This is a genomic window from Streptomyces cynarae, assembly GCF_025642135.1.
GTDB lineage: Bacteria > Actinomycetota > Actinomycetes > Streptomycetales > Streptomycetaceae > Streptomyces > Streptomyces cynarae.
This window is the reverse complement of the sequence record NZ_CP106793.1, coordinates 8,191,329-8,305,211: the sequence shown is the minus strand read 5'-3', so window position 1 is coordinate 8,305,211 and position 113,883 is coordinate 8,191,329. Positions and strand designations below refer to the sequence as shown.

Annotated in this window: 100 protein-coding genes and 6 pseudogenes (2 of these 106 running past the window's edge); 45 read left to right on the top strand and 61 right to left on the bottom strand. The window is 71.7% G+C overall.

All coding sequences use genetic code 11. From position 1 onward, the window contains the following. The 9 genes from N8I84_RS37510 to N8I84_RS37470 all read right to left on the bottom strand — a co-directional run. On the bottom strand, positions 1-78 hold the 5' end (the start) of the coding sequence (locus N8I84_RS37510) for an aldo/keto reductase (protein ID WP_263233960.1). Its footprint begins 891 nt before the window's first position; the window shows 78 of its 969 coding nt (coding positions 1-78); it begins with the start codon at positions 76-78; the stop codon falls past the left edge of the window. 155 nt (positions 79-233) lie between these two features. Then, the gene (locus N8I84_RS37505) at positions 234-1,148 is read right to left on the bottom strand and encodes an SDR family oxidoreductase (RefSeq protein WP_263233959.1); all 915 of its coding nucleotides are present in this window, start codon (positions 1,146-1,148) and stop codon (positions 234-236) included. A 104-nt stretch (positions 1,149-1,252) separates the two neighbouring features. Then, complete coding sequence (locus tag N8I84_RS37500) at positions 1,253-1,882, bottom strand: MBL fold metallo-hydrolase (protein ID WP_263233958.1); 630 nt, start codon at positions 1,880-1,882, stop codon at positions 1,253-1,255. Beyond that, a complete protein-coding gene (locus tag N8I84_RS37495; RefSeq protein ID WP_263233957.1) occupies positions 1,882-2,970 on the bottom strand; it encodes an S-(hydroxymethyl)mycothiol dehydrogenase in 1,089 nt (362 codons plus the stop codon). Before N8I84_RS37495 ends, N8I84_RS37500 begins: the two co-directional genes overlap by 1 nt. A gap of 200 nt (positions 2,971-3,170) precedes the next feature. Next, positions 3,171-3,698: a MarR family winged helix-turn-helix transcriptional regulator gene (locus tag N8I84_RS37490; protein ID WP_263233956.1), complete on the bottom strand. Its 528-nt coding sequence runs from the start codon at positions 3,696-3,698 to the stop codon at positions 3,171-3,173. 202 nt (positions 3,699-3,900) lie between these two features. Beyond that, entirely contained in the window at positions 3,901-4,551 is a 651-nt protein-coding gene (locus tag N8I84_RS37485; RefSeq protein ID WP_263233955.1) for a TetR/AcrR family transcriptional regulator, read from the bottom strand. A gap of 2 nt (positions 4,552-4,553) precedes the next feature. Further along, on the bottom strand, positions 4,554-5,768 hold the full coding sequence (locus tag N8I84_RS37480; RefSeq protein ID WP_263233954.1) for a cytochrome P450: 1,215 nt from the start codon (positions 5,766-5,768) through the stop codon (positions 4,554-4,556). A 182-nt stretch (positions 5,769-5,950) separates the two neighbouring features. Then, positions 5,951-7,408: an aldehyde dehydrogenase family protein gene (locus N8I84_RS37475; RefSeq protein WP_263233952.1), complete on the bottom strand. Its 1,458-nt coding sequence runs from the start codon at positions 7,406-7,408 to the stop codon at positions 5,951-5,953. Between the two features lie 122 nt (positions 7,409-7,530). Next, complete coding sequence (locus N8I84_RS37470) at positions 7,531-7,824, bottom strand: hypothetical protein (protein ID WP_263233951.1); 294 nt, start codon at positions 7,822-7,824, stop codon at positions 7,531-7,533. A gap of 180 nt (positions 7,825-8,004) precedes the next feature. On the opposite strand from N8I84_RS37470, the gene N8I84_RS37465 reads away from it, so the two are divergent. From N8I84_RS37465 to N8I84_RS37450, 4 genes are all read left to right on the top strand, one after another. Then, positions 8,005-8,370: a nuclear transport factor 2 family protein gene (locus N8I84_RS37465; protein WP_263233950.1), complete on the top strand. Its 366-nt coding sequence runs from the start codon at positions 8,005-8,007 to the stop codon at positions 8,368-8,370. A 90-nt stretch (positions 8,371-8,460) separates the two neighbouring features. Beyond that, positions 8,461-9,141 (top strand): nitrile hydratase subunit beta, encoded by a 681-nt coding sequence (gene nthB, locus N8I84_RS37460; protein ID WP_263233949.1) that lies wholly within the window; start codon positions 8,461-8,463, stop codon positions 9,139-9,141. Then, positions 9,138-9,737 carry a nitrile hydratase subunit alpha gene (gene nthA / locus N8I84_RS37455; RefSeq protein WP_263233948.1) on the top strand — a complete coding sequence of 200 codons (600 nt, stop codon included), beginning with the start codon at positions 9,138-9,140 and terminating at the stop codon, positions 9,735-9,737. Before nthB ends, nthA begins: the two co-directional genes overlap by 4 nt. Continuing rightward, positions 9,734-10,102, top strand: a complete 369-nt coding sequence (locus N8I84_RS37450; RefSeq protein ID WP_263233946.1) for a nitrile hydratase accessory protein — start codon at positions 9,734-9,736, stop codon at positions 10,100-10,102. Before nthA ends, N8I84_RS37450 begins: the two co-directional genes overlap by 4 nt. 142 nt (positions 10,103-10,244) lie before the next feature. On the opposite strand, the gene N8I84_RS37445 is transcribed toward N8I84_RS37450, so the two are convergent. Further along, positions 10,245-10,904, bottom strand: coding sequence for a TetR/AcrR family transcriptional regulator (locus N8I84_RS37445; RefSeq protein WP_263233945.1), 660 nt, complete (start codon positions 10,902-10,904; stop codon positions 10,245-10,247). Between the two features lie 154 nt (positions 10,905-11,058). Between N8I84_RS37445 and N8I84_RS37440 the strand changes: the two genes are divergently transcribed. Then, a complete protein-coding gene (locus N8I84_RS37440; RefSeq protein ID WP_263233944.1) occupies positions 11,059-12,309 on the top strand; it encodes a YncE family protein in 1,251 nt (416 codons plus the stop codon). Here the strand turns inward: N8I84_RS37440 and N8I84_RS37435 are convergent. Both N8I84_RS37435 and N8I84_RS37430 read right to left on the bottom strand, forming a co-directional pair. Then, positions 12,302-14,170: a cellulase family glycosylhydrolase gene (locus tag N8I84_RS37435; protein ID WP_390898994.1), complete on the bottom strand. Its 1,869-nt coding sequence runs from the start codon at positions 14,168-14,170 to the stop codon at positions 12,302-12,304. The genes N8I84_RS37440 and N8I84_RS37435 overlap by 8 nt on opposite strands. A 69-nt stretch (positions 14,171-14,239) precedes the next feature. Then, positions 14,240-16,252, bottom strand: coding sequence for an elongation factor G (locus N8I84_RS37430; protein ID WP_263233942.1), 2,013 nt, complete (start codon positions 16,250-16,252; stop codon positions 14,240-14,242). 92 nt (positions 16,253-16,344) lie between these two features. On the opposite strand from N8I84_RS37430, the gene N8I84_RS37425 reads away from it, so the two are divergent. Next, the gene (locus tag N8I84_RS37425; RefSeq protein WP_263228084.1) at positions 16,345-16,680 is read left to right on the top strand and encodes an ankyrin repeat domain-containing protein; all 336 of its coding nucleotides are present in this window, start codon (positions 16,345-16,347) and stop codon (positions 16,678-16,680) included. Here N8I84_RS37425 and N8I84_RS37420 read toward each other — a convergent pair. From N8I84_RS37420 to N8I84_RS37400, 5 genes and pseudogenes are all read right to left on the bottom strand, one after another. After that, a protein-coding gene (locus N8I84_RS37420; RefSeq protein WP_263235014.1) for an IS5 family transposase occupies positions 16,652-17,450 on the bottom strand; the annotation gives its coding sequence in 2 pieces (ribosomal slippage) (positions 16,652-17,111 and positions 17,110-17,450; 801 coding nt in all). The two genes, N8I84_RS37425 and N8I84_RS37420, sit on opposite strands and share 29 nt — an antisense overlap. A gap of 170 nt (positions 17,451-17,620) precedes the next feature. Further along, a complete protein-coding gene (locus tag N8I84_RS37415; RefSeq protein WP_263233941.1) occupies positions 17,621-18,535 on the bottom strand; it encodes an aminoglycoside phosphotransferase family protein in 915 nt (304 codons plus the stop codon). A gap of 25 nt (positions 18,536-18,560) precedes the next feature. Beyond that, on the bottom strand, positions 18,561-19,076 hold the full coding sequence (locus N8I84_RS37410) for a metallophosphoesterase family protein (protein ID WP_263233940.1): 516 nt from the start codon (positions 19,074-19,076) through the stop codon (positions 18,561-18,563). A 21-nt stretch (positions 19,077-19,097) separates the two neighbouring features. Next, a pseudogene (locus tag N8I84_RS37405) lies at positions 19,098-21,519 on the bottom strand (SpoIIE family protein phosphatase). 264 nt (positions 21,520-21,783) lie between these two features. After that, positions 21,784-23,226, bottom strand: a complete 1,443-nt coding sequence (locus N8I84_RS37400) for a S1 family peptidase (RefSeq protein ID WP_263233939.1) — start codon at positions 23,224-23,226, stop codon at positions 21,784-21,786. Positions 23,227-23,890: 664 nt separating this feature from the next. Here N8I84_RS37400 and N8I84_RS37395 point away from each other — a divergent pair. The 4 genes from N8I84_RS37395 to N8I84_RS37380 all read left to right on the top strand — a co-directional run bounded on the left by N8I84_RS37395 (position 23,891) and on the right by N8I84_RS37380 (position 30,055). Next, on the top strand, positions 23,891-24,106 hold the full coding sequence (locus tag N8I84_RS37395; RefSeq protein WP_263233938.1) for a type A2 lantipeptide: 216 nt from the start codon (positions 23,891-23,893) through the stop codon (positions 24,104-24,106). 92 nt (positions 24,107-24,198) lie between these two features. Then, positions 24,199-25,005 (top strand): HlyD family efflux transporter periplasmic adaptor subunit, encoded by an 807-nt coding sequence (locus N8I84_RS37390; RefSeq protein ID WP_263233937.1) that lies wholly within the window; start codon positions 24,199-24,201, stop codon positions 25,003-25,005. Then, on the top strand, positions 25,002-27,236 hold the full coding sequence (locus N8I84_RS37385) for an NHLP family bacteriocin export ABC transporter peptidase/permease/ATPase subunit (RefSeq protein WP_263233935.1): 2,235 nt from the start codon (positions 25,002-25,004) through the stop codon (positions 27,234-27,236). The genes N8I84_RS37390 and N8I84_RS37385 overlap by 4 nt, the downstream gene beginning before the upstream one ends. A 2-nt stretch (positions 27,237-27,238) precedes the next feature. Beyond that, on the top strand, positions 27,239-30,055 hold the full coding sequence (locus N8I84_RS37380; RefSeq protein ID WP_263233934.1) for an NHLP bacteriocin export ABC transporter permease/ATPase subunit: 2,817 nt from the start codon (positions 27,239-27,241) through the stop codon (positions 30,053-30,055). 4 nt (positions 30,056-30,059) lie between these two features. Here N8I84_RS37380 and N8I84_RS37375 read toward each other — a convergent pair whose 3' ends face one another. Then, positions 30,060-30,590, bottom strand: a complete 531-nt coding sequence (locus N8I84_RS37375) for an SRPBCC family protein (protein ID WP_263233933.1) — start codon at positions 30,588-30,590, stop codon at positions 30,060-30,062. A gap of 92 nt (positions 30,591-30,682) precedes the next feature. Beyond that, positions 30,683-31,165: a VOC family protein gene (locus N8I84_RS37370; RefSeq protein WP_263233932.1), complete on the bottom strand. Its 483-nt coding sequence runs from the start codon at positions 31,163-31,165 to the stop codon at positions 30,683-30,685. Positions 31,166-31,286: 121 nt separating this feature from the next. Between N8I84_RS37370 and N8I84_RS37365 the strand changes: the two genes are divergently transcribed. From N8I84_RS37365 to N8I84_RS37355, 3 genes are all read left to right on the top strand, one after another. Further along, positions 31,287-32,486, top strand: a complete 1,200-nt coding sequence (locus N8I84_RS37365; RefSeq protein WP_263233931.1) for an epoxide hydrolase family protein — start codon at positions 31,287-31,289, stop codon at positions 32,484-32,486. Positions 32,487-32,598: 112 nt separating this feature from the next. Next, positions 32,599-33,237 (top strand): ClpP family protease, encoded by a 639-nt coding sequence (locus N8I84_RS37360; RefSeq protein WP_263233930.1) that lies wholly within the window; start codon positions 32,599-32,601, stop codon positions 33,235-33,237. A 1-nt stretch (position 33,238) separates the two neighbouring features. Beyond that, complete coding sequence (locus N8I84_RS37355; protein WP_200419629.1) at positions 33,239-33,841, top strand: ClpP family protease; 603 nt, start codon at positions 33,239-33,241, stop codon at positions 33,839-33,841. 63 nt (positions 33,842-33,904) lie between these two features. Here N8I84_RS37355 and N8I84_RS37350 read toward each other — a convergent pair whose 3' ends face one another. Then, positions 33,905-34,336, bottom strand: coding sequence for a helix-turn-helix domain-containing protein (locus N8I84_RS37350; RefSeq protein ID WP_263233929.1), 432 nt, complete (start codon positions 34,334-34,336; stop codon positions 33,905-33,907). A gap of 334 nt (positions 34,337-34,670) precedes the next feature. Between N8I84_RS37350 and N8I84_RS37345 the strand changes: the two genes are divergently transcribed. After that, positions 34,671-35,846: a streptophobe family protein gene (locus N8I84_RS37345; protein ID WP_390899077.1), complete on the top strand. Its 1,176-nt coding sequence runs from the start codon at positions 34,671-34,673 to the stop codon at positions 35,844-35,846. A gap of 19 nt (positions 35,847-35,865) precedes the next feature. Here N8I84_RS37345 and N8I84_RS37340 read toward each other — a convergent pair whose 3' ends face one another. Next, a complete protein-coding gene (locus tag N8I84_RS37340) occupies positions 35,866-36,276 on the bottom strand; it encodes a hypothetical protein (protein WP_263233926.1) in 411 nt (136 codons plus the stop codon). 369 nt (positions 36,277-36,645) lie between these two features. Here N8I84_RS37340 and N8I84_RS37335 point away from each other — a divergent pair, with 369 nt between their 5' ends. Continuing rightward, entirely contained in the window at positions 36,646-37,035 is a 390-nt protein-coding gene (locus tag N8I84_RS37335) for a nuclear transport factor 2 family protein (protein ID WP_263233925.1), read from the top strand. A gap of 42 nt (positions 37,036-37,077) precedes the next feature. Here the strand turns inward: N8I84_RS37335 and N8I84_RS37330 are convergent, their stop codons facing one another. Further along, complete coding sequence (locus N8I84_RS37330; RefSeq protein WP_313884319.1) at positions 37,078-39,609, bottom strand: ATP-dependent Clp protease ATP-binding subunit; 2,532 nt, start codon at positions 39,607-39,609, stop codon at positions 37,078-37,080. Positions 39,610-39,962: 353 nt separating this feature from the next. After that, a complete protein-coding gene (gene mgrA / locus N8I84_RS37325; protein WP_263233924.1) occupies positions 39,963-40,952 on the bottom strand; it encodes an L-glyceraldehyde 3-phosphate reductase in 990 nt (329 codons plus the stop codon). Positions 40,953-41,078: 126 nt separating this feature from the next. On the opposite strand from mgrA, the gene N8I84_RS37320 reads away from it, so the two are divergent. Both N8I84_RS37320 and N8I84_RS37315 read left to right on the top strand, forming a co-directional pair. Beyond that, positions 41,079-41,978 (top strand): LysR substrate-binding domain-containing protein, encoded by a 900-nt coding sequence (locus N8I84_RS37320; RefSeq protein ID WP_263233923.1) that lies wholly within the window; start codon positions 41,079-41,081, stop codon positions 41,976-41,978. A gap of 58 nt (positions 41,979-42,036) precedes the next feature. Next, on the top strand, positions 42,037-42,552 hold the full coding sequence (locus N8I84_RS37315; RefSeq protein ID WP_263233922.1) for a mycothiol transferase: 516 nt from the start codon (positions 42,037-42,039) through the stop codon (positions 42,550-42,552). On the opposite strand, the gene N8I84_RS37310 is transcribed toward N8I84_RS37315, so the two are convergent. From N8I84_RS37310 to N8I84_RS37295, 4 genes and pseudogenes are all read right to left on the bottom strand, one after another. Further along, positions 42,534-43,604 (bottom strand): adenosine deaminase, encoded by a 1,071-nt coding sequence (locus N8I84_RS37310; protein WP_263233920.1) that lies wholly within the window; start codon positions 43,602-43,604, stop codon positions 42,534-42,536. The two genes, N8I84_RS37315 and N8I84_RS37310, sit on opposite strands and share 19 nt — an antisense overlap. Positions 43,605-43,675: 71 nt before the next feature. Beyond that, the gene (locus N8I84_RS37305; RefSeq protein ID WP_263233918.1) at positions 43,676-44,068 is read right to left on the bottom strand and encodes a VOC family protein; all 393 of its coding nucleotides are present in this window, start codon (positions 44,066-44,068) and stop codon (positions 43,676-43,678) included. A 127-nt stretch (positions 44,069-44,195) separates the two neighbouring features. Then, positions 44,196-45,124: pseudogene (locus N8I84_RS37300) on the bottom strand (M48 family metalloprotease). Next, a complete protein-coding gene (locus N8I84_RS37295; RefSeq protein WP_263233917.1) occupies positions 45,121-45,492 on the bottom strand; it encodes a BlaI/MecI/CopY family transcriptional regulator in 372 nt (123 codons plus the stop codon). Before N8I84_RS37295 ends, N8I84_RS37300 begins: the two are co-directional and overlap by 4 nt. Before the next feature lie 176 nt (positions 45,493-45,668). Between N8I84_RS37295 and N8I84_RS37290 the strand changes: the two genes are divergently transcribed. After that, on the top strand, positions 45,669-46,349 hold the full coding sequence (locus N8I84_RS37290) for a phosphatase PAP2 family protein (protein ID WP_263233915.1): 681 nt from the start codon (positions 45,669-45,671) through the stop codon (positions 46,347-46,349). Positions 46,350-46,444: 95 nt separating this feature from the next. Here the strand turns inward: N8I84_RS37290 and N8I84_RS37285 are convergent, their stop codons facing one another. The 3 genes from N8I84_RS37285 to N8I84_RS37275 form a co-directional block, all read right to left on the bottom strand. Next, positions 46,445-46,621 (bottom strand): hypothetical protein, encoded by a 177-nt coding sequence (locus N8I84_RS37285; RefSeq protein ID WP_263233914.1) that lies wholly within the window; start codon positions 46,619-46,621, stop codon positions 46,445-46,447. Between the two features lie 88 nt (positions 46,622-46,709). Continuing rightward, on the bottom strand, positions 46,710-47,615 hold the full coding sequence (locus tag N8I84_RS37280) for an oxidoreductase (protein WP_263233913.1): 906 nt from the start codon (positions 47,613-47,615) through the stop codon (positions 46,710-46,712). 42 nt (positions 47,616-47,657) lie between these two features. Then, the gene (locus N8I84_RS37275; protein ID WP_263233912.1) at positions 47,658-49,022 is read right to left on the bottom strand and encodes an RICIN domain-containing protein; all 1,365 of its coding nucleotides are present in this window, start codon (positions 49,020-49,022) and stop codon (positions 47,658-47,660) included. Positions 49,023-49,202: 180 nt separating this feature from the next. Between N8I84_RS37275 and N8I84_RS37270 the strand changes: the two genes are divergently transcribed. Continuing rightward, positions 49,203-50,261 carry an acyl-CoA dehydrogenase family protein gene (locus N8I84_RS37270; protein ID WP_263233911.1) on the top strand — a complete coding sequence of 353 codons (1,059 nt, stop codon included), beginning with the start codon at positions 49,203-49,205 and terminating at the stop codon, positions 50,259-50,261. Here the strand turns inward: N8I84_RS37270 and N8I84_RS37265 are convergent. The 5 genes from N8I84_RS37265 to N8I84_RS37250 form a co-directional block, all read right to left on the bottom strand. Then, positions 50,238-51,380, bottom strand: a complete 1,143-nt coding sequence (locus N8I84_RS37265) for an LLM class flavin-dependent oxidoreductase (protein ID WP_263233910.1) — start codon at positions 51,378-51,380, stop codon at positions 50,238-50,240. The genes N8I84_RS37270 and N8I84_RS37265 overlap by 24 nt on opposite strands. 113 nt (positions 51,381-51,493) lie before the next feature. Then, positions 51,494-51,661, bottom strand: coding sequence for a hypothetical protein (locus N8I84_RS37260; protein WP_263233909.1), 168 nt, complete (start codon positions 51,659-51,661; stop codon positions 51,494-51,496). Next, entirely contained in the window at positions 51,658-52,212 is a 555-nt protein-coding gene (gene ssuE, locus N8I84_RS37255; RefSeq protein ID WP_263233908.1) for an NADPH-dependent FMN reductase, read from the bottom strand. Before ssuE ends, N8I84_RS37260 begins: the two co-directional genes overlap by 4 nt. 302 nt (positions 52,213-52,514) lie before the next feature. Next, entirely contained in the window at positions 52,515-52,592 is a 78-nt protein-coding gene (locus N8I84_RS43260; protein WP_390899076.1) for a putative leader peptide, read from the bottom strand. A 297-nt stretch (positions 52,593-52,889) separates the two neighbouring features. Then, positions 52,890-53,078: a hypothetical protein gene (locus N8I84_RS37250; RefSeq protein ID WP_263233906.1), complete on the bottom strand. Its 189-nt coding sequence runs from the start codon at positions 53,076-53,078 to the stop codon at positions 52,890-52,892. Positions 53,079-53,235: 157 nt separating this feature from the next. Here N8I84_RS37250 and N8I84_RS37245 point away from each other — a divergent pair, with 157 nt between their 5' ends. From N8I84_RS37245 to N8I84_RS37225, 5 genes are all read left to right on the top strand, one after another. Beyond that, positions 53,236-54,765: an SDR family oxidoreductase gene (locus tag N8I84_RS37245; RefSeq protein WP_263233905.1), complete on the top strand. Its 1,530-nt coding sequence runs from the start codon at positions 53,236-53,238 to the stop codon at positions 54,763-54,765. 58 nt (positions 54,766-54,823) lie between these two features. Further along, positions 54,824-56,200, top strand: a complete 1,377-nt coding sequence (locus N8I84_RS37240; RefSeq protein WP_263233904.1) for a cryptochrome/photolyase family protein — start codon at positions 54,824-54,826, stop codon at positions 56,198-56,200. A gap of 125 nt (positions 56,201-56,325) precedes the next feature. Continuing rightward, a complete protein-coding gene (locus N8I84_RS37235) occupies positions 56,326-56,766 on the top strand; it encodes an SPW repeat protein (RefSeq protein ID WP_263233902.1) in 441 nt (146 codons plus the stop codon). 97 nt (positions 56,767-56,863) lie between these two features. Continuing rightward, positions 56,864-58,084, top strand: coding sequence for a phosphotransferase family protein (locus N8I84_RS37230; protein WP_263233901.1), 1,221 nt, complete (start codon positions 56,864-56,866; stop codon positions 58,082-58,084). 6 nt (positions 58,085-58,090) lie between these two features. Next, positions 58,091-58,621 carry an ATP-binding protein gene (locus N8I84_RS37225; protein WP_263233900.1) on the top strand — a complete coding sequence of 177 codons (531 nt, stop codon included), beginning with the start codon at positions 58,091-58,093 and terminating at the stop codon, positions 58,619-58,621. Between the two features lie 130 nt (positions 58,622-58,751). On the opposite strand, the pseudogene N8I84_RS37220 reads toward N8I84_RS37225, so the two are convergent. Beyond that, positions 58,752-58,967 (bottom strand): annotated as a pseudogene (locus N8I84_RS37220) (amino acid permease); the annotation flags it as partial. Here N8I84_RS37220 and N8I84_RS37215 point away from each other — a divergent pair. Then, positions 58,942-59,139: pseudogene (locus N8I84_RS37215) on the top strand (sugar kinase); the annotation flags it as partial. The pseudogenes N8I84_RS37220 and N8I84_RS37215 sit on opposite strands and share 26 nt — an antisense overlap. A 76-nt stretch (positions 59,140-59,215) precedes the next feature. Here the strand turns inward: N8I84_RS37215 and N8I84_RS37210 are convergent. Further along, positions 59,216-60,676: an immune inhibitor A gene (locus N8I84_RS37210; RefSeq protein ID WP_263233899.1), complete on the bottom strand. Its 1,461-nt coding sequence runs from the start codon at positions 60,674-60,676 to the stop codon at positions 59,216-59,218. Between the two features lie 281 nt (positions 60,677-60,957). Here N8I84_RS37210 and N8I84_RS37205 point away from each other — a divergent pair, with 281 nt between their 5' ends. Then, a complete protein-coding gene (locus N8I84_RS37205; RefSeq protein ID WP_263233898.1) occupies positions 60,958-61,224 on the top strand; it encodes a GlsB/YeaQ/YmgE family stress response membrane protein in 267 nt (88 codons plus the stop codon). A gap of 490 nt (positions 61,225-61,714) precedes the next feature. On the opposite strand, the gene N8I84_RS37195 is transcribed toward N8I84_RS37205, so the two are convergent. The 4 genes from N8I84_RS37195 to asnB all read right to left on the bottom strand — a co-directional run bounded on the left by N8I84_RS37195 (position 61,715) and on the right by asnB (position 66,701). Further along, positions 61,715-62,491, bottom strand: a complete 777-nt coding sequence (locus N8I84_RS37195; RefSeq protein WP_263233897.1) for a GNAT family N-acetyltransferase — start codon at positions 62,489-62,491, stop codon at positions 61,715-61,717. Positions 62,492-62,595: 104 nt separating this feature from the next. Further along, positions 62,596-63,450: a GNAT family N-acetyltransferase gene (locus N8I84_RS37190; RefSeq protein ID WP_263233895.1), complete on the bottom strand. Its 855-nt coding sequence runs from the start codon at positions 63,448-63,450 to the stop codon at positions 62,596-62,598. Between the two features lie 447 nt (positions 63,451-63,897). Beyond that, positions 63,898-64,506: a chaplin gene (locus N8I84_RS42890; protein WP_313884318.1), complete on the bottom strand. Its 609-nt coding sequence runs from the start codon at positions 64,504-64,506 to the stop codon at positions 63,898-63,900. A 353-nt stretch (positions 64,507-64,859) separates the two neighbouring features. Further along, positions 64,860-66,701, bottom strand: coding sequence for an asparagine synthase (glutamine-hydrolyzing) (gene asnB, locus N8I84_RS37175; RefSeq protein ID WP_263233894.1), 1,842 nt, complete (start codon positions 66,699-66,701; stop codon positions 64,860-64,862). A gap of 396 nt (positions 66,702-67,097) precedes the next feature. Here asnB and N8I84_RS37170 point away from each other — a divergent pair, with 396 nt between their 5' ends. The 3 genes from N8I84_RS37170 (at position 67,098) to N8I84_RS37160 (ending at position 70,982) form a co-directional block, all read left to right on the top strand. Then, on the top strand, positions 67,098-68,195 hold the full coding sequence (locus N8I84_RS37170) for a baeRF3 domain-containing protein (RefSeq protein ID WP_263233893.1): 1,098 nt from the start codon (positions 67,098-67,100) through the stop codon (positions 68,193-68,195). A gap of 90 nt (positions 68,196-68,285) precedes the next feature. Continuing rightward, entirely contained in the window at positions 68,286-69,311 is a 1,026-nt protein-coding gene (locus tag N8I84_RS37165) for a Gfo/Idh/MocA family protein (protein ID WP_263233892.1), read from the top strand. A gap of 276 nt (positions 69,312-69,587) precedes the next feature. Further along, positions 69,588-70,982 (top strand): PP2C family protein-serine/threonine phosphatase, encoded by a 1,395-nt coding sequence (locus tag N8I84_RS37160; protein WP_263233891.1) that lies wholly within the window; start codon positions 69,588-69,590, stop codon positions 70,980-70,982. Positions 70,983-71,042: 60 nt separating this feature from the next. Here N8I84_RS37160 and N8I84_RS37155 read toward each other — a convergent pair whose 3' ends face one another. Then, complete coding sequence (locus tag N8I84_RS37155) at positions 71,043-72,542, bottom strand: DNA-binding protein NsdB (RefSeq protein ID WP_263233890.1); 1,500 nt, start codon at positions 72,540-72,542, stop codon at positions 71,043-71,045. A 234-nt stretch (positions 72,543-72,776) separates the two neighbouring features. Between N8I84_RS37155 and N8I84_RS37150 the strand changes: the two genes are divergently transcribed. After that, positions 72,777-73,916, top strand: a complete 1,140-nt coding sequence (locus tag N8I84_RS37150) for an aminoglycoside phosphotransferase family protein (protein ID WP_263233889.1) — start codon at positions 72,777-72,779, stop codon at positions 73,914-73,916. A 284-nt stretch (positions 73,917-74,200) separates the two neighbouring features. Beyond that, positions 74,201-76,168, top strand: a complete 1,968-nt coding sequence (locus N8I84_RS37145) for an N-acetylmuramoyl-L-alanine amidase (RefSeq protein ID WP_263233888.1) — start codon at positions 74,201-74,203, stop codon at positions 76,166-76,168. Positions 76,169-76,230: 62 nt separating this feature from the next. Here N8I84_RS37145 and N8I84_RS37140 read toward each other — a convergent pair whose 3' ends face one another. The 8 genes from N8I84_RS37140 to N8I84_RS37105 form a co-directional block, all read right to left on the bottom strand. Beyond that, positions 76,231-76,728, bottom strand: coding sequence for a hypothetical protein (locus tag N8I84_RS37140; RefSeq protein WP_103844891.1), 498 nt, complete (start codon positions 76,726-76,728; stop codon positions 76,231-76,233). Between the two features lie 128 nt (positions 76,729-76,856). Then, positions 76,857-77,261, bottom strand: a complete 405-nt coding sequence (locus tag N8I84_RS37135) for a nuclear transport factor 2 family protein (protein ID WP_263233887.1) — start codon at positions 77,259-77,261, stop codon at positions 76,857-76,859. A gap of 63 nt (positions 77,262-77,324) precedes the next feature. Continuing rightward, positions 77,325-78,233, bottom strand: coding sequence for a universal stress protein (locus N8I84_RS37130; RefSeq protein WP_263233886.1), 909 nt, complete (start codon positions 78,231-78,233; stop codon positions 77,325-77,327). 135 nt (positions 78,234-78,368) lie between these two features. Continuing rightward, positions 78,369-78,611, bottom strand: a complete 243-nt coding sequence (locus tag N8I84_RS37125) for a DUF397 domain-containing protein (RefSeq protein WP_200419588.1) — start codon at positions 78,609-78,611, stop codon at positions 78,369-78,371. A gap of 83 nt (positions 78,612-78,694) precedes the next feature. Then, positions 78,695-79,861 (bottom strand): thiolase domain-containing protein, encoded by a 1,167-nt coding sequence (locus tag N8I84_RS37120; RefSeq protein WP_263233884.1) that lies wholly within the window; start codon positions 79,859-79,861, stop codon positions 78,695-78,697. Beyond that, entirely contained in the window at positions 79,858-80,907 is a 1,050-nt protein-coding gene (locus N8I84_RS37115; RefSeq protein WP_263233883.1) for a thiolase domain-containing protein, read from the bottom strand. The genes N8I84_RS37120 and N8I84_RS37115 overlap by 4 nt, the downstream gene beginning before the upstream one ends. After that, entirely contained in the window at positions 80,904-81,845 is a 942-nt protein-coding gene (locus N8I84_RS37110; protein ID WP_263233882.1) for a Zn-ribbon domain-containing OB-fold protein, read from the bottom strand. The genes N8I84_RS37115 and N8I84_RS37110 overlap by 4 nt, the downstream gene beginning before the upstream one ends. Positions 81,846-81,867: 22 nt before the next feature. Then, positions 81,868-82,668, bottom strand: a complete 801-nt coding sequence (locus N8I84_RS37105) for a crotonase/enoyl-CoA hydratase family protein (RefSeq protein ID WP_263233881.1) — start codon at positions 82,666-82,668, stop codon at positions 81,868-81,870. A gap of 186 nt (positions 82,669-82,854) precedes the next feature. Between N8I84_RS37105 and N8I84_RS37100 the strand changes: the two genes are divergently transcribed. Beyond that, positions 82,855-84,486 (top strand): acyl-CoA synthetase, encoded by a 1,632-nt coding sequence (locus N8I84_RS37100; protein WP_263233880.1) that lies wholly within the window; start codon positions 82,855-82,857, stop codon positions 84,484-84,486. A 139-nt stretch (positions 84,487-84,625) separates the two neighbouring features. Here N8I84_RS37100 and N8I84_RS37095 read toward each other — a convergent pair whose 3' ends face one another. After that, positions 84,626-85,654, bottom strand: coding sequence for a GAF domain-containing protein (locus tag N8I84_RS37095; RefSeq protein WP_263233879.1), 1,029 nt, complete (start codon positions 85,652-85,654; stop codon positions 84,626-84,628). 844 nt (positions 85,655-86,498) lie between these two features. Between N8I84_RS37095 and N8I84_RS37090 the strand changes: the two genes are divergently transcribed. The 7 genes and pseudogenes from N8I84_RS37090 to N8I84_RS37060 all read left to right on the top strand — a co-directional run. Next, positions 86,499-88,472 carry a beta-ketoacyl synthase N-terminal-like domain-containing protein gene (locus N8I84_RS37090; RefSeq protein WP_263233877.1) on the top strand — a complete coding sequence of 658 codons (1,974 nt, stop codon included), beginning with the start codon at positions 86,499-86,501 and terminating at the stop codon, positions 88,470-88,472. Next, the gene (locus tag N8I84_RS37085) at positions 88,469-90,007 is read left to right on the top strand and encodes an amino acid adenylation domain-containing protein (RefSeq protein ID WP_263233876.1); all 1,539 of its coding nucleotides are present in this window, start codon (positions 88,469-88,471) and stop codon (positions 90,005-90,007) included. The genes N8I84_RS37090 and N8I84_RS37085 overlap by 4 nt, the downstream gene beginning before the upstream one ends. A gap of 67 nt (positions 90,008-90,074) precedes the next feature. Continuing rightward, complete coding sequence (locus N8I84_RS37080; protein ID WP_263233875.1) at positions 90,075-91,259, top strand: FAD-dependent oxidoreductase; 1,185 nt, start codon at positions 90,075-90,077, stop codon at positions 91,257-91,259. 240 nt (positions 91,260-91,499) lie between these two features. Further along, positions 91,500-94,331 (top strand): nitrate- and nitrite sensing domain-containing protein, encoded by a 2,832-nt coding sequence (locus tag N8I84_RS37075; protein WP_263233874.1) that lies wholly within the window; start codon positions 91,500-91,502, stop codon positions 94,329-94,331. Between the two features lie 3 nt (positions 94,332-94,334). Continuing rightward, the gene (locus N8I84_RS37070) at positions 94,335-94,766 is read left to right on the top strand and encodes a roadblock/LC7 domain-containing protein (protein ID WP_103844764.1); all 432 of its coding nucleotides are present in this window, start codon (positions 94,335-94,337) and stop codon (positions 94,764-94,766) included. After that, complete coding sequence (locus N8I84_RS37065; RefSeq protein WP_263233872.1) at positions 94,759-95,133, top strand: DUF742 domain-containing protein; 375 nt, start codon at positions 94,759-94,761, stop codon at positions 95,131-95,133. The genes N8I84_RS37070 and N8I84_RS37065 overlap by 8 nt, the downstream gene beginning before the upstream one ends. Continuing rightward, positions 95,114-95,701 (top strand): annotated as a pseudogene (locus N8I84_RS37060) (GTP-binding protein); the annotation flags it as partial. The gene N8I84_RS37065 and the pseudogene N8I84_RS37060, both read left to right, overlap by 20 nt. 140 nt (positions 95,702-95,841) lie before the next feature. On the opposite strand, the pseudogene N8I84_RS43425 reads toward N8I84_RS37060, so the two are convergent. Continuing rightward, positions 95,842-96,267, bottom strand: a pseudogene (locus N8I84_RS43425) (alpha/beta fold hydrolase); the annotation flags it as partial. 158 nt (positions 96,268-96,425) lie between these two features. Between N8I84_RS43425 and paaK the strand changes: the two are divergent. Next, positions 96,426-97,721: a phenylacetate--CoA ligase PaaK gene (gene paaK, locus N8I84_RS37050; RefSeq protein ID WP_263233870.1), complete on the top strand. Its 1,296-nt coding sequence runs from the start codon at positions 96,426-96,428 to the stop codon at positions 97,719-97,721. Between the two features lie 6 nt (positions 97,722-97,727). On the opposite strand, the gene N8I84_RS37045 is transcribed toward paaK, so the two are convergent. From N8I84_RS37045 to N8I84_RS37015, 7 genes are all read right to left on the bottom strand, one after another. Next, the gene (locus tag N8I84_RS37045; protein WP_263233869.1) at positions 97,728-99,224 is read right to left on the bottom strand and encodes an acyl-CoA synthetase; all 1,497 of its coding nucleotides are present in this window, start codon (positions 99,222-99,224) and stop codon (positions 97,728-97,730) included. 67 nt (positions 99,225-99,291) lie between these two features. Continuing rightward, a complete protein-coding gene (locus tag N8I84_RS37040) occupies positions 99,292-100,842 on the bottom strand; it encodes an acyl-CoA synthetase (RefSeq protein ID WP_263233868.1) in 1,551 nt (516 codons plus the stop codon). Further along, the gene (locus N8I84_RS37035) at positions 100,839-101,948 is read right to left on the bottom strand and encodes a nitronate monooxygenase (protein ID WP_263233867.1); all 1,110 of its coding nucleotides are present in this window, start codon (positions 101,946-101,948) and stop codon (positions 100,839-100,841) included. Before N8I84_RS37035 ends, N8I84_RS37040 begins: the two co-directional genes overlap by 4 nt. A 61-nt stretch (positions 101,949-102,009) precedes the next feature. Next, positions 102,010-103,587, bottom strand: coding sequence for a phytoene desaturase family protein (locus N8I84_RS37030; RefSeq protein WP_263233866.1), 1,578 nt, complete (start codon positions 103,585-103,587; stop codon positions 102,010-102,012). A 58-nt stretch (positions 103,588-103,645) separates the two neighbouring features. Next, the gene (locus N8I84_RS37025; protein ID WP_263233865.1) at positions 103,646-104,533 is read right to left on the bottom strand and encodes an oxygenase MpaB family protein; all 888 of its coding nucleotides are present in this window, start codon (positions 104,531-104,533) and stop codon (positions 103,646-103,648) included. Between the two features lie 61 nt (positions 104,534-104,594). Then, on the bottom strand, positions 104,595-104,990 hold the full coding sequence (locus N8I84_RS37020) for an iron chaperone (protein ID WP_263235011.1): 396 nt from the start codon (positions 104,988-104,990) through the stop codon (positions 104,595-104,597). 176 nt (positions 104,991-105,166) lie between these two features. Continuing rightward, positions 105,167-105,622 (bottom strand): carboxymuconolactone decarboxylase family protein, encoded by a 456-nt coding sequence (locus N8I84_RS37015; RefSeq protein ID WP_263233864.1) that lies wholly within the window; start codon positions 105,620-105,622, stop codon positions 105,167-105,169. Between the two features lie 182 nt (positions 105,623-105,804). Between N8I84_RS37015 and N8I84_RS37010 the strand changes: the two genes are divergently transcribed. After that, the gene (locus tag N8I84_RS37010; protein ID WP_263233863.1) at positions 105,805-108,270 is read left to right on the top strand and encodes an XRE family transcriptional regulator; all 2,466 of its coding nucleotides are present in this window, start codon (positions 105,805-105,807) and stop codon (positions 108,268-108,270) included. Between the two features lie 125 nt (positions 108,271-108,395). Here the strand turns inward: N8I84_RS37010 and N8I84_RS37005 are convergent, their stop codons facing one another. Together N8I84_RS37005 and N8I84_RS37000 are read right to left on the bottom strand one after the other, a co-directional pair. Next, positions 108,396-108,824: a hypothetical protein gene (locus tag N8I84_RS37005; RefSeq protein ID WP_263233862.1), complete on the bottom strand. Its 429-nt coding sequence runs from the start codon at positions 108,822-108,824 to the stop codon at positions 108,396-108,398. A gap of 162 nt (positions 108,825-108,986) precedes the next feature. Continuing rightward, positions 108,987-110,024, bottom strand: a complete 1,038-nt coding sequence (locus N8I84_RS37000) for a LacI family DNA-binding transcriptional regulator (protein ID WP_263233861.1) — start codon at positions 110,022-110,024, stop codon at positions 108,987-108,989. 130 nt (positions 110,025-110,154) lie between these two features. Between N8I84_RS37000 and N8I84_RS36995 the strand changes: the two genes are divergently transcribed. The 4 genes from N8I84_RS36995 to N8I84_RS36980 all read left to right on the top strand — a co-directional run. Continuing rightward, positions 110,155-111,318 (top strand): phytanoyl-CoA dioxygenase family protein, encoded by a 1,164-nt coding sequence (locus N8I84_RS36995; protein ID WP_263233860.1) that lies wholly within the window; start codon positions 110,155-110,157, stop codon positions 111,316-111,318. 11 nt (positions 111,319-111,329) lie between these two features. Beyond that, positions 111,330-112,091, top strand: a complete 762-nt coding sequence (locus N8I84_RS36990; RefSeq protein ID WP_263233859.1) for an SDR family oxidoreductase — start codon at positions 111,330-111,332, stop codon at positions 112,089-112,091. Positions 112,092-112,167: 76 nt separating this feature from the next. Continuing rightward, positions 112,168-113,187, top strand: a complete 1,020-nt coding sequence (locus N8I84_RS36985) for a Gfo/Idh/MocA family protein (protein ID WP_263233858.1) — start codon at positions 112,168-112,170, stop codon at positions 113,185-113,187. 3 nt (positions 113,188-113,190) lie between these two features. Beyond that, positions 113,191-113,883, top strand: partial view of a Gfo/Idh/MocA family protein gene (locus N8I84_RS36980; protein WP_263233857.1) — the 5' portion only. The gene runs 306 nt beyond the window's last position; the window shows 693 of its 999 coding nt (coding positions 1-693); it begins with the start codon at positions 113,191-113,193; the stop codon falls past the right edge of the window.

The window sequence follows — 113,883 nt, the reverse complement described above, 5'->3', positions numbered from 1 at the left end:
GGGCAGGCCGAAGCTCATACAGCCCAGACAGATCCGGGACACCTCGAGACCCGTCGAACCGAGCTTCACGTACTGCATGCGACTCCTGCTTTCGTCGGAGCGGGGCGGGGCCGGGCGCCGCGGACCGATCGGAGCCGACCGTCGTCACCTCCGGGGGGCGCCGTCGCCCAGGACGACGTGTTCCCTGCCCATCCTGGGCGCCGTTCAGCCCCGCCGCACGGTGGCTGCCGGGGTCAGCGGTACCCCGCCGCGTCCGCCGGCCTGCCCGCCTCCTGCACCTCGACGAGGTAGCGCCAGGCGTCGGGGCGGCTGCCGTCCCGGTCGGTGAAGCCGTAGACCTGGGCGAGCCGCCCGCTGGAGAGCGACGCGCCGTTCCAGCGGGAGACGTCCGGGTCGGCGGCCAGAGCGGCGACGGCGCGGCCGACGTAGTACGGGCTCTCGGAGATGCAGAAGTGGGGTTCGCGCGCGAGGGCGTCGCGCCAGTTGTCCTCCGTCACCCCGTACAGCTCGAGCATGAGCTCCGAGCGCAGCCAGCCGGGGGTGAGGGCGACCGCGGTGGCGCCGCGCGGCCCGAGTTCGCGGCCGAGGGCGAACGCCATGCGCAGCACGGCCGCCTTGGCGATGTCGTAAAAGAAGGAGACCCGGTAGGTGTCGCGGTTGTACTCGGCGGTTCCGTCGGTCATCTCCACGACCAGGCCGCCCGGGGTACGCAGCAGCAGGGGCAGCGCGTGGTGGCTGGTGATGGCGTGGGTGTCGAGGGCGAGCCGCAGCAGGTGCAGTCCCTTGTCGAGGTCGTGCTCCCATACGGGGGTGTCCCACTCGAACAGCTTCTCGGCGCCCCAGATGTCGTTCACGAGGATGTCGAGCCGCCCCTGTTCGCGCTCGATGCGGTCCACCAGGGCGCGCACCTGGGCGGGGACGAGGTGGTCGGTGGGTACCGCGATGCCGTGCCCACCGGCCGCGGTCACCAGGTCGGCGGTGTCCTCGATGGTCTCGGGCCGGTCGTACTCGGAGCGCCGCCCGCGGGTGCTGCGCCCGGTGGCGTAGACCGTGGCCCCGGCCGCGCCGAGTTCCACGGCGATGCCCCGCCCCGCACCCCGCGTCGCCCCGGCGACGAGTGCGACCTTGCCCTGAAGTGGTCCCGGCATGTCCGACCTCCGCGTTCGTTGGACCGTTGCCTGTGGACGGTCTCGCGGAAGCCGGACATCTTCTGTCGCCCTTTCTCGTACCGGTGGCGCCGGGTGTCGCCGGCTCAGTGGCCGCGGGCGATCCACTCCCCGAGGTGGGGCGCCTCGTCGCCGATGGTCGTCGTCTCGCCGTGTCCCGTGCGGACCACGGTGTCGGGCGGGAGCGTCAGCAGCCGGTCACGGATCGAGTCGATGATCGTCGGGAAATGGGAATAGGAGCGTCCGGTCGCCCCGGGGCCGCCCTGGAAGAGGGTGTCGCCGGTGAAGACGGTGCCGAGGCCCGCGTCGTAGAGGCAGACCGCGCCGGGCGCGTGGCCGGGGGTGTGCAGGACGGTCAGGTCGACGCCGGCCGTCTCGATGACCTGGCCGTCGGCCAGCCAGTGGTCGGGGAGGCGGTGGGGATGGGTCAGCTTCCACAGCGGCAGGTCGTCGGGGTGCAGCCAGATCTGCGCGCCGGTCCGTTCGGCCAGGGCGGGGGCGGCGTCGATGTGGTCGTTGTGCGCGTGGGTGCACACGATGGCGCGCAGCCGCCGGTGGCCGACGGCCTCGGCGATCGCGTCGGCGTCGTGGGCGGCGTCGATGACGACCGCCTCGTGGTCGTCGCCGACGATCCACACGTTGTTGTCGACGTCCCAGGTGCCGCCGTCCAGGGAGAAGGTGCCCGAGGTGACGAGGCGGTCGATGCGTGCGGTCATCACAGCATCACCACCGAGCGCAGCACGTCGCCGTGGTGCATCCGCTCGAAGGCCTTCTCGATCTCGTCTAGGGCGATGGTCTCGGTCACGAACTTCTCCAGCGGCAGCCGTCCCTGCAGGTGCAGGTCGATCAGCATCGGGAAGTCCCGGGTGGGCAGGCAGTCGCCGTACCAGGAGGACTTCAGGGCGCCGCCGCGTCCGAAGACGTCGAGCAGCGGCAGTTCGAGCTTCATCTCGGGGGTGGGGACGCCCACGAGGACGACGGTGCCGGCCAGGTCGCGGGCGTAGAAGGCCTGCCGGTACGTCTCCGGGCGGCCGACCGCCTCGATGACGACGTCGGCGCCGAAGCCGCCCGTCAGCTCGCGGACGGCCTCGACGGGGTCGCTCTCCCTGGAGTTGACGGTGTGGGTCGCGCCCAGTTCCCTGGCGGTGCTGAGCTTGCGGTCGTCGATGTCCACGGCGATGATCTTCGCGGCGCCCGCCAGGTACGATCCGGCGATCGCCGCGTCACCGACACCGCCGCAGCCGATGACCGCGACCGAGTCCCCCCGGCCGACGCCTCCGGTGTTGATGGCGGCGCCGATGCCGGCCATCACCCCGCAGCCGAGGAGGCCCGCCACGGCCGGGGAGACGGACGGGTCGACCTTGGTGCACTGTCCGGCCGCGACCAGCGTCTTCTCCGCGAAGGCGCCGATGCCGAGGGCCGGGGAGAGCTCCTGCCCGGTCGAGGCGAGGGTCATCTTCTGCTCGGCGTTGTGGGTGTCGAAGCAGTACCAGGGGCGGCCGCGCAGACACGCACGGCACTTCCCGCACACCGCCCGCCAGTTGAGGACGACGAAGTCGCCGGGGGCGACCTCGGTGACGCCGTCGCCGACCGACTCGACGATCCCGGCGGCCTCGTGGCCGAGCAGGAACGGGAAGTCGTCGCTGATGCCGCCCTGCTTGTAGTGCAGGTCGGTGTGGCACACCCCGCACGCCTGGACCTTCACCACCGCCTCACCCGGGCCCGGGTCCGGTACGACGATCGTCTCGACCCGCACCGGCTCGTCCTTGCCAGGGGCGATCACGCCGCGTACTTCCTGCGCCATGGTGCTGCTGCCTTCCGTCGGTGGTGCGGGCGCCGTGCGCGCCCGGTGCGGGCCACTGCGACCCACACACATGATCCTTGCGCGGGAAGCACGTCTTCCGCACGTATTCCGCGCGGCGGAAGTCAGATCGACCGGGGGTCGGCGGCGGAGCCGCTCGCGGCCGAGTCGGCCGCACCCCGGTTCCTCCCCCGCCGGCCGGGTCAGGAGGACGAGGGGCGCACGCTCTCGAGGCTCTCCTGAAAGGCCTCGTCGTCGACGGCGGCGGCCAGGAAGTCGTCGACCATTCGGTGGAACAGCGTGGCCAGCTGCCTCAGCTCGTCGGGCGACCACGCGGCGAGGGCCGCCTGCATGCCGCGGACGCCTGCGGCGCGGATACGGTCGATGGCCTCCTGGCCCTGGGGCGTGAGCTCGATGCGCTGGGCGCGGCGGTCGTCGGGGTCGGGCACCCGCCTGACGTAACCGGTCTTCTCCAGGTGCTGCACCTGCCGGGTCACATGGGAGGCCTCGACTCCGAGCCGGTTGGCCAGCTCCCCCGGGCGCAGTGGCTCGGAGTCGGCGATCTGCCGCAGCAGCGCGACCGCGGCGCGGTCGAGGGGCACACCGGCCAGGGCCATCAGACGGTCGTGCTGCCGGGCGCGCGTGCTCAAGTAGGTGATGCGGTTGAGCGCGCGCTCGATGTCGATCACTTCCGGGGAGGCGGGGAGGGAGGGGGGCTGCGAAGGGGACATATCCGGGAGCTTAGCGTGTCGTTGCCTAACTCAAGTAACTTCTCGCACTCATGGAGCGGGATCATACCGCCGCCGCCCTCATGGCGAAGCCCGGGCGCACCTAGGGCCTCTCGTTTGGATCATGCTGGACTCGCGGGGCCTGGTGCCGCGCGCCGATCCGGCCTGATCCAAACGAAAGACCCTGAGGGGCGACCGGACGTCGTCACCCGTCGCGGGTCACGGGTGCCAGCCAGAGGCCGACGATCGCGTCGGTCAGGCCGGTGGCGGCGTCGTGCCAGGTGGCTCGTGAGGTGGGCATGCCGTCGGCGAGGGCACGTTCCCGTTCGGCGGGCATGTGCAGGATCAACTCGCGGGTCATGTCGCCACGTTCGGCCCTGATCTCCCGGGGGAGGTCGGGAAGGCAGCGGTCCAGGCCGTCGAGCACCTCGCGCAGCGACGGGGAGGTCAGGGACTCCTCGATCATGATGGCGCGCATGGCCGGGTCGGTCATCACCTGGGCGCAGAACCGTGCGAACCAGGTGGGGCTGCCCAGCGCCGCCAGGTGCTCGGCCATGGGGCGCACCAGGCAGGACACCCAGTCCCGCACGTCCGTGGAGCCGCGCGTGCCGTCCAGCAGCCGCAGGCGGATCTCCTCGATGCGGTCGGCGTGCCGCCGTACGATCGCGCGCACCAGGTCGGCCTTGGTGCCGAAGTGGTAGCCGACCGCGGCGTTGTTGCCCTGGCCGGCGGCCTCGCTGACCTGACGGTTGGACACAGCGTGGACCCCGCGCTCGGCGAACAGCCGCTCCGCCACGGTCAGGATCAGCGTCCGGGTGGCACTCACCTGCTCTGCCCGCACCGCTCTGCCGGCCATGATCACCACCGTACGGGGACTTCGCTCAGCCCTCCGACGACCAGTCCCTCGAGCCGCCGCAGGTCCTCGGCCGGAACGGCGAGGTCCAGGCTGGGAAGCCTACGCAACAGCACGTCGAGGACGGTCTGCAGTTCGGTACGGGCCAGGGCCTGACCCAGGCAGGAGTGCGCGCCGACGCCGAAGGCCAGATGCGGGTTGGGGCTTCGGTCGAGTGCCATCTCATCGGCGTCCGCGAAGGCGGTCTCGTCCCGGTTGGCGGCGGCCATGCTGCACATCACGGTCGTGCCGCGCGGCAGGACGGTGCCGCCGACCTGGACCTCCTCTCCGATGTAGCGCGGCATCCCGATCCCGGCGTTGGCGTCGAACCGCAGCGCCTCCTCCACCGCCAAGCGCACCAGCGAGCGGTCCGCCAGCAGCCGCTCCCAGCGGCTCCGGTCGGACAGCAGCATGGCCACCATCTTCCCGATCATGTTGGCGGTGGTCTCGTGTCCGGCGACCAGCAGGCCCCTGCCGGTGGCGACCAGTTCCCGGTCGGACATCCGGTAGCCGTCGGATCCGGTGGCGACGATCAGTTCGCCGAGCAGGTCGTCCCCGGGCGCGGCCCGCTCGGCGGCGAGGTGCTCGGTCATGTAGGCGTTGAACTCGGCCTCCGCCTCGTCGACCTCCTCCTGGGTGTAACGGGTGAGGTTGAGCAGGGCATCGGACCAGTACGAGAACCGGTCCCGGTCCGAGTCGGGGACGCCGAGCAGGTCGCAGATCACCCACACCGGCAGCGGGAAGGCGAGGCTCGCCTTGAGGTCCGCGGGCTGCCCGCCCTCGACCATGGCGTCGACGAGCCGGTCGGCCATCGTCTCGATCCCCGGCCGCAGCGCGGCCATGCGCTTGGCGGTGAACCACTTGGTCACCATCCGGGGCCAGCGCCGGTGCGCCTCGCCGCTCTGCGGGATCGCCAGGGCCATCTCGTTGCTGAACACGCCGCCCGACTCGGTGGCCGTGATGCGGGCCGCATCGTCGGCGTCCAGCCGACGGGTGAACCGCTCGTCGGACAGCACCTGCTTGACGTCCTCGTAACGCGTCAGCAGCGATGCCTCGTCGCCGCTGGGCAGCGTCACCCGGGCGACGGGGCACTCGCGCCGCAGTGCGGCCCACTCGGCGGGCGGCTCCAGTGCGCCGGCGCTCGACAGCGGGTAGTTAAGCGGCTGCTGGGGAACGGTCACGGCTTCTCCTCCGATCCGGTGGCCCCCGCGCCGTCAGGCAATCCCAGCCACCGGGGCCAGTCAAGCGACTGCCTTAAAAGCTGCGGAGATCAAGGCCGGGATTCAGCCGTTCGTCCGAGGACATGGGCCTGCCCCGGCGTGCGGGGCAGGTCGGGGCAGGCGAGGAGCGACGGTGAGCGAGATCAGAAGGGGTAGTGGGCGTGCTGGGTGGCGATGGTGACCCAGCGGGTGTTGGAGAATGCCTCGATGCCCCAGCGTCCGCCGAAGCGGCCGTAACCGGAGGCTTTCACTCCACCGAAGGGCGCGTGCGGTTCGTCGGCCACCGACTGGTCGTTGATGTGCACGATGCCGGTGCGCACCCGGCGTGCGACGGCCAGCCCGTGGGTGGCGTTCTCGGTGATGATGCCGCAGGTCAGCCCGTTCTCGGTGTCGTTGGCGAGGTCGGCCGCGATGTCGTCGTCGGCGAATGTCTGCAGCACGCACACCGGGCCGAACGACTCGGCGTGGTACAGGTCCGCATCCTTCCCCACACCGGTGAGGACGGTCGCCGGGTGCACCGCGCCCTCGGGCTCCCCTCCGACGAGGACCTCGGCCCCCTTGGCCACCGCGTCCCGCACCAGGCCGGCCACCCGCTGCGCGGCCGACGGGCTGACCAGCGGCCCGACCACGGTCTGCGGATGCGCCGGATCGCCTGCCCGCAGCGAGGCCGCCTTGGCGGTGAACTTCTCCGTGAACTCCTCGGCGAGGGACTCGTGGACGAGGATCCGGTCCCCGGACATGCAGATCTGCCCGGCGTTCATGAACACGCTGAAGGTGACCGCGTCGACGGCGTAGTCCACGTCGGCGTCGTCCAGCACGATGACCGCGTTCTTGCCGCCCAGCTCGAGGACGGAGGGCTTGAGGTGACGCGCGGCCAGTTCACCGATGATCCGGCCCACGCCCGTCGAGCCGGTGAAGTTGACCGCCCGCACCCGCTCGTCGCCGATCAGGGCCTCGGCGATCTCGGCCGCGTCCTCGCGGTCGTTGGTGACCACGTTCAGAACGCCGTCCGGCAGGCCGGCCTCGCGCAGCACGTCCGCGACCAGCAGCCCACAGGCGATCGGCGCGTCCTCACTGGGCTTGACGACCACCGTGTTGCCCGCGGCGAGCGGCGCCGCAACGGCCCGTACGCCGAGGATGACCGGCGCGTTCCACGGGGCGAACGCGGCCACCACGCCCAGCGGTTCACGCACGGCGAGTCCGAGCGCGCCCGCTTCCTGGGCGTTGAGGACCTCGCCGCGCGGGGCGGTGATCGCGGCGGCCGCCTCGCGCAGGATGTTCGCGGCGAGGGCCACGTTGAAGTAGGCCCAGGGCCGGGTGCCGCCCGCCTCGTACGCCATGATCTCGGCCACCTGTTCGCCACGGGCGTCCAGCAGGTCGGCCGCCTTGAGGAAGATCGCGCGACGGGCGAAGGGTGCGAGGGCCGCCCAGGCGGGGAAGGCCGCGTCAGCCGCGTCCACCGCGCGTCGGACGTCCTCCGGCCCGGCGGCCGCCACCGTGGCGTAGACATCACCGGTGTAGGGGTTGACGTCGGCCGTGGTGCGGCCGGACGCGGCGGGCACGTCCTTGCCGCCGATGAACAGTTCGCGGGAGAAGGGCACGGCGGTTCCTCTGTTCGCGTAGTGAAATCGTATTCACTGATCCCCCGCGATGCTCCGGCGGACCCAGGGGAAAGTCAAGGCCCCCGGCCGTCGACGACCGGGGGCCCTGCGCAGTCGCCGCGCTACTGGACGGCCGGAAGCAGCCCCGTGACGGGTGCGGCCAGATCGGTGGCCTGGTGGAGCTGGTTGATGTCGCGCAGGTGGTTCATGCCGGCCAGTTGGCCGGACAGCCGCGGAATCTCGTTCCGGTGCTCCGCGGGGACCCCGCTGCGGGCCAGTGAGTCGAGCACGGTGACCGGGTTGAGCCTGCCGGCGTCCGGAGTGCCTGCGGTCGCCGCGGTGGCCGGCGGCGCGCCGAGACCGGCTGCGCCCACGGCGAGACCGACCGCGGCGACGATGCGTCGTGTTGAGAACATGCCTTCAGCAACGGCACCCCGCGGCTCGCGGTCACGGGCCCCGGCGCCGCTCACCCGAGAGGCGCACCGGCCCCGGCGCGTTTGCCGGTGCCGCGCGCCGGGGAGGCTCGAAGCAGAGGCCCTCGAGCGGCCCGCCGCTCGCCGGGCCGCGGCCTTCCGAGGAGGTCGAAGGAGGTCACCATGGGCACCGCGGCAGGCGCCGGCTTCGACACGGAGGCTCTGCGCCGGGGCATCGAAGGAGAAGACACGACGGCTCTGCTGTCGCTGTACGCGGACGACGCGGAGATACGCGTCGTCGACCGCAACACCCAGCCCAGCCACCCCAAGGTCCTGCACGGCCGGGACCAGATCAGCGAGATGCTCAGCGACGTCTACAGCCGCGACATGACCCACCACCTGGACCAGTGCGTCGTCCAGGGCGACCATGTCGCGTTCACCGAGTCCTGCGAGTACCCGGACGGCGTGCGGGTGCTGGCCAGTTCGATGGCGTCGCTGCGGAACGGCAGGATCACCGAGCAGGTCCTCGTCCAGGCCTGGGACGAGTAGGCGGATCACGGCCACCTGTGGCCGCGCGGCGGCGGAGTGCGACGAGGACCCGCTGGTCCTTGCCGCACCGGACACGCGAGAGGTGATGCCATGGATGGTGTCGCGGACATGGGCGGTACCTCCGGATGGGGCCCGGTTCACCCGCCGAGGCGGGATGAACCGGTCTTCGAGAAGCCCTGGCAGGGCCGGGCGTTCGCGTTGGCGCTCGTCTCCAGCCGCATCGCGTGCGGCGGCTACAACCCGGACGCCTTCCGGCACGCGCACGAGCGCCTGGACCGAGCCGCCTACCTGGACGAGGGCTACTTCGGGCGCTGGCTCAACGGCGCGGAGCTGATGCTCACCGAGAGCGCCGCCCTGGCGGCGGGCGCGATCGACGCCCGCGCCCGCAACCTGCGCGGCGAACACGTGGAGGAGCCACCGGTCCCCGCCCCTCGACCCGACTACAGGCCGACCGCCGCGCCGGTCGGCGCGGGCTCGCTGCGCTCCGTGGACACCGCGCCGGCCTTCGCTGTCGGCGAGCGTGTGCGCGCCAAGGACATGTCACCGCCCGGGCACACCAGACTCGCGCGGTATCTGCGGGGCCACACCGGAGTCGTCGAGCGCATTCAGCCCGCTTCCGTGCTGCCGGACACCAACGCCCACTTCCAGGGCGAGAACCCCCAGCACGTCTACTCGGTGCGATTCGACGCGCGCGAGCTGTGGGGCGAGGACGCAGAACCCTTCACACTCACCGCAGAGCTGTTCGAGAGCTACCTGGAGAAATCCTCATGACCGCCACCGGCGGAGCGGGCGAGCGCCTGCCCGCGTCCCTGCGCACCGAGGCACTCGAGCAACTGCTCACCGAGCGGGGCCTGATCGACCCGGAGGTGGTGGACGGGATCATCACCACCTACGAGACCAACGTGGGCCCGCTCAACGGCGCCAAGGTCATCGCCAAGGCCTGGACCGACCCGGAGTACCGGCGGCGGCTGCTCGATGACGGCACCGCGGCCATCAAGGAGTTGGGCTTCTCCGGATCTCAGGGCGAGCACATCGTCGTGGTGGAGAACACCGCGACCACCCACCACGTGGTGGTGTGCACGCTGTGCTCCTGCTACCCCTGGCCGGTGCTCGGGCTGCCGCCGAGCTGGTACAAGGACCCCTCCTACCGTGCGCGCGTGGTGAAGGAGCCGCGCACAGTGCTGGCCGAGATGGGACTCGAACTCGACGACGACGTGCAGATCATCGTCCACGACTCCACCAGTGAAGTCCGCTGGCTGGTGCTGCCCGAGCGGCCGGCCGGCACCGAGCACCTGTCCGAGGAGGAGCTCGTGCCCCTGGTGACGCGGGACGCGATGGTCGGGGTGGCCAAGGTGACGGCACCATGAGCGCACCGCTGGACATCGAGGGGCCGGCCGCACCACCGCGCTCCAACGGCGAGTTGGTGTTCGCCGAGCCGTGGGAGAGCCGCGCCTTCGGCATGGCCGTCAGCTTGTACGAGGCGGGCGCTTTCACCTGGCCGGAATTCCAAGCCGCGCTGATCGCCCGCATCAGAGCATGGGAGACCACATCGGCGCCGAAGGAGTCCTACCACTACTACCGCCTCTGGCTGGCCGCCCTGGAGGACGTGCTCGTCCGCCGGTGCGCGGTGTCCACCGACGAGGTCACCGCACGGACCCGATCCCTGGCGCGACGCCCCTCGGGCCACGACCACCGGGACGATCCTGTCACCGGCCGGGCAGACGTTCCGTGATCTCCTGCAGCAGCCGGCCGTTGCCGTCCGGATCGCTGAAAGCGGCGTACATCCGGCCGGTGACCGCGCCGATCGGCCGCAGCCCCTTCGCGTCGGCGGAACGCGCACCGGATTCCGGCGGGTTCTCGAGGGAGCGGTGGGCTCAGGCGTCCGGCGGCCAGCCCGGTGGGCGCAGGATGGCCAGGAGTTGGCGGACCAGTTCCTCCACGATCTCGTCCAGGGTCGCGTCCACCCAGCCGGCTCGCCAGTCGTGGAGCAGTCCGTTGACACTGCCGATGAACGCGGTGGCCGCGAGCCGGTAGTCGCGCGGTGCCGCCTCACCGCGCGCGGCCGCCCGGGCCGCCTCCGCACGGATGAAGTCCACCCAGCGGGAGCGGCGTTCGAGCCGCTGCTCCTCAAGGCGGGGGCTGACGCCGATGATCTCGACGAAGGCGATACGGATCCGGCGCGGGTCGGAGGTGACGTTGGCCGCGTACGCCCGGAACACCGCGGCGGCGCGCTCGGCGAGCGGCAGGTCGCCGGCCTCGGCGAGGGCGGCGACCGCGGCCTGTTCCGCCCAGTCGTTGACCTGGAGGTGCAGCGCGGCCAGCACGTCCTCCAAGGTGTGGAACTCCTCGTAGAACTGCCGTGTCGACAGCCCCGCCGCCTCGCTCAGCGCGGCCACCGTGGTGGACCGGTAGCCGGGGCCGGCGCCGAACAGCTGGAGTCCGGCCTCCAGGAACCGCCGGCGTCGCTCGGCCTGCCGCTCCTCGGCCGTCCTGCCGCCGTACCGGCCCGTCGGCTGCTTGAGCCTGCCCGCCACCTGCTCCCCCTCGCCGTTCGATGATCCGTTCGCCTGTCGCTCAATTTTGTCGTGCGCGGAGTCTTGTGAAGAGGGTCGCCCCTTCCTTACTTTCCAGTAAGTCACTTTGAACTCAAGCGTGTTCAGACTTCCACCCCAAGACAGGGACCCCACCATGCCTGTTCTCAGATCCCGGCACCTCTTCTCCCTGGCCGCCGCTCTCGCCCTGACCACGGGCGGCACCGCGACGGCCGCCGCCGCGCAGGACTCCTCCGCCGCGCTGCGCGAGGTGATGTTCGTGGGCAACAACTGGGACGGCACCGCCGATGTCATCAAGTCCAGCGGCGACTTCGCGAGGATCGGCCGCATCAACGTGATCCCCGACAAGGAGGCGCGCCTGAAGGAGATCAACGCCGATCCCATCAAGTGGATCTACTTCATGGCCATCCGCAACAGCGTGGGCGAGGGCCACGACCAGTTCGTGGACGACATGTACTCCACGCCCGACGGCAGGTCGATGGTCGTCTCCCGGCCGAGCTTCGCGGACGTCGTCTCCATCGACCTCGCCACCAGGAAGATCAACTGGCGTTTCCCCGTGGCGGGTTACCGAGCCGACCACATGGCGGTCTCCCCCGACGGCACACGGGTCGCCGTCTCCGCATCCACCGCCAACAAGGTGCAGGTGCTGGACATCAACACCGGTAAGGAACTGGGTGAGTTCGCCACCGGTGACAAGCCGCACGAGAACATCTTCACCAAGGACGGCAAGTACATCTGGAACATGGCGATCGGCGACGTCAACACCTCGCTCGACGACCCGTCCCTGGACTGGACGAAGGGCGACCGACACATCACGGTCGTGGACGCCACCACCTTCAAACAGGTCAAGATCATCGACATGCGCGACCGGCTGGACGCGATCGGGCTCAAGGACTTCTCCGACGCGGTCCGGCCGGCCGTCTTCACCCCCGACGAGTCGAAGCTCTACTTCCAGGTGTCGTTCTTCAACGGCTTCCTGGAGTACGACGTGGCCACCGACAAGATCACCCGGGTGAAGACCCTGCCGAAGAACCCGGCGACCAGCGAGGACCGTACGACGTGGGTCAACGACTCCCGCCACCACGGCATCTCGATGAACCCGGCGGGCACCAAGCTGTGCGTCGCGGGCACGATGGACGACTACGCGACCGTGGTGGACCGCGCCACCCTCCAGGAGGGCCCGCTCGTCACCGCCTCCAAGCCCTACTGGGCCACGGTGAGCGGTGACGGCAAGGACTGCATCATCTCGGAGAGCGGCGCCGACCAGGTCACCGCGATCGACTTCGCGACGGGCCAGAAGGTGGTCTCGGTCCCGGTCGGAGACCACCCGCAGCGGGTGCGCCTCGCGCACGTCCCCGCCGACTGGACCGGCCCGTCCGCTAACTGAACTCCTTCGCCGCCCACGCCGCGAGCTCCGTCCGCGCCGCGCTCAGCAGGGACGCGGACGGAGCCGTGGCCCCGTTCGTGACCAGCGCGTAGTGCACGGCGCCCGTGCCGGAGGCGGTCAGCAGGAGCCGTTTGCCGCCCGTGCCGCCCGCCTCGTTCGCCACGGCGACCGGGGTGGACCTGGTGTAGGCGGGCAGCCCCGCGGTGGTACCGAGGTCGGAGACCACGGTGGTGGACGCGGCCGGGAAGGAGGCCGGCAGGTGCAGTTCCGTCGGCGCCGCCGATCCGTTCGAGCGCCACACCAGCAGGCCGTACTGCCCCGAGCCCACCAGTCGCGCCACGTTCGGCAGCGAGCTCGGCACCGGGTTCCAGGTCAGGGTCGTCGAGCCGTCCCGGGAGCGGTCCTCGTAGGTGAAGGCCACCGCTGTGCCTGCGGTCGCGCTCGGGTAGAGCCGGTCCAGCAACCGGGCGTCCTGGCGCAGCACCGGGGTGCCCGAGTCGTCGAGGGCGACGGCGGAGAGGTCCTCGTCGTTCCAGGCGTCACCGGAGGTGAGGACCTTGTCGGGGTTGCCGTTCATCAGCTCGTGGTGGCGGCCGTTGTAGAGGTCCCACTGCCACTGCGTGCCGGACAGCACCGGGCCGGAGTCCGCCGGGTCCGACCACCAGCTCGCGCCCTTCACCCGCGAGTCGAGCGCCTGGTACATCGCCTTCAGCACGGTCGGCGCCTTGTCGGCGACGGAGCCGGACAGCGGGTGGCCGAACTCGCTGACGATCGCGGACGTGCCCAGGGCGCCGGCCCGGTCGCGCACCGTGCCGAAGTCCGTCGCGTACTGCCCGTCGCCCGCCTTGCCCCACATGAGGATGCCGGAGATGGCCTTCTGGTCGTAGAAGTGGGTGTTGAAGACGTACCGGGGGCCGATCGTGGCGGCGTCGAGGAGTCCGCCCTCCTGCTTCTGGCTGGAGATGTCGGCGTTCCAGAACAGGTTGGGCTCCACGAAGGCGGGCTTGTCCCGCCAGCCTGCCGCGTCCATCCGTGCGCGGAACCGGGCGTAGAACGGCCAGAGGACGTCCCGTTCCCAGGTGCGGCTGGTCTGGCCGGAGTCGTAGGTGCCGGCGTAGGGCTCGTTGAACGGGTCGAAGCCGACGACGCCCGCGAACTCGTCGCCGGACAGGTGCTGTCCGATGTACTCCATGGTCTTCTGCGCGGTGGCGAGGAAGGCGTCCTGAACCCCGTACGCGTTGTGCCAGAAGTCGTACGACGCCTTCGTCACCGCCTGGTTCTGGGTGATGTTCTGGCCCCAGAACAGGCAGATCCCGCAGGACTCGGCGGGGTGGTTCCCGGCTTCCACGGCCCACTTGGGGGCGCCGTCGCCGGTGTACCAGCTGCCCCGGTTGAAGAGATGGCGGGAGTAGAGGTCCTGGTGGAAGTCGGGGTAGACGCGGATGCCGGCGTCGAGGAACGCGCGCATCTGGTCGGTGACGGCGGCGAGGTAGGCGGTGTCCACCTGGCCGCGCACCGGCTCGGCGTGGGCCCAGGAGAGCAGGAAGCGGACCGTGTTGCCGCCGCCGAGGGTGCGCAGGGCGGTCGCCGACTTCCGGGCATCGGCGACGGAGGAGAACGGCAGGCCGCCGTTCTCCTCCAGTTTGGTCTCGCCGGAGACGTTGTAGCCGCGCAGCACGACCTCGCGGCCGAGGCCGTCGGTGAAGCGGCCGCCCTGGACGGTGAGGGTGGCGGACGCCTGGGCGTCGAACCAGAGGGAGTCGGGAAGGGAGTCGGCGGCCGCGGGCCGTGCGCCCGGCGCCGCCAGGAGGCCGGTGAGAGCCACGAGAACGCCGCACAGACGCACACGTAACTTTGCCATGCACATTACACTCGGGGCGATTTACGACCTATGTCAACACCCGTGCATCCTGCGGTGCGTTCGCCGCGTTCAGGACGGCACGCCCGCCGCACGCCCCGGCACCCTCCGCATCAGCCGCAGCAGGTACTCCTCCCGGTCGAGCGGGTTGTTGTCCGTGCGCGGGCGGCTCGGTACCGCGCCACCGGTCACCGGGGCGTAGTGGTCGAACGCGGACTCCAGCTCGCCCTCGCCGCGGGTGAGCCCCGGCAGCGTCTGCTCCAGCTCGTGCACCTGGGCAGCCGGCACCCGGCCCTCGAGAACACAGGTGCGTCCGCGCAGCGACGTGGTCCCCGGGACCGCGCGCAACCGGGTGAGAACCGGCAGCAGCGCGCCGAGCGTGTCCGCCGGGGCCTCGATCCGGAAGCGGTGCATCGGCTCGTACACCCGGGTGGCCGCCCGCCGGAGCGCGGTCACCACGACCAGCGGGGTCAGGCCCCGGAAGTCCGCGCCCGTACTCGACATGCTCTTGTCGAAGCCCTGGTGGGCGTGGCTCTGCCGCGGGGAGTAGCCCGAGTGCGTCATGGTGACCGTGCAGTCGGTCACCTGCCAGCCGTGCAGGCCCTGTGCGAGGGTCTCGTTCACCGTGTCCTCCACCGCCTTGAAAAAGGCGTACGGCATCGAACCGAGCTCCACCTCCAGACGGAACGTGACGCCCGAGCCGACCGGGGCGGGGTCGATACGCAGACCCACGGTGGCCAGGAAGGGGTTGGGCTCCTTCTTGTTGAACTCGACCGCCGCGCCCGTGCCGACGGGCCGTTCGACACACAGCGGCGTCGTCTCGCGGAAGGTGACGGCAAGTCCGTACTCCCCGGCCAGGGTCGCCTGGATGACCTCCTTCTGGACCTCGCCGTACAACGAGACGGAGATCTCCTGGCGGAGCTCGTCCTGCCGCAGCGCGATGAGCGGGTCCTGTTCGGCGAGTTGGGTGAGCGCGAGGTGCAGCGCTCCCCCGTCGCGCGGGCGGGCGGGGACGACGACGGTCTCCAGGGTGGGCGGCGAGAAGTGGTGCCCCGGCGGCTCCGCGCGCGGCGCCTCGCCGAAGGTGTCGCCGATACGGACGTCGGTCAGGCCCCACAGCTTGCCGATGCGGCCCGCCGTCACCGATGCCACGCGGTCCGCTCCGCCCCGGTCGAAGACGCTGATCGCGGTGACCTTGCCCTCTCGTCCGTCCCGGAACACCAGCCGGTCACGGGTCCGCAGGGTCCCCGAGAACACCCGCGCGTACGCGATCTTCTCCCCCGCCGGTCCCCGCTCGACCTTGAAGACGGTGCCGGAGGCAGGCCCCTCGGTGTCGCCGTCGGCGGCCGGCAGCAGTTCCGTGAGACCGCCGATCAGCTCGCGGACACCCGCTCCCGTGATCGCCGAACCGAAGAACACGGGGTGCACCAGGGCGCGCCGGGTCTGCTCGACGAGGGCGCGACGCAGCCGCTCGTAGGACACCGCGTCCTCGACGTACGCGGCCAGCAGCCCCTCGTCGTGCTCGGCGAGGACGTCGAGCAGCCGCGCGGTGAACGCGGTGCCGTGGATGTCGTACGGCACCACGTGCGCATCGCGTGTGCCGAGTCCGTACGGCCGTCCCATCGGGACCACCGACGGGGTGAGGCGCTCGGCCAGGGCGGTGAGAGTCCGGCCGTCGTGCGCGCCGCCGCGGTCGATCTTGTTGACGAAGACGAGGGTGGGGATCCGCAGCCGTCGCAGGGTGCGCATCAGGATGCGCGTCTGGGCCTGGACGCCCTCCACCGCGGAGACGACGAGCACCGCGCCGTCGAGCACACCCAGCACCCGCTCGACCTCGGCGATGAAGTCGGGGTGGCCGGGGGTGTCGATCAGGTTGACGGTGACGTCGTCGAGCGTGAACGAGACGACGGCGGACTTGATGGTGATGCCGCGCTGTCTCTCCAGCGCGAGGGTATCGGTCTGGGTGCTGCCGTCGTCGACGCTGCCGATCTCGTCGATCACTCCGGCGGCGTGCAGCAGCCGCTCGGTGAGGCTTGTCTTACCCGCGTCTACGTGCGCGAGGATTCCCAGGTTCAGCGTGGGCACAGAGCGTCATGTCCTTAGACGTCATCTCAATTGGTGGCTGATGGCGTAGATAGTTGCTGGCAGGCGTGCCGTGGGGACGGTTGAATGTCGTCGTGAGCGACCACTGGACACCCGCGCATCACGCGGTCGAGCAGGAGGATGCTGAGGCCTTGGCCCGGTTGCTGGCCGCTGGTTCCGATCCCGATGAGGTCTTCAGCAACATGACGCTGCTGACGCACGCGATCGATGTCGAGGGTGATGGCTCTCTGCAGAGCGGGCAGCCGTTGACTGTGCACACCACGGCCGTGCTGCTTGCCTTCGGGGCTGATCCGGAGCTCGCAGACCCAGACGGCCGCACCCCCATGGACATGGCCAATCACCACGGCCACGACCTGGCCGTGAAACTGCTGCAGGCCCACATCAGCAGACAAGCCGCCGATAACAGATGAGGGTGCAGGCGATGCTCGTGAAGGCGAGGAAGTGCTCGGCCTTACGCTCATAGCGGCGGTGGAGGCGGCGGCAGCCGGCGAGCCAGGACATGGTGCGCTCGATGGTCCAGCGGTGGCGGCCGAGTCGCTGCGAGGTCTCGATCCCCTTGCGGGCGATGCGGTGCTTGATGCCGCGCTCTCGTAACCATCGCCGCAGGTGAGGATAGTCGTAGCCCTTGTCTGCGTGGAGCTTGTCCGGCCTGCGTCGCCGCCGCCCGCGGCGGGAGCGGATCGGTGGTATGCCCTTCACCAGGGGAATCAGTGCCTGGCTGTCGTGCAGGTTCGCCCCGGAGATTCCGACGGACAGGGGCAGACCCGTCCGCTCGGTGATCAAATGGATCTTCGATCCGTACTTGCCCCGATCAACAGGATTCGGGCCTGTCAGGTCCCCCTTTCAGGGCCCGCATGTTCACCGAGTCGATCGCGCAGCGGGACCAGTCCAACTCGCCGCGGGAGCCGAGCTCGTCGAGGACCAGGCGGTGGAGCTTGGCCCACACCCTGGCCTGCGTCCACTCGGCAAAACGGCGGTGAGCCGTCGCCCCCGACGGACCGAACGACGCAGCGGGCAACTGCTGCCACGTGCAGCCCGACGTGGCCACGAACACGATCGCGGCCAGCACTTCACGGTCGCCATGCCGGCGGCGGCCACCGCCCTGAGGCCGCGAAGGGGCGTCAGGCACCACCCGCTGGAACAACTCCCACAATTCGTCCGGCACCAGCCGCTCAACAATCCTCACCACGACCCACAGCCTACCGATGCCACCAATTGAGATGACGTCTTAGGGAGGGTGCTGGTTCCTTGCTGGGTGGACATGAACGCTGTGCGCATGGGGGCTCCTCGGTTTCGACGACTCTGTCCCGTGCAGTCCAGCAGGACCGCGACGGTGACGGCAACGGATTTTCAGGCGCGCTCACTCCTGTGGTCGGCGATGAGCTGCTCCAGATGGTGCAGGGCGGTGCGCACCCTGGACGGGTCCTGCTGGAAGTAGGGGTCGTCCGGCACCGGCAGGGAGCCCGCGAGGGCCCAGCCCCGGCCACGGGCCCAGGTCGCGTCATCGACGTCGAGCGCCTTGCGGAAGTCGCCGCGCACCTCGTCCGGCAGGAACTTCCAGGCGGCGAGCAGGTCGACCGCCGGGTCACCGACGGCGAGGGTGCCGAAGTCGATGACCGCGCTCAGCCGGCCGTCCACGGCGAGGAGGTTGCCGACGGCGAGGTCGCCGTGGACCCAGACGGGCGGCCGGTGCCAGGCGGGTGCGGCGAGGGCCGCCTCCCAGACCTCCGTCACCGCGTCGGCGTCGATCAGACCGGACCGCTCGAGCGCCTCGATCTTGGGCCGCACCCGTGCCTCGGACGCGAGCGAGTCCCGCTCGTCGCCCATCGGCACGCCCCGGAAGGCGTTGCTCTGCTCGGGAGCGGGTCCGCCCGTCGGGTCGATCCCCTGAAGCGCGGTCAGGAACGCCGCCAGTTCGAGCGCGGTACGGCGGGGGTCGGCGAGTCCTTCCGGGGTGGCCGTCTCGCCGTCCAGCCAGCGGTAGACGGACCACGGGTAGGGGTACCCCTCGCCCGGCTCTCCCTTGGCGACGGGTTCGCTGACGGGCAGCGGCAGATGGGGCGCGAGCCGGGGCAGCCAGGTCTGCTCCCGCTCGACCTGACCGGCCCAGTGCGGGTAGCGCGGGAGGCGTACGGACAGCTCCTCCCCGAGGCGGAACGTCGCGTTGTCCATGCCTGAGGCCGGGACCGGGGCGATCGGGAGGCGGGCCCACTGCGGGAACTGGGCCGCCAGCAGACGGCGTACGAGGTCGGTATCGATCAGCACCGACCCATCTCACCCAAACGGGTTGTCAGGACTCCAGTGATTTTCCGCGGGGCAGCCGGTGCAGCCGGACGTCCGTCAGTTCGCCGCCGGTCACGGTGGCCGTCATGTACGTGCAGTCGGGCTGGCGGCGGCGGTCGGTCGGGGAGCCGGGGTTGAGCAGGCGCAGGCCGGTGTCCGTGGTGGTGTCCCAGGGGATGTGGCTGTGGCCGAACACCAGCACGTCGAGGTCGGGGAACCGGTCGGCACAGCGGCGTTCCCGGCCCTGGGCGGGTCCCGTCTCGTGGACGACGCCGAGGCGCAGGCCGTCGAGGTCGGCGCGGGCCACTTCCGGGAGCCGGGCGCGCAGGGCCGGGCCGTCGTTGTTGCCGTACACGCCGATCAGCCGGGCGGACCGGCTCCGCAGCAGGTCGAGCGTGGCGACGTCCACCCAGTCGCCGGCGTGGATCACGACATCGGCGCGCGGGAGTTCGGCGAGCAGCGGCGCGGGCAGTGCCTTCGCGCGCTTGGGGAGGTGGGTGTCGGACATCATGAGCAGACGCACGACACCAGGGTGTCATCCGGGTCAGGTCTGCGCGTCGGCAGGTGAGTGCTCCAGGACGATGTCCGCCCACACCTGCTTGCCGCCGCTGACCGGGAGTGTCCCCCACGTGTCGGACATGGCTTCGACGAGCAGGATGCCACGTCCGCCCGTCGCCTCCCAGCCGATGCTCGTCGGCTTGACGGGCGTGCGCGGAGAGGAGTCCGCGACCGCGACGCGCAGCCGGTGGTTGGACAGGGTGAGGTCGAGCCGGACCTGGCCGTCGGTGTGGACGAGGGCGTTGGTGACGAGTTCGGAGACGACGAGGAGCGCCGTGTCGGTCTCCTCGGGCACGCCCCAGGACCGCAGGGTGCGTCGGGTGAAGCGGCGGGCGTGCCGGACCGCTTCGGGAACGCGCCACACCGTCCAGCTCTCACGCAGCGGGAGCATCGCCATGCCGTCGTAGCGCACGAGGAGCAGCGCCACGTCGTCGCTGCGGTTGGCCTCGGCGAGCAGCGCGTCGGCGACGAGTCCGAGGTGCGCGGGGTCGGCGGCGGACAGCTCGCCGGCGATCCGCGCGAGGCCGTCCTCGATGTCGACTTCGGCCGACTCGACCAGGCCGTCCGTGGTGAGGGCGACGACCGTGCCGGGCTGCAGCCGGAGCGGGCTCATCGGGTAGTCGGCCTGGGTGACGACCCCGAGGGGCGGTCCGCCCTCCGACTCGGTGATCTCGGTACTGCCGTCCGGGTGGCGCAGCAGCGGCGGGAGGTGCCCCGCGCGGACGCACCAGGCGGTGCCCTGCTCCATGTCGACGTCGACGTAGCAGCAGGTCGCGAAGAGGTCGGACTCCATGTCCACGAGGAGCCGGTTGGCGTGCGAGACGACGACGTCAGGGGGGTGGCCCTCGGCCGCGTACGCGCGCAGCGCCGTCCGCATCTGGCCCATCAGCGTGGCCGCTCCGGCGCTGTGGCCCTGGACGTCGCCGATGACGAGGGCGACGTGGTTGTCGGGCAGCGGGATCACGTCGTACCAGTCGCCGCCGAGTTCCAGACCGGCGGTGGTGGGCAGGTAGCGGGCGACGGCGACGGCTCCGGGCAGCGCGGGCAGGCGACGCGGCAGGAGGGCGCGCTGGAGCATGCCGATCAGCTCGTGCTCGGCGTCGAAGGCGTGGGCACGCATCAGCGCCTGCCCGGCGAGACCGGCGACGGCGGTGAGCAGGGCGCGCTCGTCGGGGCCGAAGTCGTGCGGGCTGTCCCAGCCGACGAGGCAGGCGCCGCCATGCGCCCGCCGGCGGGCAGCGGCAGCACGGCGAGACCGCCGGGGCCGACCTCGGCGAGCGCGGGTTCCAGGGGGTGCCGGCGGGCCAGATCGCGGCGCGGCCTTCCCTGAGCGCCGTGGCGAGGGTCGGCATGGCGCGGACGGGCGCGTCCGGCCACTCCGAGCGCCACTCGGTGCGCCACAGCTCCGGCCAGGCCTCCGGTTCGGGCGGGTCCAGGACGGTGACGACGAGGCGGTCGGACTCCAGCTCGGCGAGGGCGATGCGGTCCGCCCGCAGAGGGCCCCGCAGGGCGGTGACCACGGCCCTGCTGACGTCGCGCACGGTGCCGGCGGTGGCGAGGGCGGCCGCGAGCCGCTGGATGCGGGTGACGTCGCTGACGCCGGGGCGCAGTTGGGACGCGTCGGTGACCGTCCCGACGAGCCGGACCGGGTGTCCCTCCCCGGCGGGCTGCAGGCGCCCGCGCAGCCGCAGCCACCTCGGCTCGCCGGAGGGCTGGAGGATGCGGAACTCCAGTTCGCGGTCGCCGATGGACATGTGGTCGGCCTCGACGACGGACATCACGGAGGGCAGGTCCTCCGGAACGGTCCGGGCGAGCAGGGTCTCGACACGGCCGTCGAACTCGCCGGTGTCGATGCCGAACAGCCCCAGCATCTCGTCGTCGACCTGCACACGGCCGCTGTCCATGTCGAGCGTGAAGGAGCTGCCGGGCAGCCCACCGGTGTCGGCCGCGCCCGGAGGCGGGCAGGTGACGGCCTCGGCGAAGAGCTCCAGACACGCGCGGTCGTCGGTGTCGAAGCCGTCCGGGCCGTCGCTGACGGCGGCCAGGCATCCCCCGCCGCGCAGCGGCAGGACTCCCAGGGAGAAGTCTCCGGCGGGCATCCGGCGCGCGTCGGCGCAGCGGCCGATGTCCTCGGGGGTGAGCCACCGGGTCTGCCCGGAGCGGTGCACCTCGGCGGCGGGACTCGAGCCGGAGAGGGAGTAGACGTCACGCAGCCCGTACAGCGCCCGCGGCACGCCGGCCGACTCGGTGAGGGTCAGCTGGTCGCCGCCCTCTTCCGGGCTGTAGACGACGGCGAGGGTGGCTCCGGTGAAGACGAGCACTTGTTCGAGCACGCGTCGCAGGCGCTCGCGCGGGTCGAGGTCCGCCGCGAGCGTCTTGAGGGCAAGTTCCGCGCGCAGCGTTCTCATTCTGCGTCCCGCAGTGCCCTCACTGCCCACTCTGCAATTAGAGCGCGTCCCGGGCGCTCGCGCAGCCCCTGTGAGCGTACGGACCGGCGGCTCGCGGGTGCGCGGCAGAGCGGGCGCGGGGAACGGCACGCCCGCTGCGCAGGGTGACGGGCCGCCCACGGACCGCACGGGCAGCCCCGCCGGGGCCTGGAAACGGAGCGGTCCGGCCCTCCCGCCGGAGGGCCGGACCGTTCCACCGACCGGGGAACCGCTGGCGCTTCCCGGTCAGTGGCTCGACACCAGTCCGGAGCCGTCGCCGACGCCGCTGCCCGACTGGTCGCCGGCGTTGCCGGACTGGTCGGCGGCCCCACCCGACTGATCACCGGGGCTCGCCGACTGCTGACCGGCACCGCTCTGGTCACCCGCACCGGCACCGCTCTGCTCACCGGCACCGGCACCGGCACCGGCACCCGCACCGCTCTGGTCACCGGCACCCTGCTGGCCACCCGGGCTCGCCGACTGGTCGCCCGCACCCGCACCGGCACCGCTCTGGTCGCCCGCGCCGCCCGCGCCGGCCGCGCCGCCCGCGCCGAGCGTCGCGCCCGTCGCCTGGAGCGCCGTGGTCACCGGCTGGAAGAAGGTCTCGCCGCCGGCGGTGCAGTCGCCGCTGCCGCCCGAGGTCAGGCCGATCGCGCTGCCGTCCTGGGTGAACAGGGAGCCTCCGCTGTCACCGGCCTCGGCGCAGACGTTCGTCTGGATGAGCCCGGTGACGGTGTCGACGCCGCCCGGGTCGGTCTCGCTCTGGAAGTTGACGGTGGCGTCGAGCCCGGTGACCGTCCCGTCGTGCAGCCCCGTGGTGCTGCCCATCCGGAAGACCTGCTGGCCCACCACCGCGTCCGCGGCCTGGGTGATCTGGACCGTCTGCCCGTTGCCGACGTTGACCTCGCTCGGGGCCTGGGTGTTCGGGTCGTCGTACTTGACGAGGGAGAAGTCGCCGTTGCCCGGGAAGGTGGCCTGGTCGACGGTGGCGATCGGCCGGCCGTTCTGGGAGTCGGACCACTGCTTCGCCGCGACTCCGCAGTGACCGGCCGTCAGGAAGGCCGGGCTGCCGTCGCCGGCGGTGACGTTGAAGCCGAGGGAGCAACGGACGCCACCGCCGTTCGCCTGCGCGAAGATGGCGTCGCCGCCCGACACGAAGGTCTTGAAGGTGCCCGACGACTTCTTGAGGGTCGCCACGCCCGAGCCGAGGCTCTTGACCGTCGACTCAAGCGTGTTCCACTTGGAGCCGGTGACCGTGCGGTCGGCGCTGACCTGGATCTCGTTGGTCTTGGGGTCGACGGACCACGCGGTACCGGGGATCGTCGCCTTGGTGCGCAGCGTCTTGGCGGCGGCCTGGAGCGTGGCGGTGCTGTTGTGCACCTGGTTGGGGACCGCGCCCGCTTTTCTGACGGTGTCGACGACTTTGCTGTCGTCACCGACCACATTGACGACGACCTGCTGCTTCTCCGCGTTGTAGTAGGAGCCCGCGAAGGCGTCACCCAACTGCGATGCGAGCTGCTTGGCGACGAGCGAGACACCGGCCGCCTTGAACGTCTTCGGCGTGTCGCCCGACGCCGAGTCCGTCTGGGACGCGTTGGCGTTGGGCAGCAGAAGGGCCGCAGCTCCGAGCGCCGCCACGCTTCCAACCGCGATCGCGGCCTTGCGCTTGGGTATGCGTTTGTGACTCAACTCTCGACCTCCTGGGGACGGGGTCCGTTGCCGCCGTCCGGCAGCTGACTGGGGCGCCTGGATGCCAGTTGATACGCGCGTGTCCGGTGGGGTGTTCAACGGACTTTGCAACTGGCTGAGTTGGCGTATGCGAAAGCGTGAAATAGGTGGCAAAGGTGCCTGTCGAGCGCTGCCGGGGAGAAGAACCGACTCGTCCGGCGGCCGTGGACACAGCGAGCTACCTGCCGGTAACCCTGGGTTGGTCACGCCGGCCCGAATCCCGGCTTCAGGGAATCTGCACATCGAATGCGCAAGCGGGTCACCGTGTACGACGGATCTGCACAGGCCCACACCGGGCGCCGCGTCATTGAACCCGGACTGTCCCATTCCTTGTCGGGGCGGCAAGAGGCCGTGCGCGACGATGCCGCGCAGCATGTGAAGAAGTCGGCGCCAAGTGGTGCGCACGCCTGCACGGATCAGCGCTTCGCAACGTCAATTGCCCAGGTGAGAGCGGTGGTTGATTGGAATCGCCGCGCGCCGCCGTGCTTTGATCCGTTGCACCGCGGGGGCCACCCCAGGGGTCCCGGCAACGGGGTGCCCGGCGCTCGCGGGCCGCGGCCGACCGTCTGTCCCCAGAAGGGGCCGCTCCCCCCTTGTGAATATCCATACGAAGGGAAGTTCCATCATGAACTCCACCCCCCAGGTTGAGACCGCCGAGATCTCGGACGCCGAGCTCGACGCCGTGTCCGGTGGCCTGCAGATCAACGCCGTGGGCACCGCGACCGGCCTGGTGGACGGTATCGCCCCGGTTTCCGGCCTGGTCGGCACGGCCGTCGGCACCGTCGAGGGTGTCACCGGCCTGAACGCCGCCCCGGTCACGAACCTGGTCGCCGGTCTCTGATCGCACCGCCGTACCGCTGAGTCCCGGAACCGCTCCCCGGTTCCGGGACTCTCGGATGCCGTGAATCTTCTGGAGTAGGTGAGGGAAGTTCCGTGCAGTTCCGCCAGCAGGCCCTCGCCAAGCTGCAGTCGCCCGAGGAGCTCGATCTCCCGGTGCGCTTCGCCCGCCCCCAGGGCTGGCTGGTCCTGGCCGTGACGGTGGTCGCCATGGCCGCCGCGTCGGTGTGGGCCGTCACGGGCTCGGTGGCCTCCACGGTCAGCGCGCCCGCCATCCTCACGCACGCGGAGGGCAGTTACCTCCTGCAGAGCCCGGTGGCCGGACAGGTCACCGCGATCCTCGCCGAGCAGGGCCGGCGGCTGCCCGCGAACGCGCCCGTGATCAAGGTCCGTACCGAGCAGGGCGAATCGGTGGTCCGCACGGTCGCCGCGGGCCGTATCACCGAACTCGCCGCCACGGTCGGCCAGATCATCCGCACCGGGGCGGACGTCGCCGCGGTGGAGAAGGTCGAGCACGCCTCGGACCCGCTGTACGCGACGGTGTACGTGCCCGCCGAGAGCGCCGCGTCGATTCCCGCGAACGCCGCCGTCGACCTCACCGTTCAGTCGGTGCCGGCCCAGCAGTACGGCGTGCTGCGCGGCCATGTGAGGTCCGTCGACCGCACGGCCCAGTCGGCCCAGCAGATCGCCGCGTTCCTCGGGGACGACCAGTTGGGCGAGCAGTTCACCAAGAAGGGCCGCCCGGTGGCCGTGCTGGTACGGCTCGACACGTCGTCCGGCACGAAGAGCGGCTACCAGTGGTCGTCCGCGGACGGCCCGCCGTTCCCCCTCTCCTCCATGACCCTGGCCACGGGTTCCATCCGCATGGCCGATCAGCGTCCCGTCGATTGGCTCCTGCCGTGACCGCTCCCCAGGACACCCTGCCGCCGGTTCGGGGCAGGCGCCGTGCCGCGCCGCCGAAGCGCACCGTGCCCACGTCCCGGCGGAAGAGCGTCCGCACCCCCACCGTGCTTCAGATGGAGGCCGTCGAGTGCGGCGCCGCCTCCCTGGCGATGGTCCTCGGCCACTACGGCCGGCACGTCCCGCTGGAGGAGCTGCGCATCGCCTGCGGTGTCTCCCGGGACGGCTCACGCGCCAGCAACCTCCTCAAGGCGGCCCGCAGCTACGGTCTGACGGCCAAGGGCATGCAGATGGACACGACCGCGCTCGCCGAGGTGAACGCGCCCGCGATCCTGTTCTGGGAGTTCAACCACTACGTCGTCTACGACGGCATGGGGCGCCGTTTCGGCCGCCGGGGCGTGTACGTCAACGACCCCGGCAAGGGCCGCCGTTTCGTGCCGATGGAGGACTTCGACACGAGCTTCACCGGGGTCGTCCTGGTGATGGAGCCAGGCCAGGGCTTCACCCGGGGCGGCCGCAGGCCGGGCGTCCTGGGTGCGATGCCGGCCCGGCTGCGCGGCACGGCGGGCACCCTGCCCGCCGCGGTCCTCGCGAGCCTGCTCCTGGTGGTGGTCGGTGCCGCGCTGCCCGCGCTGAGCCGTACGTACATCGACATGTTCCTGATCGGCCGGCAGACCTCGCTGCTGGGCGTGCTGTTCGCGTCGATGGCGGCCTGTGTGCTGCTGACGGTGGTGCTGACCTGGTTGCAGCAGGCGAACCTGCTGCGCGGCCGGATCATCTCCTCCACGCTCTCCAGCGCGCGTTTCCTGCGGCATCTGCTGCGGCTTCCGGTGACGTTCTTCGCTCAGCGCAGCCCCGCCGACCTGGTGCAGCGGCTGCAGTCCAACGACGCGGTCGCCGAGACCCTGGCCCGCGACCTCGCGGCGGCGGGCGTCGACGCGATCGTCGTGGTGCTGTACGCGGTGCTGCTGTACACCTACGACCCGCAGCTGACGTTCGTCGGCATCGGGGTGGCGCTGCTGAACGTGGTGGCGATGCGGGTCGTCGTAAGGCTGCGGGCGACCCGTACCGCGAAGCTGCGCGCGGACACGGCACGGTTGACCAACACCGCTTACACGGGCCTTCAGTTGATCGAGACGATGAAGGCGACCGGCGGCGAGGACGGCTACTTCCGCAAGTGGGCGGGCCAGCACGCCACGACCCTGGAGGAGCAGCAGCGGCTCGGTGTGCCCAGCGCCTGGCTGGGTGTGGTCGCGCCGACGCTCGCCACGCTCAACAGTGCGCTGATCCTGTGGATCGGCGGCCTGCGGGCGGTGGAGGGGCATATCTCGGTGGGTCTGCTGGTCGCCTTCCAGGCCCTGGTGACCCGGTTCACCGCGCCGCTGACGCGCCTGAACGGGGTCGCGGGCCGCATCCAGGACTTCGCCGCGGACGTGGCCCGCCTGAAGGACGTGGAAAGCTTCCAGACCGACCCGCTCTACGGCCGCTCCGGCGGCGGCGCGTCGACGCGTCGGCTGCACGGCCATGTGGAGCTGGAGAACATCACCTTCGGCTACAGCCCGCTCGACAAGCCGCTGCTGAGCGGCTTCAGCCTGACTGTGGGCCCCGGCCAGCAGGTGGCGCTGGTCGGTGGCTCGGGCAGCGGCAAGTCCACGGTGTCCCGGCTGATCGCCGGCCTGTACGCGCCCTGGGAGGGCGAGATCCGTATCGACGGCCGGCGTCTGGAGGACGTTCCGCGCGGCGCGCTCGCCGCCTCGGTCTCCTTCGTCGACCAGGAGATCTTCCTCTTCGAGGGCACGGTCCGCGACAACGTGGCCCTGTGGGACCCGTCGATCCCTGACGACGCGGTGGTCGCCGCCCTGCGGGACGCGGCCCTGTACGACGTGGTGATGCGCCGACCGGGCGGTGTCCACAGCCGGGTGGAGCAGGACGGGCGGAACTTCTCCGGCGGGCAGCGCCAACGTCTGGAGATCGCACGGGCGTTGGTGCGCGACCCCAGCATCCTGGTGCTCGACGAGGTGACCAGCGCGCTGGACGCGGAGACCGAGCAGACCGTGATCGACAACCTGCGCAAGCGCGGCTGCGCCTGCGTGGTGATCGCGCACCGGCTGAGCACGGTGCGCGACAGTGACGAGATCGTGGTGCTCCAGCACGGCACGATCGTGGAACGCGGGCGGCACGACGCCCTGGTGGCGGCCGGCGGGGCGTACGCCGAGCTGGTCAGGGAGCGGTGAGGATGACGGCGGTGCACGAGGGCGACGTCGTCCTGGGCGCTCTGGGCGCGATGGGCGCCCCCATCGACTGCTCGGGCCTGAGCCGGCTCGACCTGGAGGGGCCGCAGGTGCTGTGGCTGGTGGCGTCCGGCGCGCTGGACCTGTTCGCCGTCGATGCGGCGGTACAGGGCCACTGGCACCACCTGGGCCGTCTCGAGCCCGGCTCCCTGCTGCTCGGCCCGGTCGCGGGACCCCAGCACACCCTGGTCGCCCGGCCGGTGCGCGACTGCGTGGTGCGCCGCATCCAGCTGCGCGAGCTGTACCAGCAGGCCGACACCCAGACCTGGTCGTACGACGAGTACGGCAACCCGCAGTACGTGCCGCCGACGACGAGTCCCCTGGAGTACGCCCTCGCTCTCGGTGTCGGCCGGAGCCTGTCGATCCTGTTCCAGGCGCCGATGGCCACCGAGCGGGCCGCCGACATCACCGACGACGACGTCTTCTGGATGCAGGTGCCGCCGGGCAGCGTCCAGTACGGCTCCCTGTACGGGGCGGAGGCCGCTGCCGACCTACTGATGGACCCGGCGGTCTGGCAGGGCATGGTCGACCAGCAGTACCGCCTCCTCGCCACCCTGGACCGGTGGATCGAGCAGCTGGAGCGCACCCACGAGACCCGTACCGCGGCCGGTATCAAGGCGGGCGAGGCGGTCCGCGCCCAGGCCGACCGGACGTTGCTGGCGTCCATCGGGAAGTCCTCGGAACGGCGCACCACGGCCGCCGACGCCGACGCCACCTACGCGGCCTGCAGACTGGTGGCCGAGGCGGCCGGCATCACCCTCGCCGAACCCACGCGGAGCGGCGCCGAGAGCGACCGCCTGGACCCGGTGGAGCGCATCGCGGTCGCCTCACGCGTACGCACCCGGGCGGTACGGCTCGACGGGCGCTGGTGGCACGAGAACGTCGGCCCGCTGGTGGGTCACCGGGCACTGTCCGGCGCGCCGGTGGCGCTGCTGTGGCGGCGCGGCGGCTATGTCGCCGTGCACCCGTCGTCGGGACGCGAGACACCGATCGAGAAGGCGAACGCGGCGGAGTTCGCGCCGCGGGCCGTGATGTTCTACCGCCCGCTGCCCGACCAGCGGCTCGGTCCGCTCGGGCTGCTGCGGTTCAGCATGCGCGGCATGAGCGGCGATCTGGTCAACCTGCTCATCAGTGGACTGGTCACCGTCGCGATCGGCGCACTGGTGCCGATCGCCACCGGCAAGGTGCTCGGGGAATACGTGCCGAAGGCGCAGGAAGGGCTGATCGTCCAGGTCTGCCTCGCCCTCATGGTCACCGGCGTGGTGGCGGCCGCCTTCATGCTGCTGGAGAACCTGACCATCCTGCGCCTCGAGGGGCGGATCGAGGCGACGCTCCAGCCGGCGGTCTGGGACCGGCTGCTGAGGCTGCCGACGAAGTTCTTCGCCGAGCGCTCCACGGGCGAGCTGGCGAGCGCCGCGATGGGGGTCAGCGCCATCCGGCGGCTGCTCGCCGGAGTCGGCCCCACGGTGGCCCAGTCGGTGACGGTCGGCGCGATGAACCTGGGGCTGCTGCTGTGGTACAGCGTGCCCATGGCCATGGCCGCCATCGGCATGCTCGTCGTCATCGCCGCCGTCTTCCTCGGGTTGGGGTTGTGGCAGGTGCGCTGGCAGCGGCGGCTGGTGCAGCTCAGCAACAAGCTGAACAACCAGGCGTTCCAGACCCTGCGCGGCCTGCCCAAGCTGCGGGTGGCGGCGGCCGAGAACTACGCCTACGCCGCCTGGGCGCGGGAGTTCGCACGCAGCCGCGAACTCCAGCAGAAGGTCGGCCGGATCAAGAACCTCACCACGGTGCTGGGCGCGGTGTACCTGCCGCTGTGCTCCCTGCTGCTGTTCATGCTGTTGGCGGGGCCCGCGAAGGGTGCGCTCTCGGCCGCCGACTTCCTCACCTTCAACACCTCCATGACCATGCTGCTCACCTCGGTCACCCAGCTGACCGGCGCGTTCGTGTCGGCGGTGGCCGCGCTGCCGCTGTTCGAGGAGATCAGGCCGGTCCTGGACGCGACCCCCGAGGTGCGCACGGCGAGCACCCGGCCGGGGGTCCTGTCCGGGGCGATCGAGGCGCGCAGGCTGTCGTTCCGGTACGCCGACGACGGTCCCCTGGTCCTCGACGACGTCTCGTTCGAGGTGAAGCCGGGCGAGTTCGTGGCGATCGTGGGCCCGAGCGGCTGCGGCAAGTCGACCCTGCTGCGCCTGCTGATCGGCTTCGACAAGCCGGTGTCCGGCAGTGTGCTCTACGACGGCCAGGACCTCGCGGCGCTCGACCAGTCGGCGGTGCGCCGCCAGTGCGGGGTGGTGCTCCAGCACGCGCAGCCGATGAACGGGTCCATTTTGGACGTCATCTGCGGCACCGAGCCGTACACCCCCGAGGAGGCGATGGCGGCGGCCGAGATGGCGGGCCTCGCGGAGGACATCCAGCGGATGCCGATGGGGCTGCACACCATCGTCCAGGGCAGCGGCGCGATCTCGGGCGGCCAGCGGCAGCGGCTCATGATCGCTCAGGCGTTGATCCGCCGGCCCCGCATCCTGTTCTTCGACGAGGCGACGAGCGCGCTGGACAACGAGACGCAGCGCAAGGTCATCGAGTCCACACGTGCCCTGAACGCCACCCGGATCGTGATCGCCCACCGCCTGTCCACGGTGCTGGACGCCGACCGGGTCATCGTGATGGAGGACGGCAGGATCGCCCAGCAGGGCCCGCCCGGCCGGCTCCTCGCCGACACCACCGGTCGGCTGCACGAGCTGGTGCGGCGGCAGATGGCGTGAGGGGTCAGGCGTCGGCGCCGGGGACGGGCGCGCCCGAGGGGACCCCGGCCTCGACGTAGGCCTCGTAGTACTCCTTCCAGGGCGCGGTGGGCCCGGCATGCGGCCCCTCGGAGCGCCCGCCGCGGGACTTCGCCTCCAGGGCGGCCAGGCAGACCTCCCAGCCGGCGCCGTTGCGGGCGGCGGCGTTCCGCTCGCCCAGGACGTTGGTCAGGGTGAACCGGGTGCGCCCCTCGCCCGGTTCCTCCAGGTCGAAGCGGAGTTCGTCACCGCCCCACGCGAAGGAGAGGTGCCGGGGCGCGTCGACGGCGAGGACGGTGCCGGTGGACTCGGGCATGTTCGGGTCCCCGCTGAACCGGACGGTCCCGCCGGGGCGCAGGTCGAACTCGGCGCGGGAGGGGAACCATGCGGCGAGTTCGTCCGGATCGGTGACGAACCGCCAGACCCGGTCGATCGGGTGGTCGTGGACACGGCTGAAGCGGACGGCGGGGCGGCCGTCGTCGAGGGTGAGGTAGGTACCGGTGAGGTCGGCGGCCATGGCGAATCAGTCCTTCCGGTTGTGGGCGCGCCGCAACGAACGCGGCGACCGGCTCACCCTGACACGGGAGGGCCGCCGTCGCCCCGCGGTCGCTACTCGCCCGTGTACGCCTTCTCCAGGGCGGCGATGTCGAGCTTGCCCATCGACAGCATCGCGCGCGTGGTGCGGGCCGCCTTCTCCTGGTCCGGGTCGCCGACCATGTCGAGGAGCCCGTCGGGGATGACCTGCCAGGACACGCCGTACTTGTCCTTGAGCCAGCCGCAGGGGCCCGGCTGACCGCCGCCCTCGGTGAGCTTGGTCCAGTAGTAGTCGATCTCCTCCTGGTTCTCGCAGTAGATCTGGAAGGAGATCGCCTCGTTGAACGTGAACTGGGGTCCGCCGTTCAGGGCGACGAACTTGTGGCCGTTGGCCGTGAAGTCGACGGCGATCACGGAACCGGCGGGTCCGGGGCCGGCCTCGGTGTAGCGGCCGACCTGCCCGATGCTGGAGTTCTTGAAGATCGACACGTAGTAGTGCGCGGCGTCCTCGGCCTGGCCGTCGAACCAGAGACAGGTGGTGAATCCCTCGGTGGCCATGTGTACCTCCTTGAGTGTGGAAGCGGTCACCTGTGCAGACCGATCCTCGCCCCGGAACTCATCGGCCAAGCCGCGGATCAATCCGTGTGGCGGTCTCGGTGCCCGTCACTAGCATCGCCGCATGACGTCATCGCCCGCCGAGAGCATCCGGCCCTTCCGCCTCGCGATCCCCCAGAGCGACCTCGACGATCTCCATGACCGGCTCGACCGCGCCCGCTGGCCGGACGAGCTGCCCGGCGTGGGGTGGGCGTACGGGGTACCCCTCGACTATCTCAAGGAGCTCGTGCGGTACTGGCGCCATGACTACGACTGGCGGGCCGCCGAGGCGCGGCTGAACGCGTGGCCGCAGTTCACCACGGAGATCGACGGCGCACACGTCCACTTCGCCCATGTGCGCTCCCCGGAGCCGGACGCCACCCCGCTGATCATCACGCACGGCTGGCCGGGGTCGATCGTGGAGTTCCTCGACGTGGTCGGGCCGCTCACCGATCCGGCCGCCCACGGAGGCGATCCCGCCGACGCGTTCCACGTGGTGGTGCCGAGCATTCCGGGGTTCGGTCCGTCCGGACCGACCCGGGACACCGGCTGGGAGGCGGGCCGGGTCGCCGACGCGTGGGTGGAGCTGATGGACCGGCTCGGCTACCCGCGCTTCGGCGCCCAGGGCGGCGACTGGGGCTCGGCCATCTCCCGCGAGCTGGGCCGCGCCCACCCGGAGCGGGCGATCGGCATCCACCTGAACCTGCTGCCCGGCGCCCAGCAGCTGACCGAACCGGCCACCGAGGAGCTGGCCGCGCTCAGCTCCGAGGAGCGGGAGCGCACGCTCACCTCCTGGCAGCGTTGGTCCGAATGGCAGCGTGAGGGCGCGGGCTACGCGATGCTGCACTCCACCCGGCCGCAGACGCTGGCGTACGCGCTCACCGACTCGCCCGTCGGCCAACTCGCGTGGATCGTGGAGAAGTTCCGCGAGTGGACGGACTCCGAGGAGCTGCCCGAGGAGGCCGTCGACCGGGACCTGCTGCTGACCAACGTGTCGCTGTACTGGCTGACCGGGACCGCCGGTTCGTCGTCCCGGATCTACTACGAGCGGGCGCACACCACGGGCCGGGCCGCCGCGCCGGCCGAACCGTCGACCGCGCCGACCGCGCTGGCGGTCTTCCCCGCCGAGATCCAGATCCCGCTGCGCCACAGGGCGGAGCGGACGGAGAACCTCGTGCGCTGGACGGAGTTCGACCGGGGCGGGCACTTCGCGGCCATGGAGGAGCCGGACCTGCTGGTGAAGGACGTACGGGCGTTCTTCCGGCAGCTGCGCGAGAAGGGCTGAGCCGTGGCCTCTGCCCGTGGCGAATCTGCGGCGGGCAGAGAAACCGCATCCGGGGATCTCCCGAGGTCAAGAGTGGAGTCGACGGCATCCGTGCCACCGACAAGGAGACCCGATGATTCCACTCACCACGCTCTCGCCGCGGGCGGAGGAGGGCGACACACCGCCCAGCCGCTTCGACGACCACCTCGCCGCACAACTGCTCGCCCAGCGGATCGTCTTCCTCGGCACTCAGGTCGACGAGGTGTCGGCCAACCGGGTGTGCGCGCAGCTGCTCCTGCTGTCGGCGGAGGACCCGCGCACCGACATCAGCCTCTACATCAACAGCCCCGGCGGGTCGGTCACCGCGGGGCTGGCGATCTACGACACCATGCGGCTCATCCCGAACGACGTCTCGACGCTGGTGATGGGGTTCGCCGCGAGCATGGGCCAGTTCCTGCTCACCGTGGGGACGCGGGGCAAGCGGTTCGCGCTGCCGAACGCGCGGATCATGATGCACCAGCCGTCGGCGGGCATCGGCGGCACCGCCGCGGACATCGAGATCCAGGCGGAGAACCTTCAGTACACCAAGAAGGCCATCGAGCGGATCACCGCCGAGCACACCGGGCAGAGCGAGGAGACGATCGCTCGGGACGGCGACCGGGACCGCTGGTTCACGGCGGAGCAGGCCAGGGAGTACGGAATGGTGGACCGGGTGGTGGAGTCGCTCACCGACGTCCGCCCGGCCGCGTCGCGTCGACGGATGGGGTTGTGACATGGGGTCGTACACGGTTCCGTACGTCATCGAGCGGACCGCGCAGGGCGAGCGGTCCTACGACGTCTTCAGCCGGCTGCTGAACGAGCGGATCATCTTCCTGGGCACCGAGATCGACGACGGGGTCGCCAATGTGGTCATCGCGCAACTCCTGCATCTGGAGTCGTCGAATCCCGAGCACGAGATCTCGATCTACCTCAACTCGCCCGGCGGATCGTTCACTTCCCTGATGGCGATCTACGACACGATGACGTTCGTGCAGTCCCCGATCTCCACGTTCTGCGTCGGCCAGGCGGCCTCCACGGCGGCGGTGCTGCTGGCCGGTGGCGATCCCGGGCGGCGGTTCGTGCTCCAGCACGCGCGGGTGCTGCTCGGCCAGCCGGCCAGCGGCGGACGGCAGGGCACGGTCTCCGACCTCAGCCTCGCGGCCAAGGAGATGGTCCGCATCCGCTCACAGGTGGAGGAGGTCCTGTCCCGTCACACGCACCACGACGTCGCGACGCTGCGCGCGGACATGGACCGCGACAAGGTGTTCACCGCCGAGGAGGCCGTCGCCTACGGGCTCGCTGACGAGGTGCTGAGCCGACGGCTGGCGTTCGTCTGACCCCGGCGCGGCCGGTACGGCGGGGGGACCCACCTCTGTACCGGCCGTCGGCCGTCGATTCGGTCAGGCGACGAGGCAGAGGCCGTCGTACTGCGCCGTCGGCGACCTGCGGCCCCGGCCCACCCGGCTCCGGGCGTACCGGGCCAGCTCGTCCTGGGCGAGCGTGAGCAGGTCGGCGAGGCCGAGCCCGAGGGCCTGGGCGGCGGCCGCGAGAACCTCGGAGGAGGCCTCCTTGCGGCCCCGTTCCAGTTCGGACAGGTACGGCATCGAGATCCGGGCGGCCTCCGCGACGTCCTTCAAGGTGCGCTCCTGGGCGAGCCGTTCGCGGCGCAGCACATCACCGACGAGGTCGCGCCACAAGGGCTCCTTGGGCACGGGGGGCTGCGGGGTCCCCGTCGGTCGCTGCGGGGTGCGGGTCGCCGCACCGGAGCCGGGCGGCGCGGTCTGCGGGCGCAGGGGGATGACGCGGGCTTCGTTCGGCGCATGAGTGCTCACCCCTTCAGCCTAGGGATCCGGGGCGCCACGGGAAGGGAGCGACGTTCTGCCCTGGGTGAAGCCGTGCGGCCGTGCGGCCGGGCCGGCGGCGGCAGTTGACGGGTGCCGCTCGTCCGGCCGTCGACGGATCCGGCCGTCGATGCGCTCGCGGGGGAAATCGATGCGCTCGCGGTGGAAGTGGCGTGGCCGTGCGGGGCGCCGTGGGGCTGCCTAGCGTGGCAGTGTGAGCGTCACGAGCCCGCCCGGCCGGGCCGCCGCCCGCACCGGCGGCCCGGCACTCGCACCGCACGGCTGGGTACGGGCCGGCGTCACGGTGCTGGCCGGGCTGGTCGTCATGGGCGGGCTCGCCGCGCTCGGGCTGTGGGCGGCGGGCGGCAGCGACATCCCGGAGGGCGGGTTCCCCCGGGTGGTCGTGGCCGTGGTCGTCGTGGCTGTCGGCGGCAGTGTGAGGCTGACGGGCGACGCCGGTGCACTGGCCGGCACACGGGCGGGGCTGACGGTGATGCCGCTGTCGGTGACGCTGTCCGGGGCGCTGGTGATCGCCGCGGGATTCCTGCGCCCGCTGCGGCACCGGGCCGTCGCCGGCGGGTGTGAACTGGCGCTCTGGGCAGGGCGGATCGCCGTACTGTGGCTGGTCGCGCTCGTCGGCCTCGCCCTGGTGGCCCGCCAGACCTTCGCGGTCCCGCTCGGCACCGGAACGATCGGCGACATCGGCAGCCTGTTCGGGATCTCCCCGAGGATCGGCTTCGCCACGGACCTGTGGCCGACCGTGCTGTTCGGTCTGCTCTGGCTGGCGGGCGTGCTCGTCCTCGCTCTGCTGGTGTCACGAGGTGTGCCGCTGCCGGCCCGGCTGTCGCGCTTCCAGGAGTCGGTGCGGCCCGCCGCCTACGCCATGGTGGCCCTGCTGCTCGCCTGCGTCGCCCTGGGCGCCGTGATCGCGCTGGTGGTGGCGGCGACCCGCGGGCACCCCGCCGAGACGTTCGCGCTGATCCTGCTGGGCCTGCCCAACCTGGTGTGGCCGGTGCTCACCCTCGGCATGGGCGCCACCTGGCACGGCCGGGTGGACGGGCCGTTCGGGCTGCCGATGCCGCATCTGCTCGACGTGGCGCTGCGGACCGAGGACCTCTCGACGCTGAACCTTCGTACGCTCGCCCGGTTCGACGGTCTGGCGTGGTGGCTCGTGGCCGTGGACGCCGTGCTGCTGATCGCCGCCGGGTCCGTGCTGGCGGCGCGCTCACCGGCGGGGATGCGGCCGTGGCGGCACGCCGTGCACATGGCGGTCGCGCTGATGGCGGCGGTTCTCGCCGTCTGCCTGCTGTGCCGGGTCTCGGCGCACTACGGCCTGTCGCTCATCGGGGTCGGCGACCTCGGCGGAGGGCTCTCCGGCGTGCTGTTCCTCAGACCCCGGCCGGGGACCGCGCTGGGGCTCGCCCTGGTGTGGGGACTTACGACCGGGTTCGCGGGCGGGCTGCTCGCCCGGAGGGTGCAGCGACGGGGCGAGGTTCCATGACGCGGCGCACGGCCCTCGGTCAGGCCACCGGGGTGGACAGCGCGGGCACGAACCGTTGCATCCGCAGCGCGTCCACGGACTCGGCGAGCAGTTCGTACTCGGTGGTGTCGTCACTGACGGCGACACGGACCAGCCGTCCGGCCGCCAGCTCCTCGGCCACCCTCTCCTGTTGCCCGACGTCCTCGCACCAGGCACGCAGGACAGCCGGGACGTCGGGGACCGTGTCGGCGACGGGGGCGATGGAGTTCGGCGGGAAGAGCGGGTCGCCGGGGTCCGGGTCGAGCCGTTGGGCGATCCAGGAGGCACGGTCGCGCATCCACCACAGGGCGAGGGCCAGGGTCGGGGCGCGGTAGGTGCCGAGGGGGACGCCGACCCTTCGCCCTCCGCAGATGCCGTATGCCGTGACATGGCACAGGAACTCGTCGTGCACGATCGCTCCCCCCGTGCGGTGCTCGGTGCCGGATCGGCCCGTGGTGCCTTGCGTTCGCTCGCTGTGCACGTGGGCGTCCCGCTGTCCGCGCGGTAGCGCTTTCTATCGTGACCCGGGTCACCCGCTCCTTCGAGTATCGCCACTCCTGACCCTCTGTCACCATGCGATTTCAGCCAGTCTCCTGGCATATTCACGGCCGCTTCTGGCGCAAACGAGCCACCTCCGCCCGGCGTGCCTGCGCTTACCCGGGAGGTAATCGACGCCCCCACGCGTGTCCGGGCATGGTTGCGGTGTCGGCTCCCGGCAGGCACAACAGCCCGGGATCCGGCTCCTGACCAGCGCATGTGACCCCGATGGAGGCCGATCGCCATGACCGCAGAGACCAACCGCTACGAGTCCGCCGTCGCCCGCTACTTCGAGGCGTGGAACACCCGGGACGCCCAGGCGCTGGCGAAGGCGGTCGCCGCCGCCTGGGCCGCGGACGGAACCTACACCGACCCCCTGGCCGACGTCAGCGGGCACGAGCAGATCGCGGCCGTGATCGCAGGTGCGCACGCACAGTTCCCGGGGTTCTCCTTCCGGCTCACGGGCGCGGTCGACGGGCACCACGACCTCGCCCGCTTCTCCTGGGAGCTGGTGAGCGACGCGGACGGTTCGGCACCCGTCGCCGGCTCCGACGTGATCACCCTGGACGGCGAGGGGCGCATCGGCAGCGTGCACGGGTTCCTGGACCGCGTCCCCGAAGGCGTGGCGGGTTAGCGTCCGTCTTCCGGATCAGCTCCGCGTCAATGCCGCGGCGCACTAGGAAATGGGTCCGGGCCAGCTCGGAGGCTCCTCCTCGGTGTCCTCCGGGCTGCCGCCCGGCGTTCCCTGCTCCTGGGGCGCCGCCTTCGCCTTCAGGCTCAGGCTCAGTTCACCGTCCACGACGTCGACGACGACGGTGTCGCCGGGGTTGAGCGTGCCGTCGAGCAGCATGTTCGACAGCCGGTTGTCGAGTTCGGTCTGGATGGTGCGGCGCAGCGGCCGGGCCCCGTACTCCGGCTGGTAGCCGCGGTTCGCCAGCCACTCCTTGGCCGTCTCGGTGACCTCCAGGCCGATCTTCTGGGCGTGCAGCCGGCGCCGGCTGCCCTCCAGGAGCAGGTCGACGATGCGCACCAGGTCCCGGCGGCCCAGGGCGTGGAAGACGATGACCTCGTCGATCCGGTTGAGGAACTCCGGGCGGAAGTGCGCCTGGAGTTCCGCCGTCAGGTCGTCCCTGATCTCGTCGATGTCGCCGTGGTGGTCGAGGATGTGCTTGGAGGCGATGTTGCTGGTCATGATGACGACGGTGTTGCGGAAGTCGACCGTGCGCCCCTGCGCGTCGGTGAGCCGTCCGTCGTCCAGGACCTGCAGCAGCAGGTTGAACACGTCACGGTGGGCCTTCTCCACCTCGTCGAAGAGCACGACGCTGTACGGCTTGCGGCGCACCGCCTCGGTGAGCTGGCCGGCCTCCTCGTAGCCGACGTAGCCGGGCGGGGAGCCGATGAGCCGGGAGACGGTGTGCTTCTCCTGGAACTCGCTCATGTCGAAGCGGATCATGCGGTCCGGGTCGCCGAAGAGCAGTTCCGCGAGCGCCTTGGCGAGTTCCGTCTTGCCCACGCCGGTGGGGCCGAGGAAGAGGAAGCTGCCGGTGGGCCGGTTCGGGTCGCCCATGCCGGCCCGGCCGCGGCGCACGGCCTGGGCCACGGCGGTGACCGCGTCGTCCTGGCCGACGACCCGCTCGTGCAGGACCTCCTCCAGTTTCATCAGCCGGTCGCGTTCGGTCTCGGTGAGCTGGGAGACCGGAATACCGGTACGGGCGGAGAGGACTTCGGCGATGTCGTCGGGGGTGACACTGGGCGTGGGTCCTCCGCCCTCGCCGACCGAGTCCAGCCGCTCCTCCAACTCCGTGATCTCCCGCTTGAGTCGGCTCGCGCGCTCGAAGTCCTCGGTGCTGACGGCCTCGTCCTTCTCCCGGCGCAGCCGGGTGAGCCGGTCCTCGAGGTCCGCGGCCTCCGCGGAGTCCCCCACACTGCGCAGTCCGACCCGGGCTCCGGCCTGGTCCATGAGGTCGATCGCCTTGTCGGGCAGGAAGCGGTCGCTGATGTAGCGGTCGGAGAGGGCGGCGGCGGCGTCCAGCGCCTCGTCGGTGTAGCGGACCTGGTGGTGCGCCTCGTAGGCGTCACGCAGTCCGCGCAGGATCTCGACCGTCTCCTCGACGGTGGGTTCGGGCACAATGACGGGCTGGAAGCGGCGCTCCAGTGCGGCGTCCTTCTCGATGCGCTTGCGGTACTCGTCGATGGTGGTGGCGCCGACCACGCTGAGGTCGCCCCGGGCCAGCGCGGGCTTGAGGATGTTTCCCGCGTCCATGGATCCCTCGCCGGTGCCGCCGGCGCCGACGACCGTGTGCAGCTCGTCGATGAAGAGGACGACGCTCTTCTCGGCCCCGGTGACCTCGTCGACGACCTTCTTCAGCCGCTCCTCGAACTGACCCCGGTACTGGGATCCGGCGACGAGTCCGGCGAGGTCGAGGGAGACCACGCGGCGGTCCTTCAGCGCCTTGGGGACCTCCCCGGCGACGATGCGCTGGGCCAGCCCCTCGACGATCGCGGTCTTGCCGACGCCGGGGTCGCCGATCAGCACCGGGTTGTTCTTCGTGCGGCGGGAGAGGACCTCGATGGTCTGCTCGATCTCGGCCGCCCGGCCGACCACCGGGTCGAGGTGTCCGGCGCGTGCCTCGTCGGTGAGGTCACGCCCGTACTCGTCGAGCGTCGGTGTGTCGGGGTGGCCGCCCGTCTCCCGCGACTGCCGGGGCGCGCCGCCGAGCGCGCCCGGGGTGGCTCCCTCACTCCTGAGGGTCCGGGCCAGCGGGGAGCGCGGATCGTCCAGGATCGCGGCGAGGATGTGCTCGGGGCCGATGTAGGAAGCGCCGGCCGCCTGGGAGCGGGCGTGCGCTGCGAGCAGGGCGCGTTTGGCCGCCGGCGTCAGCGCGGGCTCACCGGTACCGGTCCCGGAGGGCAGGGATTCCCGCAGGTCGTCGGCGAGCTTGCCGGGATCGGCGCCCGCCTGCTCCAGCACCTGGCGCGCGGCCGGTACCTGGGTCGCGGCCCACAGCAGGTGGACGGTGTCGAGATCGGACCCGTCCTCGGCCGCCCGTGTCCCGGCGGTGGCGAGCAACTCGTGCGCGGAGTCGCTGAGGAGACGTCCGATGGGGACACGTTGGACGGCCGGCGGTGAGGTCGCCGGACTCATGCCGAAGAACCGGTTGAACAGTTCGGAGAACGGGTCTCCTGACCCGAAGGGTGAGATCGTCACGATGGACCACCCGTCCGCGGCCGACACGGCCGCGTCGCCCGCCGTAGTCGAATGCCCGTACCTCCCCAGTCTTGGACACGCGGAACGGCCCCTCAACCGCAGGGCCTGCCGTGAAACCGGGCGATTGGGAACGGGATGCGGGGGTACGCGGCGCCGACGCTCGGCGGCCGCTGGTGACCGAGGACACGAGGCCGCGGGCGGGTCCGGCGCGCTCCCCTGCGTCCTCGGTACGTGCTCGCCCGGAGGCGGCCGCCCGTCTCCGGGAGCCGGGCGAAGGCCCACGGCTTGATCGCTGGACGGCCGCATGGCGCGGCGGCAGGGTGCCACCCGCCGCCGGACGCCTCGAGGTCACCTCACTCCTGGACGAGCGCGTCGATCCGCGCCAGCTCCTCGGCGTCGAAGTCCAGGTTGCCGATCGCCGCCACACTGTCCTCCAACTGCTGCGGGCTGCTCGCACCGACCAGGGCGGAGGTGACCCGGCCGCCGCGCAGCACCCAGGCCAGGGCCATCTGGGCCAGGGACTGGCCGCGGGACTTGGCGATGTCGTCGAGGGCGCGCAGCCTGCCCACCAGCTCCTCCGTGACCGCGTCGGAGTTGAGGAACGGGCTGTCGCTCGCCGCGCGCGAGTCCTCCGGGATGCCGTCGAGGTATCGGGCGGTGAGCAGGCCCTGCTCCAGCGGCGAGTAGGCGATGGAACCGACCTGGAGTTCGTCCAGGGTGTCCAGCAGCCCGTCCTCGGGACGGCGGTCCAGCATCGAGTAGCGCGGCTGGTGGATCAGCAGCGGGGTACCCAGCTCGCCGAGGATGCGGGCGGCCTCACGGGTCTGCTCCGGGGAGTAGTTGGAGACGCCGACGTACAGCGCCTTGCCCTGCTGGACCGCCGAGTGCAGGGCGCCCATCGTCTCCTCCAGCGGAGTGTCGGGGTCCGGGCGGTGCGAGTAGAAGATGTCGACGTAGTCCAGGCCCATCCGCTTCAGGCTCTGGTCGAGCGACGACAGCAGGTACTTGCGCGAGCCCCACTCGCCGTACGGCCCGGGCCACATCAGATAGCCGGCCTTGGTGGAGATGACCAGCTCGTCGCGGTACGGCGCGAAATCCGCCTTCAGCGCCTCGCCGAGGGCGGACTCGGCGGCGCCGGGCGGCGGGCCGTAGTTGTTGGCCAGGTCGAAGTGTGTGACACCGAGATCGAAGGCGCGGCGCAGGATGGCGCGTTGGGTGGCGACCGGGCGGTCCGGGCCGAAGTTGTGCCACAGGCCGAGCGACAGCGCGGGCAGCTGCAGGCCGCTGCGTCCGGTGCGGCGGTAGGGCATGGCCTCGTAGCGGTCGGGATGGGCGGTGTACAACGCGACTCCAGAGGGGTTGGCGCACGGGTGAACGGTTCCGGGGAACCGGTCACCACTCTCGCCCTGCCTGCTGGCAGTGGTCCAACAGAAGAATTTGATGGAATTCAGCGGATACGCTTCTCAATCATGGAACTGCGCCACCTCCAGCACTTCGTCGCTGTCGCCGAGGACCAGCACTTCACCCGGGCAGCGGAACGCCTCATGGTGTCCCAGTCGGGCCTGTCGGCGTCGATCCGGGCGCTGGAGCGGGAGCTGCGGGCCCCGCTGTTCGTCCGCACCACCCGTCGGGTGACCCTGACGGAGGCCGGGCGCGCCCTGCTCGGCGAGGCGGAGCGGATCCTGGCACAGGTCCGGGCGGCGCACGAGGCGGTGGCCGCGGTGCAGGGCGTGCTGCGCGGCACACTGGCGCTCGGCACCGAGCAGTGCATCCCGGGAGTGCATGTGGCCGGGCTGCTCGCGACGTTTCGGCGGCGCCACCCGGATGTGGAGATCCGGCTGCGGCAGGCGGGTTCCGGCGCGCTGGCCGAGGAGGTCGCCGCCGGGCGGCTGGACCTGGCCTTCGCCTACCGCACGCAGGCGGACACCGACCAGCTGCGGTCCATGCCGCTGACCAGCGAGTCGATGACGGTGCTGTGCCATCCGGACCACCGCCTGGCGTCGCGCGGAGCGGTGCTCACGCCCGAGGACCTGGGCGGGGAGGTCTTCGTGGACTTCCACCCGGACTGGGGGCCGCGGCGCACCACCGACGCGGCGTTCTCCGCGGCGGGCGTACGGCGCACGGTGGCCCTGGAGGTCAACGACGTGCACAGCCTCCTCGACCTGGTCGACGAGAACCTGGGCATCGCGGTCGTACCCCGGCACTTCCGGCACAAGCGTCCGTCGCTGACCGCGCTCCCCCTCAAGACCGCGACCGGGCCGGAGTACGAGACCGTCGCCCTGCTGCCACCCGAGCGGGCCACCGGACCGGCGGCCCGGGCGTTGATCACCCTGCTCGACGTCGAGGGACTGGCGTCGCCACCGCCGTGACGCGCAGGGGAGCCGGGATCCGGACGCATGACGGGCGGCGATGCGCGATGGTGGAGCCATGCATGCCAAGGACATCCTCATCGACGGCTACGGCCGCATCCGGGAAGAAGTCCACGCCGCCGTCGACGGCCTGGATCCGGACGACCTCAACGCCCGGCCCACCGCCGACACGAACTCCGTCGCCTGGCTCGTCTGGCACCTCACCCGCGTCCAGGACGACCATGCCGCCGACGCCTTCGACCTGGACCAGGTGTGGCTGTCACAGGGCTGGGAGAAGCGTTTCGGCCTCGATCTGCCGCGCCACGACACCGGGTACGGGCACAGCCCCGCGAAGGTCGCCAAGGTCCGGGTGGACTCCGGTGACCTGCTGACCGGATACTACGACGCCGTGCACGAGCAGACCCTTCAGGCCCTGCGAGGCCTGGCCGCCAAGGACCTCGAGCGCATCGTCGACGAACGCTGGGACCCGCCGGTCAGTCTCGGCGTTCGCCTGGTGAGCGTCCTGTCCGACGATCTGCAGCACGTCGGACAGGCCGCCTACGTACGGGGACTGCTTCAGAGCGCGGCCTCGTAGCCGGGCAGGACCACGTCCCGGATGAGGGCGCTGCGCTCGTCGAACGGGATGAACGCGCTCTTGACCGCGTTCACCGTGACGGTGCGCAGGTCCTCGAGGGTCCAGCCCGCCTCCTCGACCAGCAGGGACATCTCCCGGGTCATCGTCGTGCCGGAGACCAGACGGTTGTCGGTGTTCAGGGTGACCCGGAAACCGAGGTCCTTCAGGGCGGTGATGGGGTGCTCGGCGATCGAGGTGGCGGCGCCGGTCTGGAGGTTGGAGGTCGGGCACATCTCCAGGGCGACGCGGCGGTCGCGCACCCAGCCGGCCAGGCGGCCGAGCTTTCCGTCCACGATGTCCTCGGTGATGCGGACTCCGTGGCCGATGCGCTGGGCGCCGCAGACCTGGAGGGCCTGGTGGATGCTGGGCAGGCCGTGCGCCTCGCCCGCGTGGATGGTGAAGGGGACGCTCTCGCTGCGCAGGTGCTCGAAGGCGGCCAGGTGGTCGGCGGGCGGGAAGCCGTCCTCGGCGCCGGCGATGTCGAAGCCGAGGACACCGGCGTCACGGTAGGCGACGGCCAGGTCCGCGATCTCACGGGTCCGGTCGAACATGCGCATGCCGCACAGCAGCGTGCCGACGCGCACCGGGGTACCGGCGGCCGCCGCCTTCGCCATGCCGGCGGCGAGCCCCTCCTGGACGGTCTCGACGACCTCGTTCAGGGTCAGCCCGCCCTTGACCATCAGCTCGGGGGCATAGCGCACCTCGCCGTAGACGACGCCGTCCTCGGCGAGGTCGAGCACGTACTCCTCGGCGGTGCGCAGCAGGCCCTCGCGGGTCTGCATCACGGCGAGGGTGTGCTCGAAGGTGGCTATGTAGCGCACCAGGTCGCCGGAGTTGGCTGCGTCGTAGTACCAGGCGGCCAGTTCGCCGGGGTCGGTGGTGGGCAGGGTATGGCCGACCTCCCGCGCGAGCTCGACAACGGTCGCGGGGCGCAGGCCGCCGTCGAGGTGGTCGTGCAGGACGGCCTTGGGCAGGCGGCGGAGGGTGTCGGTGTCGATGCGCGGGGCGGTCATGTGCGGTGATTCCTCGACGGGTTGTTCTTCAGTGGACTCGGCGGGTTGCTCTTCGGGGGATCGGCCAGGGACTACTCGGCGGGCTGGAGCAGGTCCCAGCGGTTGCCGTACAGGTCCTGGAAGACGGCGACCGTGCCGTACGGCTCGTGCCGCGGCTCCTCCAGGAAGGTGACACCGGCGGCGGTCATCCGGGCGTGGTCGCGGGCGAAGTCGTCGGTGTGCAGGAAGAAGCCCACGCGCCCGCCGGTCTGGTCACCGACCCGGCCGCGCTGCGCCTCGTCCTTGGCCCGGGCGAGCAGCAGACCCGTGCCATGTCCGTCGGCACCGGGCTCGACCACGACCCACCGGGACCCGTCGCCCCTCGGCTCGTCGGCCACGAGCCGGAACCCCAGGGCGTCGGTGTAGAAGCGGATCGCGGTGTCGTAGTCGTCGACGACGAGGGTGACCAGGGCGATGCGTCTCATGGGGCCTTCCGGGTGCGGCGTGCGGCGCGGGAGCAGGGGCGTTATACGTAACACGTAGCGTACGGCATACCGCCGAGCACGCCGGTGTGGGCTGCGCCACCCCCGGTCGGACTCAGTGGCGGTGCAGTCAGTGCGCCTCTTCGCCCTGGGCGACCTCGACCTCGTGGTGGAAGCCGATGACGCCGGTCGCCGAGGCGCAGGCGGACACGGCCGCGCAGGCGACGAGGAGGGCGGCGATCGAGCGGGCGGCCCGGTGCGGGGCGCGCGGGGCGGCCAGGAGGGCGGCGACCCGCTGGGGCACGGGTCCGGCGGTCGCGGCGGGCAGGAAGGCGGGCCGTTCGTCGGGGGTGGTGCGGGTGGCGAGGGCGGCGCGGCCGATCGCCCGGGCGGTCAGCCGCCGGTCGCCGACCACGACGGCGGCGGCCTCATCGGCGGCGCGCTCGACCGCGAGCCGGATGACCGGCACCACGCACCGCAGCGCGGGTGGCACAGCGCGGCCAGTTCGGCTACCGCGAGGAAGTAGTGGTGCCCGGCCGCGTTGTGGGCCCGCTCATGCGCGAAGAGTGCCTCGCGCTCGTCGGGGCTGAGACTGCGCAGCATCCCGGTGGTGACGACGATGCGGTGCGGTCGCCCGGGCAGCGCGTACGCGTCCGGGCGTGGGGAGTCGATCACACACAGGTCGCCCGCGGCGGTGCGGCGGTCCGCCTCACTGGTGGCGGCGCGGAACGCCCGGGCCTGCCGCAGCACGGTACGGCACAGGGTCCACAGGCACACGGCGAGCCCACCGACCGAGAACGCCGCCGCCGGCACGACGAACAGGTCCGAGCCGGCGCGCAGCGGGCGGACCAGGTCACCGAGCGCGGCGAACAGCGGCAGCTCCAGCAGCCCGGTGAGCACGAAGGCGCCGAGCGCGGTCAGGGAGCAGCACGCGAGGACGATGGTGCAGCAGGTCACCACCCACAGCGCGGCCCGGGGTGCGAGCCGCTCGAGGGCGCGCCGCGCCAGCGGGGGCATCACGAACGGCAGTGCGAGCGGGAGGAGCAGCAGGAAGGTCACTGCTCACCGGATTCCAGCAGGTCCCGCAGGACGCGCTCGTCGTCTTCGCTGAGCTGGGCGACGAAGCGGGCCAGCACGGTGTGCCGGTCGCTGTCCCGGTCCAGTTCGGTGTGCATGCGCCGCGCGGTGAGCCCGTGGGCGTCCTGGACGGGGAAGTAGGCGTAGCCGCGGCCTTGGCGGCGACGGTCGACGATGCCCTTCTCGTGCAGCCGGGACAGGATCGTCGTGACCGTCGTACGGGCGAGACCGACGCCGAGGCTCTGCTGCACCTGACCAGGAGTCTGGGGCGCGTCCGCGGCCCACAGGGCGGCCATGACGCCGGCTTCCAGCTCGCCCGGCGGGCGGCGCTCGTCCTTCGCTTCGGCCATGGAACCTTCCTCACCCCGGTTTTCGTCTACATTCCTGTAGACCGTCTACAGAAGTGTAGTCTTCGCGGGTCCGGCCGGGCCGGATCCGCACGTCCATTATGAAAGGGGCTCACTCCCATGGGCGCCGTACCGCGCACCGCACCGCCGTACCCGGTCCCAGCACCGGGGCCGCGGTCGTGAGGCGGGCGGACACGGCCGACCTCGCCGGTTCCACGGCGCTCGGCGCCCTGGCGGCGTTCGTGCTGCTGGCGCTGACCGTGACCGGGCGCGGCGGCGCCCCGCTGTTCGGCGACACGGACCTGCTGCACTGGTCGCTCGCCCACCGTCCGCCCGTCGCGGTGGCCGCGGCGCGCGCGGTGACGTACACGGGGACCGGATTCGTTCCCTACCTCCTGGCCACCGCGGCAGGTGTCGTGATGGGCCGCACGGCGCGCCGCGGCGTTCTCGCCGCCGCTGCGTGCGTCGCCTGTCTGGCCGTCGGCCAGACCGTGCGGTACGCGGTGATGACGCTGGCCGCGCGTCCGCGCCCGGCGCGCACGGACTGGGTCACGCACGCCTCGGGCTGGTCGTTCCCCTCGGGCCATACGACGACGGCCGCGCTCACCGCGGGGCTGCTGGCGCTCGCGATCCTCGTCCGTGCCCCGCGCGGCAGAGCCGGCCTCGTGGCCGTCGTGCTCACCTGGGGCGTCTCGGTCGGCCTGACCCGTGTGTATCTGGGGGTGCACTGGTTCTCCGACGTCCTGGGCGGCTGGCTGCTCGCCCTGTGCTGGCTGAGCCTGTGCGCGTACGCCGCCGCCCGGCTGGCTCCACGGACGTTCGCCGAAGCCACGGAGCCGGTGCGGTCCCCGGCGTCCTGAAAGGTGCGGGACGCGCATGGCGCTTCGCTGCCTCCCGCTCCCTGACGCCCACGCGGTGCCCCGGCCGATGACGGCCGGGGCGAGGTGTGCGCCGATCAGTTGGGGGACGACAGGTCGATCCAGATCTTCCGGATTTTGCGGCCCGAGGTCTCCACGTACACCGTGCGCTTGTCGGCCGCCCCGCACTTGCCGGCGGTCTCGACGAACTCCTTGAGATCTCCGATGGTCAGGTCCCGGTTCTTCCCGTCAAGAGAGTGCTGATGCTCTGGCATGGAACTCAGCATGCGGTGCCGTCGCTCTCCTGTCATCAGGGCCGCCGCCTGCCCGACGAGCCGCAACGGCCGGGCGAAGGACCGACGTTCACTCTCCCTCTCGGTGCAGCGCGTCCAGACGGGCCATCTCCTCGGCGGTCAGGCGCAGCGCGCCCGCCGCCACGTTCTCCACCAGGTGGTCCGGGTTGCCGGTGCCCGGGATGGCCAGGACGTGCGGGCCCTGCTGGAGCGTCCACGCCAGGCGGACCTGGGCGGGGGTGGCGCCGTGGGCCCGTGCGATCGCGTCGACCTCGTCAACCTCGTCACCGGACGGGCCACTCTCGGCGCCCTTGCCCGCGATGGCGAAGAACGGCACGAAGGCGATGCCCTGTTCGCCGCAGATCCGCACCAGTTCGTCCGCTTCCGGATCGGGCCGGTGGAGCCCGTACTGGTTCTGTACGCACACCACGGGCGCGATCGCCTGCGCCTCGGCGAGGTGGCGGGCCTTGACGTTGGATATGCCGAGGTGCCGGATCAGCCCGGCCTCGCGCAGTTCGGCGAGCGCGCCGAAGTGCTCGGCGATGGAGTCCTGCCGCATGCGGCGGAGGTTGACCACGTCCAGGTGGTCACGGCCCAACTGCCGCAGGTTCTCCTCGACATGGCCGCGCAGCTGGTCGGGCCGGGCGGAGGTGCCCCACTCCCCCGAGTAGTCCCGGTAGGGGCCGACCTTCGCGACGATCACGAGGTCGTCCGCATACGGCGCCAGCGCACTGTTGATGATCTCGTTCGCGGAGCGCAGCGACGAGAAGTAGAAGGCGGCCGTGTCGATGTGGTTGACACCGAGTTCGATCGCCCTGCGCAGCACGGCGATCGACTGCTCGCGGTCGCTCGGCGTCCCGAGGTGGAAGGCGGCGCTGCCCGTCAGCCGCATCGCGCCGAAGCCGACGCGGTGGACGGGCAGGTCGCCGAGTTTCCAGGTGCCCGCGGCGTCCGCGGTGATCGTCTGTGAGGTCATGGGTGGATCATGCACATACTCCGGGGCTCCGGCGCACGCCCTTCAGGGATACGTGTACGTGTTCAGGGTGCTGACGGCGGAGGCCGGGTCTCCGAGGTCATAGCGGTCCACGGCCAGGTAGTTGGGCTTCTTGCGGGCGGCCGGCTGGCAGAACCGCTGGGCGCGGTCGGTGAGTTTGGTGTTGTCCGTGCGCGCCGTGGACGTGATCGTCGCGTCCCGGAAGTGGTTCATGACGAACAGCGGGCGGAAGCCCGGTTCGGTGCGGGTCAGCGGAATGTTCGTGTTCGCGTCGTACCAGCGGCTGTGGCAGGACCAGTCGGAGGTGCCGATGCCCGAGCCCATGGACCAGTAGTTCTCGACGGTCCAGTCCTTCTGGTACATCACACCGAAGCTGTCACGGGTGAGCCCGGCCGCCTCGTCGGAGGAGCGGCTGTGGTCGGTGAAGATCAGCAGTCGGTGGTTCGCGGCGATCAGATCGGCCATCTTCGGCCAACCGTTCTGCTTCACTCCGCTCCGGTCGGGCCGGTAGAGGACGTCGGGCAGGCCGCTCACCCGGGCCAGTTCACCGCGCAGGACGCCCGGGTCGACGTAGTCCTCGAGGAAGACGGTGATGAACTGATCGGGGTGGGCCTTGAGGAAGTCCACCATCCGCTGGACGTCCACCCACAGGGCGACCGGACGGCTGACCAGGGTGCAGCTGTCGTGGCAGAGGATCGCACCGTCGGGGGTCTGATGGATGTCCAGCATGAAGCCGCGGACGCCGTCGGCGAGTTGCTGGTCGATGCCGCGCGCCTGGTTGGGTACGAGGTTGACGAAGGGCGGGGCGAAGCCGCCGTCGACGCCGTTGGCGTAGGCGTTGTGCGCGGTGAGGAAGGTGACCTGGTCGAGGGTGCGCCGGTCGGCGGACGGCATGGGACTGGTGGGCGAGGTGACCGGGGTGAGGTACCAGGAGGCGAGGCCGCTCGCGGAGCCGATGGTGAGCTGGGCGGGGTAGTCGGCACCGGAGGCCTTGGCGGCCACGGTCAGGTAGCGGTCGCTTCCGGGCGCCTTGAGTGTGTACTGGTCGTCTCCGGCCTGCGTGATGTCCCAGGCCGCGTCGGCGCTCGCGCAGGCGACGGTGCGGGCCTGGTCGCCCGAGCGGCCGAGGCAACTGCCCGCCGTGTCGGCGCTTTCCAGGACGTACGAGGATCCGCTCGCTCTGAGGTTCCACTGCTGGTGGTCCTCGTTGCCCTTGGGGTTGGCCTGTTCGACGGCTCCCCCGTGGTCGGCCGCGTTGAGCCCGGTCGTGACGCTCTGGACGTAGTAGGCGCCGGCGGAGGGAAGCGCGGCGGCCGCATGGGACGGAGAAGCCACGGTCGCCGCGGCCAGCACGGTGGCCGCGGCGAGCAGGGCGTGGGGGGTTCGCATGACGTGACCCTTCGGTCGAGGATCAGGATGGTCAGGTGCATGACACCACGCCAGGTGGCCGGCCGTCAGGAGGGGAGACGTCCACGGGGTCAAATCCGCAGCCATGTGACCGGCATGACTCGACGGCACTGCGCGCCGTCCTGCGCGAACCCGGCTGCCGCGCATCGGAGAATCGTCCTCATGACCACCACAGCGCACCCTCTCGTCGCCCGTGCCCGACAGCTCGCCGCCGACGTGCTGGCGCCTCAGGCGGAGCGTGTCGACCAGGAGGGCGTGCCCGTGAGCCACATCGAGGCCGTCAAGCGGTCGGGACTGCTCGGAGTGAGCGCCCCGGTCGAGTACGGCGGCTCGGGCGCGCCCGCCGCGGTGGCCCGGGAGACCGCCGAGATCCTGGCGGGGGCGTGCTGCTCGACGTGGTTCGTGCAGACCCAGCACCACACCCCGGTGCTGACGCTGGCACAGAGCGAACTGCCCGTGCGGGAGCGGCTGCTCGGCCCGCTGGCGCGCGGGGAGCTGCTGTCGGGGGTGGCGTACGCCCACCTGCGGTCGTATCCGCGCGTCCCGGTGCGGGTCACGCGCGAGCGGGGCGGGTGGCGGTTCGAGGGGACCGTGCCCTGGTACACCGGGTGGGGCCTGAACGACGTGATGCTGCTCGCCGGGGTGACCGACGCCGGCGAGGCGCTGTTCGCCTTCACCGAGGCGCGCGACCAGCCGGGGCTGCGGGCGTCGACGCCGCTGCGGCTGGCGGCGCTCACCGCCGCGCGCACGGTCACCCTGGAGCTGGACGGGCTGTGGCTGCCGGAGGAGGCGGTGGCACTGCGGACGCCGTACGAGCGGTGGGCCGCCGCGGACCGGCCCAAGACGGTGAACACCTCACCGGCGGTGTTCGGTGTGGCACAGGCGGCGCTCGGTCTGCTGGACGAGGACACCGCAGAGCCCCTGCGGGCCCGGCTCGCCGAGGTGAGGGGCCGCGCCTACGCCTTGGCCGACCAGGCGGCCCCGCACGAACGCCTTCAGGAGCGGCTGGCGCTCAGGACGCAGGCGTACGAGGTGCTGCGCGCGGCCACCACAGCGGCGGTGGTGGCCGGCGGGGGGCGCGCGATGATGCTGACGAGCGCGGCCCAACGGCTCGCCCGCGAGGGGATGTTCCTGCTGGTGCAGGGCCAGACGGCCCAGTCGCGCCGGGCGCACCTCGACCACCTGGCGGCCCTGGGTTCAGCTCGCGAAGGGGACCTGTGAGGCCAGGGCGTCCCGCGTCCTGGACGGATGCCGCCACAGCCCTTCCGCCGCCAGCCTCGGCAGCACCCCCTCCCCGAACCAGTACGCCTCCTCCAGATGCGGATACCCGGACAGCACGAACTCCTCGATGCCCAGCGCCGCGTACTCCTTGATCCGCTCGGCGACCTCCTGGTGGCTGCCGACCAGCGCCGTGCCCGCGCCGCCGCGCACCAGGCCGATCCCCGCCCACAGGTTGGGGTGGATCTCCAGGCCGTCCCTGCTTCCACCGTGCAGCGCGAGCATCCGCCGCTGCCCCTCGGACTCGCTGCGGGCGAGCCCGGCCTGCACGGACGCCACGGTCTCGGGGTCGAAACCGTGGAGCAGCCGGTCGGCCTCGGCCCACGCCTGCTCGGAGGTGTCGCGGGTGATCACGTGCAGCCGGATACCGAACCGCAGGGTCCGGCCCTCCGTCGCGGCGAGCGACCTGATCCAGGCGACCTTCTCGGCGACCTGGGCCGGCGGCTCGCCCCACGTGAGGTAGACGTCGACGTGCCGGGCCGCGATCTCCCCCGCGACGGGCGACGACCCGCCGAAGTACACCTCGGGGACCGGGTCGGGCACCCGGGCCAGCTTGGCGTCCTCGACCTGGAGGTGCTCGCCGTGCAGGTCGACGGTCTTGCCTTCCCACAACTCCCGTACGATCTGGAGGAATTCACCGGTACGCCGGTACCGCGCGTCCTTGTCCAGGAAGTCGCCGTAGGCGCGCTGCTCGCGGCTCTCGCCTCCGGTGACGACGTTGAGGAGGAGACGTCCGCCCGTCTGCCGCTGGAAGGTGGAGGCCATCTGCGCGGCGAGGGTCGGCGAGACGGAGCCGGGGCGGAAGGCGACCAGGAACTTAAGGCGCTCGGTGTTCTGGCTGACCATCGCGGTGGTCAGCCACGCGTCCTCACACCAGGCGCCGGTAGGGGTGAGCGCTCCGACGAAGCCGAGGGCCTCGGCGGCGCGGGCGATCTGGGTGAGGTAGGCGACCGTCGGCGGCCGGTCCCGCCCGGAGGCGGTCGCCGGGGTGCCGTGGCCGCCGCCGACCACATGGCGGCTGTCTCCGTTGGTGGGCAGGAACCAGTGGAAGGTGAGGGACACGGGGGTCTCCGTTCAGCGGGTGTCCGTGGGTGCAGGTCGTCGCGCGGCGGCCTCGTGCGTTCCACATGTCCGGCCGACGTGCTGGATGTTTCGGGCACTGGCCAGTACCGGGATCAGCCGGCGAACAAGTCACCGGTGGAGTACCGCTTCCCGCCGCGGAGGCCGTACGAGCCGCCGAGCCGGACTCCAGTCGGGTGAGGATGTGCCCCGGTCCGCAACTCGTCGGCCAGGTCGGCGGCGAGGGCCTCGGCGTCGTCGGCGACCCCATGCGCGGTGGTCATCCCGCCACGGCCAGGGCAGGGCTGCTTCCGAGGGCCACCGAGAACTGGTCGACCACCTGCAGGAGCGCCTCGGTGGCGGCAGGCGCGATGGCCAGGGAGCCGTCCTCGTGCACGGTGATGTCCTTGTCGAGGGTGAACCAGCCCTGCACTATGTGGGCCGCTCCCATGGAGTTGAGGACCGGGCGCAGGGCGTAGTCGATGGCGAGCACGTGGGCGGTGGAGCCGCCGGTGGCCAGCGGGAGCACGGTCTTGCCGGTGAGCGCGTACTGCGGGAGCAGGTCGAGCAGCGCCTTGAGGACACCGGAGTAGGAGGCCTTGTAGACGGGCGTGCCGACGACGACTCCGTCGGCGCGGACGAACAACTCGGTCGCCTCGACGATGGCGGGGTGACGGAAGTCGGCGCCGAGCAGGGCCTCGGCGGGAACGGTACGGATGTCGAGCGGGATCACCTCGTGGCCCTGCGCGGTCAGCCGCTGGTCCAGATGGCGCAGCAACCGGTTGGTGCGGGAGGAGGCGGAGGGACTGCCGGAGACGGACAGGACAGTGGCCATGGGGTCCTCTTTCGGGAGGGAGGGCGCCTGCGTGTGGGAGGCGCCCGTCGATGGACGGCGGGCGGCGGTCAGGCGGGGACGGCCACGTCGGAGGGGACCCGGCAGGCGAATTTCACGGGTGCTGCGGGCATGCGGGAACTCCTGTTGCGGATGGTTCGCGGAATACGTTGAACTCCGGATCCACGGGGGTGAAAACGTCCCTGAATTGATCCGGTGTCAGGAAAGCACCGGGCACACCTGCGGCATGGCGACAGGGGCGGTGCGGGAAAAGGAGGGGACGGCGGATCCGGCAGGAACGGGGATCACGCCGTGGGGCAACAGGAGGCGCTGGAGACGCGCGCGAGGTCGACGTGGCGTCGCCGCGTGAGGTCCAGTCGCATGTTCATGTCGTCGATCGTGGCAGCCGCCGGATGGGGCAGTCAAGGAAATCCGGACCGTTCTCGCATCGCGGACCATTGAATTTCACGACGGTGTGACGGGGAAACCCTTGAACGACTTTCGCGGCGGTCCGCACTCCGCGCGGCGGTGCACGAAGGGAACGACGGGAATATGCCGCGGCCTCGCCGACCATGCGTCAGGTCGCGTGCGGAAAGCCGACTTTGACGTGAGTCGGCGGCGTGGTGGCCGACTTCAGGGGGCGGTGGGCGTCGGCACGCTCACACCGCCGCCCGCCCCTCTCAGTCGTCGTCGCGGGCCGGGACCACCACGAGGAACGCGTCCGACTTCAGATCCATGACCACCTTGGCGGGCTCACCCTCGGCGCGGCGCTCCGCCGCGTACTCCTCCGCCGGCCACGATCCGCGCGGAGATCCCGCAGGAAACCTCTCCAGCACCTTCGCGCCCATGGGGGTCGACACCTCCAGCATCGATCATCGACTCGAACCGACAACTTCCTGCATGTCGCCTGCCCGGAAGGGACGACGATATGTCTCTCTCGCGGAAAACATCCCTTCGCCGCATCCAGAAGCACTCGTTCTGTGGAAGTGATCGCTGAGACGACTTCGACGCGAGGGAGCCAGGCGGATGAACGGAGGCCGTGCCGGGCCGGGGCTGCGCTGCCTGGTGACCGGTGCCACGGGATACATCGGCGGCCGGCTCGTCCCGGAACTGCTGGCCGCGGGGCACCAGGTGCGCTGCCTGGCCCGTTCCCCGCAGAAGGTGAGCGGCCACCCGTGGGCCGCCGAGGTCGAGGTGGCGGCCGGAGACGTCACGCGGGCCCGGTCCGTGGCCGACGCACTGCGCGGCATGGACGTCGCGTACTACCTGGTGCACGCACTGGGCACGGGCCGCGACTTCGAGGAGACGGACCGCGCGGCCGCGCGGATCTTCGGGGAGCAGGCCCAGGCCGCGGGTGTGCGGCGCATCGTCTATCTGGGCGGTCTCACCCCGGCCGACGTGCCCGAGCGTGAGCTGTCCCCGCATCTGCGGTCGCGCGCCGAGGTCGGCCGCATCCTGCTGGACTCCGGCGTCCCGACCACGGTGCTGCGGGCCGCCGTCATCATCGGCTCGGGCTCGGCCTCCTTCGAGATGCTGCGCTATCTCACCGAGCGCCTGCCCGTCATGGTCACCCCGCGCTGGGTCCGCACCCGGATCCAGCCGATCGCGGTGCGGGACGTGCTGCGCTTCCTGGTCGGCAGCGCGACGATGCCGTACGACGTCAACCGCGCCTTCGACATCGGAGGGCCGGATGTGCTGACGTACCGGGACATGATGGTCAAGTACGCGGCTGTCGCGGGCCTTCCGCGCCGCGGCATCGTCTCCATCCCGGTCCTGACCCCGCGCCTGTCGAGTCTCTGGATCGGCCTGGTGACCCCCGTCCCCCCGTCGATCGCACGGCCGCTCACCGAGTCGCTGCGCCATGAGGTGGTCTGCCGCGACCGCGACATCGAGCGGTACGTTCCCGCCCCCGCGTCAGGTCCGATCGGTTTCGACGAGGCGGTCCGGCTGGCCCTGCAGCGCGTGCGCGACGCCCAGGTCACCACCCGCTGGTCGTCGGCGTCGCCGCCCGGGGCGCCGAGCGACCCGCTGCCGACCGATCCCGACTGGGCGGGTGGCAGCCTCTACACGGACCGGCGCGAACTCGTCGTCGACGCCTCGCGCGAGGCCCTGTGGCGAGTCGTCGAGGGCATCGGCGGCGAGAACGGCTGGTATTCCCTCCCTTTGGCCTGGGCCGCACGGGGCTGGCTCGACCGGCTGGTCGGAGGCGTCGGGCTGCGCCGGGGACGACGCGACGCACAGCGGTTGCGGGTCGGCGACTCGCTGGACTTCTGGCGGGTGGAGGAGATCGAACCCGGGCATCTGCTGCGCCTGCGGGCCGAGATGCGGCTGCCGGGCCTCGCCTGGCTGGAGCTGTACGTCGAACAGGACGAGAACGGGCGGACCCGGTACCGCCAGCGGGCCCTGTTCCATCCCCACGGGCTGCTCGGTCACGCCTACTGGTGGGGCGTCTCCCCTTTCCACGCCCTCGTGTTCGGAGGCATGGCGCGCAACATCGCGCGGGCCGCCGCGAGGGCGCCGCGCACCGGTCCGGCCGAGCCCCGGCCCACCCAGTGATGTCCGCGCCGACGGCGAACGGACCGCGGCCGGCCCTCTCTCCCCCGGAGTTCACGTCATGCATGTCTCGGTCGTCCTGTTCACCTCCGACCTGCGTCTGCACGACCACCCGCCGCTGCGGGCGGCCCTGACCCGCCCCGGACAGGTGGTGCCGCTCTTCGTGCGCGACCGGGGAGTGGCGGCCGCCGGATTCGCCGTTCCCAACCGGCTGGCCTTCCTCGCCGACTGCCTGCACGACCTCGACGCGGGGCTGCGCGCCCGGGGCGGGCGTCTCGTCGTCCGGTCCGGAGACGTGGTCGACGAGGTGTGCCGGGTGGTCACCGAGGTGGACGCGGCCGACGTTCACGTGGCGGCGGACGTCAGCGCCTACGCGCAGCGACGCGAGGCGCGGCTGCGGCGGGAGCTGGAGGCCCAGGGGTGTCGGCTGTGGGTGCACGACACCGTCAACTCGGTCGTGCCGCCGGGGACGGTGGCCCCGGCCGCCTCCGACCACTTCGCCGTCTTCAGCCCGTACTTCCGGCGGTGGTCCGGACAGCGGCTGCGCGACACGTCGGACGCGCCGCGTGCCGTGCGGGTGCCGGACAGCGCCGGATCGGAGGAACTGCCCGTACGCGAAGGTCGTGCGGCGGTCTCGGAAGGGCTGCCCGCCGGTGGCGAGACGGAGGGCAGGAAGCGGCTCACGGCGTGGCTGCGCGGTGGCCTCGCCGCTTACGGGGACCGGCAGGACGACCTGGCGGGCGACGCCACCTCCCGTCTGTCACCGCATCTGCACTTCGGCACCCTCTCCCCCGTCGAGGTCGTCCACCGGGTGCGGCAGGCGGGCGGCCCGGGCGCCGAGGCCTTCGTACGGCAGATGGCGTGGCGGGACTTCCACCGTCAGGTGCTCGCCGCGCGGCCGGACGCGGCCACCGCCGACTACCGCACGCGAGGGGACCGCTGGCGGTCCGAGCGCGCGGCGCGCGCGGACGTCGAGGCGTGGCGGGAGGGCCGTACGGGATATCCGGCGATCGACGCGGCGATGCGACAGCTGCGCCGCGAGGGGTGGATGCCGGGCCGGGCCCGGCTGCTGGCCGCAAGCTTCCTCACCAAGACCCTGTACGTGGACTGGCGCGTGGGAGCGCGCCACTTCCTGCGGCTGCTGGTCGACGGCGACGTCGCCAACAACCAGTTGAACTGGCAGTGGATGGCCGGAACGGGCACCGACACCCGGCCCAACCGGGTCCTGAACCCCGTCGTCCAGGCCAGGCGGCACGACCCGGACGGCGCGTACGTGCGCCGCTGGGTGCCCGAACTCTCCGCGGTCGAGGGGCCCGCGGTGCATGAGCCATGGCGCCTGCGGGGCGGGGAACGGGCCGCGTGCGGCGCCTACCCGGATCCGATCGTCGACCTGTCCGACGGCCTGGCCCGCTTCAGACGAGCCCGCGGACTGGACTGAAATGCCCATACCGCCCGAGCCCTACACATAAAGAAAAGATAAGAGCACAATGAGCGTACGCGGCTCTCCGCCGCATTCCACCCCGGATGCGGTCAGGCCGTGCACAGTCGAAGGAGAGACCAGTCATGGCTGACGTCTCACACAGCAGAGGGGACATGGCGACCCACCCCGATGTCTCAGAAATGCGGACCCGCTACGCCCGCATGCTCGGCGGTCGCGATGTGGCACTCGTGGACGGACCGGTGTTCCTGCTCGGTCTGTACTGCGCCGCATCCCCGTGGATACTCCACTACACGACCAGTCAGCCGCCGCTTGTGACGCACAACCTCATCATGGGGATCGCGTTCGGCCTGCTGGCCCTCGGATTCACCATCATGCCGGAGAGGATGTACGGCCTGAGCTGGGCCATGTGCGCGATGGGCACATGGATGATCATCTCGCCGTGGATCGTCGGCACCGGCCCGGACACCGGAGTCGTGGTCAACAGCATCGTCGTCGGCGCACTCGCCGTGGTGCTGGGTGTCCTCTGCGCGGGCGCGGCGGCGAAGAGTCCGCCTCGCACGTGACGGGAACCTGTCGGCCGGTCCGCGGCCGCGGACCGGCCTCATGGCCCGGCGGAATAACCGTTCGCCCGGGTCCCCCATCGAGCCGCACACTGGCGCGATGAGTCGAACCGTCAGTGCTTGGCTGACGTCCGGCGAGGACGTCCTCGGTGTCACCGGACCGTTTCCCGTGGACGTTCCCTGGTGGTCGGAGGTCGAGCAGGTCGTCGGGCGGCTGGAGGAGGTGCTCGGGGTCCCGGTGACGGTGCTGCGGCTGCTGACGGTGGACGGCGGCGAAGGCGGACGGGACGGCCACGCCACCTACCACGTGGAGGCGTGGGGGCGCCCGGCGTCCGGGCTGCTCGGTCAACGGGCCGCTCCGGAGGGGTTGTTGGCGGGGGACGCGACCCTCCGCATGCCGTGGGCACGTGTGGACGGACTGCGGGAACTGCTCGACTGGGGCGTCCGTACGCTCCAGGATGCGGGACGCCCCGTCACCGGCCGCGTCGAGCAGCGGCGGACCTGGAATCTGGCGGGGCTGTTCCGGCTGCCCACCGCGTCCGGACCTGTCTGGCTCAAGGCGACACCGCGCTTCGCCGCCGACGAGGCGGCCGTAGCCGACGTGTTCGCGCGGGTGGACGCGGGGCTGACGCCGGCGGTCGTCGGCCGGGGCGAGCGGCGGATGCTGATGGAGCACGTGCCGGGCGAGGACTGCTGGGGGGCGTCCGCCGACACGGTGACGGCGGTGATGCAACGGTTCGTGGCGGCCCAGGCCGCGATCGTGCGCAGCCGCCCCGCCGCGCTCCGGGACTGGCGCGTCCCGGTGCTCGCGGCCCGGGCGCAGGCGCTGCTCGACGGGCCGGTCGGGGCGGAGCTGGATGGTGACGAGAGGCAGGCCGTGCGGGACCTGGCGGCCCGCTGGCGGCAGCTGGAGGACTGCGGTCTGCCCGACACGGTGGTGCACGGCGACTTCCATCCGGGCAACTGGCGCAGTGACGGCGGCCGTCCGGTCGTTCTGGACTTCGCGGACGCCTACTGGGGCAACCCGGTGGTGGACGGCCTGCGCGCCGTCGACCACCTCCCCGAGGCGGCCCGGCCTGCGGCGGCCCGGGCCTGGGCCGCCGCCTGGGCGGCGCACGCCCCGGGAAGCGCCCCGTCCCGCGCCCTCCGTCTCGCCGAGCCGCTCGCCCATCTCATGCACGCCATCCGCTATCAGGAGTTCCTCGACGGTATCGAGGCCTCGGAGCGGCCCTACCACGAGGGTGATCCGGTGACGGTGATCCGCAGGGCGGTGCGCGCCGTGCGCCAGCCGAGCCCGTTCCTCGCGGGAGCCGGGGTCTGAAGGGCGATGGATCACGCGGAAGCGCTGCTCATCGGTGGACGCGCCGGTGTCGGCAAGACGACGGTCGGCTGGGAGGTGTCGGCACGGCTGCGGGCCGCCGAAGTCGCCCACGCCGTGATCGACGGCGACTTCATGGGACAGGTGCACCCGGCGCCGGACGGTGATCCCCACCGCGCCGAGATCACCGAACGCAACCTCACCGCCGTGTGGCGGAACTACGCCTCGCTCGGCTGTCGGCGGCTCGTCTACACGAACACGGTCAGCGTGCTCGACGAGTCCGCGGGCATGTTCCGGCGGGCGATGGGCCCGCAGGCTCGGCTCGTCCGTGTGCTGCTGACCGCGGCCGACGACACGATCGCCCTCCGACTGAAGGGCCGTGAACTCGGGTCGGAGCTGGAGCAGGAGCTGCGCGCCAGCACGTACAAGGCGCGGCTGCTGGACGCGCGGGCGCCCGTCGACACCGTGCGGGTGGCGACCGACGGGCGTGACGTCGTCGACATCACGCGAGAGGTGCTGGCCGCCACCGGGTGGGTGTGACTCCGCCGTCGAATGGAGGCGACTCACGACTGCGACCGGGGGGACCCTGCCATCGGGCGATCCCCACCCGGGGGTCAGGCCACCGAGGGTGCCCCTTCCCCAGGGGGTGTGGCTCCGCCCCGTCCCGTTCTCAGGTGCCCGCCGGTTCCGCGTCCGCCAGCGCGGTCCTGACGTACTCCTCCCTGATCTCCTTCGGGCCGAACGGCCAGACCTTCTCCAGCCGGGCCCACACCACGAACGCCATGCAGCCGAGCGCCAGCCAGGCCAGGGGCCACTCGATGGGGTGGCGGCCCGGGGAGTTCTTGTCCGCGTAGCCGTAAGTGCTGGGCGGCGGTGTGGGCCACAGCGTCGACCTGCTGTTGCGTCCCGTGCGGGAGACGCTGCGCACCCTCACTCCGCTGCGCCCGAGGATCGCCCCGAGCGGGCTGGGCGAGGACGCGGTGCTGCTCGGCGCGCTGGCGACGGCGCTCGGCACGGCCCGGGACGTGGTGTTCGAGCGCAGGTCCGCCACCTCCTGACCGGCTCCGGACGGCCGGCGGCAGACCACCGCGGTAAGGGGGTGGGCCCTTTGCGACAGGCCCACCCCCGTGCGGCTCAGCTCACGTTGAGCGCCGTGTCGTCGAGGACGAACGACGTCTGGAGGCTGGAGCCCTCGGTGCCGGTGAACTTGAGGGTGACGGTCTGTCCGGCGTAGCCCGCCAGGTCGAAGCTGCGCTGGGTGTAACCGCCGGCGGCGTTGAGGTTGGAGTACGTCGCCAGGGTGCTCAGGACCGTGCCGGAACTGTTCAGTAGCTGGACCTTGAGCGTGTCGTACGCCGTACTCGTGGTGGTCTCCGCCGTGTCGATGTGCAGGTAGAAGCTCAGGGTGGCGGAGGTGCAGGCGGACGGGACGGTCACCGTCTGGGAGAGGGTGTCGGTGTGCGCGGAGCCGTAGCCGTCCAGCCAGGCGTAGTACGAGCCCGTACGGGGCGACTCGCTGCCGGAGTTGGTGATGACGCCGCTGCTGGTGGTCCAGGTGGTGCTGCCGGACTCGAAGCCGTTGTTGCCGAGGAGCTGGGCGGCGGTGCAGGAGGTCGAGCCTCCGCCGCCGGTTCCGCCGCCGCTGCTGCCGCTCGCTCCGGACAGCCATTCGGTGGCGTTCAGGGCCAGGGCGGCGTTGGTGGCGCCGGAGTCGTTCCAGCCGTCGTACAGCGTGTTGCCGGACTGGCCGGTGCCGTCGTCGATGGGTGAGCTGTCGCCCCAGAAGGCGACCCGGCCGCTGCCGAAGGCGGACGTCAGGAAGAAGGCGCCGGTGTTGCCCGAGTAGCCGCTGCGGTAGAGCAGACCCTTGACGGAGGAGTTGTCGGACGGCTTGAGCGTGGCGGTGGTCCCGTTGGCGATGAGGCTCTTGGTGACGGTGCCGAAGGAGCCGTGCAGCACCGGGTCGGTGCTGTCGCTGATCGCGGCCGGGTAGCCGGAGGTGATGTTCAGCGAGTCGATGGAGAAGCCGAACGGATCGGTGGAGTCGACACTGTTGTTGGTCATCAGGTCGTTGAGGATCTCGACCGCGTCGTAGCCGTCGTTGTTGCGGTCGGCGCCGGTGTGGTCGGAGATCATGAACAGTCCGCCGCCGTTCTTGACGAAGTTCATGATCGCCGTCTTCTCGGCGGTGGTGAAGAGGGTGTTCGGTTCGGGCAGGACGAGGGTGTCGAAGTTCGTCAGGTCCAGCGAGGAGGAACCGCCGTAGCTGAGGCTGGAGCCCGACGGCAGTGTCTTGAGGCTGTAGTTGCCGGTCTTCTGCAGGGCGACGCCCCAGGAGGAGAGGGCTCCGGTCCAGTCCGTCTCGGCGGACGGCGTGGAGTCCTGGCCGAGCGGGTCGGGCTGGCTGGTGGAGATGATCCAGTCGGCGTTGCCGGCGGTCTCCGCGTGCGCGTTGTCGAACAGGACGCGGTGCGGGGTGGCCGCGTGGGCCTCGGTCGCGGCCGTGGTGGCCTGGACGGCGGTCCCCGTGGCGAGCAGGCCGCACACGGTGAGGACCGTGGCGAGTCTGTGGCGGGGCCTGGTGAGTCCGAGCATCCGGCGAACCTCCATGGGGAGTTGGGGAGAGGAGCGGTTGCGGGTGCCAGTCTGCGCGCGTAGAGCTCCGTCGCGGGTCTGCGCGCGTAGAGTTCCTTCATACGCCGCCCGTGCGACGGACTGTTGAACGGTACATGGCAGGACGGGGCCCGGTCATGAGAACGCCCTCCTGGCAGGCCGAGGATTGACCCTCCATTGACCCGCGATTGAAGCGAACAGGAGTGTTGCCACGCAGAGCGGGCACATGTCGTACGACAGACGCTTCACAAAGAGGGGCGGAGATGGAGATCTCGGGCATCATCAGTGCCATCGTCATCGGGCTCATCATCGGCGTCCTGGGGCGGCTCGTCGTCCCCGGACGCCAGCACATCGGCATCCTGTGGACGATCGTCGTCGGCATCGTGGCAGCTTTGATAGGCGCCGGGATCGCCTCCGCGGTCGGCGTGGCCGACACCAAGGGAGTGGACTGGATCGAGTGGCTCATCCAGATCGCTCTGGCGGCACTCGGCATCGCGGCGCTGGACCGGGCGAAGACAGCTCATCGCTGAACGGTCCATCGCTGACCGGTTCGTCCCGGGGTACGCGCCCCTGGACGCGGAGCCGCATCACCAACGGGGCCGATCGGGCCGGCGCCAAGCCCGATCGGCCCCCTTGCGCGTGGTCACCCCGGTCGCCGGGGCTGCGGTTCTCCGGGTCTGCGAGTCTCCGGGCTTCCGGGCCTCCGGGCCTCCGGGCCTCCGGGCCTCCGGGCCTCCGGGCCTCCGGGCAAGCGTCGGTCGCGGCCGCGGCGGGCGCGCTGCCGGACGGCTCCGCGTCGCGGGCCCGCCTGCGCGCCCTCGCGGCGGCCGTCCGGGACCGGGCGATCGCGCAGCCGCCCCGCCATCCGCTGGTCGAGGGCACGCCGGTGCCAGGCTGCACCGCCCCACCCGACACCTTGGACGGCGCCCGTGCGGGGCTCGGCCGTTCCTGCCCTGCTTCACCGACGCCCGGCCGTCGACGGCGGTGCCGCCGCTCGCCGTCAACGGCTCCCCACGCCGGCTAGGGCTTGTACACGTAGGGCGTCGTGGTGGTCAGGGGTTCGAAGCCGAGGCGGGTCAGGATCGGACGGCTCTGGTCGGTCGCGTCGACCTGGATGTAGCGGTAGCCGCGGGAGGCCGCGACCTCGGCGCGGTGGGCGACCAGGGCACGGTAGAGGCCTCGGCCCCGCCAGTGGGGGACGGTGCCGCCGCCCCACAGTCCCGCGAAGCGGGTGCCGGGGACCAGTTCCAGACGGGCCGAGCTCACCGGTTCGTCGCCCGCGAGGGCCACCACGGCGACGACGTCGTCCCGGTCACCGGCGAGCCCGGCGAGAAGCTGGTGGCGCAGCCGGGTGCCGTCCGTGCCGAAGGCCTTCTCGTGGACGTCCGTCACGAGGTCGACGCCCGCCGGATCGGTGACCGGCACGATCCGAATGCCGTCGGGCACCTCGACGTCGAGGGTCAGGTCGGCCGCCTCCGCGACCATCAGTGTCTCCTCGGGCTCGGGGGTGAACCCCGCCGCCCGCAGCCGCTCGCCGAGATCCACCGGGAGGTCGTGCCCGTACAGCTTCCATTCGAACTCGCGGCCGAGCCCGGTGAAGTACGCGACCTGCTGGGCGATCGCGGTGTCCGCCGTGGTCTCGTCCAGGTCCGACCAGACGACTCCGTTCCAGCCGTGCGGCGGGCCGGTCCGGCGGACCACCGCCGTGTCCCGCTCGATGCGGGCACCGGGCTCGTCGGGCCGTGCGCCCTCCCGCATGTCCCGGTCGTACAGGGCCAGTACGGCAGCGTGATCCATGGCTCACTCCAGCGTCCGGGGCAGGTGCTGGAACCGTAATACATCGTGACCATGGGGCGTTCGGCCGCCCTTGCACCGGCGCGTCCACCGACGTGGGGCGCGAACTAGCCGAGTTCCAGGGTGGTCACCCCGTACACGCGCTCCTCGGCGAAGGATCTGACCGGTCCCGTGTACATGCGCGCTGTTTCGAACGACGGGGTGAGGCCCGCGCGTTCGGCGAGGGCGACGGCCGCCGTGTTCGGTTCGGGCACGTCGACGGCGATCTCCCGTCCCGCGGCTTCGGCGGCCAGCGCTGCGAAGAGGGCGTCGGCGTCCTCGGCGCTGTCGGCGAACAGGGGCCCGATGCGCAGCGCGTCGCGGGCGGGCCGGATCACCGCGTAACCGGTGAGGCGGCCGTCGCCGGGACGGACGAAGACCCGGTGGCCGGGGGTGGTGAGCCAGTGCTTCAGGAAGCCGGGGCGGTCGGCGGGACAGCAGGCACTGTCGTACGCCGCGATGGCGTCGAAGTCGGCCCTCTCGGCCGGGCGCACGCCGGACACGGACTCCCCGGTGGGGACGGCTCCGGTGAACCGTACGGTGCGGTGGGCCGCTTCGAAGCCGGAGCGGCGGTAGTTGTCCTGCTGGGCGACCACGCCGTCGAGGCCGACCGTACGGTCGCCGGCGTGGGCCAGCCCCGTCTTCCAGGTGGTCAGTCCCAGGCCGCGACCGCGCAGGTCCGGCCGTACGAGGTAGCAGCCGAGGAAGGCGTAGTCGGCGCCGTAGGTGACGACGGAGACCGCCGAGACGGGCTCGCCGTCGAGCCGGCCGATGAAGAAGCCCTCGGGGTCCTGGGCGAAGAAGGCGGCGCCGTCGGACAGACCGGGGTTCCAGCCCTCGTCCGCGGCCCAGCCGCTGATCACCGGCCAGTCGTCGAGCGTGGCCCGGGTGACGACCAGGTCATCGGGACCCGCAGAGCTCATCGTCGCGCTTCCTTCCATGGGGGGTCGGGCACGGCGGAGGGACCCGGCCGCGCCGCCAGCATCCTTCCCGATCCGGGGGACGTGCGCCAGCGTGGGCCCGCTGATCCATGGCTCAGCCAATTCCCTGTCCATGGGCGGACGTTGAGGAAGCAGGCTGGGAGCGCCTGGTTCACCCGTGAGGGCGTCCACCGCGGCCTCGTGTTCCATGGCGGACGGTGACGCGACGGCGTGGGAGCACGCCGTTCTTCGGTGCGACCCGACCGCACTCGGTCCGCATCGGCACCGAGGGTGCCGAACGCCCCGCCGCCTGTCGGTGCGGCGGGGCGTTCCGCTGATGCGCTCGGGTCGGTTGGTGACCCGGCAGGCAGAGTTCGCCTGTCAAGGAGCGGTGTCCGGTGCGTGCTCTTGGCCGGCCCTCGCGACGGGGCCAACGCTGCCCGTGGGGCGCTAGCGGGTCGCTGACGACCGGAAGCGCCGGTACAGCAGCGTCCCGCCGAGCAGCAGGGCCCCGCTTCCCGCGAGCGCGGGCAGGGTCACGTCCGCGCCCGTGTGGGCGAGGGTGACCTGGGCCTGCTGCACCGGTGGCGCCGTCCGCACGGGGGTGTGCGCCTTCGGCGGTGCGGCGGGGCGGGCCGTGCTCGAGGTGTTCGTGGAGGTGTTGCCCACCGACGCGTTGCCGGCCCCGGCGACGCTGACCGAGTTGCCGGTGACGTTCACGGGGATGTCGACCGGGAGTTGCAGGCCGTTGCCGGAGAGTGCGCCCGAGGAATCCTTTCCGCCGGTGTGCGCGGTGGCACCGCCCCCGGACACCGTCCCCTGCCCGGCGCCGGACCGGCCCGCGCCCCGGTTCTCGCAGGCGTTTCCCGCCGCCGGGTTCAGCAGCCCCACGACGTCCACGGTGTTGCCGCACACATTGACCGGCACGTGCACCGGGACCTGGAGGGTGCTGCCGGAGATCAGCCCGGGCGAACCCGCTGCCGTACCGTCCGCCGCGGAGTCCGCGTGCGCCGGCAGCGCCACGGCCATCGCCCCCGAGGCGGCGGCCACGGCGATCAAACCATTCCGGGTAACCCGATTCATAGGTTCCCTGCCTTCCAGACATGGTCGCGAGCACTCGCCCGCACCTCATAAAACGCAGACGAACCATCCGAGTTATGGCTTATCTGCCTTTCACCCCATCGAGTGGCACGGTTGTCGAACCGGCGGGAAGGCCGTCGCGGGCGGCGGAGGGTGCGGCAGGTCCGCCCGTTCCGCCTGTCCGCCAGGCGCGCGCCGCAGGGTCCGCCCATGGTGATCACAGGGTTGCCGCCGGATCCGCAGCCGGGGCGTCCCGGGAGGCACCATGCTTACGCGGATCTGCCGTCCGAACGGCAGTTCCAGCGGCCCGGAGCCGCCCGGCTGAGCAGGACTCAGGTGAGGGAGAGCTCCGGGGTGTAGAGGTCCAGCCAGAGGGCCAGGTCCAGGGCCCGTTCCAGGCCGTGGCGCGAGGCCTGGGTGATCTGCGGGGTGTCGCGGTGGGCGGCCCGGCGCAGCCGTTCGCGGTCGACCAGGTCGAACACGGGGTGCGAGGGGCGGGCGAGGAGGTCCTTCGCGTGTTCCTGGAGGGCGAGGGCGTACTTGGGGTCCTGGGTGGAGGGGTAGGGGCTCTTGACCCTGTCGTACACGGACTTCGGGATCAGGTCCGCGGCCGCCTCCCGCAGCAGGCTCTTCTCGCGTCCGTCGAAGGACTTCAGCGCCCAGGGCGTGTTGTAGACGTACTCGACGAGCCGGTGGTCGCAGAACGGCACCCGCACCTCCAGGCCGACCGCCATGCTCGTACGGTCCTTGCGATCGAGCAGGACCCGTACGAAGCGGGTCAGGTGCAGGTGGCAGATCTGCCGCATCCGGTACTCGAAGTCGCTCTCGCCCTCCAGGCGCGCGATGTCCGCGACGGCCGTGCGGTAACCGTCGGCGACGTATGCCTTGAGGTCCAGGGTCTCGGTGAGGTCGGGGCGCAGGACGTCGGCGTCCTCGCCCCAGTCCCGGCCGTAGCGGACCAGCCAGGGGAAGGTGTCGGCGCGGCGTGCCTCCTCGTCGAAGAACTGCTGGTAGCCGCCGAAGACCTCGTCGGCGGACTCCCCGGACAGCGCGACGGTGGACTGCTCGCGGATCGCCTGGAACAGCAGGTAGAGCGAGGTGTCCATGTCCCCCAGACCCATCGGCAGGTCGCGGGCGCGGATGACCTTGGCGCGTACGTCGAGGTCGGCGAGGGCCTGGGCGTCGAGCACGATGTCCTGGTGGTCGGTGGCGCAGGCACGGGCCACGTCGTGCACGAACGGCGCGTCGGGGGTGGCGCGCAGTTCGTCGGCGACGAAGTGGTCGGCCTGTCCGACGAAGTCCACGGCGAAGCTGCGCACCTTCTCGCCGTGCACGGCCAGTTGCCGGGCGGCGAGCGCGGTCATCGCGGAGGAGTCGAGGCCGCCCGACAGCAGGGTGCAGCGCGGTACGTCGGCGACGAGCTGGCGGCGCACGATGTCCTCGAGCAGCGCGCGGACGGTGGCGATGGTGGTGTCGCGGTCGTCGGTGTGCGGCCGGGTCTCCAACCGCCAGTAGACGCGCCGGTGTACGCCCTGCCGGTCGACCGTGACGACGGTGCCGGGCTCCACCTCGCGCATGCCGTCCCAGACGGCGTGCCCGGGCGTCTTGACCAGTGCGAGCAGCTCCCGCAGCCCGTCGAGGCGGACGCGGGCGGGGGCCAGCGGGTTGGCGAGGATCGCCTTGGGTTCCGAGCCGAAGAGGACGCCGTCGGAGGTCGGGTGGTAGTAGAAGGGCTTGATGCCCATGCGGTCGCGGATCATCACGAGTGTGTCGCGGCGGCCGTCCCAGACGGCGAAGGCGTACATGCCGTTGAGGCGCTCGGCGAGTCCGTCGCCCCACTCGAGGTAGGCGCGCAGAACGACCTCGGTGTCGGAGTCGGTGGTGAAGCGGTGGCCCAGGGCGGTCAGCTCACGGCGCAGCTCGGTGAAGTTGTAGGTCTCCCCCGAGTACACGAGCGCGACGGTGCCCTCCGGGGTCTCGGCGGTCATCGGCTGGCGTCCGCCGGGCAGGTCGATGATCGCGAGCCTGCGGTGGCCGAGGGCGGCCGCGCCGCCGATCCAGGTGCCGCTGTCGTCGGGACCCCGGCAGGCCATGGTCCGCGTCATCGCATCCAGTGTCGCGGTCTCGGTCCGCAGATCACGGTCGTAGGAAACCCACCCGGTGATGCCGCACATGTTGTTGCCTCCCGCGTCCGATCTTCGGGGACACTCCGTTCACCTGCGGCTTCGCAAGGATCGAGCTTGACCCCGACAAACCAGTTGTATCGAGCAGCTATATGTCGAGCGTGTGTCATGCCGCGGCAGGCGGTCAACGCGTCCGCGACCCGGCAGGGCTTCCTCTCCTCACTGTTTCGGCCGGGTTTTACGTCTCGCGTACGCGCCGATGGGCTTCATCCGGGGACGCGGCCGTCAGGTCTCGGCCACGGGCAAAGAGTTTCCCAACGTTCCGGCTCCTCTCGGGGAGCCGTCGGCTCATGGGACGGCGCCGCCGCACAGTCGAATGCCACAATAATCACTCTTCACACAATTGCCCCGAATGCCCGACAAGCGAATCGGTCCTAAGGTGCTGATATGGAGCACGCCCTCAGTCCCACGACTCTCGCGGAACTGCGCCGGCCGCGGCCCTACCCCGCGGTGTCGGTGCTGACGCCGACGCACCGCCGCGCGACCGAGCACGCGGAGGACCGGGTACGGCTGCGCAACGCGCTGGCCGACGCCAAGAAGCAACTCGAGGCCGACCCGGCGGTCCCCAGGGAACGCCGTATCGACGTCGCGGACCAGCTCGACCGGGCGCTCGCCGAGGTCGACCTCGGACACGCCGAGGACGGCCTGGTCATCTTCGCCGCACCGGGCGAACACCAGGTGTGGTCGCTGGCCCGCACGGTGCCCGAGCGTGTGGTGCTCTCGGACACCTTCCTGACCCGCAACCTGGTGGCCGCGCAGGTCGCCGAGCGGCCGTTCTGGGTGCTCACGGTCTCGGCCGACCGGGTGGCGCTGTGGAACGGCGGTGCCGGCCACGTCGCGGAGGAGCGCGCCGGCGGCTTTCCCCTCACCCGGAGCAGGGAGAACTTCGACGCCGAGCGCCAGATGCAGATCGGCGACATGCCGAGCGCGTCCCGCGACGAGACGACCCGCCGCTTCCTGCGCGAGGCCGACAACGCCATGAGCAGGATCATGCGCCGGTATCCGCGCCCCCTCTACGTCGTCGGCGAGCAGGCCGCGCTGTCCGTTCTGGACGAGCTCGGCACCGTCACCAAGGACGCGGTCCACGTCCGCCACGGCGGACTCGCCCACGGCACCCCCGAAGCCGTGTGGCAGGCCGTCCAGCCGGTGATCGCCTCCGAGGAGCACAGGACCGTCGAGACGGTCGGCCGGGAGCTGGAGTCGGCCCGCGGCCGCAAGGCGTTCGCCGCCGGCGTCGACGAGGTCTGGCAGAACGCCTCCGACGGACGCATCCAGCTCCTGGCGGTGGAGGAGAACTACCGCGTCGCGGTCCGCGCCGACGGCGGCGACCATCTGGTGCCGGCCGAGAGCGGCGACCTGGACGCCCGCGAGGACATCGTGGACGAGATCGTGGAGCGCTGCCTGGACACCGGCGCCGACGTCCGCTTCGTCCCCGACGGCGCCCTGGGCGACGCACAGGGGATCGCCGGGGTGCTCCGCTACTGAGCCGCTCACCCTGCCGAGGCTTCTGCCCGGCCCTCCCTCTCCGCGGTCTACCCTGCCGGGGACGGTCCGCGGAGAGGGAGGGCGGGGCACATGGGCGATCTGCTGGGCGTGGCGGTACTGGGTGCGGGACACATGGGCGCCGACCACATACGCCGACTGGACCGCGTGGTGAGCGGAGCGCGGGTGGTGGCCGTGGCGGATCCCGAGACGGACCGCGCCGAGGAGGCCGCGGCCGGTGTCGAGGGCGTAGCCGTGCACGCCGACCCCGAGGCCGCGCTGGACGCGCCCGGCGTCCAGGCCGTGCTGATCGCCTCACCGGGCCCGGCCCACGAGGAGGCGCTGCTCGCGGCCTTCGGGCGCGGGCTGCCGGTGCTGTGCGAGAAGCCGCTGGTGCCGGACGCGGCCGGGGCGCTGCGCGTGGTGGAGGCGGAGTCCCGGCTCGGCCGGCGCCTCACGCAGGTGGGGTTCATGCGCCGCTACGACGCCGAGTACCTGCGGCTGAAGTCGCTGCTGGACAGCGGCCGGCTGGGGAGGGCGCTGATGTTGCACTGCACGCACCGCAACGTCTCCTCACCTCCCGGTTTCACCACCGCCATGCTGATCAACAGCTCCGTCTCGCACGAGATCGACGCCGCCCGCTGGCTGCTGGGCCAGGAGCCGACCGCGGTGACCGTGCTGCGCCCCGGGCCGTCCTCGAACGCTCCGGACGGCCTGCTCGACCCTCAGTTCGTACTGTTCGAGACGTCGGGGGGTGCCCTCGTCGATGTGGAGATCTTCGTCAACAGCGGCTTCGGCTACCAGGTGCGCTGCGAGGCCGTCTGCGAGGGCGGCAGTGCCCGCATCGGCGACGGGCACTCCATGGTCGTCACGACCGCGGACGGCGCGCGCGAGGAGGTCGCCCAGGACTATCTCGTCCGGTTCGCCGACGCCTACGACCGCGAGGTACAGGCCTGGGTCGACGCCACCCGGCAGGGGCGGGTCACCGGGCCCTCCGCTTGGGACGGCTATGCGGCCTCCGTGGTCGCCGAGGCGGGCGTGCGGGCGCAGGAGAGCGGTGCCCGGGAGGCGGTCACCCTGGCACCGCGCCCCGAGCTGTACGGGTTCGATGACCACTGACAGCCTCAGGACCCGTACACACATTCATCACCCGTACACGTGCACGACCTGACGTCTGTACCGCGAACGTCAAGTGGCGTACCTTCCCTACGACTTGACCGGCCGGACTGGCACGTCACCGGCTCCGACCACTTCTTCCGCAAGCCTTTGGCATATGCCAGAAGCACCACCGTATCGGGTGTTGCCAAATCCCTTACGCCCCGTCGTCGGCTGTGCCACAGTCGTAACGGTCCTTCCGCCGGACCTGGTCGAACCGTCCCCGCATCGGAGCGCGTCATGCCACCCCATCTCTCCGCGGACCGCCCCGCCCCTCCTCCGCCCGGCCGCGACTCGGTCGACGCGCTCATCTCGCAGACCCGGCGGCTGCGCGGCGAGGTGGACGCCGTACGGCGTGAGGCACCCGAGGACGGCGCGGACCTGGAGGGCCGGTGGCAGCGGGCGCTGTGCGACCTCGCGCTGCACCAACTCAACGACCTCGACGCCCACTTGGCGCAGCTTCGCGACGGCCCGTCTCCCGCGCCCGTCGGCCCTCCTGCCCCGTCCGCCGGCTCCCTGCTCAGCCGGGTCGGCAGCGCGGAGTGGAACCTGCTGACCGACGAGGCGAGTTGGTCGGGCGAGCTGTACCAGATCCTCGGCCGCGAACCCTCGTCCCCCGCGCTCACCCTCGACGAACTGCCCTCGCTGGTGCACGACGAGGACCGGCAGCTGCTGACGGCGATGGTGACGGACTGCCTGGTGGACGGCAAGCCCATCGACGGGGAGTTCCGGATCCGTCGCCCCGACGGCGAGGTCCGCACGGTGCACATGATGGGCGAGCCGGTGCTCGACGTCGACGGCAGCACCGCCTCGATGTGGGCGGTGCTGCGGGACGTGAGCGAACTGCGCCGCAGCCAACGGACGGTACGCGAGACCGGCGACGCGATGCAGCGCCACCAGGCCCGGACCGAACACCGGCTCGCGGCCGCGCTCCAGGAGGCCGTGCTGCCGCCGCGGTGCGGCTCGCTACGGCTCCCGCGACAGGGCACCGGCGCCCTGGACCTGGCCGCCCGCCATCTGCCCGCGTCCGCGAGCGCGCCGATCGGCGGCCACTGGTACGACGCGTTCGACCTGCCCGACGGGGACACGCTGCTCGGCGCCGGCGACCTCACCGGCCACGGCATGACCGTGGCCTCCGGCATGGCGACCCTGATCGGTGCCCTCCGGGGCATGGCCATGGCCGGCACCGCGCCCGGCCGGCTCCTGGGCTGGCTCAACCAGCTCCTGGACGCCTCCGACCAGCCGGCCCTGGGCAGCGCGGTGTGCTGCCGCTACCGGCCCGCCACGCGCACCCTGAGCTGGGCGCGGGCAGGGCACCCCGCCCCGTTGCTGTTCCGCGACGGGACGGGGCGCGCGCTGGTCGGACCCGAGGGCGTCCTGCTCGGGGCGAGGTCCCAAGCCGCCTACGGGCAGGCCGAGGAGACGCTTCGGGAAGGCGACCTGCTGCTCCTGCACACCGACGGGCTGGTCCCGCGGCACACCGGCACGGAGGCCGTGCGGAGGCTGCTCGACCTGGCTCCGCGCCTCCGCGCGGACCGCACGGCCCAGGACTGCGTACGGACTGTCGTGCAGGAGTTCGGCGAGAGCGGGCGCGAGGACGACGCGTGCGTGCTCGTCGCCAGGGTGGTCTCCTGACGGTCGGGGAGACGGGGCAGGACGGCTCCGCCCTGTTGCCGACGCGGACGCACAGGCCCCTTATGCCTGTGCCCAGTTGCCGCCTCTCGGCTTGGACACGCCCTTCGGGAGGGCCTGTTCGATCTCCTCACGCAGATCCTGGATCTTCGGATAGCTCGAGTACTGCGCGGTGAGCCGGTACATCTCACGCAACCGGTCCCAGGTGCGCTGCGAGGAGTTCGCCCCCATGGACGTCAGGGCCAGGCGGGCGTAGCGGTCGGCCTGTTCCGGGTCGTCGGCGATGAAGCAGGCGGACGCCATGGAGATGTGGTCGAAGATCTTCGACCGGTCCCGGCCGGTTCCGCGCAGCTCCAGCGCCTCCTTGGCGTGGCGTTGCGCGATGTGGGCCGCGCCGGGCTCGTGTTCGGCGAGGGTGCGGTAGGCCAGGGCCTGCATGCCGTGCAGGTCCGCCTCGTCGAACATCTGCATCCAGCTCGGCGGCGGAACGTCCCCCTTGTCGGAGACGAACAGGTCCTCCGCCTCGCCGAGGGTGCGCCGCATGGCCTGTCCCTTGCCCATCGACGCCTGCGCCCAGGCCTCGATGGTGCAGAGCATGGCCTTGGTGCGCGGCAGCACCTCGTCGCCGGAGCCCGACCTGGCGAGCTGCATCAGGTCCAGGGCGTCGTCGGGACGGCCGAGGTGCACCATCTGCCGGGCGGCGCGGGAGAGCGCCTCCCCGGCGCGGGGCCGGTCGCCGCCCTCGCGGGCCGCGTGCGCGGCGATGACGAAGTACTTCTGCGCCGTGGGCTCCAGGCCGATGTCGTGCGACATCCAGCCCGCGAGAACGGCGAGGTTGGCGGCGACGCCCCACAGGCGGCGCTGCAGATGGTCGGGGTGGTGGTAGGCGAGCATGCCTCCCACCTCGTTGAGCTGTCCCACGACCGCCTTGCGCTGGAGGCCGCCGCCGCGGGCCGCGTCCCAGGCCCGGAACACCTCCACCGAGCGCTCCAGTTCCTCGACCTCCTGCGACCCGATGGGGGCGGCCTCGTAACGGTCGAACCCGGCGGGGTCGGCGTGCAGGGGGTCTTCGTAGCGGGGGGCGTCGGCCGCCAGGGCCGGATCGGTGCGCAGCCAGTCGTGCATGGCGCTGCTGAGTGCGGATCCCGCGGCGAGCGCGGCACCCGCGCCCACCAAGCCGCGTCGGTTGAGCATGAGGTCCATTCCCGTGAATTCGGTGAGGACCGCAGCCGTCCGCTCGGGCGCCCATGGCACTCCGTCGGGGTGCTTCGCACTCCCTTCGTCACGCCGTCTCCCCGTGCGCCCGTGCCGGACCAGACCGAGGTCCTCGATGGTCACGACACGGCCGAGTCGCTCGGTGAACAGCGCCGCCAGCACCCGCGGCACGGGATCGCGCGGGATCTCTCCCATGTCGATCCAACGCCGCACCCGCGAGGTGTCGGTCGCCAGCTGGGGGTGGCCCATGGCCGCCGCCTTCCGGTTGACCATCCTCGCGAGTTCACCCTTGGACCAGCCGGTCAGGCCGAACAGGTCCGCCAGGCGGGTGTTGGGTTGTCCGCTCACATCAAGCCCCCAGGTTCTCGGCTGAGTTGACAGTAGCCCGCTGTCAGTTGCAGCGGGATTATTCGCCAGGGTTCGCCAGGGTGCGCCAGATGGTGTGCCACGGCCCATCGGGTGTCAGGTAGGAACGCGCCACCCCGACCCGGTCGCCGCAGGGACATTCCCCAGGATGTGCCGGCGGCGGCCGGGCCGGGCGGGCGCGGAATTCGCAGGCACACGAAGGGATCTGTCTCACCTATGTACGCAGTATCGTCCTCCGTGTCCGCCCCGCCCCGGCCGCTGCGCCCCCGCCCGGGCGCCGGCGGCCCCTACCTCGAGCCCGCGCGACCGGCGGCCCCCGTGCTCGGCGCCGGCATGACACGGCGCGTCCCGGGCGTCGGCACCCAGCCGCTCAGCGGGAGAATCGACTTGTCCGGCCCCCAGGGCGCGCAACTGCGCACGGCGATCGCCTCGGTGCACCGCATCTGCCCGGAGTTCACACCGGTGCAGGTACTGCGCCGAAGCGGGCGCTCCGTGCTCCTCGTCGGCACCACGGGGCGCAGTACGGCCGTGGCCAAGTGTTTACTCGACCATTCCCCCATGTGGTCCGAGCGCTTCAGGCACGAGATAGCGGCGTACCGGTCGTTCGTCCGGCACCGCCCTCCGGTGCGGGCGCCTCGACTGATCGCGGCGGACCCTGACAACTGCACCCTGGTGATCGAGCGGATGCCCGGCCGGGTGGCCGCGCTGCAGCGGCATCCGGTGGAGGCGCCGCCGCGCGCGGACATCCGGGCGGCACTGGGCGCGATCTGCCGGCTGAACGCGTGGCGTCCCCCGGCGGGCACGTTCGGCGCCCCGCTGGACTACGCGGAGCGGATCTCGCGCTTCCACGATCTGGGGCTGCTCACGGACCGGGACATGGGCGATCTGCAGAAGCTGCTGCACGGCATCGCCCACGCGGCGGGCCGGCAGGGCATGGGCCAGTTCTGCCACGGCGACGCCCTGCTGTCGAACGTCCTGCTCTCGCCGGCGGGCCCGGTGCTGCTGGACTGGGAGCACTCGGGCTGGTACCTGCCCGGGTACGACCTGGCGACGCTGTGGGCCGTCCTCGGCGACGCCCCCGTGGCGCGGCGTCAGATCAGCCAGATCGCACAGTCGGCGGGACCGGCGTCGCGCGACGCGTTCCTGGTGAACCTGATGCTCGTCCTGACCCGCGAGATCCGCACGTATGAGACGGCCGTGCAGCGTTCGATGCACGACACGACCCCGGCGGCACCGGGAGTGGCCCACCCGGGCGCTGCGCCGTCCGGCGAGGAGCAGCGGCTGCTGCTGCGGCGGCTGCACGACGACTGTCAGATGGCCCGGCGGGCCGTGCGAGCGGCGGTCGGCACTCGCTGACGGGGACGTAGGTCCGCGGAGCGCTCACGAAAGTGGCGCACCGCGGACCTTCGTCGTGTCCGGCCGGACAGGGACCTTCGGCGGCCTGCGGTCGGCTCATTGGTCCACGCCAGTGACGCCCCGCAGGCCCTGTCACCGCCGCCGCGAAACTCCCGGCAACCGCTGCTGACGTGGGAATTCTCCTGGCCGCAGGCATGATTGACGGATCGTCGGTCACCGAGTACCACTGACGGACGTTCGGCCCCCGCACGCCCCAGAGCGCCCGACCGTCCCAGGAGGCTGCATTGCGAGGATCCACCACCGACCCCCATGCCCCCGCCGGGCACAGACGCACCGCGGGCGCCGTCGCCTCGGCGGCGCTGCTGCTCCCGCTGCTGGGCGCCGCCCCGTCCTCCGCGCAGGACACCCCTGCCGGCATGCGGAGCGCGTTCGCCGCCGCGTCCGCCCAGTACCACGTACCGCGCAGCGTGCTGCTCGGCGTCTCCTACCTCCAGTCCCGCTGGGACACACACGGCGGCGCGCCGAGCGTCGCGGGCGGTTACGGCCCCATGCATCTCACGGACGCCCGCACCGCGATCGCCGCCGAGGCGGCGCACCGCAGCGAGGGCGCGGACGACGCGCGCGGCGACCAGGCCCGTCCCGTGCTGCTGCCCACCACGCAGGTACCGGCCGACGCGCAGCTGCCGGCCCGGCTGACGACGCTGACCCGGGCCGCCACGCTCACCGGCCTGCCGGCCGAGCGGATGCGCACCGACCCGGCGGCGAACATCGCGGGCGGGGCCGCCCTGCTCGCCGCCGCGCAGCAGCACCTCGGTGAGCCGCTGAGCGCCGACCCGGCCGACTGGTACGGGGCGGTGGCGGAGTTCTCCGGCGCGGACGACACCGCCACGGCGGCCGCGTACGCGAACGACGTCTTCGCGGTGCTGCGCGAGGGCGAGCAGCGCATCACGGACACCGGTGAGAGCGTACGGCTCGCCGCGGAGCCGGACCTCGCGCCCGACACCGCACAGCTGGGGCGCGCCGGGCTGCGCGCGGCCGACGCGGACGGGACCGAGTGCCCGAGGACTGCGTCCTGCGAGTGGATCCCGGCACCGTACGCGCAGTTCGGCGACAACGACTACGGCAACCACGACCTGGCGGACCGGCCGGGCTCGCAACGCATCAGGTACATCGTCATCCACGACACGGAAGGCCGGTGGGACGGCGTCCTCAAGCTGGTCCAGGACCCGACCTATGTGTCGTGGAACTACACCGTGCGCTCCACGGACGGACTGATCGCCCAGCACGTGAAGGCGAAGGACGTGGCCTGGCACGCGGGCAACTGGTACGTCAACGCCGCGTCGGTCGGCATCGAACACGAGGGGTTCCTCGCCTCGTCGGACGCCTGGTACACGGAGGCGATGTACCGCTCGTCGGCGCGGCTGGTGAGGTACCTCGCCGGGAAGTACGGCATCCCGCTGGACCGTCAGCACATCCTCGGCCACGACAACGTTCCGGGCCCGACGTCGTCGTACATCCCGGGGATGCACACGGACCCGGGCCCGTACTGGGACTGGCGGCACTACTTCGAGCTGCTGGGCAGGCCGTTCCACGCCACGGCCGGGCCGAAGGGCGGGCTGGTGACGATCCTGCCGGACTACGCGGCGAACCAGCCGCCGTACACGGGCTGCGCCACCGCGGGCGAGCCCTGCGCGGCGCACGGCTCCAGCGAGGTCCGGCTGTACAGCGCTCCTGACGAGTCCGCGCCGCTGATCAGGGACATCGGTCTGCATCCCAAGGGCGGCGACTCGACGATCGACGTGAACGACGTCGGCTCGCGGGCCTCCACGGGCCAGCGGTACGCGGTCGCGGACCGGGACGGGGACTGGACGGCGATCTGGTACCTGGGCCAGGAGGCGTGGTTCAGGAACCCGAAGAAACAGCCCACGGCGGTGAACGCGTCCGGGTTCGTGGTGACGCCCCGGGAAGGTCTCACGGACATCCGGGTGTACGGCCGCGCCTACCCCGAGAAGGAGGCGTACCCGGAGGGGGTACCCGTGCAGTCGGTCTCGGCGCTGCCGTACCGGCTGCCCGCGGGCCAGCGGTACGCGATCGGCGGCGTGGTGCCGGGCGAGTACTACTACTCGACCACCTTCACCACGGACTCGCACCGGGTGGTGACCGGCAAGGACCTGTACTACGAGATCCAGTTCGGCCACCGGGTGGCGTTCGTCCGGGCGGCGGACGTGCGGGTGGTGCCGTCGGCGTCGTAGGACGAAAGGAAGGGCCGGGACCACGGGTGGTCCCGGCCCTGAAGTGCCTTCGGGCGTGTCTGTCAGCCCTGCTGGAACAGCTCCGCGGGCAGGGGCTTCAGCAGCGCGTACAGGTCGTCCGTGATAGGGCGGTCCCAGGCGGCGATGGTCACCAGGACGCCGTCGCTGCGGTCGAACTGGACGCAGGAGATCCGGCCCTCGGAGAGCTTGAGCCGGCGCACGATGAGGAGGTTGTCACCCTGCATCACCGGGATGTCCTCGCTGCCGACGACGGTGACCTCCTCGTCGTTCTCCAGCGCGAGCAGCAGCTGGGCCACCTCGAAGGGGACCTCGCCCTCGGCGACGTCGCGGGCCGGGGAGCCCTCCGGCAGATTACCGATGATCATCGCCGGGCCGCGACCGCCGAAGAGGTCGTAGCGCAGGAAGACGCCCTGGCAGCTGCCGTCGGGCGCGGGCAGCAGACCGGCACCGAGATTGCCCGGCCAGTCACCCGGGTCCATGGCCAGTACGTCGAAGTCGGGCCCGGCGGGAGTGGCACTGCGGCGGCGGAGGAAGGACATGCCGCCATGGTACGTGCCCGACCGCGAAACCGGGCCCGCCCCCTGACGAGGCCGATGACGCTCCGCCGGGCGTGAACCGATCATGCGCGCCGTGCTTGAACCGATCATGCGCGCCGCGCTTGAGCCGGTCACGCTCCGCCGAGCGGGACGCGCCGCGCGATCACCCGGCGCCGGCTGATCCGCCAACCGTCCCGGCCGCGTACGACCGTGTCGTCGTAGGTCACGCTTCCGCAGGTGCCGTCTGTGTGGACGCCGAGCCCCTTGGACAGGGCGCGCACCTGCCCGGAGGTGATCTCGGTGAGGACGACGTTGGTGATGTGGTGCGCGACCGGATTCGCCGCGCCGAGAGCGAGGGTCGCCTCACGGATGGCGGCGATGCCGGCCAGCGGCTCCTGGCCGAAGTCGGTGACGTCGTAGACGACGTCGTCCGTGAAGAGTTCGTCGAGCCGGTCCAGCTCACCGGCGTCGAACAGGTGCCCGTGCAGGGAGAGCAGCTCGGTGACGGCCGTCCGGTCGTCGGCGTTCAGTGCCATGGCCTTCCACCTCCGGCATGATCATGCCATCGGCCCGGGTCGGTCGCGGCGTGTTCGCCACATTCATCCGGTCGGCTCCACGTCGGGTGGGATCACCGCGACGGGGCACGCCGCGTGCAGCAGGACCGCCTGGGTCACCGAGCCGAGCATGCGGGCGGGAGCGAGGAGGCGGCGGCGGTGGCGGCCCACCACGACCAGTTCGGCGCCCCGGGACGCCGCGACGAGGTGGCCCGCCGCGTCGCCGGGAGGTGTGGAGAGGTCGGCCGGCACATCCGGGTGTTGTGCGTGGTGGGGGCCCAGGAGGCCCGCGGCCAGGGTCCGGACCGCGTCCTCGACGGCGTCCTCGTCGACGGCCGGAGGCATGAGTTCGCCGGGCGCCGGCCAGATCTCCAACGGCGGCCAGGGATGGGTGGCGATCACGTGCAGCCGGGCGTCGCGGCGGGCCGCCTCGGCGAACGCGAAGGCGAGGGTGGCCTCGGCGGGGCTGTCGACGTGCAGACCGACGACCACACGCCGACCGGGCGCGACGGGCGGCCCTTCGTGCACCTCGCGGCCCGGGCGCGGCACCACGACCACCGGGCGGGCGCTGTCGCGTGCGGCGGCCAGGCTCGTGGAGCCCAGCAACAGGGCGGCGAAGCCGCCGCGGCCCCGCGAGCCCACCACCATCAGCTGGGCGTCGGCTCCGAGTTCCGGCAGGACCGCGGCCGGGAAGCCGTCCACGGCCAGGTAATCGGTGACCGGACGGTCGGTTCTGTCGTCCAGACGCGCCCTGACCTCCTCGAGCACCGGGTCCTCGGCCGGCGCCGGGGGTCCGGCGACCAGGGCGCCGGGCTGTGCCCAGGGCCCGTACTGCCGCACATGGACCACGCGCAGCGGTGCCGCGCGCAGCCGTGCGGCGGTCAGTGCCCAGTCCAGGGCGCGCAGGCTGTCGTCCGATCCGTCGACGGCCGCGATGACCGGCTCGGTACTCATGAATCCTCGCCTCCGGGACGCGGCTGTGTGCGGAGCTCTCAGAACTCAGCCTGACGCAGAGGGCGGCCCGGGGGCGGGTTCACCGGCCGCGTGTCCGGAGATCCGGCAGCGGGCGAGGACTCGGCGGGCGAGGACTCAGGTGAGGTCGAACTCCCCCTCCCGTGCTCCCGACACGAAAGCACCCCACTCCGCGGGGGTGAAGATCAGGGAAGGGCTCTCGGGGCGGCCGCTGTTGCGCATCGCGATGAAGCCCTCCACGAAGGCGATCTGGACATCCCCGAGCCCTCGGCTGCTGGACTGCCACTCGGCGGTGCTGAGGTCCAGCTCCGGCTTGTCCCAGCCCGTCGGCGGGTGCTGCTGGATGGTGCTCTCGGCCACGTCCGTGCTCCTCCCGGTTCGTCGTCCGCGGCCAGCCTAGCGATCGCATCGCACGGCCGACAGGGCACGTGAGGGGGATGCGTTCAGGAACTCGGCGGCCGGTCGCCGACCAGCCACATGGAGAAGAACTGCGACCCCCCGCCATAGGCGTGCCCGAGCACCCGGCGGGCCCCGTCCACCTGGTGTTCCCCGGCCTGCCCGCGCACCTGGAGCGCCGCCTCCGCGAAGCGGATCATGCCGGATGCGCCGATGGGATTGGTGGACAGCACCCCGCCCGACATGTTGACGGGGAGGTCTCCGTCGAGTTCGGTCACCCCGGCCTCGGTGAGCTTCCAGCCCTCGCCCTCGTCGGCGAAACCGAGGTTCTCCAGCCACATCGGTTCGTACCAGGAGAACGGCACGTAGATCTCGGCCGCGTCGATGTCCCGGCGCGGGTCGGAGATCCCGGCCTGCCGGTAGACGTCGGCGGCGCAGTCCTTTCCGGCCCGGGGTGACACGAAGTCCTTGCCCGCGAAGAGGGTCGGCTCGCTGCGCATGGCGCCGCCGAGCATCCACGCGGGCGGCCGGGGCGAACGGGCCGCCCCCGTACGGTCGGTGAGCACCATCGCGCAGGCGCCGTCGGAGGAGGGGCAGGTCTCGGAGTAGCGGATGGGGTCCCACAGCATGGGCGAGGACTGCACCTTCTCCAGCGTGATGTCGTGCTCGTGCAGATGCGCGTACGGGTTCTTGAGCGCGTTGCGCCGGTCCTTGTACGCGACCAGCGAGCCGATGCTGTCGGGGGCGCCGCTGCGCCGCATGTACGCCCGTACGTGCGGCGCGAAGAAGCCGCCCGCGCCGGCCAGCAGCGGCTGCTGGAAGGGGATCGGGAGCGACAGGCCCCACATGGCGTTGGACTCGGACTGCTTCTCGAAGGCCAGGGTCAGGACGGTGCGGTGGACACGGGCCGCGACCAGGTTGGCGGCGACGAGCGCGGTGGAGCCGCCGACCGAACCGGCCGTGTGCACCCGCAGCATGGGCTTGCCCACGGCGCCCAGGGCGTCGGCGAGGTAGAGCTCCGGCATCATCACGCCCTCGAAGAAGTCGGGCGCCTTCCCGATGACGACGGCCTCGACGTCCGCCCACGTCAACCCGGCGTCGTCCAGGGCACGTCCGGCGGCCTCCCTCACCAGCCCCGCGATCGACACGTCCCGGCGCGCCGCCACATGCCTGGTCTGGCCGATCCCAACGACGGCCACGGGTTCCTTGCTCATCGGGGATCCCCTTCGAGTACGGCGACCAGGTTCTGTTGCAGACACGGTCCGGAGGTGGCGTGGGCCAGGGCGCGGTCGGACTCGCCGCGGTGGATGCGGGCGGCGGCCTCGCCGACGCGGATGAGCCCGGCGGCCATGATCGGGTGGGCGGCGAGGGCGCCGCCCGAGGGGTTGACCGTGACGCTGTCGTCGAGGCGGAGCGCCTTGCGCAGGATCACCTCCTGGGACGTGAACGGGGCGTGCAACTCGGCGGTGTCGACGGGCCGTTCGAAGGCGCCGGCCTTCTCTGCGGCGAGTCGCGTGGACGGCGAGTCCGTCAGGTCGCGCACGCCGAGTCCGTGCGCCTCTATACGGTGGTCGATGCCCCGGATCCAGGCGGGCCGTGCGCACAGCTCCCGGGCCCGCTCCCCGGTCGCGAGGATCACTGCGGCCGCTCCGTCACCGATCGGCGGGCAGTCACCGGTGCGCAACGGCCGTACGAGGTAGTCACCCTGGGGTATGGAACCCCGGAGCTGGGCATGCGAGTTGCTGCTCGCGGCAGCGCGGTTGCGGGCGGCGACGGCGGCCAGGGCCGGCTCGTCGGTCTCGCCCGCGTCGATGAGCGCCTGTGCCTGGAGGGCGGCCAGGGCGACGGGGTCGGGCCACAGGGGGGCGACGTAGTAGGGGTCGAGCTGCCGGGTCAGCACGTCCCGTACGGGGCCGGGTGAGGACTTGCCGTAGGAGTAGACGAGCGCGGTGTCGGCGTCGCCGGTGAGCAGTTTCGTCCACGCCTCGTACAGCGCCCAGGCGCCGTCCATCTCGACGTGCGACTCGGAGATCGGCGGCCAGGCGCCCACTCCGTCCAGGGCGAGGGTGAAGGAGAAGGCGCGGCCGGCGAGGTAGTCGCTGGAACCGGAGCAGGTGAAGCCGATGTCGGCGGTCTTCAGGCCGGTCCGCTCCAGCACCTCATGCAGGACCGGCATGAGCATCTCCACCTCGGAGAGCTCGTCGCTGGTGCGCCGGTGTGCGGTCTGGGCGAAGGCGACGACGGCGATCTCGCGGGTCACAGCAGCTCCTTGTACGAGTCGTAGTGGGCGTCGGGTTCGCCGGTGGGCCGGTAGTGGTCGGGGTGGCGCGCCCCCCGGGTCCACACCGGCTCGACCCGCAGTCCCATGCGGACCTGGTCGTAGGGGATGCCGCCGATGCGGCCGTGCAGCGCTAGGTCGGCGCCGTCCAGAGCGATGTGCGCGTAGACGTACGGCACTTCGATGTCGAGGTTCTTCGCCTTGATGTTGACGATGCAGAAGGTGGTGACCGTGCCGCGGGGACCCACTTCGACCTGCTCGTGTGTGGCGGCACCACAGGTGGGGCAGGCACCGCGCGGCGGTACGTACACCTTGCGGCACTTCGGGCAGCGCTCACCGACGGTGCGTTGTCCGGCGAGGGCGCCTATGTAGGCGGACTGGGCGCGGCCCGGCGAGTAGGTGTAGTCGAGACGGGCCGGGGCGACGATGCCCGTGATCGCGTCCTCGAACTCGCCGTCGTGGCCTGCCGGACGGGCCGGTTCGCCGTCGTACGGCTCGAAGCAGGCGAGGTCCGTGATGGCGCCGGAGCGCTCCTCGGCCCATCGGATGCGGACCCGCAGGCCGGTGCGGACGGCTTCGGGTCCGGGGACGTCGAGGGCGTGCAGCAGGGCGGTGTCGGCGCCGTCGAGCTTCACCAGCACCCAGGCGAAGGGGCTGGAAAGGGGCTGGCCACGGCGGGGTTCGTGGTTCCACGCCCAGGTGGTGACCGTGCCGGTGGGGGCGACCTCGACGAGGTCGCGGATCTCCTCGGCGGTGACGGGGTCGTACTCGACGGGCGGGACGAGGGTGCGGCCGTCGCGGGTCCTCACCCCGAGGACCACGCGTTCGCGCAGGCCGGTGAGAAAGGCGCCCTGGACGGGGCCGAGGGAGCGGGTGAAGGGGAACTCGACGACGAGAGGGGCTTTGAGGACTCCGGGCATCCTTACGGACTCCTTCGGTGGGTCAGGCGCGCTTGTAGACGGGTGGGCGTTTCTCCGCGAAGGCGCGGGCGCCTTCCCTGGCGTCCGCGGTGTCGAAGACGGGCCACCCGCGCTTGAGTTCGGCGGCGAGCCCCTCGGTCTCCGTCATCTCCGCGGTCTCGTACACGGAGGCCTTGACGGCCTCGACCGCCAGTGGCCCGCAGCCGTTGATCCGTTCGGCGATCTCCAGTGCCTTGGTGAGGGCGGTGCCGTCGGGCACGACATGGCCCACGAGTCCGATGGCGGCGGCCTCGTGCGCGGAGTAGAGGCGCCCCGTGAGCAGCATCTCCAGGGCGTGGGTGCGCGGGATCTGCCGCTGGAGGCGGACCGTGGAGCCGCCGATCGGGAACAGTCCGCGCCGGACCTCGAACAGGCCGAAGGTCGCGGACTCGGCCGCCACACGGATGTCGGTGCCCTGGAGGACCTCGGTGCCGCCCGCCACGCAGGGGCCCTCGACGGCGGCGATCACCGGCTTGCGGGGGCGGTGGTGGCGCAGCATCGCCTTCCAGTGCAGATCGGGGTCGGCGTCGAGCCGCTCGCGGTACCGCTGCCCTTCCATGCCCTTTCCGGCCAGGGCCTTGAGATCCATCCCCGCGCAGAAGGAGCCGCCGGCGCCGGTGAGCACGATCGAGCGGACGGTGTCGTCCTCGTCCGCCTCGACCCACCCGTCGTAGAGCCCCACCAGCATCGGTAACGAGAGCGCGTTCCTGGCCTCGGGCCTGTTGAGCGTGAGCACCAGTGTGGCGCCTTCGCGCCGCACGGTGAGGTGTTCCGTCCCACCCATCGCTTCCTCCCGTCCACCGAACGAGAACAGGTTGCAGGAGGGGCGGAGCAAGGACAAGAGTTTTCTGACAGGCAGTCAGATTTCTTCGCCGAGGGCCCTTCACAGTTGCGCCGGGCTTTGCTCTGATGACCGGCGAACCGTCGGATGCGTCCCCTTCGCCGTGCGGGACCGAGCTCAGGAGGAACGGTGGAGTACAACCTTGCCGACCTGTTCGAGTCGGTCGTCGACGTGGCCGCGGACCGCGAGGCGCTGGTGTACGTCGACCACCCGGGCACGGGTGCCGAGCGCCGTCTCACCTACGCGGAGCTGGACCGGGCGGCCAACCGCATCGGGCACCATCTGCTGGACGCGGGGATACGCCCGGGGGAACACCTGGGGCTGCATCTGTACAACGGCGTCGAGTACCTGCAGACGGTGCTGGGCTGCCTCAAGGCCCGGATCGTGCCGGTCAATGTCAACTACCGGTATGTGGAAGAGGAGTTGCTGTACCTCTACCGGGACGCGGACCTGGTGGCGCTGGTCTTCGACGCGGAGTTCACCGACCGGGTCGCGGCGGCGCTGTCCGCGGCGGAGAAGCTGCGGCATCTGGTGCGGGTGGGCACGCCCGCGCCGGGGGCGCCCGCGCTGACCGCGGTGGACTTCGCCGGCGCGGAGACCGCCGGGTCGCCCCAGCGGGGCTTCCCGGCCCGCTCGGGCGACGACCAGTTCATCATCTACACCGGTGGCACGACCGGCATGCCGAAGGGCGTGATGTGGCGGCAGGAGGACCTGTTCTTCTCCGGCCTGGGCGGCGGCGCCCCGACCGGCGAGCCGGTCGGCAAGCCGGAGGAGCTGGCCGAGCGGGTCGCGGCCGGCGGCTACGGCATCACCTTCTTCCCCACTCCCCCGCTGATGCACGGCACGTCCACCCTCACCGCGTTCATCGGCTTCCACTTCGGCCAGCGGGTGGTACTGCACCGCAAGTTCGTGCCGGAGGAAGTGCTCCGGACGATCGAGAAGGAGAAGGTCACCAGCGTGTCGCTGGTGGGCGACGCGATGCTGCGGCCGCTTGTCGACGCGTTGAGCGGGCCGATGAAGGGCACCGACTGCTCATCCCTGTTCAGCGTGTCGTCGTCCGGGGCCATCATGTCGGAGACCGTGCGCGCGCAGTTCCAGGCGCTCGTCCCGAACGCCCTGCTGCTGAACAACTTCGGGTCCTCGGAGTCCGGTTTCAACGGCACCGCGACCGCCGACTCCGGCCCGGACCGGGGCTTCCGCATCCGGGTCAACTCCCGTACGCGGGTGGTGGACCCGGTCACCCTCGAGCCGGTACCGGCCGGTGAGGTCGGCCGCATCGCGCAGCGCGGCCACGTACCGCTCGGGTACTACAACGACCCGGGGAAAACCGCGGAGACGTTCTTCGAGAAGGACGGCGAGCGCTGGGTACTCCTCGGCGACATGGCGACGGTCGACGAGGAGGGCGTCGTCACCGTCCTGGGGCGCGGCTCGCAGTGCATCAACACCGGCGGCGAGAAGGTGTACCCGGAGGAGGTCGAACAGGCGCTCAAGGCGCATCCGGACGTGTACGACGCCCTGGTGGCCGGGGTCCCGGACGCGATGTGGGGCAACCACGTGGCCGCGGTGGTACAGGTGCGCCGGGGCGCGGCACGTCCCTCCCTGGAAGACATCCAGGCCCACTGCCGGACACGGCTCGCGGGCTACAAGATCCCGCGCCAGCTGGTGGTCACGGAGGTCGTCCGGCGCTCGCCGAGCGGCAAGGCGGACTACCGCTGGGCCAGGGAGGTTGCGGTGGCGGCGGACCGCTCCGCCCACCGGTGACGGGGGTGGGGGCCTCTCACTTCCTTCTCACCGGGCCCCTCGCCGGGACTGTGCCTCGGGGCCGCCGTCGCGAGGCCGCGGCCGTCAGGGCTCGGGCAGTTCAGGAACCCGAGCCCTGGTCGATCGGCGCAGAGGGTGGTCAGGTGCGGTAACCGGCGCTCTCCCGGTGGTCCGGCATCGCGCCGAGCCGCTCGAAGCGCTCCTGGACGTTGGCCGCGAAGGCCTGCTGCTCGGAGCCCGGGTAGCTCTGTCCGGTGCTCTGCATGGCCACCGTCAGGACACCGCTGATCGGCGCCCCGGGCGACGTACGCACGGGTGTGCACAGGAAGGTGAACTCCTGCGGCCGTGGATCGTCGTACGTGGCGAGGGAGACCTGGGACAGCGTGGTGGGCTGCCCGGTGCGGTAGGCGTCGTCCATCGCGTTGAAGACGCCTATGGCCTCCAGGCCGGGCAGCACCATCCGGCCGGGGCTGAACTGGGGAACCATGCCGAAGGCCGCGCCCTGCTTGGCGTTGGCGTAGCGCAGCAGGTGGTTGGGGCCCTCGGTGAGCATGATGGGGAAGGGTGCGCCGTCGAAGACGGCGAACAGCTCTTGCTGCTGGGCCAGCAGGCTGTCCCGCAGTTTGAAGTCGGACAGCAGGGTCTGGCTGAGTTCCTGCATGCCCTCGCGCAGGCCGCGGTCCCAGGCGCGGGGCTTGAAGTCGGCGACGCACACGGTGCCCAGGATCATGCCCGTGTTGTCACGCAGCGGAGTGCCGAGGTAGGAGCGCACGCCCAGGTCGTTGACCAGGGGGTTGCCCTTGAAACGGGGGTAGTCGAAGACGTCGTCGAGGGCCAGTTGGGACCCCTGGGCCACCACATGGGGGCAGAAGCCGTAGTCACCCGGGGCCTCCCGGGAGAGGTTGCTGAGGTCGAAGGCGATCCCACCACCGTCGGGGTTCACCTTGTCGTCGGGCGACGCGGTGGGCACGTACATGCCGCGGAACATCTGCCGCTCGTCGTTGATGAAGTTGACCATGGCCAGAGGTGACTGGGTGAAACTGGCCGCCAGCCTCGCGACACGGTCGAACGTGGCTTCCGCCTCGACGGTGTTGAGGCCGAGAACCTGCAGTCTTAGCTTCCGTTGTTCACCCGCGAGCCGGGCCTGGTCAGGAGAGAGGGGATCCATGGGATCAGATGAAAGCAGAATCCCGGCTTCCGCGGATCGCCCCACCCGCTGATTTCCGTGTCACTTGACTCACGCACAACGCTTCGCGAGCCGCCGGGACTTGATCGGACCGACTCCGCGACCACCGCGCCCTCGCGCGGGCGCACAGATGGCCAAACTGGGATTCTGTCCAAATATTTCCAGGTTTCAACCTGCGGCGATCACTTCCCGCCATTCCTTGAGCGTCCATCGAGCGGAAACGATCCGGCGTACGACAATCGTGCGGCGGGCCGGTTTTCGACCTCGGCGCATTTCATCCGAACTCCCACGCGATGATCGAACTTTGGTTCGGATTCCCGTGGGCTGTGACGGACGGGACATGTCGCCGCTGGTGCGGCCCGTGTGTAATGGGTTCGTGCGATGCACCTGCGAGAGAGGGCACGGCAGCGTGGGGCAAGTACGGTTCGAGCTGCGGACCGCCCGTCACCAAAGAGAGCGGCAGCGCCGTTTCGGCCAGGGCGCCATGCGCGGTTTCCCGCCAAGATCCATGCCGTTCCTGACGGCCCGCTGTCCCGCCCCGACGAGGGTCTGTCCGGCAACCGGTTCCAGGGGGCGCCAACCTGCTCGAGAAGCTCTGTTGTCCGACGGACGAGCCCGGTACGACGGCGTACCGGGCTCCTGAGCGGACCGTCCCTTCCGCCCGGAGACGGGGGCCTGGCGGTGGGGCGGCGTGACGGACGCCATGTTGCGTCCACCGCGCCGCCTCGGTAATGCCGTGATGCCGCGTCAGCGGCCAGAAGGCCGTGCGGCAAGGTCAACTGCGCCATCTCCTACGGACAGTGGCGAACATCGAAGGAGTAACCTCATGAACAGGTCGGACGCGGACGCCCGGGCGGTGGCGGTGATCGGCGTGGCCTGCCGGCTTCCCGGCGCATCGGGAGCCGACGAGCTCTGGGCCCTCCTGAGGGACGGTACGGACGCCACCAGTGAGACCCCTCCCGAACGTTATGACGTCGACGTCCTCCACTCCGCCGTCCCCGGACCGGGCCGCATAGCCAGCCGCCGCGCGGGCTACGTTGACGACATCGCCCACTTCGACGCCGAGTTCTTCGGGATGTCTGCCACGGAGGCGGTGGAACTCGACCCGCAGCAGCGGCTGTTGCTGATGACCGCCTGGGAGGCGCTGGAGGACGCGGGGCAGCGGCCCGACCTGCTGGCAGGCAGCCGGACCGGGGTGTTCGTGGGCAACGCCCGTGCGGACTACCTGGAGTTGGCCCTGCGCCAGGGGCCGGACGGCGCCACGGCCTCGCAGTTGAACAACTTCCGCTCACTGCTGCCGGCCCGGATCTCCCACACCTTCGACTTCCGCGGGCCCAGTGTTGTCGTGGACACGGCTTGCTCCTCGTCCCTGGTCGCCGTCCACCAGGCCGTGCAGAGCCTGCGCGCCCGGGAGACCCCTCTGGCCCTGGCCGCGGGTGTGAACCTCAAACTCCGTCCGGACGAGGGCCTGGTGATGACACAGGCCGGCGGCATGGCCGCCGACGGGCGCAGCAAGTTCGGTGACGCGAGCGCCGACGGCCACGCGCCGAGCGACGCCGTGGCGGTCGTCGTCCTCAAGCGCCTTGCGGACGCCGTGGCCGACGGCGACCGCATCCGCGCCGTCATCCAGGGCAGCGCCGTCGGCAACGACGGCCGCACCAGCGACTCGGTGCTCAACCCCTCGCTCCAGGGCCAGATCGACGTGTTGCGCTGGGCGTACGAGGACGCCGGGATCGATCCCGCGGACGTCGACTACGTCGAGGCGCACGGCTCCGGCTCGCCCTCGTTCGACCCCCTGGAACTGACCGCGCTGGGCCGGGTCCTGGGCGAGGGCCGCCCGGCCGGCCGGCCGCTGCTCGTCGGCTCGGTCAAGACGAACATCGGGCACGCGGAGGCCGCCGGCGGCCTGGCCGGGCTGATCAAGGCGGTGCTCTGCCTGGAACACGGGCAGGTGCCCGCCAGCCTGCACCTGTCGAAGCCGAACCCCGAGGTGGGCTGGGACGAGCTGCCGCTGGTGGTGCCGACCGGGCTCGTCGACCTGCCCGGGAGGGGCCGGCCGGCCGTCGCCGGTGTCTCCGGGCAGGGCTCCTCGGCGCTCAACGCACATGTGGTGATCCGCAGCCCCGCCCCCGCCGAAGCACCGGCCGCGCCCCGCACCGGGCGAGGTCCGGCGCCCACAGGCGCCGCGCGCCCCACGCCGTACGTCCTGGTGCTCTCCGCGCGCAGTTCCGCCGCACTGGCAGCACTCGCCCGGTCGTACGCCGACCACCTCTCCCCCGGCGGAGCGGGGGCCGCGTACTCCGTGCGGGACATCTGCTACAGCGCGGCCACCCGTCGGCAGCATCACGAGCACCGGCTCGCGGTCGTCGGGGCGAGCCACGAGGAGTTGGTGGCCGCGCTGACCGGCTCCCCCGGACTGGGCGGCAGACCGCTGTCGGCCGTCGCCGAGCGCTACCGGAGGGGCGAGGACGTGGACTGGGAGGCGGTGTTCGGCGACCCGGGCCACTTCGTCCCGCTGCCCACGTACCCGTGGCAGACCAAGCGGTACTGGCCCGGCGAGGAGCACGACGACGACGGTGGCGACCTGGCGTCCTGGGTGCTGCGCGAGCACGCACGCACCGGCTTCGACGACACGTCCACACTCACCGACATCGGCATCGACTCCCTGGCCAAGCTCCGGATCATCGTCGAGCTGACCAAGCGGTCGAGCCAGGAGGTCGACCCCGAGGAGTTCGGCAGGCTGCGCACCGTGGGTGAACTGCGTCGGTGGACGCGCGAGCTGGAGGCGGCCGCCCGATGAGCCACCCGCAGACCGCGTACGCCTGGTTCGCCCGCTCCGCCGACGCCTACGGCGAGGACGCCGTCGCGCTGGAGGTGGACGAGGAGCGGCTCACCTATGCGCACCTGCGCGACCTGGCGGAGGCGCTGGCCGCCCGGCTGGTCCTCGCGGCGGGCGGCATCCCGCCGCGCCGCGTGGGCCTGTTGGCGAGCCGTTCGGTGACCGCGTACGCCGGGTATCTCGCGATCCTGCGGGCCGGCGCGACCGTCGTCCCCCTCAACCCCGAGCACCCCTCGGCCCGCACGGCCGAGATCGTGAAGGCCGCCGAGGTGGAGGTCGTGCTGGCCGACACCGCAGGGGCCGGCACCGAACAGGGGGTGCCCGTCCTCACCGTGGGGCCCGACGAGCTGGCGGACCTGTCGAAGGGGCCCGCGCCCGAACTGCCGTATCCGGCGACCGGCCCCGACGACATCGCGTACATCATCTTCACGTCCGGGTCGACCGGCACCCCCAAGGGCGTACCGATCTCGCACCGCAACATCGCGACCTATCTCGCCCAGGTCGCGCCGCGGTACGACATCGCACCCGGCAGCCGGCTGTCGCAGTCCTTCGAGCTGACCTTCGACGGCTCCGTGCACGATCTGTTCGTCGCCTGGGCGGGTGGGGGCACCCTCGTGGTACCGCGCCGCAGCCAGCTGCTGTCCCCGGTGAAGACCGTCAACTCCCTGCGCCTCACCCACTGGTTCTCGGTGCCATCGCTGATCTCCTTCGCCTCCCGCCTCGGCACCCTGAAACCCGGCAGCATGCCCACCCTGCGGTGGAGCGTCTTCGGCGGCGAACCGCTCACCCTGGACGCGGCCCGTCAGTGGCGGGCCGCCGCGCCCGGCAGCCGTCTGGAGGTGCTGTACGGGCCGACCGAACTCACCATCTCCTGCACGGCGTACCTGTTCCCGGACGACCCGGCGAAGTGGCCCGACACCCCGAACGGCACCGCTCCGATCGGCGCGGGGTATCCGGTCCTCGACCTGGTGCTGATCGACGAGGACGGCCGGCCCTCGGACAGCGGAGAGCTGTGCGTGCGGGGGCCGTTGCGGTTCCCCGGCTACCTCGACCCGGCGAACAACGCCGGGCGCTTCCTGGACCCGGACGGACGGCCCGGCGGCGACGGGCCGCTCACCGACCGGCACTGGTACCGCACCGGGGACCGGGTCGCCGTGCGCGACGGGCACCTGGTCCACCTCGGACGCACCGACCACCAGGTGAAGATCCGCGGCCACCGGATCGAACTCGGGGAGATCGAGGCCATGGTGCGGCAGCAGCCGGGGGTACGGGACGCGGTCGTCCTCGCGGTTCCCGCGTCCGACGGCGAGCCGGAGCTCCATGCCGCGGTGAGCGGCGACGGCTGCACGTCCGACGGGCTGTTCGCCGCCCTGGCCGAGCGGCTGCCGCCGTACATGCTGCCCCGCCGGATCGCCGTCCTCGATCAACTGCCGCTGAACGCCAATGGCAAGATCGACCGGCGGGCCCTGCTCGACGACCTCGGACGCTCCCGCTGAACGACGCCCGTCCGGGTCACCGCACCACAACACCCCCTCCCCCGACGTCTGTTGTGAGGCAACCCACATGTACGACGCCATCGTGGTAGGCGCCCGCTGCGCCGGTGCGCCCACCGCCATGCTGCTCGCCCGCGCGGGGTACCGGGTACTCCTGCTCGACAAGGCGCCCTCCGGCACGGACACCCTCTCCACCCATCTCATCCACCAGCCCGGGGTGGCGGCGCTCGCCCGCTGGGGGCTGCTGGACTCGCTACGCGCCTCGGGGTGCCCGCCCCTGGACCGCGTGGTCTACGAGGTCGCCGACATCCGCCTCGAAGGGTGCGCCCGGGGCGTGGAAGGGCAGCGGGAGGCGTTCGCGCCGCGACGCCACGTCCTTGACGCCCTCCTGGCGGAGGCGGCGGCCGCGGCGGGCGTCGAGGTGCGCCACCACTGCCGGGTGACCGGACTGCTGCGGGACTCCAGCGGGCGGGTCGTGGGGGTGGAAGCGATGTCCGGGGAACACTCCTTCACCGAACGCACGCATCTCGTGATCGGCGCGGACGGCATGCGTTCCACCGTCGCCCGGCTCGCGCAGGCGCCGTACACAGTGGAGGATCCCCGGCTGACCTGCGCGTACTACACGTACTGGGCGGACGTCCCGGCCACCCTGGAGCTGTACGAGAGCCCGGGCAGCTGGGTCGCGGCCGTGGCCACCAACGACGCGGCGACGCTGGTCCTCGCCTACTTCCCGCAGTCCCGCTTCGAAGAGGTCCGCACCGACGCCCGGCGGGCCTACCTGGAACAGATCCGCACCACCGCGCCCGGCCTGTACGAGCGACTCGCGGGCAGGGAGCCCCTGGAGCGGCTGCGCGGCACCGGTGACCAGCGGAACTTCTTCCGGCAGGCCGCCGGGCCCGGCTGGGTCCTGGTGGGCGACGCGGGGCACCACAAGGACTCCATCACCGCGCGCGGGATCAGCGACGCCTTCCTCCAGGCCGATGCCCTGGCCCGCCGACTGGAGGGCCGGCTCGGCGGCGACCCGGCCGGACTCGACGCCGCTCTGCGGGATTTCGCCAAGGAACGGGACGAAGTACTCACCCCAGGCTACGAGTCCACTCTCGGCGTGGCCCAACTCACACCGCACGAACAGCGGCTGTCCCTGCTGCGCGCCGTCCAGACGGATGCGGAACTGACCGCGATCTATTTCGACATGGTGGCCGGAATCGAGACGGCGGGCGCCCTCTACACCCCTAAACTTCTGGCTCTGCTGTGATATGTCCCCCCGCGTCCGCCCGGACGGAGACAGCAGCCAATTCCGTGAACGCACCTGACAACTCACGTATGAATGCGGTTAGTTGCCCTAAGCGGAAGCTGACGCTGCGCCATGATCCTGATACGGTTCAGCCTGATCGCCGACTCCGATGACGGTGAGGTCAAGTCGCCGCGCCGGGCGCAATCCGGCACTCGCACCGTCCCAACCGAACCAGTGCTTCGCTGCCGTACGAGGAATCAGATGCCAGGCACCCGCGACCGGCGGACGCGTCATCGGTCCGCCCCGCGCAGATCTCTCCGATTCTCGTTCGTCCTGCCCTTCGTCGTGCCCGCCGTCTGCCTGACCGGACTGTGGGGGTACACGGCGGCCGGTCTCGTCGACGAGCACTTCCAGTTGCAGGCCGACGCGGACCACGACACGTCGGCCGCCCGGCCTGCCCAGGCGGTGCTCTCCGCCCTGCAGAACGAGCGCCGTCTGACCGCCGTCTGGCAGGCGAGCCGCACCGGCGCCGCGCGCAGTGACCTCGAGGCCGCCCGGAAGCGGACCGACGCGGCCGTCACCGCCTACCGCGGCTCCTCCGGCCTGGACACCTCGACGCTGCGGCGCCGGGCGAAGCCGCTCGACGACGCGCTGGCCGCCCTGTCCGACCGCCGCCAGGCGATCGACGCCCGCACCCTGTCCACCGCCGACGCCTTCCAGTACTTCACCGACAGCATCTCCCAGGGCGTGTCCCTGGTGACCGCCGCCGTCCGCAGCGACAACGGGTCCCTCGCGCGGGGCGGCACCGCCGCGGTCTCCCTGGTGCAGATCACGGAGATGCTCTCGCGCCAGGACGCCCTGCTGTCCGGTGTCCTGCCCTCCGGGCGCATACCGGCGACGACCCGCGCCCAGTTCGCCGAGTACCTCGCGCTCCAGCGGGAGTTCAGCGCGGGCCTGACCGCCCGTGACCTGCCGGCCGGGGCAGCCGCCGGCTATGCGCAGATCACCGACGGCGCGCAGTGGACGACGCTGGGCACGCTCGGCGACTCCGTGGCGTCCGCCCAGGGCACGACGCTGCCCTCGAAGGCCTCGACATGGCCGGACACCGCCGGCGGTGTCCTGGGCGATCTGCAGTCGTTGGGCGCGGACTCCGTGCGGGGGCTCGCGGACGACGCCTCGGACCGGGCCGACGAGTTGCTGCTGGGCATCCTCGTGGGCACCGCCGCCACCCTGGCAGCACTGGCCGGCGGCGCGGTGCTGGCGCTGCGCGCCCGCCGCGCGACGCTCGGCCGGGTGTCCGAACTCGAGGCGCGGGCTGAGGAACTGTCCCGTGCACTCCCCCAGTTGCTGGCCCGTATCGAGCGCGGCGAGCACGTGGACCCCGCCGTCCTCGGCCCGCAGGATCGCCAGGCCGGCGACGAGCTGGAGCGGCTGGCCGGGGCCATCGACCGGCTGGGCCGGGTCGCCGCGGACACCGCGATGCGTCAGTCGAGGGGCCGCGAGGGCACCGAGAAGGTCTTCGCACAGCTCATCCGGCGCACCCAGATCCTGATCCACCGTCTGATCTCGCTCCTCGACGACCTGGAGCGCAAGCACGAGGACTCCGACCTGCTGAAGGACATCTTCAAGGTCGACCACCTCGCGACCCGCGTGCGACGGCACGCGGAGAACCTGGTGATCCTCAGCGGCTCCCCGCCGAGCCGCCGGTTGACCGCGCCGGTCTCCATCACCGACGTGATGCGCAGTGCGGTCGCGGAGACCGAGCAGTACACGCGCGTGAAGGTGAAGAACCTGCCCGCGGAGCGGCGTGTCGCCCTCGCGGGGCGGGCCGTCGCGGACGTCACGCACCTGCTCGCCGAGCTGATCGAGAACGGCACGAGCTTCTCGCCGCCGGACACCCAGGTGTTCGTGAGCGCCACCAAGGTGGCCAAGGGGCTGGCCATCCATGTCGAGGACCACGGGCTCGGCATGCCTCCCGACAAGATGGCGTACGCAAACGAGTTGCTCGCCCATCCACCCAAGCTGGACATGACGTCCCTGGGCGAGGACCCGCGTCTCGGCCACTTCGTGGTCGCCCGGCTCGCCGAGCGGCACAAGATCAAGGTGGAGCTGCGCGAGTCCGTCTACGGCGGCACGCTCGTCGTCGTCCTGCTGCCCTCGGAGCTGCTGGAGGATCTCCAGTCGCCGGTCCTCGACCAGCTCAGGTCGGCGGCCGCGGCGGCCGGCAACGCGCTTCAGAGCGAGCCCCGGGCCGAGGACAGGGCGCTCGCGGGCGCGGCCGTGGGAGCCACCGGGAGCGTGACGGCGCCGGCGGTCGTGGGAGCGGACGTGCTCACGCACTCCCGCATCGCGGACCACAGCGGCTTTCCCGAGTACGGAGGTGCAGGTCTGTTGCCGCCCGTGTCGGAACACCCGGTACCCCTTTCCGAGCCGGACCGGTGGACCACGCCCCAGCAGACGGCCCCTGCCCCACGGGGGGCGACCTATGAGTCCGGGCCCGGGTACGCGGGGCCGTCGGCCGAGTACGCGGGGTCGTCCGCCGAGTACAGCAGGGCGTCGGCCGAGTACACCGGACCGTCGGCCGAGTACCCGGGGCAGTCGGCGCAGTACTCCGGGCCGTCGGCCGGGTACGGTCGGCCGCAGGCCGGGCCGCCGCCGGAGCAGCACCGGCCGCAGGCCGGACCCCGCCGGGACAGCACCGGCCCCAAGCCGGGCCGCCATCGGGACAGCACCGGCCGCAGGCCGGGACCCAGCCCGGACGCGAGCCCGGAGGGGGCGCACCGCGCCCGCCGGGCAGGCGTCCGCACCCGACGCGGTGCGCCCGCTGACGACGCCCCCGGTGCTGCCGCAGCGGACCCGGGGAGCCAGCCTCGCGCAGCAGCTGCGCAGGGAGGCAGCACAAACCCAGGGCCGGCCCGAGGGCGAAGAGGACAACGGCGTCGTCTCCCCGGAAGCGTCGGCGCGCGCGATGATCGCCATTCAGCAGGGGCTGAAGCGGGCCCGGATGTCCGACCCGGACGGGCCGGCCGGCACGGAGGGCCGGCCGCAGGATTCGGGGGACTCCGGTGCCAATCGACTGTGAGGAAACGTTGAGCAATGACTGAGCAGGTACATCCCGGGCCGCAGCTGGACTGGCTCCTCGACGGCCTGGTGGACCGGATCCCGGAGATCCGCTGTGCCATCGTGCTGTCCGGGGACGGCCTCCTCATCGGCAAGTCGAAGGACCTGCGCCGCGACGACGCCGAGCACCTGTCGGCGGTGGGCTCGGGCATGCACAGCCTGGCCCGGGGCGCCGCGCGCCACTTCCACGGCGGGGAGGTCCAGCAGACGGTCATCCAGATGGAGAGGGCGTTCCTGTTCGTCACGGCCGCGGGCAGGGGTGCCCGGCTGGCCGCGATCGCCTCGGAGGAAGTGGACGTGGGGATGATGGCCTTCGAGATGGGCACGCTCGTCAAGCAGGTCGGCCAGTACATGAGCGCCGCGCCTCGCGTCCAGACACCGTCCGGCGGTCTTATTCAGGATGCGTGAACCGCGGTGGCTCGACGGTGCGGAGGCCGGGCGTCATTTACGGCCGTACGCCATCACGGGCGGGCGCACCCGCCACAGTCAGCACACGTTCACACTGATCACGCTGGTCGTCTCGCGGTCCGAGGCTGAGTTCGAGTACGAGTACCTGGAGCCGGAGGCGGTCCAGATCCTCGAGCTGTGCCGGGACCGCGCGGTGGCGGTCGCCGAGATCGCCGCGCATCTGGACCTGCCGGTGAGCGTGGTGAAGATCCTGTGCGGGGATCTGCTGGGCGCCTCGCTCATCATCGTCCAGTCGCCGCCCGGGCAGGACGACCAGCCGAGTGTGGAAATCATCGAAAGGGTGATGGATGGTATCCGTCAGCTCTGAGCCGGTCATGCCCACCGCGCTGAAGATCCTCATCGCGGGCGGTTTCGGCGTGGGCAAGACCACCATGGTGGGCTCGGTGAGCGAGGTGCCCCCGCTGGAGACCGAGGAGCGCATGACCGAGGCGAGCCTCGGGGTCGACGACCTGACCGGGGTGGAGGGCAAGTCGTCCACGACGGTCGCCATGGACTTCGGCCGGATCACCATCGCGCCTGAGCTGGTGCTGTACCTGTTCGGCACGCCCGGGCAGGACCGGTTCTGGTTCATGTGGGACGACCTGGCGACGGGCGCGCTGGCGGCGGTGGTCCTCGCCGACACCCGCCGCCTGGACGCCTCGTTCGCCTCGATCGACTTCTTCGAGGCGCGGGAGATCCCGTTCGCGGTGGGGGTCAACTGCTTCGACGGACGGCGGGACTGTACGGCCGAGCAGGTGCGGGCGGCGCTGGACCTGGACGCGTCGACACCGGTGCTCCTGTGCGACGTACGGGACCGCAACTCCAGCAAGGCGGTTCTGCTGGCGGTCCTGGAGGCGGCCCGGGCCCGGGCGGCGGCCCGTCTGACCCCCTGGGCGGCTGACGGCGGGGCCACCCGCCCAGGCCCGCTCAGCCCGCGAAGACGGCGTCCACCCGCGCGGCGAAGTGCCCGGGGTCGTCCAGCCACGGGTAGCGCCCGGCGCCCGGCTGGACCGTCGACTCGGCGCGCGGGAGGAACCCGGTGACGCGGCGGGCGAGTTCGGGACGGGGGCCGCGTTTGCATCCCGGGCGCCCAGGATGTGACAGTGATCAGCGCGAGCCGGGCGACGCGCTCCGGGAACCGGGCCGCGTGAGCAGGGTGAGGCCGCCGCCCGCCGAGTCCGCGAGGATGTCCATACGTTCCAGGCCGAGGCGCTCGCGCAATGCCTCCACGTCGGGCGACCAGACGGTCGCAGCGGTACGTGTCCGGGTCCGCCGGCACGGCCGAGTGCGCGGTCCCGCGCAGATCGAGCAGCACCGGCCGCCGCCGGTGGTCGAGCCCGCCGAGGTCCCCGAGGTACGCGGACGCCCGCATCGGTCCACCGGGCAGCACGACGAGCGGTTCCCCCTCTCCCCGCAGGTGGTAGGCGAGTCGGGTCCCGTCGTACGCGTCGAACGTCGGCATGTGTCTGATCTCGGGGCGGGGCGGGCTTCGCCGCAAGAAAGTTTCGGCCGGGCTCTTGCCTCCGGCCGAGCGGGCTGGATTACTGATCCTCGGCGTCTACCGAATGATCGGTCGACCGGTTCATGACGATTGCTTGTGATCGCTAGGGAGGCGTCCCCATGGCAGACGCTCAGGGCCTGCTGGACGCGGGGGAACGGCTCGACGCTCAGGCGCTGCGGGCCCTGCAGTCGGAGCGGCTGCGGGCCTCGCTGCGACATGCCTACGAGCACGTGCCCTTCTACCGCGAGTCCTTCGACAAGGCGGGGGTGCGGCCGGAGGACTGCCGTACGCTCGCGGATCTCGCCCGGTTCCCGTTCACCGTGAAGGCGGACCTCCGAGAGCACTACCCGTACGGCATGTTCGCCGTCCCCAGGGAGCGGATCCGCCGCATCCACGCCTCCAGCGGCACCACCGGGCGGCCCACGGTCGTCGGGTACACCGACAACGACCTGTCGATGTGGGCCGACATGGTGGCCCGGTCCATCCGCGCGGCGGGCGGCCGGCCCGGTGACACGGTGCATGTGGCGTACGGCTACGGTCTGTTCACCGGCGGCCTCGGCGCGCACTACGGCGCCGAACGCCTCGGCTGTACGGTGATCCCCGCCTCCGGCGGCATGACGGCCCGCCAGGTGCAGCTGATCCAGGACCTGCGGCCAGGCGTGATCATGGTCACCCCCTCGTACATGCTCACCCTGCTGGACGAGTTCGAGCGCCAGGGCGTCGATCCGCGCACCACCTCCCTGCGCGTGGGCGTCTTCGGAGCCGAGCCGTGGACCGAGGAGATGCGGCGCGAGATCGAGGAGCGGTTCGCGATCGACGCGGTGGACATCTACGGCCTGTCGGAGGTCGTCGGCCCGGGTGTGGCGCAGGAGTGCGTCGAGACCAAGGACGGCCTGCATGTGTGGGAGGACCACTTCTACCCGGAGATCGTCGATCCGATCACCGGCGAAGTACTGCCGGACGGTGAGGAGGGCGAGCTGGTCTTCACCTCCCTCACCAAGGAGGCCATGCCCGTGATCCGGTACCGGACGCGGGACCTGACCCGGCTGCTGCCCGGCACGGCGCGGGTCTTCCGGCGTATCGAGAAGATCACCGGGCGCAGCGACGACATGGTCATCCTGCGCGGGGTCAACCTCTTCCCCACGCAGATCGAGGAGATCGTGCTGCGCACCCCGGGCGTGGCGCCGCACTTCCAGCTCCGGCTGACCCGCGAGGGCCGGCTCGACGCGCTGACCGTGCGGGCCGAGGCCCGGCCCGGCGCCACCCCGGAGCAGCGTGAGGCGGCGGAGCTCGCCATCGCGGCGGCCGTGAAGGACGGGATCGGTGTCTCGGTGGGGGTCGAGATCGTCGAACCGGAGTCCCTGGAGCGGTCCGTGGGCAAGATCAGGCGGATCGTGGACCTGCGGCCGCGCTGACCCCCGTCAGCGACCGAACCGGTCCCGCAGCTCCCGCTTCAGGATCTTCCCGCTCGCATTGCGCGGCAGCTCGTCCACGAACAGCACCCGCTTGGGCGCCTTGAAGTGCGGCAGCTTCTCGCGCACGTGGTCGATCAGTTCGGCCTCGGTCACCTCGCCGCGCGGTACGACGACCGCGGTGACCGCCTCGATCCACCGCTCGTCGGGCAGCCCGATCACCGCTGCCTCGGCGACCCGCTCGTGGGTGTAGAGGGCGTCCTCGACCTGCCGTGAAGCGACCAGTACCCCGCCGGAGTTGATGACGTCCTTCACCCGGTCGACGATGGTGAAGTACCCGTCGGCGTCCCGCACGGCGAGGTCCCCGGAGTGGAACCAGCCGTCGCGGAACGCCTCGGCGGTCTCCTCCGGCTTCTCCCAGTAGCCCTCGCACAACTGCGGTGACCGGTAAACGATCTCTCCCTGTTCCCCGTCGGGCACGTCCTCGCCGGACTCGTCGACGAGCTTCGCCTCCACGAACAGCACCGGACGCCCGCACGAGTCCATGCGTCCCTTGTGCTCGTAGGGCCCGAGGACCATGGCGAGGGGGCCGATCTCGCTCTGCCCGAAGCAGTTGTAGAACGCGAGCTTCGGCAGCCGCTCCTTGAGGCGCTCCAGCACGGGCACCGGCATGATCGAGGCGCCGTAGTAGGCCTTGCGCAGGCCGCTCAGGTCGCGGGTGGTGAAGTCGGGCCGGTTCGCCAATCCGATCCAGACCGTCGGCGGCGCGAACAGGCTGTCGGCGCGGCCCGCCTCGACCAGGTCGAAGAGCCGGTCGCCGTCGGGCGCGTCCAGGACGACGTTCTCCGCGCCGACGGCGAGGTAGGGCAGCAGGAAGACGTGCATCTGCGCCGAGTGGTAGAGCGGCAGGGCGTGCACCGGCCGGTCGCCCGCGCTCAGGTCGAGGGCGGTGATCGCGCTCAGGTACTCGTGCACCAGGGCGCGGTGCGTCATCATCGCGCCCTTGGGCAGCGCGGTCGTGCCGGACGTGTACAGCAGTTGCACCAGGTCCTCGGCGCGCGGTTCCTCGCCGTCGTACGGCTCGGTCGCGGCCAGCCGCGCGAGCAGCGAGTCGTCCGCGTCGCGCAGCGGCAGCCGCCGTACACCCTGCGGAAGGTTCCCCGCGAGGTCAGGGTCCGCGAGGACGAGGGAACAGCTGGACTGGTCGACGATGTACGCCAGGTCCTCGCCGGTCAGGTTCTGGTTCACCGGCACGTGCACCAGTCCGGCGCGGGCGCAGGCCAGGAAGGCGATCAGGTAGGCGTCGGAGTTGTGGCCCAGGGCGCCGATCCGGTCGCCCGGGGCGAGCCCGGCCTCCCGCAGCACGCGGGCGGCTCGCGAGACGGCGTCGTCGAGTTCCGCGTAGGTCCACGACCGGTCGCCGTAGCGGATCGCCACCCTCGCCGGGGTACGCCGGGCGCTGCGCCGCAGCGTGCCGTCGACCGTGACGCTTCGTCCCGCCGTCATGTCCCGCTCCTTCGTGTCCGGACCTGGCGCGATCCTCGCCGGGCACGCGGGACAGGTCAAGCAGCCGTCAGACGGGGCGGGTACGGCCTTCCCAGTACGGTTCGCGCAGCCGTCGCTTGTACAGCTTGCCGTTGGGGTCGCGGGGCATCGTCGCGATGAAGTCGACGCTCTTGGGCCGCTTGTAGCCGGCGAGTTGCCGTGCGCAGTGGTCGAGGATGTCCGTGGCGAGCGCCGGGCCGGGCTCATGGCCGGGGGCGGGTTCGACGACCGCCTTGACCTCCTCGCCCCAGTCGTCGTGCGGGATGCCGAAGGCGGCCGCGTCGGCGACGGCGGGGTGGGTGAGCAGCGCGGCCTCGATCTCGGCGGGGTAGATGTTGACCCCGCCGGAGATGATCAGGTCGATCTTGCGGTCGCGCAGGAACAGATAGCCGTCCTCGTCGAGGTAGCCGAGGTCGCCGACGGTGAAGAAGTCGCCGACGCGGTTCTTGCGCGTCTTGGCCTCGTCCCTGTGGTACGAGAAGCCGCCGGTGCTCATCTTCATGTAGACGGTGCCGAGTTCACCGGGCGGCAGCCGGTTGCCGTCGTCGTCGAAGACCGCGAGTTCGCTGATGGGCCACGCCTTGCCGACCGTGCCGGGCTTCTTCAGCCAGTCCTCGGCGGTCGCGAAGGCGCCGCCTCCCTCGCTCGCCGCGTAGTACTCCTCCACGCACATGCCCCACCACTCGATCATCGCCCGCTTCACATGGTCCGGGCAGGGGGCGGCGCCGTGGATGGCGTGCCGCATGGACGAGACGTCGTAGCGGGCCCTCACCTCGTCGGGCAGGGCGAGGAGGCGGTGGAACTGGGTCGGCACCATGTGCGTGTGCGTGCACCGGTGGACGTCGATGAGGCGGAGCATCTCCTCGGGCGTCCACTTGTCCATCACCACCAGCCGGTGCCCGATGTGCAGGGAGGCGCCCGCGAACTGGAGCACGGCCGTGTGGTAAAGCGGCGAGCAGACCAGGTGGACGTTGTCGTCGTAGGGCCTGATGCCGAAGATGCCGAGGAAACCGCCGAGGTAGGCCTCCTCGGGCGGTTTTCCGGGCAGTGGGCGGCGGATGCCGCGGGGACGGCCCGTGGTGCCCGAGGTGTAGTTCATGACCCAGCCGAGGGTGCGGTCGCCGGGCGCCGACTCGGGCTGTCCGTCGAGGAGTTCGGCGTACGGCCGGAAGCCGTCGGCCTCGCCGACGGAGAACCGGTGGGCGGCCGGCAGTCCGGCCTCGTCGGCGGCGGCACGCGCCGCGTCCGCGAACCGCTCGTGCGCGACGATCACCTTGACGCCGGAGTCGGAGACGATCCAGGCGATCTCCGGCCCGACGAGGTGGTGGTTGACGGGGACGAGGTAGAGCCCGGCCTGGGTGGCGGCCAGGTACGCGGTGAGGAACGCGACACCGTTGGGCAGGACGACGGCGAAGGAGTCACCGGTCCGCAGCCCCGCGGCGCGCAGCCCGTGCACCATCCGGTTGGCGTCGGCGAGCAGCCGCCCGGCGGTCCACTCCTCCCCGTCGGCGGCCACGAGGACGGTGCGCTCGGGATCGGCCGCTGCCTGGGCCCAGAAACCGTTGGCGGACTGGCTCACTGCCGACTCCTTCCGGCGATCCGGTTGATGCGGTCGACGGCCTTCTCGAAACCCCGGGTGAGGTCGTCGACGACGGCCTGGACGCTGCGTTCGCTGGTCATGCGGCCGACGATCTGGCCGACGGGCGTGCCGAGCAGCGGGTCCACCTCGTACTTCTGGATGCGGGTGATCGCCTCGGCCACCAGCAGGCCCTGGAGCGGCATGGGAAGGGCGCCCGGGCCGTCCGGGTCGTCCCAGACGTCGGTCCACGCGGTACGCAGCTGCCGGGCCGGTTTGCCGGTCAGCGCCCGGGAGCGGACGGTGTCGCCCGAGCCGGCGGCCAGCAGCTTGCGGACGAGGACGGGCGAGGGGAGTTCGGCCTCCGTGGTGGTCAGCCAGATCGAGCCTAGCCAGACGCCCTGCGCACCGAGCGCCAGGGCGGCGGCGACCTGCTGCCCGCTGCCGATGCCGCCGGCGGCCAGCACGGGCAACGGGGCGACGGCGTCGACCACTTCGGGTGTGAGCACCATGGAGGCGATCTCGCCGGTGTGGCCACCGGCCTCGTACCCCTGCGCGACCACGATGTCGATACCCGCCTCCTGGTGCTTGCGGGCGTGCCGGGCGCTGCCTGCCAGCGCGGCGACCAGAGCGCCCTGTGCGTGGGCGCGTTCGACGACGTCGGCGGGCGGGGAGCCAAGAGCATTGGCCAGCAACCTGATCGGGTACTCGAACGCGACGTCGAGCTGGCTGCGGGCGACCTGTTCCATCCAGCCGGTGATCCGCCACCCGGACGCGTCGCCCTCGGCGAGTTCGGGCACCCCGTACTCGGCCAGGGTGTCCCTGACGAACTGCCGGTGTCCCTCCGGGATCATCGCCTCGACATCGGCCTCCGTCACGCCCTCCACCTTCTTGGCGGGCATGACGACGTCCAGTCCGTAGGGGCGGCCGTCGACGTGGGCGTCGACCCAGTCGAGGTCGCGCTTGAGGTCGTCGGGGGCCGTGTAGCGGACCGCGCCGAGCACGCCGAACCCGCCGGCCCGGCTGATGGCCGCGGCGACGGCGGGAAACGGCGTGAACCCGAAGAGGGCGTGCTCGACCCCGAGTTGCTTGCTCAGCTCCGTCTGCATGGGCGCAGGATGCCGCACCGGTCGAGAGGACGGAAGAGGTTTCCTGACGGACCGTCAGATTTTAGCCTTCGAGCACCGCCATCGCCGCGTTGTGCCCGGGCACGCCGCTCACCCCGCCGCCGCGGACCGCACCCGAGCCGCACAGCAGGACGTTCGCGTGCCGGGTCTCCACGCCCCAGCGGCCCGTGCCTTCCTGGGCGTACGGCCAGGCCAGTTCACGGTGGAAGATGTTGCCACCGGGCAGCCGCAGGTCGCGCTCCAGGTCGAGCGGGGACCTGGCCTCGATGCAGGGACGCCCGTCCGCGTCGGTGGCCAGGCAGTTCTCGACCGGCTCGGCGAGGTGGGCGTCCAGCTGCGCCAGCGTCGACTTCAGCAGCTCCTCCCGTACGGCGTCGTTGTCCTCCTCGAAGAGCCGCGCGGGGGTGTGCAGGCCGAAGAGGGTGAGGGTCTGGTAGCCGCGTTCGACCAGGTCGCGGCCGAGGATGGTGGGGTCGGTGAGCGAGTGGCAGTAGATCTCGGACGGCGGCGCGGCGGGCAGTGAACCGGCGGCGGCCTGGGCGTGGGCGGTGGCCAGTTGCCGGTATCCCTCGGCGATGTGGAAGGTGCCGGAGAACGCCTCTCGCGGGTCGACGCCGGTGTCGCGCAGCGCGGGCAGCCGGGTGAGCAGCATGTTCACCTTCAGCTGGGCGCCCTCGGCAGGAGCCGGCGGGGTGTCGCCGGTCAGCCGGGCCAGCTCCTGCGGGGAGGCGTTCACCAGGACGTGCCGGGCGAAGACGGTGCCCTCCCCGTCCGCGCCCCGGAACGTGACCTCGGCGGCGCGCCCGTCGGTGTCGATCCGCACCGCCTCGCGCCCGGTGGCGATGACCGCCCCGGCGGCGCGCGCGGCCCCGGCGAGCGCGTCGGTGAGGGCGCCCATGCCGCCGACGGGGACGTCCCAGGCGCCGGTGCCGCCGCCGATGACGTGGTAGAGGAAGCAGCGGTTCTGCTTCAGGGAGGTGTCGTGGGCGTCGGCGAAGGTGCCGATGAGCGCGTCGGTGAGGACGACTCCGCGGACCAGGTCGTCGGTGAAGCGGGCCTCGATCGCGGCGCCGATCGGCTCCTCGAACAGCGCCCGCCACGCCTCTTCGTCGTCGATGCGGCGGCGCAGGTCGTCACGGGTGGGCAGCGGCTCGGTGAGCGTCGGGAACACCCGCTGGGCCACCCGCCCGGTCATGCCGTAGAACCGCTGCCATGCCTCGAACTCGCGGTCGGAGCCGGTGAGCCGTGCGAACGCCTCCCGGGTGCGCCGCTCGCCACCGCCGACGAGCAGCCCGGTGGGGCGCCCGTGGCGCTCGACGGGGGTGTACGACGAGACGGTGCGCGCCCGCACGCGGAAGTCCAGCCCCAGGTCCCGCACGATCTTCCGGGGCAGCAGGCTGACCAGGTAGGAGTAGCGCGACAGTCGTGCGTCGACCCCGGCGAACGGGCGCGTGGACACGGCGGCGCCGCCGGTGTGGTCCAGCCGCTCCAGTAGGAGCACGGATCGCCCGGCCCGGGCCAGATAGGCGGCGGCCACGAGGCCGTTGTGGCCGCCGCCGACGATCACGGCGTCGTATCGCTCGTGCCTCTGGTTTCCCTCGTGTCCTTCGCGTACAGGCATGCCTCTTCGTAGCACGCGAAGATCCGGATCGGCCAGAGACGGGCCGGACGGCGCCGGATCATCCGACGTGCCGGCCGACCTTGTGCGGTGCGGGCCGTGCGCCGGGGCCGAGCCTGGCCATGGCGCGCAGAACGTGCTTCGGGGGCAGTTGCCAGCGCACCCGTGCCGGGATGCGGCGCAGCAGGGTGCCGGTCAGGCGCAGCCGCCGGGTGACCGCCGCGGGGCTCGGGGCCGGGCGGCCGTAGAGTTCGTGGGCGTACGGGGGCAGGGCGGCGTACGCCAGGTTCGCCACGCGCCGCCACAGCAGGGCGCGCGCCGGGACCAGCAGCGGGTGGATCGGCGGGCGCCGCAGGAAGTCGTCCACCTCGCGCGCCTCGGGCCCGGCGGCGAGTTCGGGCCGCATCTTCTCGAAGTACGCGGCCAACTCGACCTGGTCCGCGGGGACTTGCTCGGGGTCGAGTCCGACGAGGGCGGCGGCGGCCCGGTTCTCACGGACGTACCGGTCGGCCTCTGCCTCGGTGAGCCGGAACCCCGAGCGGCGCAGGACGTGGAGGTAGGAGTCGATCTCTGCGCAGTGCACCCACAGCAGCAACTCGGGCTCGTCGACGCCGTACCGCTCGCCGGTGTCGGGGTCCGTGGCGCCGAGCATGGCGTGGATCTTCCGCACCCGCGCCGCCAGCCGCTCGGCGGCCTCGGTGGTGCCGTACGTCGTCGTCCCGACGAAGTCGGCGGTGCGCATCAGCCGGCCCCAGGCGTCGCGGCGGAAGTCCGAGTTCTGCACGACGCCGCGCACGGTGGGCGGGTGCAGGGCCTGGAGGTAGAGCGCGCGGATGCCGGCGACCCACATCATGGGGTCGGCGTGCACCTGCCAGGTCACCGAGGAGGGCCCGTAGAACCCCGGATCCGCGTCCACCCGGCCAGTGTGACCTCGCCTGCCGGACTCCATCAAGAGCGACCGGCAGGAGCGGCCGGACCTGCCGTGCCGACGTGTCAGCACGGCATGGGCCTCAGTTCACCGCTTTCTTCACGAGCGCGCCGATCCTCGCCTCGTCGGCGGCGGTCAGCTCCTTCAGGGCGTAGGAAGCCGGCCACATGGCGCCGTCGTCGAGGTTGGCCTTGTCGCTGAAGCCGAACGTCGCATAGCGGGACTTGAACTTCTCCGCGCTCTGGAAGAAGCAGACGACCTTGCCGTCCAGGGCGTACGCGGGCATCCCGTACCAGAGCTTCGGGGCGAGCTCCGGCGCGCTCTCCTTGACGACGGCGTGGATCCGTTCGGCCATGACCCGGTCCGACTCCTGCATCTCGGCGATCTTCGCAAGCACGGCGGTCTCGTCCTCCGCCGCCTTGGCGGCCTTGGACCCGCGGCGCGAGGACGCCTTCAGCTCCTTGGCGCGCTCCTTCATCGCGGCTCGCTCCTCGTCCGTGAATCCCTCGGACGTCCTGTCGGTCGCGGTGGTGCTCTTGGCGGGCTTCTGTGCGTCCTTCACAACGGGTTCCCTCCGGGTGTGCGGATCATGGATGTACGCAGTATCGGTGTTGAGTGCGCTCGCCGGCTCGTCCTTGCCGGTTGCGGCGGGCGTCAGCCCCACGCACCGGCGATCTGGCGGGTCGTGGCGTTGAGCCGGTTGAACAGGTTGGTGACGCCGATCATCAGGACGATCGCGGCGAGCTGCTTCTCGTCGAAGTAGGTGGCGGCCGTGTCCCACACCTCGTCGCTCACCGCGTCGGGACGGTCGGCCAGCCGCGTCGCTGCCTCGGCCAGCGCGAGCGCCGCCCGCTCCTCCTCGGTGAAGTACGGGGTCTCCCGCCAGGCGGCGACCGCGTCCAGCCGCTCGTCGCTGACTCCGGCCTTGCGGGCCGTCTTGGCGCCGCCGACGACGCAGGCGCTGCAGCCGTTGATCTGGCTGACCCGCAGATGCACCAGCTCCAGCGTCTGCCCGTCCACGCCGCCGGACTGCACGGCCTTGAGGATCTCCTGGATGGGCTGCATAGCACCGGACAGGACGACGGCGGGGTTCTGCATACGGGACTGCATCTCGGTGTTCTCCTCTTCCGGGTCGGTGCCCCGCTGTCGTCGGGGCGTGACTCCATGACAGCCGGGCCGGCTTGTTCCGGCCACGGCGATGGGACACCGTGGGACAGCTGAAACGACCTTGACCAGCGGCGACTTGGCTCGGGAGACTTCTGCCGGAGCGGGACGCGAAGCGGGGGGAACGGGTGGACACGCAAACACGGACGGCGAAGGCCGACCCACAGGAGGAACTGGCGGCCCGGCTGCGCCTGCTCCAGGAACTGTCCGGGCTGGGCGTGAGGGCCCTCGCGCGGGACACCGGCCTCAGCTCCTCGTCGCTGTCGCGCTACCTCAACGGGCAGACCGTGCCGCCCTGGCCCGCGGTGGTCGCCCTCTGCCGCCTCGTCAAGCGCGACCCCCGCCCCCTGCGCCCCCTGTGGGAACGGACCTCGAACCCGTTGCCGGCGCCCCCGAAGAGCAGCCGCCAGGTCCAGCCGCTGCCCCGGAACGATCTGCCCCGCGACGTGCCCGACTTCACGGGACGGGAGGCCCAGCTCGCCGCCGTGCTCGCCGCGGTGGACAGCCATCGGGTGGTCTCCGTCGACGGCATGGCGGGCGTCGGCAAGACCTGTCTGGCGGTGCACGCCGCGCACCGGCTCGCCCCCGACTTCCCGGACGCCCAGCTCTACGTGGACCTGCACGGGTTCACCGAGGGCCGGCCCCCGCTCGACCCGGACTCCGCGCTGCGGATGCTGCTCGGCGCGCTCGACGTCCCGTCCGAGAAGGTCCCGCAGGAGGGAATCGAGCAACTGGCCGCCTGCTGGCGGTCGGAACTGGCCCGCCGACGGGTCGTCGTGGTCCTCGACAACGCCGCCGACGCCGACCAGGTCCGCCCGCTGCTGCCCGGTGCCGGTCCCTCCGTCGCCCTGATCACAAGCCGCAACCGGCTCCTCGGCCTGGACGAGGTGCCCCCCGTCTCGCTCGACGTGCTGAGCCCGCAGGAGAGCGCGGAGCTGCTGGCCCGTGCCAGCGGCGACACCGTCGGCCCCGAGGGCAGGCTGGCCCGCGATCCGGAGTCCGCCGCCGAGGTGCTGCGGCTGTGCGGCCATCTGCCGCTGGCCCTGCGGCTGGCCGCGGCACGGCTGCGGCACCGGCCGGGCTGGACCGTGGGCATCCTCGTCGAGCGGATGGCGCAGGGGGTGAGCGAGTTCGACGCCGCGTTCGGCGCGGCGTTCGCCATGTCGGTACGGCAGCTGAACCGTTCCCAGGCCCGCCTGTTCCGGATGCTGGGCCTGCTGCCCGGGGAGTCCTTCGACGAGTACGTGGTGGCGGCCCTGGCGGACGTGCCGCTGCGCAGCGCCCAGGAGATGCTGGAGGACCTGCTCGACGCGCACCTGGTCCAGCAGCCGACGGCGGGCCGCTACCGGCTGCACGACCTGGTGCACCAGCAGGCGCGCCGGGCCGCGGCGGAACAGGACTCGGCGGCCGAGCGGGAGCGGGCATTGGGCCGGGTGCTCGGCTACTACGTGCACGCGGCGGCCGCCGCCGACGCCGCCATGCCGTTCGTCACGCCCGGCCGGGCGGCCTCCGCGGGCCCGCCTCCGGCCGAGCTGCCACGGTTCCCGGACAAGAACGCGGCCTTCGCCTGGCTCGTCACCGAGTACGGAAACCTCATGGCGGCCTTCGAGACGGCGGCCGCCGTCGGGGCCGACGTGCACGTGTGCGAGCTGCCGCGCTTCCTGCGGGCCTACTTCGCGCGGCGGTGCGGCACGACGCATCTCAACGTCCTCTTCGAGCGCTCGCTCGCCGCCGCCGAGCGCCTGGGCGACCCGCTGCGACTGGCCGAGGCGCACAGCGATCTGGGCTTCGCGCGCTACAACGCGGGCCGGATGGCGGAGGCCACCGCCGCGTACGAGGCGGCCGCGCTCCGGTTGTCCGAGGCGGGGGACGCGCGTGCGGAGGCCGAACTGACCATGCGCCGTGGTTGTCTGAGCTGGGACGCGGGCCACGTCGAGGAGCCGCTCGAACTGTTCCGGCTGGCGTGGAAGTTGTACGAGCAGGCCGGCTGCCCGACGGGCGCGGCCGACGCGGCCGCGTCGGAGGCCTGGGCGATGCTGCAGTTGGGGCACCGTGATCAGGCGGCGCAGCGGGCCCGGGAGGTGCTGGGCATCCCCCACACCGACCCCGCGTGGCCGCCCGCTCTGACGGCCCGGATCACGCTCGGCGTGGCCATCGCCCGTGAGGAGCCCGACGAGGCGGCGGAGCATCTGCGCCATGCGCTGGCCGTGGCCCGCGACGACGGGCATCTGCACAATCAGGCCTGGTGCCTGAACTGCCTGGGCGTGGCGCTGCGGCAGATGGGCCGGTACGAGGAGGCACTGGCCTGTCACCGGGAGGCGTTCGCGCTGCTCGACGAGCTGTTCGAAGAACACTGGAAGATCCATTTCCTCAACGGCTATGCCGAGACCTGCCGGCTCGCGGGACTGACCGAAGAGGCCCTGCGGCTGCATCGGCAGGCGCTGGAGCTGGCCCCGAGGCTGGGAAACCGGTACGAGGAGGTGCTGGCCCACGAAGGCATCGCGACCGTGCTCGACCGGACGGATCCGGCGGGGGCCGCCGAGCACCGCGCGGCGGCGCAGGCCGTCCTGCGGGAGCTCGGCCCCGGGGCTTAGAGACCCAAGGTGCTGGGCGCTGCTGTTCTGCCGAGGAGCCTTTGGCCGTGCGCACCGCCCCGGCGGGCGACGGGCCGAGTCGGTCTACCGTGACCCGTGTGCCGCCTGCCGGGGCGAATGCCGCATCAGAGAACGGCGACGGTCTCCTGGCGGGCGTAGCTGAACCCGTCAGTGTCGAAGTAGAAGACGGCGACCTGCACCTTGTCTCCCTTCGCGAAGTGCGAACCCGCGGCCGGGCGCAGTGTGACCTGCGCGACGTGGCTGTCGTAGTCGCAGACGAGCTTGTCCTTCTTGACGGTGCCCGCGGCGATCGACTCGTCGTGGGTCCCCCGGCCGAGCGCCGTCGCGTTGGCCACGAGCTCGTGGTCCATGCCGACGTCGCAGGAGTAGGTGACCTTCACCTGCAGGCCCGGAGCGTGGAACGACACCTTGTCGATGGCCAGCAGGTTGGCCTTCGCCGCCGCCGAAGGTGCGCCCGCCAGGACGCCCGCACCGACCATGACAGCGGTGGCCGCCGTTCCGGCGAGGCGTCGCCGAAGACCGGATGACTTCATCGGTTTCTTCCTTCCCCCTTGCGCGGTCACCCTTGGTCGAGGCGTGGAGAAGTTCTCCAACTGGGCGGGTGGCTGCGAAAGTTGATCGATTTCCGATCTGGATGTTACGTGATCTTTGAGGGTTATGGCGCCGGATGCCAGTTCTGAGGTCCGACCACCCGATCACCCCTCCGCCACCACCCCGGGCGGCAGGTTGAACGGCGTGACCACCTGGATCGGCGAGGGGGGACGGGGCCCTTCCTCGGGGAGCGCGCCGTGCGCCCGCATGACCGTCTGGCAGGCGTGGCGCATGTCCTGGCGCAGGTCGTGGTGGAGGACGGCGGAGATACGGCGTTCCCGCAGCAGGCGCGTGTTGTCCTGGTCGAGGTCGTGCGCGATGAAGACGGCCGGGTCTCGGCCGAGTGTCGCGAAGGCCTCCACGGTCGCCGCGTTGCCGCCGCCGACGGAGTAGACGGCGTTGATGTCCGGGTCCTGTTCCAGCGCGGCCAGGACCAGGTCGCGCTGGCTGGCGTCCAGGCCGTCGCTGTCGGTGACCTCGACCACGGTGCGGTCGGGGCAGGTCATCCGGAGCGCGCCGCGGAAGCCCATCTCGCGTTCCTCCTCACCGCGGAAGAAGCCCCGGCTGATGGTAACCAGCACATGGCCCGGGCGGTCCCTCAGCCACTGGTCGAGGAGGTATGCGGCGGTGGCTCCCGCGGCGCGGTTGTCGATGCCGACATAGGCGAGGCGTGCACTGCCCGGCAGGTCCGTCACCAGGGTGACCACGGGGATCCCGGCCGCCACCAGCCGGCCGACGGCGTCGGTGATCTCGGGCAGGTCCGGGGCCTTGAGGATCACGCCCTGGGAGCCGCGCCTGGCGATCCGGTCGAGGACGCGGACGAGCTCCGAGGGCGGGCAGGTCTCGCGGAAGTGGAAGCGGGAGCGGACGACCGCCGGGTGCAGCGAGGGCAGCTCGGCCTCCAGGGCGTCGCGCACCGCGGTGGAGAACCGGGCCGGGGTCTGCATCACTATGTCGATCATGAAGGTGCGGCCGCCGATGCGGACCTGCGTCCGTTGCCGGTCCAGGTCCCTGATCGCCTGGTGCACCTCGCGTGCCGTGCTCTCCCGCACTCCGCCCCGGTGGTTGAGGACACGGTCCACGGTGGCCTGGCTCAGTCCGGCCTGACGGGCGATCTCGCGGATCGTGTACGGGTGTCCCATGGCTGTTCCCGGAAGTGGAGGAAGGTGGATGGCCTGTGATGATGGTTTTTTGATGGTCTCCTGATTGTTGATTGAGGGGCCCGGGTTCACAAGACTGGCGGAAACGACGGCACGGCGAAAGGACTCCGCGATGTCTCTCACCACCGCGGGACCCGGGATCTGGCTGCGCGAGGAGGACTGCGACCTCGACGCCTTCCGTTCCCTGGTCGACGAGCGCACCGATCCGGCCGAATACCCGCTCGCCGACGGGGTCGAGCGGAACGTCCTCGTGTACGACAGCGACCGGCTGCGGGCCGCCGGACCGGAGCAGGTACGGACCGAGTGGGTGCGGGCCCTGCTGGACGGGCCCGGGATCGTGGTGCTCAAGCGCGCGTTCCCCGACCTCGATGTGGTGGACCGTGCGAGCGCCGTCTTCACCGCGTTGATCGAGCGGGAGCGCGCGGCCGGCACCGCCCGCGGTGACCACTTCGCCAAGCCCGGCGCCAACGACCGGGTGTGGAACGCGCTCGACAAGATGGCCGCGCACGATCCGGTGACGTTCGCCGACTACTACGGCAACGACATGCTGGCGCTGATCTCCGGGGCCTGGCTCGGCCCCGGCTACCAGATCACCTCGCAGATCAACCAGGTCAACCCGGGCGGGGCGGCGCAGAGCGTGCACCGCGACTACCACCTCGGGTTCCTGCGCCAGGAGCAGGCGGCCCGCTACCCGGCCCACGTCCACCGGCTCTCCCCCGTGCTGACCCTGCAGGGCGCGGTGGCGCACTGCGACATGCCCGTGGAGTCGGGACCCACGCTGTACCTGCCGCACTCGCAGAGGTACGAGCCCGGCTACCTGGCCTGGCGGCGGCCGGAGTTCATCGCGTACTTCGAGGAGCACCACGTCCAACTGCCCCTTCAGAAGGGGGACGCGGTCTTCTTCAACCCGGCGCTCTTCCACGCCGCCGGCCACAACAGATCCGCGGACATCCGGCGGATGGCGAACCTGCTGCAGATCTCCTCCGCCTTCGGCCGCGCCATGGAGACCGTCGACCGCGAGGCGGTGTCGAACGCGGTCTATCCGGTGCTGCTGAGGCGCAAGGCCGAGGGCGCCGACGGGGACTGGCTGCGCCGGGTGGTCGCCGCCTGCGCCGAGGGCTATCCGTTCCCGACCAATCTGGACCTGGACCCGCCGGTCGGCGGGCTGGCACCGCCCTCACAGGCAGAGACGGTGTGGCGGGCCGTGGCCGAGGACTGGAGCCCGGAGCGGCTGCGGCAGGAACTGCGGGCCGCCGCCGAGCGCCGTCGGATCTGACAGGGAATGACATGGGACTGCTTCAGGACAAGGTCGTCCTCGTCAACGGCGGGAGCCAGGGTGTCGGCGCCGGTGTCGTCCGGGCGGCCCTGCGTGAAGGGGCGCGCGTGGTCTTCACCGGGCGCCGGACCGACGCCGGCGAGGCGTTCGCGAAGGAGACCGGCGCCGTCTTCGTGCGTGCGGACCTCGCGGATCCGGCCGAGGCGCGCGGCAGCGTGGAACAGGTCGTGGACCTGCACGGCAGGATCGACTGTCTGGTGAACGCGGCCGGGCTGACCTCGCGCGGTTCGCTGCTGGACACCACGCTGGAACTCTTCGACGCGCACGTCGCGATCAATCTGCGGGCGCCGTTCTTCGCGATGCAGGCGGCCGTGCGGAACATGGTGGACCGCGGGGCGCCCGGCACCGTCGTCAACATCATCACTTCCTCGGCCCACGGCGGGCAGCCGTTCCTCGCCCCGTACGTCGCCGCCAAGGCCGGCCTGGTGGGGCTCACCCGCAACGCCGCGCACGCGCACCGCTGGGACCGGGTCCGGATCAACGGACTGAACATCGGCTGGACGGACACCGAGGGCGAGGACGCGGTCCAGCGCGCCTTCCACGGCGCCGGGGACGACTGGCGTGATAAGGCGGCCGAGGCCGTGCCGATGGGCAAGCTCGGGCAGGTCGACGAGATCGCCGACTTCGTCGTCTTCCTGCTCTCCGACCGCAGCGGCGTGGTGACCGGTTCGGTGATCGACTGGGACCAGATCGTCTTCGGCGGACTTGACTGAATCCTCCCCCTCAGCCCTCACCCTTCAGCCCTCACCCCCGTCAGTTGTCGCACCTCGTTCATTGGAGCAACTTCCCATGCGTATCGGCATCCTGGGCCTCGGCCGAATCGGCGCCTTCCACGCCGCCACCCTCGCCGCACTGGACACGGTGGACTCCCTGGTGGTCACCGATCCCGTGGCCGCGGCCACCGCGTCGGCGGCGGAGCGTTTCGGGGCGAGGGCGGTCGACTCTCCCGAGGCGCTCCTCGCCGCCGGGGTCGACGGCGTCGTGATCGCCGCCGCCACGGACGCCCACCCGGCGCTGATCCTCGCCGCCGCCGAGGCGGGCATCCCCGTCTTCTGCGAGAAGCCGGTGGCGAAGACCGTCGAGGAGAGCCTGACCGTGCTGCGCGCGGTGCGGGACAGCGGCGTCGAGGTGCAGATCGGCTACAACCGGCGCTTCGACGCGGGCTGTGTCGCGGCGCGCGAGGCGGTCCTCGCCGGTGAACTCGGCGCGCTGCACACCGTGCGCTCCACCACCCTGGACCCGGCGCCGCCGCCGGAGGCGTACATCGCGGTGTCCGGGGGCATCTTCCGCGACTGCTCCGTGCACGACTTCGACATCGTGCGCTGGGTGACCGGGCGGGAGGTCACCGAGGTGTACGCGGCCGGCGGCAACCGCGGTGCCGCGTACATCGCGGCCGCGGGCGACGTCGACACCGCCTCCGCGATCCTCACCCTGGACGACGGCACCCTCGCCGTGATCTCCAACTCCCGGCACAACGCGCGCGGATACGACGTACGTCTGGAGCTGCACGGCATGAAGGACAGCATCGCCGTGGGCCTGGAGGACAAGCTGCCGCTGCGGTCCGTGGAGCCGGGCGCCACCTTCCCGGCCGGTGCCCCGCACCACTTCTTCATGGACCGCTTCGCGGACGCCTACCGCGCCGAACTCGCCGCGTTCACCGAGATGGTGGCGGGCCGCAGGCCCTCACCGTGTACGGTGGCCGACGCCATCGAGGCGAGCTGGGTCGCCGAGGCCTGCACGCTGTCGCTGGCGGAGCACCGACCGGTGCGAATGGACGAGGTGCGCCAGGGCATGGACGAGGTGAAGTGAGGCATGAGCGAACCGCTGAGGATCGGCCTGCTGGGTGCGGCCCGCATCACCGACATGGCGCTCGTGGCCCCGGCCCGCGCGGGCGGCCACCGTCTGGTCGCGGTGGCCGCGCGTGACCGGGACCGGGCGCAGGCGTTCGCCGACGCCCACGGCGTGGAGCGGGTCGTCGGCTCGTACGCCGATCTCGTCGCCGATCCCGAGGTCGACGTCGTCTACAACCCGCTCGCCAACGGCCTGCACGGCCCCTGGAACCTGGCGGCGCTGAAGGCGGGCAAGCATGTGCTGACCGAGAAGCCGTCCGCGAGCAACGCCGAGGAGGCCGCCGAGGTACGCGACGCGGCGGCGTTGGCGGGCACGGTGTTCATGGAGGGCTTCCACTACCTCTTCCACCCGGTCACCCGGCGGCTGCACGAACTGCTCGCCTCCGGGGAACTCGGCGAACTGCGGCATGTGGAGACGGTGGTGGCCATGCCCCCGCCCCCGGACGACGACGTGCGCTGGTCACTCGCGCTGGCCGGCGGCGCCGTGATGGACCTGGGCTGCTACGCCCTGCACGCCCAGCGGATGCTCGCCCCGTGGGCCGGCGGCGCCCCCGAGGTGGTCTCGGCACGCGGTGGGGAACGGCCGCAGGCTCCGGGCGTCGACGCCTGGCTGGACACGGAGCTGGCCTTCCCCGGCGGCGCCACCGGTACCGCG

Bases quoted from the DNA above. Each gene is read 5' to 3' on its own strand.
- N8I84_RS37505 (WP_263233959.1), bottom strand. From the start codon at position 1,148: ATGCCGGGACCACTTCAGGGCAAGGTCGCACTCGTCGCCGGGGCGACG.
- N8I84_RS37500 (WP_263233958.1), bottom strand. From the start codon at position 1,882: ATGACCGCACGCATCGACCGCCTCGTCACCTCGGGCACCTTCTCCCTG.
- N8I84_RS37495 (WP_263233957.1), bottom strand. From the start codon at position 2,970: ATGGCGCAGGAAGTACGCGGCGTGATCGCCCCTGGCAAGGACGAGCCG.
- N8I84_RS37490 (WP_263233956.1), bottom strand. From the start codon at position 3,698: ATGTCCCCTTCGCAGCCCCCCTCCCTCCCCGCCTCCCCGGAAGTGATC.
- N8I84_RS37485 (WP_263233955.1), bottom strand. From the start codon at position 4,551: ATGGCCGGCAGAGCGGTGCGGGCAGAGCAGGTGAGTGCCACCCGGACG.
- N8I84_RS37470 (WP_263233951.1), bottom strand. From the start codon at position 7,824: ATGTTCTCAACACGACGCATCGTCGCCGCGGTCGGTCTCGCCGTGGGC.
- N8I84_RS37465 (WP_263233950.1), top strand. From the start codon at position 8,005: ATGGGCACCGCGGCAGGCGCCGGCTTCGACACGGAGGCTCTGCGCCGG.
- nthB (WP_263233949.1), top strand. From the start codon at position 8,461: ATGGATGGTGTCGCGGACATGGGCGGTACCTCCGGATGGGGCCCGGTT.
- nthA (WP_263233948.1), top strand. From the start codon at position 9,138: ATGACCGCCACCGGCGGAGCGGGCGAGCGCCTGCCCGCGTCCCTGCGC.
- N8I84_RS37450 (WP_263233946.1), top strand. From the start codon at position 9,734: ATGAGCGCACCGCTGGACATCGAGGGGCCGGCCGCACCACCGCGCTCC.
- N8I84_RS37440 (WP_263233944.1), top strand. From the start codon at position 11,059: ATGCCTGTTCTCAGATCCCGGCACCTCTTCTCCCTGGCCGCCGCTCTC.
- N8I84_RS37435 (WP_390898994.1), bottom strand. From the start codon at position 14,170: ATGGCAAAGTTACGTGTGCGTCTGTGCGGCGTTCTCGTGGCTCTCACC.
- N8I84_RS37395 (WP_263233938.1), top strand. From the start codon at position 23,891: ATGAACTCCACCCCCCAGGTTGAGACCGCCGAGATCTCGGACGCCGAG.
- N8I84_RS37380 (WP_263233934.1), top strand. From the start codon at position 27,239: ATGACGGCGGTGCACGAGGGCGACGTCGTCCTGGGCGCTCTGGGCGCG.
- N8I84_RS37375 (WP_263233933.1), bottom strand. From the start codon at position 30,590: ATGGCCGCCGACCTCACCGGTACCTACCTCACCCTCGACGACGGCCGC.
- N8I84_RS37370 (WP_263233932.1), bottom strand. From the start codon at position 31,165: ATGGCCACCGAGGGATTCACCACCTGTCTCTGGTTCGACGGCCAGGCC.
- N8I84_RS37365 (WP_263233931.1), top strand. From the start codon at position 31,287: ATGACGTCATCGCCCGCCGAGAGCATCCGGCCCTTCCGCCTCGCGATC.
- N8I84_RS37360 (WP_263233930.1), top strand. From the start codon at position 32,599: ATGATTCCACTCACCACGCTCTCGCCGCGGGCGGAGGAGGGCGACACA.
- N8I84_RS37355 (WP_200419629.1), top strand. From the start codon at position 33,239: ATGGGGTCGTACACGGTTCCGTACGTCATCGAGCGGACCGCGCAGGGC.
- N8I84_RS37345 (WP_390899077.1), top strand. From the start codon at position 34,671: ATGGGCGGGCTCGCCGCGCTCGGGCTGTGGGCGGCGGGCGGCAGCGAC.
- N8I84_RS37335 (WP_263233925.1), top strand. From the start codon at position 36,646: ATGACCGCAGAGACCAACCGCTACGAGTCCGCCGTCGCCCGCTACTTC.
- N8I84_RS37320 (WP_263233923.1), top strand. From the start codon at position 41,079: ATGGAACTGCGCCACCTCCAGCACTTCGTCGCTGTCGCCGAGGACCAG.
- N8I84_RS37315 (WP_263233922.1), top strand. From the start codon at position 42,037: ATGCATGCCAAGGACATCCTCATCGACGGCTACGGCCGCATCCGGGAA.
- N8I84_RS37310 (WP_263233920.1), bottom strand. From the start codon at position 43,604: ATGACCGCCCCGCGCATCGACACCGACACCCTCCGCCGCCTGCCCAAG.
- N8I84_RS37305 (WP_263233918.1), bottom strand. From the start codon at position 44,068: ATGAGACGCATCGCCCTGGTCACCCTCGTCGTCGACGACTACGACACC.
- N8I84_RS37295 (WP_263233917.1), bottom strand. From the start codon at position 45,492: ATGGCCGAAGCGAAGGACGAGCGCCGCCCGCCGGGCGAGCTGGAAGCC.
- N8I84_RS37285 (WP_263233914.1), bottom strand. From the start codon at position 46,621: ATGCCAGAGCATCAGCACTCTCTTGACGGGAAGAACCGGGACCTGACC.
- N8I84_RS37280 (WP_263233913.1), bottom strand. From the start codon at position 47,615: ATGACCTCACAGACGATCACCGCGGACGCCGCGGGCACCTGGAAACTC.
- N8I84_RS37275 (WP_263233912.1), bottom strand. From the start codon at position 49,022: ATGCGAACCCCCCACGCCCTGCTCGCCGCGGCCACCGTGCTGGCCGCG.
- N8I84_RS37270 (WP_263233911.1), top strand. From the start codon at position 49,203: ATGACCACCACAGCGCACCCTCTCGTCGCCCGTGCCCGACAGCTCGCC.
- N8I84_RS37260 (WP_263233909.1), bottom strand. From the start codon at position 51,661: ATGACCACCGCGCATGGGGTCGCCGACGACGCCGAGGCCCTCGCCGCC.
- ssuE (WP_263233908.1), bottom strand. From the start codon at position 52,212: ATGGCCACTGTCCTGTCCGTCTCCGGCAGTCCCTCCGCCTCCTCCCGC.
- N8I84_RS43260 (WP_390899076.1), bottom strand. From the start codon at position 52,592: ATGCGACTGGACCTCACGCGGCGACGCCACGTCGACCTCGCGCGCGTC.
- N8I84_RS37250 (WP_263233906.1), bottom strand. From the start codon at position 53,078: ATGCTGGAGGTGTCGACCCCCATGGGCGCGAAGGTGCTGGAGAGGTTT.
- N8I84_RS37245 (WP_263233905.1), top strand. From the start codon at position 53,236: ATGAACGGAGGCCGTGCCGGGCCGGGGCTGCGCTGCCTGGTGACCGGT.
- N8I84_RS37240 (WP_263233904.1), top strand. From the start codon at position 54,824: ATGCATGTCTCGGTCGTCCTGTTCACCTCCGACCTGCGTCTGCACGAC.
- N8I84_RS37235 (WP_263233902.1), top strand. From the start codon at position 56,326: ATGGCTGACGTCTCACACAGCAGAGGGGACATGGCGACCCACCCCGAT.
- N8I84_RS37230 (WP_263233901.1), top strand. From the start codon at position 56,864: ATGAGTCGAACCGTCAGTGCTTGGCTGACGTCCGGCGAGGACGTCCTC.
- N8I84_RS37225 (WP_263233900.1), top strand. From the start codon at position 58,091: ATGGATCACGCGGAAGCGCTGCTCATCGGTGGACGCGCCGGTGTCGGC.
- N8I84_RS37210 (WP_263233899.1), bottom strand. From the start codon at position 60,676: ATGCTCGGACTCACCAGGCCCCGCCACAGACTCGCCACGGTCCTCACC.
- N8I84_RS37205 (WP_263233898.1), top strand. From the start codon at position 60,958: ATGGAGATCTCGGGCATCATCAGTGCCATCGTCATCGGGCTCATCATC.
- N8I84_RS37195 (WP_263233897.1), bottom strand. From the start codon at position 62,491: ATGGATCACGCTGCCGTACTGGCCCTGTACGACCGGGACATGCGGGAG.
- N8I84_RS37190 (WP_263233895.1), bottom strand. From the start codon at position 63,450: ATGAGCTCTGCGGGTCCCGATGACCTGGTCGTCACCCGGGCCACGCTC.
- asnB (WP_263233894.1), bottom strand. From the start codon at position 66,701: ATGTGCGGCATCACCGGGTGGGTTTCCTACGACCGTGATCTGCGGACC.
- N8I84_RS37170 (WP_263233893.1), top strand. From the start codon at position 67,098: ATGGAGCACGCCCTCAGTCCCACGACTCTCGCGGAACTGCGCCGGCCG.
- N8I84_RS37165 (WP_263233892.1), top strand. From the start codon at position 68,286: ATGGGCGATCTGCTGGGCGTGGCGGTACTGGGTGCGGGACACATGGGC.
- N8I84_RS37160 (WP_263233891.1), top strand. From the start codon at position 69,588: ATGCCACCCCATCTCTCCGCGGACCGCCCCGCCCCTCCTCCGCCCGGC.
- N8I84_RS37150 (WP_263233889.1), top strand. From the start codon at position 72,777: ATGTACGCAGTATCGTCCTCCGTGTCCGCCCCGCCCCGGCCGCTGCGC.
- N8I84_RS37140 (WP_103844891.1), bottom strand. From the start codon at position 76,728: ATGTCCTTCCTCCGCCGCCGCAGTGCCACTCCCGCCGGGCCCGACTTC.
- N8I84_RS37135 (WP_263233887.1), bottom strand. From the start codon at position 77,261: ATGGCACTGAACGCCGACGACCGGACGGCCGTCACCGAGCTGCTCTCC.
- N8I84_RS37130 (WP_263233886.1), bottom strand. From the start codon at position 78,233: ATGAGTACCGAGCCGGTCATCGCGGCCGTCGACGGATCGGACGACAGC.
- N8I84_RS37120 (WP_263233884.1), bottom strand. From the start codon at position 79,861: ATGAGCAAGGAACCCGTGGCCGTCGTTGGGATCGGCCAGACCAGGCAT.
- N8I84_RS37110 (WP_263233882.1), bottom strand. From the start codon at position 81,845: ATGCCCGGAGTCCTCAAAGCCCCTCTCGTCGTCGAGTTCCCCTTCACC.
- N8I84_RS37105 (WP_263233881.1), bottom strand. From the start codon at position 82,668: ATGGGTGGGACGGAACACCTCACCGTGCGGCGCGAAGGCGCCACACTG.
- N8I84_RS37095 (WP_263233879.1), bottom strand. From the start codon at position 85,654: ATGGATCCCCTCTCTCCTGACCAGGCCCGGCTCGCGGGTGAACAACGG.
- N8I84_RS37090 (WP_263233877.1), top strand. From the start codon at position 86,499: ATGAACAGGTCGGACGCGGACGCCCGGGCGGTGGCGGTGATCGGCGTG.
- N8I84_RS37085 (WP_263233876.1), top strand. From the start codon at position 88,469: ATGAGCCACCCGCAGACCGCGTACGCCTGGTTCGCCCGCTCCGCCGAC.
- N8I84_RS37080 (WP_263233875.1), top strand. From the start codon at position 90,075: ATGTACGACGCCATCGTGGTAGGCGCCCGCTGCGCCGGTGCGCCCACC.
- N8I84_RS37075 (WP_263233874.1), top strand. From the start codon at position 91,500: ATGCCAGGCACCCGCGACCGGCGGACGCGTCATCGGTCCGCCCCGCGC.
- N8I84_RS37070 (WP_103844764.1), top strand. From the start codon at position 94,335: ATGACTGAGCAGGTACATCCCGGGCCGCAGCTGGACTGGCTCCTCGAC.
- N8I84_RS37065 (WP_263233872.1), top strand. From the start codon at position 94,759: ATGCGTGAACCGCGGTGGCTCGACGGTGCGGAGGCCGGGCGTCATTTA.
- paaK (WP_263233870.1), top strand. From the start codon at position 96,426: ATGGCAGACGCTCAGGGCCTGCTGGACGCGGGGGAACGGCTCGACGCT.
- N8I84_RS37045 (WP_263233869.1), bottom strand. From the start codon at position 99,224: ATGACGGCGGGACGAAGCGTCACGGTCGACGGCACGCTGCGGCGCAGC.
- N8I84_RS37035 (WP_263233867.1), bottom strand. From the start codon at position 101,948: ATGCAGACGGAGCTGAGCAAGCAACTCGGGGTCGAGCACGCCCTCTTC.
- N8I84_RS37030 (WP_263233866.1), bottom strand. From the start codon at position 103,587: ATGCCTGTACGCGAAGGACACGAGGGAAACCAGAGGCACGAGCGATAC.
- N8I84_RS37025 (WP_263233865.1), bottom strand. From the start codon at position 104,533: ATGGAGTCCGGCAGGCGAGGTCACACTGGCCGGGTGGACGCGGATCCG.
- N8I84_RS37020 (WP_263235011.1), bottom strand. From the start codon at position 104,990: ATGAAGGAGCGCGCCAAGGAGCTGAAGGCGTCCTCGCGCCGCGGGTCC.
- N8I84_RS37015 (WP_263233864.1), bottom strand. From the start codon at position 105,622: ATGCAGTCCCGTATGCAGAACCCCGCCGTCGTCCTGTCCGGTGCTATG.
- N8I84_RS37005 (WP_263233862.1), bottom strand. From the start codon at position 108,824: ATGAAGTCATCCGGTCTTCGGCGACGCCTCGCCGGAACGGCGGCCACC.
- N8I84_RS37000 (WP_263233861.1), bottom strand. From the start codon at position 110,024: ATGGGACACCCGTACACGATCCGCGAGATCGCCCGTCAGGCCGGACTG.
- N8I84_RS36995 (WP_263233860.1), top strand. From the start codon at position 110,155: ATGTCTCTCACCACCGCGGGACCCGGGATCTGGCTGCGCGAGGAGGAC.
- N8I84_RS36990 (WP_263233859.1), top strand. From the start codon at position 111,330: ATGGGACTGCTTCAGGACAAGGTCGTCCTCGTCAACGGCGGGAGCCAG.
- N8I84_RS36985 (WP_263233858.1), top strand. From the start codon at position 112,168: ATGCGTATCGGCATCCTGGGCCTCGGCCGAATCGGCGCCTTCCACGCC.